A 110,443-nucleotide genomic window follows, 5' to 3' on the forward strand; every position below is an offset into this window, starting at 1 on the left:
AAGATGCAGACGCCGACGATGAGGATGACGGCCTCGACGAAGTACGCCTGGCCGAAGTTGGAGCCGGCGAAGCGGGACTTGCGGCCCGGCTTGTTCGGCTTGCTCACCTGGCGGATCGCGATCAGGACGAGGATGCCGATCACCGTCATGGTGCCGATGAACTCGACGAAGACGTTGTACGGGGCCCAGTCGCCGATGACCGGCAGGATCCAGTCGGCCTGGAAGAGCTGGCCGATCGCGTTGACGATCGTCAGCAGCAGGGAGAAGAAGCCCACCGCCACGAACCAGTGCGCCACCCCGACGATGCCCCAGCGGTTCATCCGGGTGTGGCCGAGGAACTCCCTGACCACGGTGACGGTGCGGTCCACGGGGTCGTTGGTCCGTGTTCCGGCCGGTACGGGCTGGCCCAGCCGCATGTAGTTGAAGATCTGCAGGACGGCGCGGCCGAACAGTGCGACGCCGACCACGATCAGGACCAGCGACACGATGATCGCGGCGAGTTGCATTTGGGGCTCCTCGGGCCTGCGAGGTTTCGAGGGGGGCGGTATTACTAAGCGGTAACTTATTCAGTTCGTCTGAGAGTACCCCCATCCTCCGCCGCACTGTAGCCGGACGTGCGGTGATCTGCGTCGCTGAGGCAACCCTGACCGCGCCTGGCCCCATGCGCCGCGTTGGCCACCTGACGCCACGCCGGTCCGGACGCGCGATTCGTCGCAAAACGTGATATTCGGCATAGCTTGTGTCCGTGCTCTACGGGATCGCCGCCGCCACCGCCTCCTTCCTCCTCACCGTCCTCCTCGCCGCGCTGCTGAGGGGGCCCGCCCTGCGTCTGGGCCTCGTCGACCGGCGCCGGCAGCGGCCCGTCCCGCTGGTCGGCGGTGTGGCCGTCGCCCTCGTCACGGGACTGGTCGCGTGGGCCGGGGACCGGTCCGGCGTCGTGCCGCTCGGTGCGTCGACCGGTCGGCTGCTCGTGGCCGCGGCCGCCGTCGGCGCCCTCGGTCTGGCCGCCGACGTCTGGCGGCTGCGGCGCCGGTGGCTCCTCGCCGGTACGGCCGTCGCGGCGGCGTGCGTGGTGCCGTACGGCGAGACCGGACCGGTGGCCGGGGCGCTCGCCGTGGGCTGGATCGCGCTGTTCACCGCCGCCTTCCGGGGGCTCGACCACGCCGACGGGGTGGCCGGCACGGTGGGTGTCGTGACCGCCTTCGGGGTCGGCGCCTGCGCCGCGGTGGAGCTGATGGACGGGCCCGCGGTGCTGCTGCTCGCGCTGGCCGCCGCGCTCGCCGGGTTCCTGCTGCACAACCGGCATCCCGCGCGGATCGCGCTCGGCGCGTGCGGGTCGCTCTTCACGGGCTTCCTGCTCGCCGGGGTCGCCGTGTTCACCCGGGCGGGGTACGAGCCCGGCGGCGGCGTGGGAGTGCTGTTCGCGCTGACCGCCGTGGCGGTCGCCGACGCCGTCCTCGTGCTCCTCTCGCGCCGGCTGGCCGGACGGTCCCCGCTGCGCGGCGGACCCGACCATCTCGCGCACCGGCTGCGGCGGCTCGGGCTCACCGCGCAGGGCGCGGTGGTCGTGCTCGGCGGGGCCGCGTTCTGCGCGGTGCTCGTGGGTGTGCTCGCGCACACCGGCCGGGTGGGCGGTCCTGCGGTGTGGTGGGTGGCGGGCGGGGCGCTCGCCGGGGTCCTCGGGTTGTTGCGGGTACGGGTCTACGGGCCCCGGCGGGCAGCGGTGGCGCGGGCCCCGGTGGTGCGAGGCCCGGTGGTGCGAGCCCCGGGGGTGCGAGCCCCGGTCCACCGGCCCCGTGAGGAGTCCCAGGCGCCTCGCGGGGCAACCGGAACCCCGGACACGGCGTCCTTTCGAGGGGCGATTTTTCCGGTTCGTCAGGCCAGGGGTTCCGAGAACGAGCAGGTCAGGGCTCCGTTGCGTGTAAGGAACGGATAAGAGTTGAGTCTGCTCGACTCACCTCTGTTGACCCATCGCCGGGCGTCATGCACACTTGAGCCTGTTCCACTCAAGTCAGCTGGAGGTTATTCACCATGGCACGTGCGGTCGGCATCGACCTGGGCACGACTAACTCCGTCGTCAGCGTTCTGGAGGGCGGCGAGCCCACCGTCATCACCAACGCCGAGGGCGCCAGGACCACGCCGTCCGTCGTCGCCTTCGCCAAGAACGGCGAGGTGCTCGTCGGCGAGGTGGCCAAGCGCCAGGCGGTCACGAACGTCGACAGGACCATCCGCTCGGTCAAGCGCCACATGGGCACCGACTGGAAGGTCAACCTGGACGGCAAGGACTTCAACCCGCAGCAGATCAGCGCCTTCGTGCTGCAGAAGCTGAAGCGGGACGCCGAGTCCTACCTGGGCGAGAAGGTGACCGACGCGGTCATCACCGTTCCGGCGTACTTCAACGACGCCGAGCGCCAGGCCACCAAGGAGGCCGGTGAGATCGCGGGCCTCAACGTCCTGCGCATCGTCAACGAGCCGACCGCCGCCGCGCTGGCGTACGGCCTGGACAAGGACGAGCAGGTCATCCTGGTCTTCGACCTCGGTGGCGGTACGTTCGACGTCTCGCTGCTCGAGATCGGCGACGGCGTCGTCGAGGTGAAGGCCACCAACGGTGACAACAACCTCGGTGGTGACGACTGGGACCAGCGCGTCGTCGACTACCTGGTCAAGCAGTTCCAGTCCGGCCACGGCGTGGACCTCGGCAAGGACAAGATGGCGCTCCAGCGCCTGCGCGAGGCCGCCGAGAAGGCCAAGATCGAGCTGTCCTCGTCCACCGAGACCTCGATCAACCTGCCCTACATCACGGCGTCCGCCGAGGGCCCGCTGCACCTGGACGAGAAGCTCACCCGCGCCCAGTTCCAGCAGCTGACGTCCGACCTGCTGGAGCGCTGCAAGACGCCGTTCCACAACGTCATCAAGGACGCCGGCATCCAGCTGTCCGAGATCGACCACGTCGTTCTCGTCGGCGGCTCCACCCGTATGCCCGCCGTCGCCGAGCTCGTCAAGGAGCTGACCGGCGGCAAGGACGCCAACAAGGGCGTCAACCCGGACGAGGTCGTCGCCATCGGCGCCGCCCTGCAGGCCGGTGTCCTCAAGGGCGAGGTCAAGGACGTCCTGCTCCTCGACGTCACCCCGCTGTCCCTCGGCATCGAGACCAAGGGCGGCATCATGACCAAGCTGATCGAGCGGAACACGACGATCCCGACGAAGCGTTCGGAGATCTTCACCACCGCCGAGGACAACCAGCCCTCCGTGCAGATCCAGGTCTACCAGGGCGAGCGCGAGATCGCGGCGTACAACAAGAAGCTCGGGATGTTCGAGCTGACCGGTCTGCCGCCGGCGCCCCGCGGCGTCCCGCAGATCGAGGTCGCCTTCGACATCGACGCCAACGGCATCATGCACGTGACCGCGAAGGACCTGGGCACGGGCAAGGAGCAGAAGATGACCGTCACCGGCGGCTCCTCGCTGCCGAAGGACGAGGTCGACCGGATGCGCCAGGAGGCCGAGAAGTACGCGGAGGAGGACCACGCCCGCCGCGAGGCCGCCGAGTCCCGCAACCAGGGCGAGCAGCTCGTCTACCAGACGGAGAAGTTCCTCAAGGACAACGAGGACAAGGTCCCCGGCGAGATCAAGACCGAGGTCGAGGAGTCCGTCGCCGAGCTGAAGGAGAAGCTCAAGGGCGAGGACACCGCCGAGATCCGCACCGCCACGGAGAAGGTCGCCGCCGTCTCGCAGAAGCTGGGCCAGGCCATGTACGCCGACGCGGCGGCCGGTCAGGCCGCCGGCGGCGAGGCCCCGGGCGCCGACGCGGGTGCCGGTGCCGACGGCAAGGGTGCCGACGACGACGTCGTCGACGCCGAGATCGTGGACGACGAGCGCAAGGACGGTGCCGCGTGACGGAGGAGACCCCGGGTTTTGACGAGAAGCCCGACGTCCCCTCCGGCGCCACCCCTGACGACGCCGAGCCGAAGGCCGCCTCCGAAGAGGGGGCGGCCCCGGCCGGGGACGCGAACGAGAACGCGGGCCTGGTGGCCCAGCTGGATCAGGTGCGCATGGCGCTCGGCGAGCGCACGGCGGACCTCCAGCGACTCCAGGCCGAGTACCAGAACTACCGCCGCCGGGTCGAGCGGGACCGCGTCGCGGTCAAGGAGGTCGCCATCGCGAACCTCCTGTCCGAGCTGCTTCCCGTGGTCGACGACATCGGCCGCGCCCGGGAACACGGCGAACTCGTCGGCGGCTTCAAGTCCGTCGCGGAGTCGCTGGAGACGGTCATGGCCAAGATGGGCCTCCAGCAGTTCGGCAAGGAGGGCGAGCCCTTCGACCCGACGATCCACGAGGCCCTGATGCACTCCTACGCACCGGACGTCACCGAGACGACCTGCGTGGCGATCCTGCAGCCCGGGTACCGGATCGGCGAGCGCACCATCCGCCCCGCGCGGGTGGCGGTCGCCGAGCCGCAGCCGGGTGCGCAGCCGGTCAAGCCGGCCGAGGAGAGCACCGAGGCCCAGGCCGACTCCGCCGACGACGCCGGGAACGCCGGGAGCAAGGAGAGCGGTGGCCCGGAGGAGGGCTGACGTCAACACGGAAGTCGGGAAGGAGGGACGTCGGGGATGAGCACCAAGGACTTCATCGAGAAGGACTACTACAAGGTCCTCGGCGTCCCCAAGGACGCCACCGAGGCCGAGATCAAGAAGGCGTACCGGAAGCTCGCCCGCGAGTACCACCCGGACGCCAACAAGGGGAACGTCAAGGCGGAGGAGCGCTTCAAGGAGATCTCCGAGGCCAACGACATCCTCGGTGACCCCAAGAAGCGCAAGGAGTACGACGAGGCGCGCGCCCTGTTCGGCAACGGCGGGTTCCGTCCGGGGCCGGGCGCGGGCGGCGGCGGCAGCTTCAACTTCGACCTGGGCGACCTCTTCGGAGGCGGCGCCCAGGGCGGCGGAGGCCAGGGCGGCCCCGGCGGCTTCGGCGGCGGACTCGGAGACGTCTTCGGGGGCCTGTTCAACCGCACCGGCGGCGGCCCCGGCACCGGCACGCGCACGCAGCCGCGGCGCGGCCAGGACATCGAGTCCGAGGTCACCCTGAGCTTCACGGAGGCCATCGAGGGCGCCACCGTCCCGCTGCGGATGTCCTCGCAGGCGCCCTGCAAGGCCTGTTCCGGCACCGGCGACAAGAACGGCACGCCGCGCGTGTGCCCGACCTGCGTCGGCACCGGCCAGGTCGCCCGGGGCTCGGGCGGCGGCTTCTCGCTGACCGACCCGTGCCCGGACTGCAAGGGCCGCGGTCTGATCGCCGAGGACCCCTGCGAGGTCTGCAAGGGCTCCGGACGCGCCAAGTCCTCGCGGACGATGCAGGTCCGTATTCCCGCCGGTGTCTCGGACGGGCAGCGCATCCGGCTGCGCGGCAAGGGCACGCCCGGCGAGCGGGGCGGTCCGGCGGGCGACCTGTACGTGGTCGTGCACGTCAAGGACCACCCCGTCTTCGGGCGCAGGGGCGACAACCTCACCGTCACCGTCCCGGTCACCTACACCGAGGCGGCCCTCGGCGGCGAGGTCCGGGTCCCCACCCTGGGCGGTCCGCCCGTCACGCTGAAGCTGCCGGCGGGCACGCCCAACGGCCGCACCATGCGGGCCAGGGGCAAGGGCGCGGTCCGCAAGGACGGCTCCCGCGGCGACCTTCTGGTCACCGTGGAGGTGAGTGTTCCGAAGGACCTGACGGGGAAGGCTCGTGACGCACTGGAGGCGTATCGCGAGGCGACCGCGGACGAGGATCCGCGGGCGGAGTTGTTCCAGGCCGCGAAGGGAGCTTGATGGGGATGGACGGTCGTCGACGCAACCCGTATGAACTGACCGAGGACACCCCGGTCTACGTCATCTCGGTGGCGGCCCAGCTCTCCGGCCTGCACCCGCAGACCCTGCGTCAGTACGACCGCCTCGGCCTGGTCTCCCCGGACCGCACGGCCGGCCGCGGCCGGCGCTACTCGGCCCGCGACATCGAACTGCTCCGGCAGGTCCAGCAGTTGTCGCAGGACGAGGGCATCAACCTGGCCGGAATCAAGCGCATCATCGAACTGGAGAACCAGGTCGCGGCCCTCCAGGCCCGGGCGGCCGAGCTGGCCGACGCCCTGGACGGCGCGGCGACGGCGATGCGCCAGCGCGAGGCGGCGGTGCACGCGTCGTACCGCCGTGACCTGGTCCCTTACCAAGAGGTACAGCAGACCAGCGCCCTGGTGGTGTGGCGGCCCAAGCGCCACGGCCAGTCCTCGGACTGACAGGCGGCGCAAGCGGCACAAGGGAAAGCGGCATGGACAGCCCCGGAGACCGACTCGGCCTCCGGGGCTTGTTCGCAACGTTGCTGTCTCATTGGTCTAGTACTTCTTGACGATTTGGTGAAGACAGCGTTGGCTTCGTTCACCTGGGTCACCCACAACACCCGTGTGTCGGAAGGTAAGCGCAGTGAGCAGCCGTGCCCGTCGTATCGCCATATCCGTGGCCGCGTCCCTGATGACCTTCTCGCTGGCCTCCTGTGGTGTGCTGGGCGCGTCGGAGAGCAGCGACGAAGCCAGTCCGACCAAGGGCAACGACATCACTGTCGGCCTGCTGCTCCCGGAGAAGGAGAACACGCGCTACGAGCAGTTCGACTACCCCTTCTTCAAGGCGAAGGTCGGCGACCTCACGCGCGACGAGGGCAACGTCAAGTACGCCAACGCCGAGGCCAGCGCCACCAAGCAGGCCGAGCAGATGCAGCAGATGATCGACGACAAGGTCGACGTGATCGTCCTGGACGCGGTCGACGCGCACGCCATCGCGGACGGGGTACAGAAGGCCAAGGACGCCGGCGTCCCCGTCATCGCGTACGACCGGCTGGCCGAGGGCCCGATCGACGCCTACATCTCCTTCGACAACGAGCTGGTCGGCGAGGTCCAGGGCCGCTCCCTCATCGAGGCACTGGGTGACAAGTCGTCCGGCACCGACAAGATCGTCATGATGAACGGCTCGTCCACCGACCCGAACGCCAAGCAGTTCAAGGCGGGCGCGCTGTCGGAGCTGAACGGCAAGGTGACGATCGCGCAGTCCTTCGACACCAAGGACTGGAAGCCGGAGAACGCCGAGGCGAACATGACCGAGGCGATCGAGAAGATCGGCAAGGACGACATCGCGGGCGTCTACTCCGCCAACGACGGTATGGCGGGCGGCATCATCAAGGCCCTCGAGGACGCCGACGTCACCGACCTGCCGCCGATCACCGGTCAGGACGCGGAACTCTCGGCGGTCCAGCGCATCGTCACCGGCGAGCAGTACATGAGCGTGTACAAGTCCTACCCGCAGGAGGCCGAGAACGCCGCGGAGATGGCCGTGGCGCGGGTCCAGGGCCGGGACATCCAGTTCGACGCGCTCGCCCGCGACAAGGTCGACAGCCCCACTCACAAGGGCGTCCCCGCGCAGTTGGTCCCCGTCGTCGCCCTCACCAAGAGCAACATCGAGGAGACCGTCGTCACGGACGGCTTCTACAAGGTCACCGACATCTGCACCGCCAAGTACGCGGCGGACTGCGCGGAGCTGGGGCTGAAGTAGTCCCGGTGCGGTCCCGGTTCCACCACCCGGGCATTCCGGTCGCAACCGACTCATTCCGTCCCTCCTTCCGGACGGAGCCTTGTTGCGGAGCCGGTCCCGGCCGCGCATAGTTGCGCTGCGGAAGAGCCGGAACCGGGGGTGGGATGGGCGATGGCCGGGCACGGGGCTCAGGAGCATCCACACGGGGCCGACCGGCTGTGCGGGGCCGGGGACCGCGTGTACTCCCGGGCCGTACGGCGCGGCCGGGTGCCGCGCCGCGACGCCGAGCCGGTCCCCTGCCTCCTTGAACTGGCCCTGCTGCACCCCGACCCCGACGACATGGACTGGCTGGTGCCGACCTCCCCGCAGGAGGTCATGACGCGGCTGCTGCGCGGCGTCCACGACGAGGTCAGCGCCAGTCAGCGGCGGGTGGGCTCGGCCGTGGAGGCCTTCGAGTGGTACGCGGGCCTCGGCCGGCTGATCCAGACCCCGGCCGGCACGGAGGGCACGGCGATCCGGGTCCTGGACGGGCTGTCCCGCATCCAGGCCGCCATGGACGAGGCGACCCAGGCCTGCACCACGGAGGTGCTCACCGTCCAGCCCGGCGGCATCCGGCGCGAGCACGAGCTGTCGGAGGGGCTGCACCGGGCGCTGGCGCTGCGCGGGCGCGGGGTGCGGATGCGGGACCTGTACACGCACGTCGCCCGGCACGGGCAGGGCCTGCTCAACTACCTGGAGCTGATGGGCGACGCGGTGGAGGCCCGCACCCTCGACGAGGTCATCGACCGCCTCATCCTCTTCGACCGCACGGTCGCCTTCATCCCCGCCAACACCGACCGCACGATGGCCCTGGAACTGCGCCACCCCGCGCTGGTCGCCTACCTGGTCACGGTCTTCGAACGCCTCTGGCGCCTCGCCATCCCCCTGACCGCCCCCCTCCCCGACACCGGCATCGAGGGCATCTCCCACCGCGAGCAGTCCATCGCGGCGCTCCTCGCGGAGGGCCACCAGGACGCGGTGATCGCGGAACGCCTCGGCATCAGCGTCCGCACGGCCCGCGCGCACATCGCCCGGCTCTCGGAGACCCTGGGCGCGGCGAGCCGCACGCAGTTGGGCGTCCGCATAGCCCAGGCCGGCCTGGACGGCTCCCCGCGCCGTGCTCCGTCCCCGGTCATCCTTCCTGACCGAGAATCCCCGACTGCCCGATGAGGTAGCCGAGCTGAGCCCGGCTCTCGCTGCCGAGGGTGGCGGCGAGTTTGGCGATGTGGACGCGTGCGGTGCGGACGTTCATGCCGAGGCGGTCGGCGATGTCGGAGTCGGTGTGGCCCTCGACGAGGAGGGAGGCGATGGTGCGTTGGCGCGGGGTGACGCCGTTCAGGGACGGTCGTTGGGCCGCCTGCGGATGCATCGGTGTGGCGAGCCGCCAGAGACGCTCGAAGGTGGTCACGAAATAGCTGATGAGGGCGGGGTGCCGGACTTCGAGGGCGAGCGTGCGGTCGGCGCTGGCCGGGATGAAGGAGACCCGGCGGTCGACGACGATGAGGCGGTCGGTCACCTCGTCCAGGGAGCGCGCCTCGGCGTCCCCGCGCAGCTGCTCGTAGCGGGCGCGGACCAGCGGCAGGTGACGCTGCGTGTGCTGGTAGAGGGTGCGGATCCGCCCACCGCGGTCGAGCATGTCCTGATCGCGTCGCAAGGACAGGTCCTGGGACTGTCGTCCGCGCTGGTCGCCGTAGTGGACGTTGGGCTGGATGCACAGCAGTTCGTTGGCGGCGTCCGCCATCGCGTCGCTGATGGCTTCGTTGATCTGCGGGATGCCGCTGAGGACGCGTACGGCCGCGGCGTCGGCACCGGCCGTGCGCCGACCGTCCACCCGCATCAACGGTCCAAACGTCGCGGACAGTCGGGCTTCCCGCCGTCTCTCCTCCGCGACGCGCTGGGCCGAGGCGTCCAGCATCTGGTGCAGGGCGACGGCCGGGGCCACGGGCTCCAGCCAGTCGAGGTCGCCTATGGACGGCTGGAGCAGTCCGTAGGCAGTCAGACAGGGCGTCGCGGCGGCTTCCAGGGCGGACACCCGGCCCTCGCGCAGGGCCTGTGTGTAAAGCGCCGTGCCGGTGGCACAGAGGTCCTCCGGTCCGTGTTCGAGGTGCGGCTCGTGAGGCTCCCCTGTCACGGGCCGCCCCCGTCGGTGACTCCCTGGTGTTCCTGTTCCTGTTCCTGTTCCTGTTCCAGGATCCCGGACTGGGCGATGAGGTAGCCCAGTTGTGCGCGACTGCCGCTGCCCAGTGCGGACGCCAGTTTGGCGATGTGCGCACGACACGTCCGGACATTCATGCCCAGGCGCCGGGCGATCGCCTCGTCCACGTGGCCTTCGACCAGGAGCTTGGCTATGGAGTGCTGGATGTCGGTGATGCCGTCGGGTGCGGTCTCGTAGGGGGCGCCGGCGGTGAGTGGCACAGCTCGACCCCAGATGAATTCGAACACCTTGATCAGATAGCGGACCAGGCCCGGGTGACGAATCTCCAGGGCGACCTGTCGGTCGTCGCGGATGGGTATGAAGGCCACGGTCTCGTCGCAGATGATCAGCCGTTCGACGAGCTCGTCGATGGTGCGGTACTCGGCCTTCCCGTTCGGGAACTGGTCCACATAGGCCATGCGCTCGGGGCTGTACCGTGCCGTGTGCTGGTAGAGGGTTCGGATCCGCACGCCACGCTCTATGAGCGTTCTGTCGCGTTCCAGCCCCTCGATGAGTCTGCGTTCAGGATGCCGGGCGCTCGGCTGGACCGTGAGCATCTCGATCACGCACTGGTCCGTGGCCAGGTCGAGGGCCGCGTTGATGCGGTCCAGACCTTCCAGCACGGTGATCGAGTGGGTTGGCGCCGCCCCCTGCGCGCTGAGGGCCATAAAGGGTTCGAAGGCCGCAGCGAGCTCGATCGAGGTGCGCCTGCGCTCGGATATCTCGTGCTCGATGGGATTCAGCCGCCGGGCGAGGGCGACTGCCGGAGACACGGGTAGGAGCCAGTTGGCGTCGTCGGGGTCCGGGTGCAGGAGCGCGAACTCCATCAGGCAGGGGACGGGATCCGCCTCGCCGCGAGCAATACGTCCGATGCGCAGTGCGTTCGCGTAGAGGCGTGCCCCCTCCTCACACAGTTCAGTAACTGCATGGGGATGTATCGCTTTGGTCTGATTTGCTGGCAAATCTCCACCCCCCAGGGTCCTGAACGTGCAGGAACATGATGCACCGATTGTGTGGCCATGACGTGCCTATATGAGCCATCGTCTTATCCGACGGGGGAAGAGGGGACCTTCAAGTGAGGACGAAGCTGGCTATGTCTAAGAGAATGCTTCGCTCGGTGCTTGTCGCCGCCTTCTCCGCCGTTGTGGCCATCGGTACTCTGAGTGGCCTTTCCGTGGCGAAGGGTGACGCGCGAGCGGACAGCGTCTGGTCACTCACGGCAGAGACTGCTACGCCTGCCGACGCGGACGGGGAAGCTCTCACGGACGACAGTGTGTGGTCTTGACATGACGACACCACCTGATGACCGCTCCTTCCGTCGTGAAATGGCCACCGCCTACCGCTCCGGCTGGCACTTCATCGACCTGGTCACCGCGATACCGCACGCCGGTGACTCGCTGATGGTGACCGTCTTCGGCGAGCCGGTCGTCGTCACGCTGGACGAGGACGGTGACGTGCGGGCGTACCGGTGTCTGCGGCGACCTCGGGGGGCGCCGCAGCCGGTGCGGTGCGCCATCCGGTACGGAATGATTTTTGTGAACCTGGATCAGAGGGACCACCGGCTCGTACAGCCGGAGATCCCCGAAGTGAGGACCATCTCGGCCACCCCCCGCAGCGCCTGACGCGATTCCCCCGTCGTAACAAATCGCTCAGGTGCTTCCCCCCGGCAGCGGCGTCACCGTGACCTGAACACGGTGACGCCGCTGTCGCATGTGCGGACATCTCGCGACAGTGGCCGGTTCCACGGCTGGCCGAAAAGGTACTCGTGGGACGTGCCCCGCCTCCTTGTGCGATCACCCTGGCGTCTCTGAGGGGAGACGTGTGCCATCCACCTTGAGTGGAATCGACTCAACTTTGTGTACACTAAATGAGTCAGCACTGACGCGAGGAGGAGAGCCAGAACGTGGACGCCGAGCTGACCAACCGGAGCCGGGACGCGATCAACGCGGCCAGCAACCGGGCCGTGACCGAGGGAAACGCCGACCTCACCCCCGCCCACCTGCTCCTGGCGCTGCTCCAGGGGCAGGACAACGAGAACATCGTCGACCTGCTCGCCGCCGTCGAGGCCGACCTCGCCGCCGTGCGCACCGGCGCCGAGCGCATCGTCGCCGGGCTGCCGAGCGTGACGGGGTCCACCGTCGCGCCCCCGCAACCCAGCCGTGAGATGCTCGCCGTGGTCGCCGACGCCCAGGCCCGCGCCAAGGAACTCGGGGACGAGTACCTCTCCACCGAGCACCTGCTCCTCGGCATCGCCGCGAAGGGCGGCGCGACCGGTGAGGTACTGGAGGGGCAGGGAGCCAGTGCGAAGAAGCTGCAGGAGGCCTTCCGCAAGGCGAGGGGAGGGCGACGCGTGACCACCGCCGACCCCGAGGGCCAGTACAAGGCCCTGGAGAAGTTCGGCACCGACCTCACCGCCGCCGCGCGGGACGGGAAGCTCGACCCCGTCATCGGGCGGGACCAGGAGATCCGGCGCGTGGTCCAGGTGCTCAGCCGGCGGACCAAGAACAACCCCGTGCTCATCGGCGAGCCCGGCGTCGGCAAGACCGCCGTCGTCGAGGGGCTCGCCCAGCGGATCATCAAGGGGGACGTGCCCGAGTCGCTGAAGGACAAGCGGCTGGTGGCGCTCGACCTGGGCGCGATGGTCGCCGGGGCCAAGTACCGCGGTGAGTTCGAGGAGCGGCTGAAGACCGTCCTCGCCGAGATCAAGGACTCCGACGGGCAGATCGTCACCTTCATCGACGAGCTGCACACCGTCGTCGGCGCCGGCGCCGGCGGGGACTCCGCCATGGACGCCGGGAACATGCTCAAGCCCATGCTGGCGCGCGGCGAGCTGCGCATGGTGGGTGCGACGACCCTCGACGAGTACCGGGAGCGGATCGAGAAGGACCCCGCCCTGGAGCGGCGCTTCCAGCAGGTGCTGGTCGCCGAGCCGACCGTCGAGGACTCGATCGCGATCCTGCGCGGGCTCAAGGGCCGCTACGAGGCCCACCACAAGGTGCAGATCGCCGACAGCGCCCTGGTGGCCGCCGCCACCCTCTCCGACCGGTACATCACCTCCCGCTTCCTGCCCGACAAGGCCATCGACCTCGTCGACGAGGCGGCCTCCCGGCTGCGCATGGAGATCGACTCGTCCCCCGTCGAGATCGACGAACTCCAGCGCGCCGTCGACCGGCTGAAGATGGAGGAGCTGGCGATCGGCAAGGAGACCGACGCGGCCTCGCTCGAACGCCTGGAGCGGCTGCGGCGCGACCTCGCCGACAAGGAGGAGGAGCTGCGCGGCCTCAACGCCCGCTGGGAGAAGGAGAAGCAGTCCCTCAACCGGGTCGGTGAGCTGAAGGAAAAGCTCGACGAACTGCGCGGGCAGGCCGAGCGCGCCCAGCGCGACGGCGACTTCGACACCGCCAGCAAACTGCTGTACGGCGAGATCCCCACCCTGGAGCGGGACCTGGAGGCCGCCTCCGAGGCCGAGGAGGAGGTCGCCAGGGACACCATGGTCAAGGAGGAGGTCGGCGCCGACGACATCGCGGACGTCGTCGCCTCCTGGACCGGCATCCCCGCCGGCCGCCTGCTGGAGGGCGAGACGCAGAAGCTGCTGCGCATGGAGGACGAGCTGGGCAAGCGGCTCATCGGGCAGGGCCAGGCCGTACGGGCCGTGTCCGACGCCGTACGGCGCAGCAGGGCCGGGATCGCCGACCCCGACCGGCCGACCGGGTCGTTCCTCTTCCTGGGCCCCACCGGCGTCGGCAAGACCGAGCTGGCCAAGGCGCTCGCCGACTTCCTCTTCGACGACGAGCGGGCCATGGTCCGCATCGACATGTCGGAGTACAGCGAGAAGCACAGCGTCGCGCGGCTCGTCGGTGCCCCGCCCGGGTACGTCGGGTACGAGGAGGGCGGGCAGCTCACCGAGGCGGTGCGGCGGCGTCCGTACACCGTCGTGCTGCTCGACGAGGTCGAGAAGGCGCACCCGGAGGTCTTCGACATCCTGCTCCAGGTGCTGGACGACGGCCGGCTCACCGACGGGCAGGGCCGCACCGTCGACTTCCGCAACACCATCCTGGTCCTCACCTCCAACCTGGGCAGCCAGTACCTGGTCGACCCGACGACCGGCGAGGCGGAGAAGAAGCAGCAGGTCCTGGAGGTGGTCCGGACCTCCTTCAAGCCGGAGTTCCTCAACCGGCTCGACGACCTGGTGGTCTTCTCGGCGCTCAGCAAGGAGGAGCTGAGCCGGATCGCGCGGCTCCAGATCAACGGTCTGGCCCGGCGCCTCGCCGAACGCCGCCTCACCCTGGAGGTCACCGACGAGGCCCTGGCCTGGCTCGCGGAGGAGGGCAACGACCCGGCGTACGGCGCCCGCCCGCTGCGCCGCCTCGTCCAGACCGCGATCGGCGACCGGCTCGCCCGGGAGATCCTGTCCGGCGAGATCAAGGACGGCGACACGGTCCGCGTGGACCGCTTCGGCGAAAACCTGATCGTCGGCCCGGCGACCGGCAAGACGCTGTAGTCGGCCCCCTCGGCACCGGGGGTGATTGGACGATTTTGTCCCGGGTGACACGCCGGTTATGCGGCGTGTCACCCGGGACAAACCGTCCAATCGCTGGTGCACGTCTCCCCGAGCGGGTACCCGACCGGCCGGATCAAGTCAGCCCAGGGCTGACAGGGCCCCGGCGGGCTTGCCACGCCCCTCCCTGCATGGGGGAGGATGGCCAGAATCCGTACGAAGGGAAATTCACGGTGAGCATCGACCCGTCCTCGATTCCGAACTTCGGGGGCAAGCAGCCCGAGCCGCAGCCCCAAGGACCGGCGGGCCCCGTCGTCCCGGATCAGGATCTTGTGAAGCAGCTCCTCGAACAGATGGAGCTGAAGTACGTCGTCGACGACGAGGGCGACCTCGCGGCGCCGTGGGAGCAGTTCCGTACGTACTTCATGTTCCGCGGCGAGGGTGACCAGCAGGTCTTCTCGGTGCGGACGTTCTACGACCGGCCCCACCAGATCGACGAGAAGCCCCAGCTGCTGGAGTCGATCGACGACTGGAACCGGCGCACGCTGTGGCCCAAGGTGTACTCCCACACCCACGACGACGGCACGGTCCGCCTGATCGGCGAGGCGCAGATGCTGATCGGCATGGGCGTCAGCCTGGAGCACTTCGTCTCCTCGACGGTCAGCTGGGTGCGGGCCGCCATCGAGTTCGACCGGTGGCTCGTGGAGCAGCTCGGTCTGGAGCAGGAGGTCAACGAGTCGGAGAAGCCGACGGACGAGGACGGCGAGTAGTCCGCCCCCGCGGCACGATCCAGCGGAGCCCGGCCCCCGGCGTCACGGGGTGCCGGGCTCTCGCCGTTCCGGTGAGGCGTCCGGGCGAGGCGTCCGGCGAGGCGCTCCGGCGAGGCGCTCAGCCCGCCAGCGTCTTCAGGCGCCCCACCGCCTCCTCCAGGACCGAGGTCCGCTTGCAGAAGGCGAACCGGACGAAGGGCGCGCCCGCCTCCCGGTGGTCGTAGAAGACCGCGTTGGGGACGGCGACGACCCCGGCGCGCTGCGGCAGGGAGCGGCAGAAGGCGAAGCCGTCGCTCTCGCCGAGCGGACGGATGTCGGTGGTGACGAAGTACGTCCCCGCGGGCCGGTACACGCCGAAGCCCGCCTCCGCCAGCCCCGCCGCCAGCAGGTCCCGCTTGCCCTCCATGTCCTCCCGGTAGGCGGCGAAGTACGAGTCGGGCAGCGCGAGGGCGTCGGCGACCGCGTACTGGAAGGGGCCGGAGGCCACGTACGTCAGGTACTGCTTGGCCGAGCGGACCGCCGTGACCAGGGCGGGCGCGGCGGTGACCCAGCCGACCTTCCAGCCGGTGAACGAGAACGTCTTGCCGGCCGACCCGATGGTCACCGTGCGCTCGCGCATCCCCGGGAAGGACGCCAGGGGGATGTGCTCGGCCGTGCCGAAGACCAGGTGCTCGTAGACCTCGTCGGTCACCACCAGCAGGTCCCGCTCCACGGCCAGCTCGGCGATCGCGGCCAGTTCCTCGCGGGTCAGGACCGTGCCCGTCGGGTTGTGCGGGGTGTTCAGCAGCAGCAGGCGGGTACGGTCGGTGACCGCGTCGCGCAGCTCGTCGAGGTCCAGCCGGAAGCAGGCCTCCCCGGCCTCCCCGGCCTCACTGCCCTCCCCCTCCGCCGGGTGCGGGCGCAGGGTCACCGGTACGCGCGTGCCGCCCGCCATCGCGATGCAGGCCGCGTACGAGTCGTAGTACGGCTCCAGCGCGACGACCTCGTCGCCGGGCTCCAGCAGGGCCAGCAGGGAGGCGGCGATGGCCTCCGTGGCGCCCGCGGTGACCAGGACCTCGGTGTCGGGGTCGTAGGACAGGCCGTAGCGGCGCCGCTGGTGGTCGGCGACGGCGGCGCGCAGCTCGGGGACGCCGGGGCCCGGCGGGTACTGGTTGCCGCGCCCGTCGCGCAGCGCCCGTACGGCGGCCTCCCGGACCTCCTCGGGGCCGTCGGTGTCCGGGAAGCCCTGGCCCAGGTTGATCGCCCCGGTCGTCACCGCCAGGGCGGACATCTCGGCGAAGATCGTCGTCCCGAACTCCGCGAGCCGGCGGTTCAGGAGGGGGCGGGCGCTGGAGCTCATGGAGGTCATGGCGGCCATCCTGCGCCGAAGCTCTGGACTTCCTCAACTCTGCTTTGGTCCGTGGCGGCAAGGGGCATCTCCCGTTCACGCAACGAGCTTCACGACGTGATCCATACGCAGCGAGGCATCCGACGGGGGATTGCTTCGGGGGACATTCCGGGCCTGCGCCCGGATACGGAAGGAGGGTGGAGCCATGGTCACAGGCATCATCCTGTTCGTGATCGCAGCCCTGGTGATCAGGGTGTTCGTGGTGGGCCGGCGTGCCTCCCGCACCGTCGGGACGACGCGGCGCGGGCGCGGCTCGCTCTGGTCGAGCACGGGCGGGGGCGGCGGCAGCGGCGGTGGCAGCGGCAGCTGGTGGACGGGGGACGGCGGGGGCTCGTCCTCGGGCGGCCACCACTCGGGCCACTCCTGTGGTGGCGGCTCGTCCTGCGGAGGCGGGTCGTCCTGCGGGGGAGGGGGCGGCGGCGGATGCGGTGGTGGAGGCGGCGGCTGACACGGGGCAGCTGAGCTCCAGCCAGGGGGAACCGCATCCCCGTCACGGGGCCCACTCCTGGGACCGGGCCCCGAGTCCCCACACGAGCGCCCGCCGGGGCAGTACACCCGGTGGGCGCTCCCACGCACCGGCGCACTCCGCGCGGGCGGGGTGTGCGCCCTGGTTGAACAGTTGAGCTGTGCAGCCCCCTGAGGGATGGAAACGCCACGAAGTTGGGTAAAAACGCTGTGGCGGCGCCATAGTTCATGATTCCCTCTCCATCACCAACGCAGCTCCTCGGACGACCTGTTGACCCCCCTCCTGACCGGCCGACTGGGCTGAGCGGGCCGCATCCCCGGCCGTGGCCGGGATGCGCAGGCCCCACACCTTCCTCTCCTTGTGTGCTTGCGGAGCCGATCCATGCTCACGACCCTGAAAACCGCCTACACCGACACACGCGCCGCCGACCTGGCCTGGGCCCTGGGGCGCGAGCCGCTGCCCGCGCTCGCCTGCCTCGATGTCGAACTGAAGGACGCGAAACTGCAGTTGAGACTCCTGGGCGCCTCCCATCAAGTCCTGCTCGAGGAGGAGCGGGGCAGCTGTTCGGAGACGGTGGCGTGCATCCCCGGCAGCAGCACCCCCCTTCCGCTGGGCGTCGCCAAGCGGGTGGGCGACTGGGAGTACGAGTTCGCCGCCCGCGTCGAGGTGCTGACACCCGGCTCCTTCGCCGGCCGTGCCCAGGAACTGCTGGCCCTCGTCTCCGACCACCCGCACGGACTGGCCGGCGTCTTCCCCGGCAGCCCGCACGCCTTCACCGCGCTGCTGGCCCAGCGGCACGAGGGGCAGGTGCACTGGCGGACCTGGCACGCCTACCCGCAGGACGGCCAGTTGGTCGCGACCCGGACCCGGGTGGGCGTCCGGGTACCGGCGCCCCAGCTCAGCGCGTCGGTGGGGTGAGCAGGTCGGCGCCGGATAAACCTGCGGCGCCCAACAGGACGCCTGTTTCACACGTGTGGGTGACGAAGCGCAGCGCGGGAGTGACGTAACGTCACTCCGTGATCGAACCGCACGCCCCCGCACCGCCCGGCTCTCCGCCGTCCTGGGGCGGCTCCTGCGGCCCCGGGGCTCCCGCGCGGCTGCCCGTCCGGCCGGCCGTCGGGCGGTTCCTGGTGCTGGCGGGCGTGTTCGTCTGCGCGGCCTGCGGGCTCGTGTACGAACTCGAACTCGTCGCGCTCGCCTCGTACCTGATCGGCGACTCGGTCACGCAGGCGTCCGTGGTCCTGTCCGTCATGGTCTTCGCGATGGGCATCGGCTCGCTCGCCGCCAAACGGCTGCGTCGCCTCGCCGCGGCCGGCTTCGGCGCGCTCGAGGCCGTCCTCGGCCTCGTCGGCGGCTCCAGCGCGATGGTCCTGTACGCCGTCTTCGCCTGGACCGGCGGCTGGGGCGGGCTGTGGGCCGACGGCCCGCGCATCCTGCTGGTCGCCTTCTCCCTCGCCATCGGCGTGCTGATCGGCGCCGAGGTGCCGCTGCTCATGGAGCTGATCCAGCGCGTCCGCCGGCAGGACCCGGGCGGTGCGGTCGCCGACCTGTTCGCCGCGGACTACGTCGGCGCGCTCGTCGGCGGCCTCGCCTTCCCCTTCGTGCTGCTGCCCTTCCTCGGCCAGCTCACCGGTGCGCTGCTCACCGGCACCGTCAACGCCGTCGTCGGCGCCGCCCTCGTCCTCGGCCTGTTCCGGCGCGACCTGACCCGGCGGGCCCGCTGGCTGCTGCTGACCGCCAACGCCGTCGTCCTCGCCCTGCTCGGCACGGCGACCGTCCTCGCCGACGACTTCGAACGCGCCGCCCGGCACGCCGTGTACGGGCACGACGTCCGCGTCGCCGTCCAGACCGACGTGCAGGAGGTGGTCCTCACCGGCGACCGCGACGGGCGGCCCCTCGACCTGTTCCTGGACGGACGGCTGCGGGTCAGCGGCAGCGACGAACGGCAGTACCACGAGGCGCTGGTGCTCCCCGCCCTGAGCGGCCCGCACGCGCGCGTGCTGATCCTCGGCGGCGGCGACGGCCTCGCCGCGCGGGAGGTGCTGCGCCACCCCGGCGTGCGCCGCGTCGACGTCGTCGAACTCGACCCCGCGCTGGCCGGGCTGGCCCGGCACGACCCCGGCCTGTCCACCCTCAACGAGCACGCCTACGGCGACGCGCGCGTCCACGTCGCCACGGGCGACGCCTTCCACCGGCTGCGCTCGACGCCCTCCGCGACGTACGACGTGGTGATCTCGGACCTGCCCGACCCGGGCATCACGGCCAGCACCAAGCTGTACTCGCAGGAGTTCTACGGCCTGCTGCGCCGGGTGCTCGCGCCCGAGGGGCGACTGGTGGTCCACGCGGGGCCGGTCGCCGCCCGCCCCCGGGACTTCTGGACGGTGGCCGCCACGCTCCGCGCGGCCGGCCTGCCCCCCGTCGCCTACCGCGTCGGCGCACGCGACGCCGGCTCCGCACCGGGCCCCGACCGCACGGCCGCCGCCCGCCGCGCCCCCGGCGACTGGGGCTTCCTGCTGGCCGCCCGTACGCCCCCCGCCCTGCGCCTCGACCCGGCGGCCCCCCGCCCGCACACCCTCACACCCGGGTCCCTGGCCCAGGACGCGCGCGCGGCGTCCCGCACCCGGATCGACGGGCTGCCCCCCTCGACGCTGGTGCACCCCCGGTACTGAGCCCGGGCGGGGCGCCGCGACAGCGATCCTGCGCGTCCCCCGTGCGGCGGCCGGCCCGACCCTCCCCCGGGTACGGGACGGGCCGCCGCATCCCCCTGCGGATCGCTCGCACCGAGAACCTACGGCCGCACCGCCCGTGCCGGAATCCAGCGGTCGGTGGAGACCGGACCCAACCCGGCGCGGTAGACGCCCGGTTCCTGCAACTTCGGCGGTACGGCGAAAGGAGGACGCCGCCACCCGGCCGGCGGACCTACGCTGCGGCAATGCGCCTGCACCCCCTGGCGGCCGACGGCCTGATCGCCGCGGCTCTGACGACCGTGGCCGTGCTGCTCGGAACCGAGGCCGTCGCCCAGGGGTGGCCCGCGCTCGACCCGCTCGCCTGGACACTCGTCGCCCTGCTGACCCTCCCCCTCGTCCTGCGCACCCGCGCCTCCGTCACCGTCTGCCTCGCCGTCCACGCCTGCTGGGCGCTCTACGTCACCCTCGACTACTGGCCCGTGGTCGGCTCCTTCGGCCCGATGCTCGCCGTCTACACCGTCGCCTCCCTGCGCCCCACCCGCACCGCCGCCGCCTGCGCCGCCCTGCTCGCCGGGGTCTGGATCTACGCCGGGGTACTCAGCGGCACCGGGACGATGGCCTCCGTCGTGGGGCAGGCCGTGGGCTTCCCTCTGGTGCTGTGGCGGTTCGGCTACGTCGCCCGCAGGACCGCCGAACTCACCAGGCAGCTGCGCGCCGAACAGGCCGACCGGGCGCGGCGCGAGGTCGCCGAGGAACGGGTGCGGATCGCCCGCGAACTGCACGACGTGGTCGCCCACCACATCGCCGTCATCAACGTCCAGACCGGACTGGCCCGCTTCGTCTTCCACTCCGACGCCCGCACCGCACGCGAGGCCCTGGACACGGTCGAGGGCGCCAGCGGCGAGGCGCTGGCCGAACTCCGCCGCATGCTCGGCCTGTTGCGGGCCGACGGTGTCCAGGGCGCGGCCGGCGCCCCCGCTCCCGGCCTCGGCCAGCTCGACGAGATGGTCACCCGGGTGCGGGCCGGCGGCGTGCGCGTGGAGCTGCGCGTCACGGGCGCGCCGCGCCCCCTGCCCTCCGGCGTCCAGCTGTGCGTCTACCGCGTGGTGCAGGAGGCCCTCACCAACGTGCTCAAGCACGCGCCCGGCGCGGCGGCCGCCGTCGAACTCGCCTACCACGCGGGCGAGGTGACGGTGTCGGTGACCGACGACGGAGCGGCCGAGGGGGCGGATTCGGCCACAATCGCCGGGCGTGGCGGCCACGGCTTGATCGGGATGCGCGAGCGGGCCAAGCTTTACGGCGGGACGATGGTCGTCGGCCCGCGCAGCGAGGGGGGATTCGGCGTGCGCCTGACCCTGCCGACGCCGGTACAGACCGCACGCCGGGGAGACGCCGTCCCGGAATGACCGACGCAGACCGCCCGACGGACCGGCCGATACGCCTGCTCGTCGTCGACGACCAGTTCCTTGTCCGCAGCGGCCTCGCCGCACTGCTGCGCGCCGCCCCCGGCATGGAGGTCGTCGGCGAGGCGGCCGACGGCGCCGAGGCGGTGGTGCTGGCCGCGCGGACCCGGCCGGACGTCGTCCTGATGGACATCCGCATGCCCGGCATGACCGGCATCCAGGCCACCGAGCGGATCCTCGCCGAGGCGGTGGACCCCGCGCCCCGCGTCCTCGTCCTGACCACCTTCGACCTCGACGAGTACGTGTACGGCGCCCTGCGGGCCGGCGCCTCCGGCTTCCTGCTCAAGGACGCGGGCCCGGAGCGGATGCTGGCCGCGGTCACCGCGGTGCACGGCGGCGACGCGCTGTTCGCCCCCGCGGTCACCCGGCGCCTGGTGGAGGCGTTCACGCGGATGCCGGACCCGGGGCGGGCGGCCCCGCCGGACGCCGGCCGGCCGCCCGCGCTGACGGCGCTGACCACCCGCGAGGGCGAGGTCCTGAGACTGGTGGCCCGCGGCCTGAGCAACGCCGAGGCCGCCGACCGCCTGTTCATCAGCGAGGCCACGGTGAAGACCCACCTCAACCGCACGATGAGCAAGCTGGGCCTGACCAGCAGGGCCCAGGCGGTGGTCGTGGCGTACGAGACGGGACTGGTGACGCCGGGGAGCGCGGGCGGCGGGTGACTTTGTGCCGACGGGGGGTGTTCCGGGCGCCCGCTGGGTAGGCTGCGCTGACATGGAGCATGAGGTGTTCGTTCCGGTTCCGGCCGAGCGGCTCAGGGACGTGCTGGCCGACCCCGTGCGGGTCGCCCGGGCGGTTCCGGGGCTCCAGCAGGACGCCGGTGCCGAGCCCGTCGCGGGCCGGCTGAAGGTGCGCGTCGGCAGTCACTCCATCACCTACCGCGGCTCCGTGCGCCTGTCCGCCCGCGAGGACGGCACGTACGCCGTCGAGGGCGACGCCACCGAGTCGCGCGGCACCGGCACGGTCGCGCTCGCGCTGACCCTGCGCGCGGCCGACGCCGACGGCGGCTCCACCCTCACGTTCACGGGGACGGCCACCGCGGACGGGCGGGTCACGGAGCTGCCGCGGGAGTCGGTGACGTCGGCCACGACCCGGCTGCTGACCCGCTTCGCCGCGAACCTGGGCACGGCCGCGCAGGCACCCCCGGAGCCGGAACCCGAGCCGGAACCGGAGCCCCGGCACACCTCCGTCTTCGACACCGAAGTCCCCCCGCCCTCGCTCACGAACACGGACGAGAGCGCGGACGAGAGCACGGTCGGCGGCAGGCGACCCGAGGCGCCGGGCGCCGACGACGAGCCCGTCGTCCAGCCCCCCGCCGAGGCCGCGCACGCGCGCCGCACGATGATCGGCCGCAGCGCGGAGGAGGTGGACCACGCCCCGCCGCGCGGCCGGTACGCCCCCGTGCCCGCGCCTCAGCCGAGCGCGGTCGGCGCGCCCCTGCGCTGGGCCGCCCCCGCGGCGGCCGTGGTCGTGGCGGGGGCGATCGTCGTGGGCCGCGCGCTGCGCAAGCGCCGCTGAACCCCTCCCGGACCCCGCCTGCCGGGGCGCCCTTGATCTCCCCAGTAGGGTCGTGGCGTGAGTAACGAACCCATCACGCTGACCGCGGGTGACGCGGAGGCGACCGTGCTGCCGGGCAACGGCGGCCGGATCGGCGGACTCCGCGTCGGCGGCACGGAGCTGCTCCGCCAGGGCGAGCGCTACGGCTGCTTCCCGATGGTCCCCTGGTGCGGGCGCATCCGCGACGGCCGCTTCAGCGACGGCGCCGCGGTCCACCAGATGCCCCTCAACTCCCCGCCGCACGCCATCCACGGCACCGCCCGCGACGCCGCCTGGCGCACCGCCCGCGTCACCGCGAACGAGGCCGTCATCACGTACGACCTCACCGCCCCCTGGCCCTACAGCGGCCGTGTCACCCAGGTGATCGGCCTCGCCGAGGACGCGCTGACGCTGACGACGGCCGTGGAGACGTACGAGTCGTCCTTCCCGGCGCAGATCGGCTGGCACCCGTGGTTCAACCGCACCCTCGACGGCGCGGACGGGCCGGGCGCCGAGATCGCCTTCGACCCCGCCTGGCAGGAGGAGCGCGGCGACGACCACCTGCCCACCGGCAACCGCGTCGATCCGAAGCCGGGCCCGTGGGACGACTGCTTCGGCATGCCGGACGGCGTCGACGTCACGCTGACCTGGCCCGGGTGGCTGGAGCTGAAGGTGACCAGCCCCGAGCGGTGGGTGGTGGTGTACGACGAGCAGGAGGCCGCCGTCTGCGTCGAGCCGCAGACCGGGCCGCCCAACGGCCTGAACACCCTCCCGCGCCTGGTCACACCCCTGGAGCCGCTGGAGGCCACCACGACCTGGGCCTGGCGCCGCCTCTAAACTCGGGTACATGACGGACGTACGCGGCGAGCTGCTGCAGCAGATCAAGGACAAGGCCGTGGTGCACGGCAAGGTGACCCTCTCCTCGGGTCTGGAGGCCGACTACTACGTCGACCTGCGCCGCATCACCCTGGACGGCGAGGCCGCGCCGCTGGTCGGACAGGTGCTGCTCGACCTGACCGCCGACCTGGACTTCGACGCGGTCGGCGGGCTCACCATGGGCGCCGACCCGGTCGCCGCGAGCATGCTGCACGCCGCCGCCGCGCGCGGCCGCAGGCTGGACGCGTTCGTCGTCCGCAAGGCCGCCAAGGCGCACGGGCTCCAGCGGCGCGTCGAGGGACCGGACATCCGGGGCCGCCGCGTCCTGGTCGTCGAGGACACCTCCACCACCGGCGGCTCCCCGCTGACCGCCGTCGAGGCCGTGCGCGAGGCCGGCGCGGAGGTCGTCGGCGTCGCCACGATCGTCGACCGGGCGACCGGCGCCGCCGAGAAGATCCAGGACGGCGCGGGAGTGCCGTACCGGTACGCCTACGACAAGGACGAACTGGGCCTGGACTGAGCCGGGACCGGAGCCCGCACCGAGGTCCACTCGGGTATTCCCGGTTCGTCTGGAAGGATGGGGCCGACGATGACGTCGCCCCCCAGTCCTAGGTCAGGGCCATAAGCAACAACACGCGCCCACCCGCACATACAAGGAGCGGACAGATGCCCATCGCAACTCCCGAGGTCTACAACGAGATGCTGGACCGGGCGAAGGCAGGAAAGTTCGCCTACCCCGCCATCAACGTGACCTCTTCCCAGACGCTGCACGCCGCCCTGCGCGGTTTCGCGGAGGCGGAGAGCGACGGCATCGTCCAGATCTCCACCGGCGGCGCCGAGTTCCTGGGCGGCCAGCACAACAAGGACATGGTGACGGGCGCCGTCGCCCTCGCCGAGTTCGCGCACATCGTCGCCGAGAAGTACGACGTCACCGTCGCCCTGCACACCGACCACTGCCCGAAGGACAAGCTCGACGGGTACGTGCGTCCGCTGCTGGCGGTCTCCGAGGAGCGCGTCAAGGCCGGCCGCAACCCGCTGTTCCAGTCGCACATGTGGGACGGTTCGGCCGAGACCCTGGCCGACAACCTCTCCATCGCCACCGAGCTGCTGGAGCGCGCCCGCGCCGCCAGGATCATCCTCGAGGTCGAGATCACCCCGACCGGCGGCGAGGAGGACGGCGTCTCCCACGAGATCAACGACTCCCTGTACACCACGGTCGACGACGCGATCCGCACCGTCGAGGCCCTGGGCCTGGGCGAGAAGGGCCGCTACCTGCTCGCCGCGTCCTTCGGAAACGTGCACGGCGTGTACAAGCCGGGCAACGTCGTGCTCCGCCCCGACCTGCTCAAGGACCTGAACGAGGGCATCGCCGCCAAGTACGGTCAGCCGGCCGGCAGCAAGCCGTTCAACTTCGTCTTCCACGGCGGCTCCGGCTCCACCGCCGAGGAGATCGCGACCGCGCTGGAGAACGGCGTGGTCAAGATGAACATCGACACGGACACCCAGTACGCCTTCACGCGTCCGGTCGTCGACCACGTCTTCCGCAACTACGACGGCGTCCTGAAGGTCGACGGCGAGGTCGGCAACAAGAAGACCTACGACCCGCGCACCTGGGGCAAGCTGGCCGAGGCCGGCATGGCCGCGCGCGTCGTCGAGGCCTGCGGTCACCTGCGCTCCGCGGGCACGAGGATCAAGTAGCGGGGATCAAGTAGTTCTCCGGCGGTCACCCGACCGCCTCCACGAGCCCGGTGCCGACGGCGCCGGGCTCGCTGTATACCTGGGGCATGCCCGATGTCCGGCTGGCCTCGCCGCAAGGCAAGTGGATCCTGCTGACCACCGTCCTCGGCTCCAGCATGGCCCTGCTGGACTCGACCGTCGTCAACGTCGCGCTGCCCCGCATCGGCCGCGATCTCGACGCTGACCTCGCCGTCCTGCAGTGGACGGTCAACGCCTACCTGGTCACGCTGGCCGGGTTGATCCTTCTCGGCGGCGCCCTCGGCGACCGGTTCGGACGCCGTCGGATCTTCGTCGTCGGCGTGCTGTGGTTCGCCGTCGCGTCCCTGGCGTGCGGCCTCGCGCCGAACACCGGGGTCCTGATCACCGCCCGCGCCCTCCAGGGCATCGGCGGGGCACTGCTCACACCCGGTTCATTGGCCCTCATCCAGGCCTCCTTCCACGCCGACGACCGGGGGCGTGCGGTCGGCCTGTGGTCGGGGTTCGGGGGCGTGGGCGCGGCGGTGGGGCCGTTCCTCGGGGGCTGGCTGGTGGACGGCGCGGGCTGGCGCTGGGTGTTCCTGCTCAATGTGCCGCTGGCGCTGCTGTGTGCCCCGGTCGCGCTGCGGCACGTGCCCGAGTCCTCGGACGAGCGCGCCCACTCGCGCTTCGACGTACCCGGCGCGGTCCTGTGCGCGGCGGCCCTCGCGCTGCTCACCTACGCGCTGATCGAGGCGCGTACGGCGTCCTGGGCGGTGGCGCTGAGCGCGGTGGCCGGGGTGGTGGCCGCGCTGGCCTTCGTCCTCGTCGAGCGGCGCGGCAAGGATCCGATGATGCCGCTGGACGTCTTCGCCTCCCGTCAGTTCACGGCGGTCAACGTGGTCACGCTGTGCGTGTACGCGGCCTTCGGCGGCTTCTTCTTCCTCGCCGTGCTCCAGCTCCAGGTCGTCGTCGGCTGGTCCGCCCTGGCCGCCGGTACGGCCCTGCTGCCGACCACCGTCCTGATGCTGCTGCTCTCGGCCCGCTCCGGCGAACTCGCCGAGCGCCTCGGTCCGCGGCTCCAGCTCAGCGTGGGTCCGCTGCTGTGCGCGGCCGGGATGGTGCTGATGCTGCGGGTCGGACCGGGTGCCTCGTACGTCGCCGACGTGCTGCCCGCCCTGCTGGTGCTGGGCCTCGGCATGGTCACGCTGGTCGCCCCGCTGACGGCGACCGTGCTGGCCGCCGTGGACACCGCGCGGGCCGGTCTCGCCAGCGGCATCAACAACGCGGCGGCCCGTGCGGCGGGCCTCGTCGCGGTCGCCGCGCTGCCCCTGCTCACGGGCATGGGGGAGGAGGCCTACCGGTCCCCTCGGGCGTTCGACGACGCGTTCGGACCGGCGATGCTGATCTGCGCGGGCGTCCTGGTGGCAGGCTCGGTGATCGCCTTCACGACGGTGCGCCGCCCGGCGCCGGACTGCCGCCGGCCCGAGTGCCGTACCCACGGCTCGGTCATGGCGCCGCCGCTGGAGGGGGAGCGGGGCGCCCAGGCGTCCTGACTCGTCCGGCGGAACGTGGCACATGCCGCAGACTTGTCCCATGTCCATTCACGAGAACCTCCTCGGGGGACCGCCCCCGACCCACCTCCCCGACGACCCCGGGCCGCGCGAGCTGCTGGCCGGCGGCACCTCCCCCGCCGACGTCGCCGCGAAGTACCCGACGTCCTCGCTCGCCTGGGCCCGGCTGGCCGACGAGGCGTTCGAGCGGGGCAGCGTCGTCGAGTCGTACGCGTACGCCCGTACCGGCTACCACCGCGGCCTGGACTCCCTGCGCCGCAGCGGCTGGAAGGGGCACGGCCCGGTGCCCTGGGAGCACGAGCCGAACCGCGGCTTCCTGCGCGCCCTGCACGCCCTCGCCCGCGCCGCCCAGGCGATCGGCGAGAAGGAGGAGTACGAGCGCTGCAGCCAGTTCCTGAAGGACTCCTCGCCGGCGGCCGCCGAAGTGCTGGGCTGAACCGGAACGGATACCTCCTGGCCCGCCTGCCGTGCGCAGGCGGGCCTTGCGGTTTCCTGCGACGATTGCGGAGGATGCCGTTGGGGACCGGGGCCCCGTGCCGGTAACGGCAGGGCGGACCGCTACCCGTGCACATCAGGAGACAGCGATGTCCCACGAAGCCCCGAATCTCGACTTCGAGGGCAGCACGCCGTACGAGGACTACGTCAAGGCGGACGTGCTCACCCACCTCCAGCACACCCTCTCCGACGATCCCGGAGAGATGGTCTTCCTGGTCACGACCCAGGTCATGGAGCTGTGGTTCACCGTCATCGTCCACGAATGGGAGACCGCCGCCCGCGCCCTGCGCGAGGACCGGATCCCGGTGGCGACCGACGCGCTCAAGCGCTCGGTGCGGGAGCTGGAGGCGCTCAACGCCTCCTGGACGCCCCTGGGGCAGCTCACCCCGGCCCAGTTCAACTCCTACCGGTCCGCCCTCGGCGAGGGCTCCGGCTTCCAGTCGGCGATGTACCGCCGCCTGGAGTTCCTGCTCGGCGACAAGTCCGCGTCCATGCTCGTCCCGCACCGCGGCGCCCCGCGCGTCCACGCGGAACTGGAGAAGGCGCTGCACGAGCCGAGCCTGTACGACGAGGTGGTCCGGCTGCTCGCCCGGCGCGGCTACGACGTCCCGGACGCCGTGCTCCAGCGCGACGTCACCCAGAAGTACGAGGCGGCACCCGAGGTCGAGGCCGCCTGGACGGCCGTCTACTCCGGCGACCAGAACGGCGAACTGGCCCGCCTCGGCGAGGCCCTCACCGACGTCGCCGAGCTGGTGTGGCGCTGGCGCAACGACCACCTGGTCGCCACCCGCCGCGCGATGGGCTCCAAGACCGGCACCGGCGGCTCGGCCGGGGTGGCCTGGCTGGAGAAGCGGGCCCGGGGCAATGTCTTTCCCGAGCTGTGGACGGCGCGGTCGTATGTCTGAGCCGGTGGGCCTCGCGGGCGAGGCGGAGCGGCTGGACGCCGCGGACGGGCTCGCGGCCCTGCGCGAGCGTTTCGTCCTCGACGACGTGACGTACCTGGACGGCAACTCGCTGGGCGCCCTCCCGGCGCACGTCCCCGCGCGCGTGGAGGACGTCGTACGGCGTCAGTGGGGCGAGCTGCGCATCCGGTCCTGGGAGGAGAGCGGCTGGTGGACCGCCCCCGAGCGGATCGGCGACCGGATCGCCCCGCTGGTCGGGGCGGCGGCCGGGCAGGTCGTGGTGGGCGACTCGACGAGCGTGAACGTCTTCAAGGCCCTCGTCGCCGCCGTGCGCATGGCACGGGAGGAGGGCTCGGGCCGGGACGAGGTCCTCGTCGACGCCACCACCTTCCCCACGGACGGGTACATCGCCGAGTCCGCGGCCCGGATGACGGGGTGCACGCTGCGGCCCGTCGTCCCGGCCGAGGTGCCTTCGGCGCTGGCGGACCGGGGGGACCGGATCGCCGCCGTCCTGCTCAACCACGTCGACTACCGCACGGGCCGGCTGCACGACCTGCCCGCGCTCACGGCCGCGGTGCACGCGGCGGGGGCGTACGTCGTCTGGGACCTGTGCCACAGCGCGGGCGCGCTGCCGGTCGGGCTCGACGAGCACGGTGTCGACCTGGCGGTCGGCTGCACCTACAAGTACCTCAACGGCGGCCCCGGTTCGCCCGCGTACCTGTACGTGCGCCGCGACCTCCAGCACCGTTTCGACTCCCCGCTGCCGGGCTGGAACTCGCACGCCGAGCCCTTCGGCATGCGGCCCGCGTACGCCCCGGCCTCCGGTGCGGTGCGCGGCAGGGTCGGCACGCCGGACATCCTGTCCCTGCTCGCCCTGGAGGCGGCGCTGGACGTGTGGGACGAGGCGGAGGTCTCGGTGGCGGCGGTGCGCGCCAAGTCCCTGGCGCTGACGGACTTCTTCCTGCGCTGTGTCGGGGCGTACGTCCCGGACGGCCGGGTGGAGTCGCTGACGCCGGCGGCGCACGCGGAGCGGGGCAGTCAGGTCGCGCTGCGCTGCGACGACGCCGGTGAGGTGATGAAGCGGCTGATCGAGCGCGGGGTGGTCGGGGACTACCGCGCCCCGGACGTGCTGCGCTTCGGCTTCACCCCGCTGTACGTCGGTTTCGCGGACGTGGAGCGGGCGGCGCGGGTGCTGGCTCGGACGCTGGTGCGCTGAGTCGCGGGGGTGAGGGCCGGGCGGGCCGTCCGGTCCTCACCCAGCGTCACATCCCCATGTTCGCGCACGTCATCGGCCTGATACCGTCCCGGCAACGGCCGATTTCATTCTCCCGGTCCGCCAACACCGTTTCGTCGCTGAGAGGTTGAGCATGCCGGACGCCGCCGCAGAACCGGGCACCGCTGCAGCGAGGGACGCCGCGGAGGAGAAATCGGCCTTCTCCCACCCGGCGGTCGAGCCCGACAGCACCGCCGGTTACGGCGACCACCCCGACCAGGTGATCGACTTCTACGTGCCGCGCGGAGCGGCGGGTCCGGGTGAGGCCGCTCCCGTCGTGGTGGTCCTGCACGGAGGCTCGTGGCGCGCTCCCTACGACCGGCGTCATGTCAGTCCGTTCGCCGGCTTCCTGGCCCGGCGGGGCCTCGCCGTGGCCAGTGTGGAGTACCGGCGCGGTGCGCAGGGCGGGGGCGGGGAGGCCGCGGGCGCGGAGGGCTCCGGTGCGCGGGCCGGGGGTCCGGTCGGCGATCCGGTCGCCGGGCGCTGGCCCGACACCTTCGACGACGTGGCCGCGGCGCTGGACGCCCTGCCGGGGCTGGTACGGCGGCACCTGCCGGGGGCCGACGCGCGCCGTGTGGTGCTCACCGGCCACTCCGCCGGCGGCCATCTCGCCCTGTGGGCGGCCGCCCGGCACCTGCTGCCGGCCGACGCCCCGTGGCGCACCGACCGTCCGGCGCCGCTGCGCGGTGTGGTCGCCCTCGCGCCGATCGCCGACTTCGAGGTCGCCGACGAGCTCGACGTGTGCGGTGGCGCGGCGCGGCAACTCCTGGGAGGAGCGGAGGCGTTCGCGGAGCGACGGCCCTATGCCGACCCCGCTCTGCTGCTGCCCACCGGGATCGCGACGACCCTCGTCCAGGGCCGTGCCGACGTGGACGTTCCGCAGGCGGTCGCCGAGGCGTACGCCGACGCGGCGGCGAAGGCCGGGGAGGTGGTGGGTGTGACGCTGCTGGAGGACGTTGGCCACTACCCGCTGATCGACCCGGCGGCGGACGCGTGCGCGGTGGTCGCGGAGGAGATCGCGCAGTTGGCCTGGTGAGCGGGCGGGGAGGGTGTGTCATGAAAAGCGTGAACACTTTCCGGGAAAGTGTTCACGGCCCGCTCGGATGAGCAGGGGGCGGGTGTCGCACCCGTACCCGTAATACCTGAGAGCTAGCCGCCAGGTGAGTTCCCTGGCGGGACGCGGGTTACCCGGCTCGATTCATAACTTCCCCTTCAGACACGCCCGATGGACGGGCGCGCTGGAGGGGAGCGGCCATGAGGCCCGGGACGACGGTACGTTGGCGGCGGCGCGTGGGCAGCTGGCGCCGCGCCGCTTGCGCCGCCCTCATCGCCGGTGCCGTCGTGTTCCCCCTCTCGGCTGCCGCGCGGCCCCAGATCCCCGCCCCGGCCCCCGCCGTGCCGGCGGCCCCGACGGCGGCCACGCTGGACGACATATACGCCGCCAACCGGGCCAACGCGGCGGAGGCCTCCCGGATGGCCGCCGGTCACGGCGACCGGCACCGCGCGGCGTCGGACCGTTCGATGGCCGGCTCGTCGCGGCGTCTGCTCGCCTTCGACGGCCGGGGCGCCGGACTGGCCACCGAGGTCTTCGGCGACCTGGCGCACGCCGACCGCGTCGCCGTTCTGGTCCCGGGCTCCGACACCGGCCTCGACACGTACGGCCGGTTCCGCGCCGCCGCCCTCGCCCTGCACCGGCAGCTCGTCGCCGAGGCCCCCGCGGGGACGCGCACGGCCGTCGTGGCCTGGCTGGGCTACGAGACGCCGGGCACGATCAGCACCACGGTCGCCACGACCGACCGCGCCGACGGGGCCGCCCCCGAGCTGCGCGCCCTGGTGGCCGACCTGCGCCGGATCACCGGCCCCGGCACCGGCCTGGCCCTGCTCTGCCACTCCTACGGTTCGGTGGTCTGCGCCCGCGCGGCCGACGGCCTGGACGTCGCGGACATCGCCCTGGTCGGCAGCCCCGGCACCGGTGCCGACACCGCCGCGAGCCTGCACACCGGCGCCCGGATATGGGCGGCGCGGGGTGCCGACGACTGGGTGGAGCACATTCCGCACGCGAGCGCGGACCTGTTCGGCACCACGGTCGGCTTCGGCACCGACCCGGTCTCCCCGGACTTCGGCGCCCGCGTCTTCGACGCCGGCGACGGCGGCCACAGCGACTACTTCGACGCCGGCTCCCTCTCCCTGACGAACCTGGCCCGGATCGCCCTGGGCGAGACCACGGAGGTGACCCATGACTGACCTGACCGCGGCTTTCCTCACGCACCCGGTCGCGCGGCCGACCCCACCGCGCGGTGCCCTGCGCCGCACCGCCGCCCGCGTGGACGCCGCCACGCCGGTGTCGCGGGACCGGGCCGTCGACGCCCTGCGCGCCTTCGCCATCCTCGGGGTGGTCCTCGGGCACTGGCTGGTGACGGCCCTGGTCGCCGACGGCAACAGCCTGCACGCGGCCAGCCCGCTCGGGGACATGCCCTGGCTGGCCCCGGTCTCCTGGGCGTTCCAGACGCTCGCCGTGTTCTTCCTGGTCGGCGGCCATGTCGCCACCCGTGGATACGCGTCGGCCCGTGCCCGGGGCGAGTCCTACGGCCGCTGGGTGAGCGCCCGGCTGTCCCGCCTCTTCCGGCCGGTCCTCGCCGTGCTGGGCCTGTGGACGGTGACGGCGGCGCTGCTGCTCCTGACCGGCGCGGAGTTCACGACGGTCCACACGCTGGTGAAGCTGGCCCTGTCCCCGATGTGGTTCCTGCTGGTCTACGCCGCGCTGACCGCTGCGACGCCGTTGCTGACCCGGTTGCATCCGCTGTGGCCGCTGGTCGTCGTCCTCCACATAGACCTGCTGCGCTTCGGTTTCGGCGCACCGTCCTGGCTCGGCTGGATCAACCTCGCGGCCGGCTGGCTGGTCCCCTACTCCCTCGGCGCCGCCTGGACCCGCGGCGAGCTGGACCGCCGCCGCGCGGGCTGGGTCCTGCTCACCGGCGGTACGGCGGCGACCGCGGCGCTCGTCGCCTGGGCGGGCTACCCGGCGTCGATGGTCGGTGTCCCCGGCGCGTCGGTGTCGAACCTCAACCCGCCGACCCTGGCCGCCGTCACTTTCGGCCTGGCGCAGTGCGGGCTCGCCCTGCTGCTGCGCGGGCGGCTGCGCCGTGCGATGCGGCGTCCCGTCGCCTGGGCCGCGGTCGCGCTGGTCAACCTCTCCGCGATGACGATCTTCCTCTGGCACCAGACCGCGCTGATGGCGACCACGGCCACCGGCCTCCTCGTTGGCCGGCTGCCCGGCCTGCACACGGTTCCCGACGGCCTGGACTGGGTCGCGGCCCGACTCGCCTGGCTCCCGGTGTTCGCGCTGGTCCTGGCCGGCTGCTGGGCCACCTTCCGCTCCTGCGAGCGTGGTGGTGGCCCGCGCCGCTCCCGGGTCGTCCGTACACACCGTCCCCAAGGCCGGACGAGTACGGCGGGTGCACGTCATGTCTAGGGTGGAGCCTGTGACGCGATGGGGGAAACGGCAATGGGCCTGGTCCCGGGCCCGGGCCGAGCGCATCCTGCGCGTGCTTTACGAAGACCTGTGGACCTGGCGGGCGGACCCGCTGCCGCCGTCGGTGTGGCTGCGCTGGTTCCCGCACGGGGTGGTGTGTCTGGCGGCGCTCGGGGTGCTGCTGGGTGACGCCGCCCAGCTCGGGGACAACGGCGGGGTCGATCCCGGGTTCGCCTTCCTGATCGGTGTCGCCCAGGCCGGCGCGATGGTGTTCGCGCTGTGGCGGCCGGTCGCGGCGTGGTGGTTGTCGATGGCGGGCATGCTGGTGGGCGCCTTCGCCGTGCGGGCCGAGATGATTCCGGGCGGCTACGAGTTCACCTGGCCCTGGACCGCCGCCGGACTCATCGGGCACCTGTTCGTCATGCTCCTGCTGGCGCTGCGGGTCACCACCCGGGTGTCCGTGGAGGCGTTGACCCTGACCGCGCTCTGCACCTATGTCGTGCAGGGCCTGGTGGGCGCGCCGAACTACCTGCCGACCGGCCAGCTCGCCGTCATCCTGTTCGCGGTCGTCGTCGTCCTCGGCATGGCCCTGCGCGGCCGCAGGGTGGCCCGCACGCAGTTGGCGCAGCAGACCTCGCTGACCGCCGAGGAGCGGGCCCGGCGCACCCTGCTGGAGGAGCGCAGCCGTATCGCGCGGGAGCTGCACGACGTGGTCGCCCACCACATGTCCGTGATCTCCATCCAGGCCCAGGTGGCCCCGCACCTCGTCGAGAACCCGCCGGACGAGCTGAGGGAGAACCTCGCGGGCATCCGGCAGAACGCGCTGGAGGCGCTCACCGAGCTGCGCCGGGTGCTGGGCGTGCTGCGCTCCGAGCACCCGGACGCGCTGGAGGCGCCCGAGGGGGGCGACACCGCCCCGCACGCTCCGCAGCCCACCCTCGACCGGCTCGACGCGCTGGTGGAGAACACCCGGGCCGCCGGGCTGACCGTCACCACCGGTACGAGCGGGACGCGCAGACCGCTGCCGCCCGGCGTGGAGCTGTCGGCGTACCGGATCGTGCAGGAGGCGCTCAGCAACGTGCTGCGGCACGCGCCGGGCGCGAGTGCCCGGGTCCACCTCACCCACCTTCCGATCGGGCTGCGTGTGGAGGTCTCCAACACCCGGCCGAAGCGCGCACCGGGCCCGTCGCAGGGGGCCGGGCACGGGCTGCTCGGCATGCGGGAGCGGGTGGCGATGCTCGACGGCACCCTGACGGCGCACCCGCTGCCGGACGGCGGCTACCAGGTGGCGGCGTTCCTGCCGGCCGACGGCACCGACCCCGCCACGGACGACTCCGGCGACCACCCGACCGACCACTCCATCGACCACCTCACCGACCACTCCATCGACCACTTCACCGAGGACGACTCCCCATGACGACCAGCAGCAACGGCCGCGTGATCCGCGTGCTGATCGCCGACGACCAGCAGATGGTCCGGCAGGGTTTCACCGTGCTGCTCAACACCCAGCCCGACATCGAGGTGATCGGGCAGGCGGTGGACGGTCTGGACGCCGTGGCCAAGGTCGCGGAGCTGGCCCCGGAGGTCGTCCTGATGGACATCCGCATGCCCGAGCTGGGCGGCATCGAGGCCACCCGGCGCATCACCGGGGCGACCCCGGAGATCAGAGTGCTGGTGCTGACCACCTTCGACCTCGACGAGTACGTGTACGAGGCGCTGCGAGCGGGGGCCTCCGGTTTCCTGCTGAAGGACGCGTCCGCCGACCAGCTCGCCGAGGCGGTCCGGGTGGTGGCCGCCGGTGACGCGCTGCTCGCGCCGGGGATCACGCGGCGGCTGATCGCCGAGTTCTCCCGGCTGGACGACCGGCCGCGCGCCCCGTTGAAGGCCCGGGTAGGTGAGCTGACCGAGCGGGAGACGGAGGTGCTCGCGCTGATCGCGCAGGGCCTGTCGAACGCGGAGATCGCCCAGCGGCTGGTGGTCGCCGAGCAGACCGTGAAGACCCATGTGGGCCGGATCCTGGTGAAGCTGGGCCTCAGGGATCGCACGCAGGCGGCGGTGTTCGCGTACGAGTCGGGTCTCGTGCGTCCCTCGGGATACTGAGCCCCCGTGACAGGCGCGCGGACCGCCCCCGTGTTTCTCCGTAGTACTTGAGACGGATGCCCCAGGACCCCTCTCACAGGTGACGACGTCGTACGTCCGCTGCGCCTACGGTTGCCAACGTGACCGAGACGACCCAGATGCGGACCGCGCCTGCCGGAGACGGCGGCGGATCGCGCAGCCCCGAGTACCGGCTGGCGATGAACGCCCTGAGCGGGTTGCGCGAGGATCTGTTCCACGACGCCTTCGCCTACCGACCGCTGCACCGCCCGGGCGCGGACGGCCCGGTGGTCCGCCGACTGCCGGGCCGGCTGAAGCCCCACGCGGCTCGGCTCCCGCACGCCGTGGTGGCCGCCCTCGCCCTCCTGTGCTTCTACGCCGGGACGGTGGAAGGCATGACCGACGGCCCGCTCACCCTGCTGACCGGGTTGATCTGCGCGGTCCCGGTGCTGGCCACCCTGGTGCGGCCCGTCGGTGCCTTCTGGATGTCCATGGCGGCCACCCCCGTGGTCGCGCTGCTCAGTAGCGGCTGGGGGGAGTGGCCGTGGCTGCCCGGCCCGTTCCTGTGCCACACGGTGGTCCTGGTGATCGTGGCGATACGCACCCGGGCTCGGACGGCTGCGTGGATGTGGGCCCTGACCGCGGCGTACGGATTCTTCAACGAGTCCGTCTGGGGCGCCGGTCACTACGCGGGCAACTCCGCTCCGCTTCTGGTGCTGACCGCCTTCGCCCTGCTCCTGATATCGGTCTGGCACATCCGGCGCGACGCCCGGCAGCAGGTGACGGCGCAGGAGACGGTCACCGCGCACGAGCGGTCCCGCCGCACCCTGCTCGAGGAGCGCACCACCATCGCCCGCGAGCTGCACGACGTGGTCGCGCACCACATGTCGGTGGTCGCCATCCAGGCGGAGGCCGCGCCCTACCGGGTGGAGAACCCGCCGGAGGAGCTGGAGCGTGCCTTCGCCACCATCCGGGAGAACGCGGTGGCGGCGCTCACCGAGCTGCGCCGCGTCCTGGGAGTCGTCCGCGCCGAGGACTACGAGGCCCCGGACGCCCCGCAGCCGACGCTCGCCGACCTGGACGCCCTGCTCGCCAACGTGCGCGAGGCGGGTCTGGCGGTCGACAAGGCGGTGACCGGCGCGGTGCGGGAGCTGCCGCCCGGTGTGGAGCTGTCGGCGTACCGGATCGTGCAGGAGGCGCTGAGCAACAGCCTGCGGCACGCGCCCGGCGCGACGGCCCGTGTCGAGGTCTCCTACGTCCTGGGCGGCCTGGGCCTGCGCGTGGTCAACACCGCCGTCCCGCAGAACACTCTGGTCAAACCGTCGCCCGGCGCCGGGCACGGCATCACCGGCATGCGCGAACGCGTCTCGATGCTGAACGGCGAGATGACGGCGGGACCGACGGACGACGGCGGGTACGAGGTGGCGGTCTTCCTGCCGGTCACCGTGCAGACCGAAGGTGAAGCATGACGATCCGCGTAGTGATCGCCGACGACCAGATGATGGTGCGCGAGGGCTTCTCGGTCCTGTTGAACGCGATGCCGGACATCGAGGTCGCCGGCGAGGCGGTCAACGGCCGGGAAGCGGTGGCGAAGGTCCGTGAGCTGGCCCCGGACGTCGTCCTGATGGACATCCGCATGCCCGAGCTGAACGGCATCGAGGCGACCCGGGAGATCGTGGCGGCGGACAGCACGTCCAAGGTGCTGGTCCTTACCACCTTCGACCTCGACGAGTACGTGTACCAGGCACTGCGCGCGGGTGCTTCCGGCTTCCTCCTCAAGGACGCCTCGGCCCGCCAGCTCGCGGACGGTGTCCGGGTGGTGGCGGCCGGGGAGGCCCTCCTCGCCCCCTCGATCACCAAGCGTCTGATCACCGAGTTCTCCAAGCTCTCCGACGCCCCGCGCCTGATGCCCTCGGCGCAGGCGGCGTACGGCGACCTGACGGAGCGCGAGACGGAGGTCCTGGTCCTGATCGCGCAGGGCCTGTCCAACTCGGAGATCGCCGAGCGGCTGGTGGTCGCCGAGTCGACGATCAAGACCCACGTCAGCCGCATCCTGGTGAAGCTGGGCCTCCGCGACCGCACCCAGGCCGCGGTCTTCGCCTACGAGGCGCGACTGGTCACGCCGGGCTGACCGGCACCGAGCTCGCACCATACGTATTTGCCCCTGTTGCCGAACCGGGAGAGCGGCTGCCAGCCCCACAGGTCGGAGCAGGCCCTGACGAGAGCGAGCCCCCGGCCACTCTCGCTGTCGGTCACGTCCGCCAACCGGGCGGGAGCGTCGGGCGGTTCGGGGTCCGCGTCCCACGCGCCGATCCGTAGCGTCTCCGGCGGCGACCAGCGCACCCGCAGTGCGGCGGGGCCCTTGGTGTGCAGTACGGCGTTGCCGATCAGCTCCGCCGCGAGGAGTTCCGCGACATCGACGAGGCGGATCAGTCCGTGCATGGTGAGGATCAGGCGCAGGGTGCGCCGACTGACGGTGACTGCGCGTGGGTCGTTGGGGATGTACAGGGAGTACTCCCAGGACGCGTCTTCGGGCATGCGGCAACTCCGTTCGGGTGCAGGGGAGGTGAGAGAACGCGCGGCCTCCGGGCGGTGTCCATGCCGCATCCGTCATGGCAGGACGGTGCGGTGCGCTTCCGGCGCCCCGGGGTTTCGCAGCGTGTGCGTCGCGTCACCGACGGTATTTCCTATGCTTAGGAAAGTGCAACCTGTTGCCGTATTCTGGCGCTCGAAAGAGGTAGGCCCGCAGGGAAGTTGGAGCGAGGAGGCGCCGGTTGCCGCCGAAGAGACATCTCACGGCGCGAAGGGCGAGGTTGGGCGCTGAGCTGAGAAAGTTGCGCGAAGCGACAGGCCTTACGGCTAAGGAAGCCGCGCAGCTGTTGGAAGCTGACGCTGTTCAGATGAGCCAGATCGAGTCCGGCACCGTAGGGGTGAGCGCCAAACGCCTGCGCCGCCTCGCGGCCAACTACGCATGCACGGACTCGGCATTGATTGAGTCGCTCGTCGCGGTGGCGACCGACCGTACACGCGGCTGGTGGGAGGAGTACCGAGGCGTGCTTCCTTCAGTGTTCCTGGATGGCGCCGAAGCCGAGCACCACGCGGCGTTCTTGCGCGAGGTTGTGATCCACTACGTTCCAGGGCTGTTGCAGACCGCCGACTATGCCCGCTCGGTGTTCACGTACACGCGCCCCGAGCTGACCGAGAATGATGTGGCCCTGCGCGTGCGGCACCGGATGGAGCGTCAGGCCGTCATCGAGCGGGAAACTCCGACTCCGTACGAGACGATCGTGCATGAGTTCGCTCTGCGTGTGATGGTGGCCGACCGTCGGGCATCGCTCACCCAACTGCGCTTCATTCTCGACAAGATCGAGGCAGGGCAGGCCGCGGTGCGCGTCATCCCGATCGAGCGCGAAGGCTTCGCCGGTGCCGGAGCCTCCATGCTGTACTTGGGGGGTCCGGTGCCTCAGTTGGACACAGCGCTTCGGGACGCCCCCACCGGCGCCGCGTACATCGATGCGCAGCCTCAGCTGGAACAGCTTCGGACGCTGCACCGGAGAGTGCGGGCGGCGTCGCTGGACGCCGCCGCGTCGCGCGACTTCATTCACCGTCTGACGAAGGAGCTGTAATGCACTGGCGAAAGTCCAGCCACTCCGGCGGCGGCGACGGCGACGCCTGCGTCGAGATCGCTGAGTCGGTCACCCACATAGCCATCCGCGACTCCAAGGCCCCCACCCGCGCCACCCTCTCGATCCCCGCCCCCTCCTTCGCCGCCTTCATCGAGGGCATCAAGCGGCACTCCCGGGGATGAGGGCTTCCGCCGAGGCTCCTCGTTTCCTATGGTCCGTCCATGACGGCTGAAACCGACGCGTCCGACCTCGCGTTCGACCCCTGGAACCCGGCGTTCGTCGCCGACCCCTACCCCGCCTTCGCCGAGCTGCGGGCCCGGGGGCGCGTGCTCTACTACGAGCCCAGCGACCAGTGGTTGGTCCCGCACCACGCGGACGTGTCGGCGCTGCTGCGCGACCGCCGCCTGGGCCGGACGTACCAGCACCGTTTCACGCACGAGGACTTCGGCCGCACGCCGCCCCCGCCGGAGCAGGAGCCCTTCCACACACTCAACGACCACGGCATGCTCGACTTGGAGCCGCCGGACCACACCCGTATCCGGCGTCTGGTGTCGAAGGCGTTCACCCCGCGCACGGTGGAGCGGCTGAAGCCGTACGTGCACGGGCTGGCGGACGAGCTGGTGGCCCGGCTGGTCGCGGCGGGCGGCGGCGACCTGCTGACGGACGTGGCCGAACCGCTCCCGGTGGCCGTGATCGCCGAGATGCTGGGCATCCCGGAGTCCGACCGTGCCCCGCTGCGGCCCTGGTCGGCGGACATCTGCGGGATGTACGAGCTGAACCCGTCCGAGGAGACGGCGGCGAAGGCGGTCCGCGCTTCGCTCGACTTCTCCGACTACCTGCGCGCACTGATCGCCTCCCGTCGAAAGGAGCCCGGCGACGACCTGATCTCGGGCCTGATCGCGGCCCACGACGAGGACGACGACCGCCTCACCGAGCAGGAGATGATCTCCACCTGCGTCCTGCTCCTGAACGCCGGTCACGAGGCCACGGTGAACGCCACGACCAACGGCTGGCTGGCCCTCTTCCGCCACCCCGACCAGCTGGCGGCCCTGCGCGCCGACCGCTCCCTGGTTCCCTCGGCGGTCGAGGAGCTGATGCGTTACGACACCCCGCTCCAGCTCTTCGAACGCTGGGTGCTGGACGAGATCGAGATCGACGGGACCACCCTGCCGCGCGGCGCGGAGGTCGCGCTGCTGTTCGGCTCCGCCAACCACGACCCGGCGGTCTTCACCGCCCCGGACCGCCTCGACATCACCCGCCGGGACAACCCCCACATCTCCTTCAGCGCCGGTATCCACTACTGCATCGGCGCCCCGCTGGCCCGCATCGAACTGGCGGCGTCCATGACGTCCCTGCTGGAGCGGGCCCCGACGCTGCGACTGGCGGCGGACCCGGAACGCAGGCCGAACTTCGTGATGCGGGGTCTGACGCAGCTACGCGTGGAACTGTGACGACTGGGGGCGTCGACGCCGCCCCAGCAGCCAGGCGCCGAGCCCCCACGCCACGGCGGGCACGACGGCCCCGGCGAGGAAGACCAACGGCAGTTCGGTGAAGACGGCGCCGAAGTCCTGCCCGTTGTTCTCGAACTCGTTGCCCAGGTGCCGCTGGGTCCGTGCGGTCTGCCACCACACGACCACCGCACCCGCGGCCCCGACCAAGGAGACCGCACAACCACCACCCGTCACCGCATCCCGACTCATACCTGCCCTGACGCTCCCATCCCAACGGTCGGTTTCATCGCCCACCGGCGCGACATACAGTGCCCGCACAGACAACGCATGTACTGAGGTGGGGGTAAATGAGAAGGACAGCACGGCACTTGGCCGTCCTGTGTTCGGCTCTGTTCGCGCTGATAACGATGTCGACCGTGGAGGCACAGGCAGCCGCCCGGCCGGTTCCCGTCACGGCCGGTGACAAGTACGCCCTCCAGTCCGTCGGTGCCGGAGGGCTCTACGTGTCGGCGGAGGTCGACACGGGGGGTGACAGGGAGGGCATGCTGCGCGCGCGCACGGCCGCGGATTCCGTCGACGACCTGGGCTCCTGGGAGAAGTTCACGCTGCACACCGACGACAAGGGGTGGACGGCCACGCTCCGCTCCGAGGGCAACGGAAACTACGTCACGACCGAGCGGAACGACACGGGCAGCCACGAGAACCTGCTCCGGGCCCGTGGCGCGACCGTCGGCGAGTGGGAGAAGCTGCACCTGAAGAAGCAGGCCGACGGCACCTACGCCCTCAGCGCCTGGACGAACGACGGCTACAAGTACGTGACCGCCGAGATGCAGGACCCGGACACCGACCGGGGACTGCTGCGGGCGCGGTCCGATTCGGTGGGCTCCTGGGAGAAGTTCCGGCTCGTGTACCTCGGTGAGGAGAACGCGAGCGACGAAGGACCCCGGCCCAGTCCCGCGGCCCCCGCCCCGGCCGCCGACTTCCGGGTCATGACGTGGAACGTCTGCGCCAATCACAACGGCGACTGCCTCAACCACAGGGTGGACGGCGACGCCCTGGGCAGCCAGATCGCCGCCCGGCTGGGCTCCGGCGCGGGCCAGTACAAGGCGGTATTCCTCCAGGAGCTCTGCGAGTCGCACGCCAAGAAGATCGAACACGCGCTGGAGGAGGCGACCTCCTCCGGGTGGGACGTGCGCTTCGCGCCCATCAAGTACGAGGTCGACGGGTCGTCCGTGAAGGCGGCGAGGACCTGCAACAACGCAGGGTCGGAAAGCGCGGGCTGGACGGACCGGGGCGCCTACGGCATCGCGCTCGCCGTGCCGGACTCCAACGTCTGGTACGCGTCCTACGACCTGCCCTCGCCGAAGAACCGGACCATCGGGGACACGTGGGTGCGCATGGAGCAGCGCACCGCACTGTGCGCCGTTCTCCCGGCCCAGGCGCTCCAGTTCTGCACGGCCCACTTCAGTGCCGGTGTGGCGCAGGACGACGCCGACGGGACGAAGCGCAGGGAACAGGCGGCGATGCTGCAGGACATCGTCCACTCGTACACGCCGGCCGGCTACCGAACCGTGTACGGCGGCGACTTCAACTCCGTACCGCCGGACTCGGCCTCGCCCGACACCCCCAAGGACGTGCTCACCTCCGCCTACGCGGCGGACAGGGAGTGCGACGAGGGGCGGTCGGCGGCCCGGGTCCGTGACGGTCGGGCGACGAAGCCGCTGGGCACGCGGAGCATCAAGATCGACTATCTGTTCGCCCCGTCCGACGCGACCCTCGTCTCGTGCGACGTGACCGCCGACGCGGGGCGTTCGGACCACTATCCGATCCAGGCGCGCTTCGTCCTGCCCGCACGGTGACGCACCCCTGGTCCGGAGCGCTCACGGCGTCCCGGACCAGAGCCGCGGGCCCCTTCCCGGCTGTGACGTCGTGAGGTCACGTCGGCAGATCACGTCGTGAGGTCAGGTCGTCAGGTCCCGCCGCCGCAGCCCCGCCAGACCCGCCGCCACCAGCACCGCCGCGATCAGGACCAGTACCAGCACCGGCGTCCAGCTCATCTCCCCGCCCGGCAGCTTCGGCAGGTGCCCGAACGGCGACACGTCCAGCACGGCCTGCGGCACGTCCAGCGCCGGGCCGACCCAGCCGAGCAACAGGACCGCCCCGGCCACGCCCCACGCCGCCACCGCACCCCGCGGCAGCACGCCGTGCAGCAGTACCGCCGCCCCGCCGATCACCCACACCGCCGGCAACTGCACCAGGCACGCGCCCAGGATCGCCCCGAAGTCCTGCCCGTACCCGGCGGCGAAACCGAGCCCGGCGAGCAGCATGATGAGCGCCGCCCCGCCGAAGGCGACGACGAGGTGTCCCGCGGCCCACCGCAGCCGGCCCACCGCGCCCGCGAGCACCGGTTCCGCGCGCCCGGAGGTCTCCTCGCCGCTGAGCCGCAGCACCGACGCCACGACGTACAGGGCGGCGATCAGTCCGAGCATGCCGACCATCGCGGACACGAACGCGTCGGTGACCCCGGCCTGGCCGCCCATCCGCTCGATGATCTGGCGGGCCTGCTCGTTGTCCCCGACCAGATCGGCCGCGCCCTCCGTCATCCCGCCGTAGACGACCCCGGCGAGGAGGAAGCCGATGCTCCAGCCGAGGACGCCGCCCCGCTGCAGCCGCCAGGCCAGCGCACCGGCCGTACGCAGGCGCCCGGCGGCGGGCCCCGGCCGGGTCGGCAGGAAGCTCATCCCGAGGTCCCGGCGCCCGGCCAGCCCGTACGCCACCGCCCCCTGCGCCACCGTCGCGCCGGCGATCAGCAGCAGCACCCACCAGCGCTCACCGGCGAAGGCCCGCAGGTTCTCCAGCCAGCCCAGCGGCGACACCCACGTCAGGACCGACGAGCCTCCCCCAGTGCCGAAAGCCTGGGAGGTGCCCCCATCCGTGACCGAGTCGCCCGCCGCGCGCAGCACGAAGGCACCGCCCAGCACCGCGGCCGTCAGCCCCCGGGCCAGCCGTGCGCTCTCGGTCAGCTGGGCGACGATCGCCGCCATGGTCGCGAAGAGCATCCCGACCCCCGCGATCCCGAGCCCGAGGGCCAGCGCGCCGACCGCTCCCTGCGCGGCCAGCCCGGCCACCACCAGCAGCGCCAGGACGGCGTTGGCGACGGCCGCCGCGAGCAGCGCCGAGGTCAGCGAGGCCCGGCGGCCAACCATGCCGGACGCGACCACTTCCTGCCGGCCGCTCTCCTCCTCGTCGCGGGTGTGCCGTACGACGATCAGCAGGCTCATCACGGCGGCGAGCGCGGCGGCGTACAGGCCGACGCGCCAGGCGGTGAGCGCGCCGAGGTCGTCGTCGAAGACGGGGCCGACCATGGCCCGCAGCGAGGAGTTGGTCTCCATCTGCCGCATCAGGTCGGCGCGCTCGGCGGCGGTGCCGTACAGGCCCTTGATGGTGCCCGGCATGGACAGCACCATGAGGGCGTTCACGCCGACCCAGACCGGGATCATCACCCGGTCGCGGAGCAGGGCGAAGCGCAGGAGCGTGCCGGTGCCCGCCAGTTGGCGCGAGCCTCCCGACCGCGGGGCCACCGGCGTGGCGGCGGTGGACGCGGTGGCGGTCATCGCGCGGTCACCTCCTCGGCGACGGCGGCCGGGTCCGTGTCCGGGTCCGTGTCCGGGTCCGCCTGGTAGTGCCGCAGGAACAGCTCCTCCAGGGTGGGCGGCGTCGTCGTCAGCGACCGCACGCCCGACTCGCTCAGCGACCTGAGTACGGCGTCCAGCTTGTCGGTGTCGACCTGGAACCGGACCCGGTGGCCCTGGACGTCGAGGTCGTGCACGCCCGGCAGGCGGCCGAGGCCGCCCGGGGCGCCCGCGAGTTCGGCGGTGACGCTGGTCCGCGTCAGGTGGCGCAGGTCGGCGAGCGAGCCGCTCTCGACGGTCCGCCCCTTGCGGATGATGCTGACCCGGTCGCACAGCTCCTCGACCTCGCTGAGGATGTGGGAGGAGAGCAGCACCGTCCGGCCACGCTCGCGCTCCTCCTCGACGCACTTCTGGAAGACCTCCTCCATCAGCGGGTCGAGGCCGGAGGTGGGTTCGTCGAGGATCAGCAGGTCGACGTCGGAGGCGAAGGCGGCGACGAGCGCGACCTTCTGCCGGTTGCCCTTGGAGTAGGTGCGGCCCTTTTTGGTCGGGTCGAGTTCGAACCGTTCGATCAGCTCGGACCGGCGCCCCGTGTCGAGCCCTCCGCGCAGCCGGCCGTAGAGGTCGATGACCTCGCCGCCGGAGAGGTTGCGCCACAGCGTCACGTCGCCGGGGACGTACGCGATCCGGCGGTGTGCCTCCACCGCGTCCGCCCACGGGTCGCGGCCGAGCACCTGCGCGGCGCCGGAGTCGGCGCGCAGCAGGCCGAGCAGGACGCGGATGGTGGTGGACTTGCCGGCTCCGTTGGGGCCGAGGAACCCGTGGACCTCGCCGGTCTCGACCTCCAGGTCGAGCCCGTCCAGCGCGTGCGTGCGTCCGAACGACTTGTGGAGTCCGGAGACGCTGATTGCCTTCGTCATGATTCGGAAAGTACGCTTCTTTCAGAAACTTGTGAAGTTAAGGAAGCGTCAGGATCGTCAGGATCATCAGGACGGTGAGAGACGAGCGGTGAGAGATGATCGACGGATGACGACCGAACCAGCGGAAGCGGCAGGGCCGGGGCGCGACCCCGAGGCGGTGTCCAAGTTCGTGGAAGGCTTCGCGGCCCAGCTCGTCGAGGCCGGGATGCAGCGGATGCCGGCCCGGGTCTTCGCCGCGCTGCTGTCCTCCGACTCGGGTTCGCTGACCTCCGCGGAACTGGGCGACCGGCTCCGGGTCAGCCCGGCCGCCGTCTCCGGCGCCGTGCGCTACCTCTCGCAGCAGCACATGGTCTCGCGCGAGCGCGAACCCGGTTCACGCCGGGAGCGCTACCGGGTGCACAGCAACCAGTGGTACGAGGCGCTCACCAACCGCGAGGCCATCCTCAAGCGGTGGGAGAGCGCGCTGCGCGAGGGCGTCACCAGCCTCGGCGCCGGCACCCCGGCGGGCCGTCGCATGGCCGAGACGCTCGCCTTCTTCGAGTTCGTCGACGGGGAGATCGCCGCGATGATGGAGCGCTGGCGGGTGCACCGGGAGGAGCGGTTCGGGCGGGGCTGACGGTGATCGGAAAAGCGGGTCACGTATGCGTAGGCGAGCGACTGCACTGAGTTGCCACTGGTCCGCATCAAGGGGAGGGCGCATCATGACAGTCATGGCGGAGCGACCGACGATGAGCGGGACTGAGTACCAGAGCTTCGAGGAACTGCTGGCAGCCCTCGACGAACTGGTTGTACCCGACGGCTACAGAGCCGAGATCATGAGGGGGAGCATCGTCGTGTCGCCGTGGTCGAAGGGCTACTACCACCGGGTGATGCGCTTGGTGTGCGCGCAACTGGAGGTACACCTTCCCGAATCGCATGTGATCGAACGAGGGCCGTTCCTCTATGTGTTCCCGGGAGACGAGTGCGCCTACGGACCGGATATTCACGCGGCGGATGAGCGGGTCTTCGAGACGGAGGGCCACCATCTGGACGGTGAGGGCCTGTCCTTCGTCGCTGAGCTGACTTCTCCCGCTACCCGGAACAACGACCTGACCGACAAGGTCAAGGTGTATGCAAGGGCAGGCGTCCCCGTCTACCTGGTCCTCGACATGCAGAAGGAGCAGGCCATCGTCCACGGCTCCCCCACCCCCGAGGGGATCTACGAGGTCCGCGTCACCAAGCCGTTCGGCGAGAAACTCCCCATCCCCGCCCCGTTCGACTGTCTGCTGGACACTTCGGGCTTCCGGGCCCCCTGACACAGGCGTGGCTCAGCGGGGCATGGCGCGTTCGATGGCCGTGGCCTGCTCGCGCAGGTGCTCCTCCCACTCCGAGCGCTCCCGCGCGGGCACCGGCACCTGCACATCGGTGCGCCCCTCCAACGAGTCGTGGTCGTCGGCGTCCGGGAAGCGCACCTCGGCCCCCGCGCGGTTCGCGAGGGCGAGGGCCGTGGCGACGAAGCCGCGGGAAAGGGCGTGGATGATCCGGTGGTGGGTCTCGTGGTGCCACTCCACCAGGGCGTTCACGAACCTCTCGTAGGCGCCGGGATCAACCTGGCACTCGTCGTTGACCATCTCCCCGACACCGGACGGGATGCCCAGCTCCGCCTCGTACACGGCCACCTGCCGCAGGAACAGCCGCGCTGCCCCGTTGGACGGGTTCCACAGCGTCTCGTCGCCCACGTCGAAGTACTGGCTCACGCATGCCCCCCTGATCAGGTCCGGCGGAGAGCGTAGGCACCGGCCCCGGGCTCGCGCACGCCGTTTTGCCCCGTCATCGCGCCGGCAGCGTCAGCCCCCACGCCCCCTCGCGCACCACCCACGTCCGGGTCCGCACCGGCCCCGACACCATCGCGTCGGCCCGGTAGCGGAAGTGCGCCCCCGACACGGTCACCGTCCGCCCGCTCGCCGTCAGCGGCGACATCTCCGCGCCCGCCGGCAGGGGCCGCACCTCCACCACGGCCATCCCTCCGGCCCCCGGCGTCACCGACACCCCGTCGACCGGCTGGTCCAGGTCCACCAGCGTCACCCCGTCGACCTCCACCCGCAGCCGGGCCGGTCCGGCGGCCCCCGGAGCAAGGGTGGTCCGGGCCGGGCGCGAGGCCGCCAGCGTCCGGACGAGCGACTGGCAGGTCCGCAGCCAGGGGTGCGCGGACGCGGCGGCGGAGGCCGACGCGGACTCCGAGGCGCCGCCGGGTCCCGCGTGCGCGCCCTCGCGTGCCGGCACCGGCACCGGCACCCCCGGAATCCCCACCGCCCCCAGCACCACCCCGTCGCTGTCGTCGACGAGCAGGTCCAGGCGCCGTTCCGTCCCGTCCAGCACGGCCCGCGCCGCCGCCACCGCCCCGATCGGCAGCCCCAGGGACCGGGCGAGACCGAGCACCGAGCCGACCGGCACCACCGACAGCGCGCAGCCCGCCAGCTCCCGCCGCCGGTGCAGCAGGGCCACGGCCCGCAGCAGCGCACTGTCGTCTCCGACCACCACGGGCCGCCGCGAGCCGCGCCGCGCCAGCGCCCGCGCGAACTCCTCCGGACCGTCGGGCAGACACACCTTCGTGTGCGACGCACCCGCGCTGAGCACGTCTTTCGCGATCCGGACGGACTCCCCGTCCAGCCGCCGGGCGACCGGATCGACGACCACCAGAAGCTGATCGGACCTCGCGGAAGAGTTCGCGGATGAGCTCGCGGAAGTCGCCACCTCGGCCATGCCTCGCTTCCTCGGGTAGCATCTTTGTGCAAGAGCCCCTTGCGCTATTGCGCCAGGGGCTTCGTCTATTCCGGGGCATCCGGTCCGACGGTTGGCGGCCAACGACGGTCGCGGTGCACGCGGTTCCATACGCTCCGCGTACGCCCTCGACCTTGGACATGCCCCGCCCGGAAGGGGTGTACGCGCGTGCCCGCACTTGTGCTGCTCGGTGCTCAGTGGGGTGACGAAGGCAAGGGAAAGGCGACGGACCTGCTCGGTGGTTCCGTCGACTATGTGGTGCGCTACCAGGGCGGCAACAACGCCGGCCACACGGTAGTCGTGGGCGATCAGAAGTACGCCCTCCACCTGCTCCCTTCCGGAATCCTGTCTCCCGGCTGTACGCCGGTCATCGGTAACGGTGTCGTTGTCGACCCGTCGGTCCTGTTCTCCGAGCTGAGCGGGCTGAACGAGCGCGGCGTCGACACGTCCAAGCTCCTGATCAGCGGAAACGCGCACATCATCACGCCGTACAACGTGACCGTCGACAAGGTGACGGAACGCTTCCTCGGCAAGCGCAAGATCGGCACCACCGGCCGCGGCATCGGCCCGACCTACGCCGACAAGATCAACCGCGTCGGCATCCGCGTCCAGGACCTCTACGACGAGTCGATCCTCACCCAGAAGGTCGAAGCGGCGCTCGACGTCAAGAACCAGATGCTCACCAAGCTCTACAACCGCCGCGCCATCGCCACCGGCCAGGTCGTCGAGGAGCTGCTGGCCTACGCGGACAAGCTCGCCCCGTACGTCGCCGACACCGTCCTGCTCCTCAACCAGGCCCTCGACGACGACAAGGTGGTCCTCTTCGAGGGCGGCCAGGGCACGCTCCTGGACATCGACCACGGCACGTACCCCTTCGTCACCTCCTCGAACCCGACCGCGGGCGGCGCCTGCACCGGCGCCGGCGTGGGCCCGACGAAGATCAGCCGGGTCATCGGCATCCTCAAGGCGTACACGACCCGCGTCGGCGCCGGCCCCTTCCCGACCGAGCTGTTCGACGAGGACGGCGAGGCCCTGCGCCGCATCGGCGGCGAGCGCGGTGTGACGACCGGCCGCGACCGTCGCTGCGGCTGGTTCGACGCGGTGATCGCCCGCTACGCCACCCGCGTCAACGGCCTCACCGACTTCTTCCTCACCAAGCTCGACGTCCTCACCGGCTGGGAGCAGATCCCGGTCTGCGTGGCGTACGAGATCGACGGCAAGCGCGTCGAGGAGCTGCCGTACTCGCAGACCGACTTCCACCACGCGAAGCCGGTCTACGAGACGCTGCCCGGCTGGAGCGAGGACATCACCAAGGCGAAGTCCTTCTCCGACCTGCCGAAGAACGCCCAGGCGTACGTCAAGGCGCTCGAGGAGATGTCCGGCGCCCCGATCTCCGCGATCGGCGTGGGCCCGGGCCGGGACGAGACGATCGAGATCAACTCGTTCCTGTAGGCACGGCCGGCACACCGACGGCCCGCACACCGACGGCCGGGACCCCGCGCGGGGCCCCGGCCGTCGCCGTCCGGGCGGCGGATACGCTGGCCCGGAACCAGCAGCGAACGGACAGCGCGGACAGCGCGGACAAGCGCGGAGCGAGCGGAACATGCGGAAGCCCACCACCCGGACGTGGATCTGGCTGGCCGTGGCGATCGTCGCCGTGACCGGCGGTCTCTTCTACGTCGACAGCCACCGTGTCTCCGCCGCCCCGCACGCCGACGACCCCAAGTGCGACAAGGTGGTCTCCCGCCTGCCGGACGACATACCCGGCGCCTCGCGCGACTGGGCCCTCGGGGACGGGGTCGCGTCCTGGGGCGGCCAGAAGGCGCTGTTCAGGTGCGGCGCCGAGGAACTGCCGCCCAACATCAACCTCTGCGTCACCGCGGACGGCGTCGACTGGGTCCTGGACGAGGAGCGGCTCAAGCGCGACGGCGTGAGCGTCCTGCGGACGTACGGCCGCTCCCCGGCCGTGGAGCTGACGTACTCGGGTTCGCGCGAGGACGTGGGCGGCATCCTCGCCGCGCTGGACCCCGCGGTGAAGTGGATCCCGCAGCAGCGCAAGTGCGTCGGCCTCGAGGACGCCGACGTCCTGTAGCCGTTCGGCCCTCTTCGCCGGGCGCCCGCGCATGCCCTGGTGTCGGATCGGGTGCATGACCGACCGTGACCGCGCCGCTTCCTGCCGGGGCCCGTACGGTGGCGGGACCGAACCCGGCGGCGACTGCGGCGACCCGGCCCGCTTCGAGGTCGCCCGGCATCTGCGGGCACCGCTGCGGGTGTGCCCCCTGCACCTGGGACCCTCGCTCCTGCTGGCCGACGGGGTGCTGTGGCCGCCGGGGATCACCCTGGTGCGGTGATGAGAGACCACCGAGGGCACGCGCACCCCGGAATGGTCCACCCGGAGTGACGCCTGAACGAACGGGACATCACGGGCATAAGCTGAGGCTGTACACGTCGCGTCGGCAGAAGAAGGTGAGTGCGATGCGCGTGCTGCTCAAGGCGACGCTGGACACGGAGAAGGCGAACGAGGCGATCCGCAGCGGGAAGTTGCCCGAGTTGATCAGCCAGACGCTCGACCACATCAAGCCGGAGGCCGCCTACATGAACGCGGACGATCTGCGCAAGGGCCTGTCCCAGCGGCGCTGACCGGCCTCGCGGCGATCAGCTGAAGACGATCATCGACCCCTGCGCCAGGCTCCGCGTGGCCGCCGCGTGCAGGCCCAGCCACACATGGCGCTCCCGGGCGAAGGGGCTGGAGTCGTACGGAGCGGGCACGGCCGGTTCCTCCAGCTCCGTCGGGGCGAGCGGCGGCTGCGGCGGAGCCGGGGGGTTGGCCGGATCGATGCCGAGGACGGGGGCGACCGCCTCCAGCTCCCGCAGCAGGGTGTGCGAGGAGCCCAGGGGGCCGCCGCCCGCCAGGAGTTCGTCGTTGGCGAGCGGGTGCGGGAAGTCGACCGGGACGTAGGCGCCCGCGTGGTCGTAGTGCCAGACCAGGTGGGACTGCTGGGCCGTCGACTCGAACATCTCCAGCAACTGCTCGTAGTCACCGCCGAGTTCGTCCACCGGCGTCACCTGGAGCCCGCACACCTGGAGGAGGTGTGCCCGGCGCAGGAAATGCAGCGCGTCGTAGTCGAAACCGGCCACCGGGGCGACCTCGCCGGACAGTCCCGGCATGTACTGGTACACCGGCACCGGCGGCAGCCCGGCCTCGGCGAGCACCTTGTCGTATTGCGCGAGTTCCTCGGCGAACGGGTTGTCCGGCGTGTGGCACAAGACATCGACGAGCGGTACCAGCCACAGGTCACAGGCCAAAAGAGGGCTCCTCACACAGCACAGCGGTCAGGGAAGCGTAGTCGGTGCGTGTTGCGTGCAGGTCCCATACCCACCTGACGCCGGACCACGACACCTCAGACGGTGGTCATCTCAGCGCCGGTCATCGCCCCGTGAGCCGCTCGATGAGGGCGAGCGAGTGCGCGTTGTACGCGTTGACGAGCGAGCGCGCGCCCGCGACGTCGCGGGCGGCGAGCGCGTCGACCAGTTCGGTGTGCCCCGACCACAGCGCGCCGCGCAGCTCGCTGAGCCGGCGCAGGTGCTGCACCGTGCACACCCAGCTCTGCACACGCAGCCGGTGCAGGAAGTCGGAGAGGTAGGGGTTGCCGAAGAGGGCCGCCAGCTCGCGCCAGTAGCGCAGGTCGTAGCCGATCAGGACGGTCAGGTCGCCGGCCGCGGCGGCGCGCTGGGCCTCCTCGCCGCGCCGGCGGACCCCGGCGAGGGCGGCCGCGATGCGCGGGTCGGCCGGGTCCGGTCCGCCCGGCAGGTCGGCGACCAGGGAGAGGAACATCCCGTCGGTCACGAGACTGCGGGCCTCGATCATGCCGCGGAAGTCGTCGACCGAGTACTCGTGCACGCGGAAGCCGCGATGGTGGTCGGCGTCGAGGAGCCCCTGCGCGGACAGGTCGACCAGGGCCTCGCGCACCGGCGTCGCGGACACCCCGTACTGCTCGGCGATCTCCTTGACCGTGAACTCCTGCCCCGGCTGGAGCCGCCCCGCCAGCACCTCGTCGCGGAGCGCGTCGGCGATCTGCTGCCGCAGGGTGCTGCGCGTGACGGCACCGGTGCCGCTGGGGCCGGGCATGGTCGGGCGGTCTCCTCGTCGCGTCCGGGGGCGTACGCGCACACGTCTGTGGCGTGCTCGTACACGTGTCTACCGTGTACGGGCACGCCACCTTACGCGCTCGGGTTCCCTCCCTGCCCGTATGCGGGCAGGGCCCTGCCCGGGTCTTACTCGGTGTACTCGTCCGCGACGGACAGTGCCGTGTCCAGGGCCGCCAGGCCCTCCTTCAGCTCCGCCTCGGAGATGTTGCACGGCGGCACGACGTGGGTCCGGTTCATGTTCACGAACGGCCACAGGCCGTGGGACTTGGCGGACGCGGCGAACGCGGACATCGGGGTGGCCGCCTGTCCGGTCGCGTTGTAGGGCACCAGCGGCTCCCGGGTCTCCCGGTTCCTCACCAGCTCCAGCGCCCAGAACATGCCGGTCCCGCGCACCTCGCCCACGCTCGGGTGCCGTACGGCCAGCTCCCGCAGCGCCGGCTCGACGATCTCGGCACCGAGCCGCGCCGCGTGCTCGACGACGCCCTCCTCCGCCATGACGCCGATCGTGGCGACGGCGGCGGCGCAGGCCAGCGGGTGCCCGGAGTAGGTCAGCCCGCCGGGGTAGGGCCGCTCGGCGAACGTCTCGGCGATCCTCCCTGAGATGGCGACACCGCCCAGCGGCACATACCCCGAGTTCACGCCCTTGGCGAAGGTCATCAGGTCGGGCACCACGTCGTACAGGTCGGCGGCGAACCACGTACCGGTCCGTCCGAACCCGGCCATGACCTCGTCGAGCACGAAGACGATCCCGTACTTGTCGCAGATCTCGCGGACCCCGGCCAGGTAGCCGGCCGGCGGCATCATGATCCCCGCCGTGCCCGGGATCGTCTCCAGGATGATCGCGGCGACGGTCCCCGGGCCCTCGAAGGCGATCGTCGTCTCCAGGTGCTCCAGCGCCCGCGCGCACTCCTGCTCCTCCGTCTCGGCGTAGAAGCGCGAGCGGTACGGGAAGGGCGCCCAGAAGTGCACGACACCGGCCGAGCCGCTGTCCGAGGCCCACCGGCGCGGGTCGCCGGTGAGGTTGATCGCCTGCTGGGTGCCGCCGTGGTAGGAGCGGTACGCCGACAGCACCTTCGGCCGGCCGGTGTGCAGCCGCGCCATGCGCACGGCGTGCTCCACCGCGTCGGCCCCGCCGTTGGTGAAGAAGATCTTGTCCAGGTCGCCGGGCGTCCGCTCGGCGATCAGCCGCGCCGCCTCGGAGCGCGCCTCGATCGCGAACGCGGGCGCGAACGTCGTCATCCGCCCCGCCTGCTCCTGGATCGCGGCGACGACCTTGGGGTGCTGGTAGCCGATGTTCGTGTAGACGAGCCCGCTGGAGAAGTCGAGGTAGCGCTTGCCTTCGTAGTCCCAGAAGTACGACCCCTCGGCGCCGGCGACGGCGAGCGGATCGATGAGCTCCTGCGCTGACCAGGAGTGGAAGACATGCGCGCGGTCCGCGGCCTTCACGGCCGCGCCGGCCTGGGGATGGGGCTGAGGAGTCATGCGGCCGAGCGTAGATGTCCGCGATGCGGAAACGGAATCGGCGTCCTGTCTGCGGTCGGGAGCTTTCCACGACAGGTTGTCGACATCGGGGGAGCCGCTCCGTTACGGAACCGTGGACAAGACTGGCTCACCCCGAGACCGCCCCGCACTATCCTCGGTCTGTTGCTCACGTTCAGGGGGAAGGCGGCGCAACATGCAGAAGCTGGGGGACGGGGATCCGCAGCACATCGGGGCGTACCGGCTGCTGGGGCGGCTTGGCGCGGGGGGCATGGGCCACGTCTATCTGGCCCGCTCCGACCGCGGCCGGACCGTCGCCGTCAAGCTGGTGCGCGAGGAGCTGGCCGCGCTGGAGGAGTTCCGCGAGCGGTTCCGGCTGGAGGTCGAGTCCGCGCGGCGGGTCGGCGGGTACTGGACGGCGCCCGTCCTTGACGCCGACACCGAGGCGGCCGTGCCGTGGCTCGCCACCGGGTACGTCGCCGGTCCGAGCCTCCAGCAGGTCGTCGGGCACGACCACGGCGCGCTGCCGGAGCGCTCGGTACGCACGCTGGGGGCCGGTCTCGCCCACGCCCTCCAGGACATCCACGCCGCCGGGATCATCCACCGCGACCTCAAGCCGTCCAACGTCCTCGTCACCATCGACGGTCCCCGCGTCATCGACTTCGGCATCGCACGCGCCCTCGAGACGGTGACCGACGGCGGGCTCACCCGCACCGGCGCGCTCGTCGGTTCGCCCGGCTTCATGGCGCCCGAGCAGGTGCGCGGCGACCGGATCACGCCCGCCTGCGACGTCTTCTGCCTCGGCTCGGTCCTCGCCTACGCCGCCACCGGCGGGCTGCCCTTCGGCACCGCCAACAGCGGCGTGCACGCGCTGATGTTCCGCATCGCGCAGGAGGAGCCCGACCTGGACGCGGTGCCCGAGGGCGTCGCCGACCTCGTACGCGACTGTCTGAAGAAGGACCCCGCGGCGCGGCCCTCCCTCGCCGAGGTCCTGGAGCGCACGGGCGCGCAGGACACGGTCACCGACGGCCGCTCCCGCGACCCGTGGCTGCCCAGCGCGCTGGTGGCCCAGCTCGGCCGGCACGCGGTACGGCTGCTGGACACGGAGAACCCCGAGAACCCGCAGGGCCCCGAGAACCCGCAGGCACCGGGTGTGCCGGGTGCGTCGGGTGGCGCCGCAGCGCCCGACGGCACGGACCCGGTGCCGGGCGCGGCCCAGAACCCGCCTCCGCCGGCCCTTCCACCCGCGGCCCCCGGCCGGGAGCCGGCCGCCGCGGCGCCGGGCGGCCCGCCGCCACCGCGCGACCCGGGCAGCGGCGCCCCGCTGAACCACCTCCCCACCCTGGTCGCGGGCCAGAGCCCGCCGACGCCCCCGCCCGTCGCCTACGGCCACCCGCAGCAGGCGCAGCCCCAGCAGCCCGCCCACGGATACGCCCCGGCCCCGGCGTGGAACGCGCCGCCGCCCGGCTACCAGCAGCCGTACGGCGTCCTCGGCGCCACTCCGCCCTACGGGCCCCCGCCGCCGTACGGCCCGTCGCGGGAGCCGTCCCGAAGAGGCCGCTCCACCGCGCTGCTGATCGTCGTCGCCCTGGTCGTCGCGCTGGGCGCCGGGGGGACGGTCTACGCCCTGATGAGCGGCGGCGACGAAGGCGACCGGGCCGGTGGCGACCCCACGAACACCCCGACGGCCGGCGCCTCCCAGAACCCGGGGCCCGGACCCGGCACGGACGGGTCGACCCCGACGGCCGGTGCCGACGGGCCGAGCCCCTCCCCGAGCGGCCGGGACGGCACGATCCCCACGGGCTACCTGGGGACGTGGTCCACCACCATCGACAACGCGTCCGGCGTCCACACCCGGCAGCTGACCATCCAGCAGGGCGACGTCGGCGACACCGTCCTGTCCCTCGTCGCCGACGGCCCCACGGGCAACGGCACCTACCACTGCGTCTTCGAGGCCGATCTGACCGGCGCCCCGGGCGCCGACGGCCCGGTGCGCGTCGGCCCCTCCACGGTGACGGTCGGACCGGCCAGCTCCTGCACCCCGGGGGAGCCCACCACGGTCACGCTGCAGCCGGACGGCAGCCTGCGGCGCGTGGGCAACGACAGCGGGGACAGCCTGACCTACACCCGGTAGTGAGCGGCAGGAGCCGGCACTCCGCGACAGGAGCCGCTGCTCAGCGCGGCTCAGCGCTGCTCAGCGCGGCTCCGGGGGCCGCTGGCGGGGCATGTTCGGCCGGGCCCCGTTCGCCGGTACGGAGAACCGCCCCGGCCCCGCCGCCCCCGCCTCGGACCGCCCCGCCGCCCCACCGGCCGCCCCGGACTGCAACCCCAGCGGCGCGGCCCCGGTCCGGAAGCCCACCATCCAGTCCGCCGTCTCCGCCCGCACCAGCTCCGTCACGTCCTCGGAGAACCGCCGCAGCACCAGCAGGCACCGCTCCGCCGCCTCGCTCGCCGTGCCGTCCGCCGGGCCCAGCACCTCGCGCACGCTCTCCGACGCCCAGTCGAACTGGAGTGCCTGAAGCCGCCGCTGCACCGCCTGCGCCGTGGCCACGTCCCGCATCCACCCGGAGGTGACCCCGAAGAACCGGTCGCCCGCCACGCACGCCACCGCGCACAGCAGCGCCAGATACCCCCAGGGGGCCGCTCCGTCCACCATCTGTGACATGTCCAGGAGCGGCAGCGCCGCCCCGGCGAGAGCTCCCGCCGCGACCCCGCCCCGCAGCAGCACGGCACCGCGCCGCTTCCACACCCGGCCCGTCAGATACCAGGCCGCCGTGTCCAGCGCGCCCCGCTCCACCCACCGGTACAGCTCGTCCAGCCGCTCGGCGGGCAGCGCCCAGTCCCCGAGGGGAAACGCCCGCCCGGTCAGGTCGCCGGGCAGCGGTCCGGCCGCCTTCTCGCCGTCCCGCCCGTCCTGCGGCGGCCTCTCGGGCTGCATCTCCGGCTGACCCACCCGGCACTCCCTACTGCTCGCCGTACTGCTCGCCGTCCGCGAAGACCTCCTGCGCCGGAACCCTTCCTACCGCCCAATGGGTGGCGAAGGGCCGGGTTCGGCCGCTTTTCCGCCCGGAAGAGGGCGTTGATCAGGTATAGGGCTCGCTCCACATCACTCGAAAGAGTGCTGGGGCGAGGGCCGCCCGGACCACGTAGGCTCGTGCCGAACGGCAAAACCGTAGCGATAGGAGCTGAACGTGATCCCCGGTGGCGGCCAGCCCAACATGCAGCAGCTGCTTCAGCAGGCCCAGAAGATGCAGCAGGACCTGGCGAAGGCGCAGGAGGAACTGGCGCAGACGGAGGTCGACGGCCAGGCGGGCGGTGGCCTGGTGAAGGCCACGGTCACCGGCTCCGGCGAGCTGCGCGGCCTCAGGATCGACCCGAAGGCGGTGGACCCGGAGGACACCGAGACCCTCGCCGACCTGATCGTCGCCGCCGTCCAGGCGGCCAACGAGAACGCGCAGAACCTCCAGCAGGAGAAGCTCGGCCCGCTCGCCCAGGGTATGGGCGGCGGCAGCGGCATCCCCGGCCTGCCCTTCTGAGTCCGCCTTTGCCGGTTCGCCTTTCTCAGACCGGCCGAAGCCATCTACCGTACGTAGTGCACGAACCTCAGGAAGGACGGCAGTCCGTTGTACGAAGGCGTGGTCCAGGACCTCATCGACGAGCTGGGGCGGCTGCCCGGCGTCGGTCCCAAGAGCGCGCAGCGGATCGCCTTCCACATCCTCCAGGCGGAGCCGACCGACGTACGGCGGCTCGCCCAGGCCCTCATGGAAGTGAAGGCCAAGGTCCGCTTCTGCGCGACCTGCGGAAACATCGCGCAGGAGGAGCAGTGCAACATCTGCCGCGACACGCGCCGCGACCCGGCGGTGATCTGCGTGGTGGAGGAACCGAAGGACGTCGTCGCCATCGAGCGCACCCGCGAGTTCCGCGGGCGCTACCACGTGCTCGGCGGCGCGATCAGCCCGATCGACGGGGTCGGCCCCGACGACCTCCGTATCCGTGAGCTGCTGGCCCGCCTGGCGGACGGCACGGTCACGGAACTGATCCTGGCCACGGATCCGAATCTGGAGGGCGAGGCGACGGCCACGTACCTCGCCCGCATGATCAAGCCCATGGGCCTCAAGGTCACCCGCCTGGCCAGCGGCCTCCCTGTGGGCGGCGACCTGGAATACGCGGACGAGGTGACCCTCGGCCGCGCCTTCGAGGGGAGACGACTCCTAGATGTCTGACGCCACGCTGCACGCGACCAATCAGAATCCGGACGACTTCGCGGTCCAGATCGCCGACCAGATCGAGAGCTTCCTGGTCGCCGTCATCGAGGTCGCCAAGGGCGACGAACCGGACTCGGCCGTCCCCTTCCTCCTCCTGGAGGTCTCCCAGCTGATGCTGGCGGGCGGCCGCCTGGGCGCCCACGAGGACATCGTCCCGGACGAGCGCTACGAGCCCGACCCGGGCCCGGAGCCCGACGTGGACGAGATCCGCGAGAACCTGGCCCGCATCCTCGACCCGATCGACGTCTACTCCGAGGTCTTCGACCCCTACGAGCCGCGCAAGGCCCCGGTCCCGGCCCGTATCTCCGACGACCTCACCGACGTCATCACCGACCTCCGCCACGGCATGGCCCACTACAAGGCCGGCCGCACCACCGAGGCCCTGTGGTGGTGGCAGTTCTCCTACTTCTCCAACTGGGGCTCCACGGCCTCCGCGACCCTGCGCGCCCTCCAGTCGGTCGTCGCCCACGTCCGCCTGAACCAGCCCCTGGAGGAGCTGGACGGCCTCGACACCGACCAGGACCTCGGCGACGACGCCCTGGAGAAGGAGGCCGGCAAGGTCATGGTCCAGGAGATCGCGGGCCCGCTGGGCCTGCGCCCGGTCACGTGACACCGGAGGACTGCACCTGGGTCCACCGCCTCGACGAGGTGGACCTCGAGGAGCTGTTGTCAGCCGCGTGACCGAGCGGCCAAGCATGATCCGCACGCGGGCTCTCGATCCAATCGAGTCGGCCCGTTTCATCGAGCGGATGGTGAATCAGCCGTGAGCGACCAGTTGAAGTGGTTCAGGTCGAGCTACAGCGACAACGAAGGCGGCAACTGCGTCGAGGTCGCGTGCTGCGGCGCAGTTCAGCCCGGAGCTTGAGCCTCGGGATCCGAGCTCTTCCCTTGGGTTTTCTGGGCTGGTTGAAATACCCAACCAACCAAGTTTGAACGTGGGTTGAGGCGTCGTACCTCGTACGGGTGACGTTGCGTGATCAGCTTGCGTCGGTGTGTGAAGCCGCCCTAGGTTCGCGGCAAACGACCGAAAAAAGTCGGCCCCGGCGGTGCTACCAACACCAAACCGGGACCTGGCCGACGCATCGAAGAACATGTCGAGGTTTCGATGGTGGCTTACGCCAACACTAGTCCCGCCCTGCCGTCCGCGTCTCACCCCATGGCCAATCCGGGCTACGGAAAGCGCCTCGCAGGTGACGAAGACCCGCACGCGGACCCGGACTTCGCACATCTGCTCCCGCGTGACGCCGAAGTCGCCGTCTTCATCGACCACCTCGACAGCGGCCACGCGATGGGCCACAAGGTGATCGCGGCGGAGCACCCGCGCTACGGCCAGCAGGCGACGCGCTCGTCGCTGACCCGCATCACCGAAGCCGGCCACCTGCGCTGGATCAAGGAACACATCACCGTCGAGGACAGCACCATGCGGTGGGTCACGCGGACGTACTGGTCGCGTACCCGCAGGTCGGCGGAGTGGTGGGCCAAGTTCGCGCGGGAGCGGCACGGCAAGGACGTGACCCGGGACCACCAGCCCGGTCTGGCCCGGATCGAAGAGGCGCTCGCCGCCGCCGTACCCGACGTCGCCGAACCTGAGCGCGAGCCGGAACCCGAGCCCGGCCCCGAGCCGGAAAGTGCCGCGTACCGCGCGCTCAGTGCCCTGCGTACCGCCGAGCCGCGCATGGCGCTCACCGAGGGCGACTGCCGCTCGCTCGAACCGCTGGCCGAGGAGTGGCTGTCGCGCGGCGCGGCGCCGAAGGACATCACCCGAGCCCTGACCGAAGGGCTCCCACCCACTGTCAGCAACCCGGGCGGACTCGCCCGCCGACGACTGGAGTCGAAGATGCCCCCGCAGCAGCGCGAACCGCGCGCCAAGGTGACCCGGGTGATCATGGCCTGTGCCACCTGTGACCAGGACGAACGCACCGTGAAGATCGACCGGGGCATCTGCGAGGACTGCCGCAGGGACAACGAGGCGAACCCGATGTCCGACGAGGACATCATCAAGGGCTTCGAGGAGATCGCCCACCTGGGCACGTCCTCGGCGTACTTCCTCAAGAAGAAGCTGGAGCGCGCCACGGGCGGCCCCGTGCCCGACACGTTCCGCCCCGTGCCCATCGAGGACCGCGTCTTCTACCACTACCGCGACAACCGCGACCGCATCGCGAACGGCCTGCCGCCGAGGCGCTGGAAGCCGTAAAGCATCTGACGCTCACCGACGACCTGGGCGACATCCGAGCGCTGGCCGCCTGCGCGGGCCGGGCACGCATTCATGTGGAGCGCCCGTGAAGCTTCCCGCCCCCGTCGACGTCACCCGCGACACCGAGCCCCTCGAAGAGCTGGCGGACTGAGATCGTCCGCTTGTGAACGTGTGACACACGGCACTTTCCCGAGTGACCCGCGGCCTCCTGGGCATGAGCCAGCCTGAGCGAGTACCCGGGTCTCACCATGCGATACCGCAGAGGGGAAATCCGGACGCTCGGTAAAATGAGCCGACCGCAGTACATATACGTACGTGCGGAAAGAGACGGATTGAGCGAGGAGCGCACGTGGGCCTTGTCGTGCAGAAGTACGGAGGCTCCTCCGTAGCCGATGCCGAGGGCATCAAGCGCGTCGCCAAGCGGATCGTGGAAGCGAAGAAGAACGGCAACCAGGTGGTCGCCGTCGTTTCCGCGATGGGCGACACGACGGACGAGCTGATCGATCTCGCCGAGCAGGTTTCCCCGATCCCTGCCGGGCGTGAACTCGACATGCTGCTGACCGCCGGAGAGCGTATCTCCATGGCGCTGCTGGCCATGGCGATCAAAAACCTGGGTCACGAGGCCCAGTCGTTCACCGGCAGCCAGGCCGGAGTCATCACCGACTCGGTCCACAACAAGGCGCGGATCATCGACGTCACGCCGGGCCGCATCAAGACCTCGGTGGACGAGGGCAACGTCGCCATCGTGGCCGGCTTCCAGGGCGTCAGCCAGGACAGCAAGGACATCACCACGCTGGGCCGCGGCGGGTCCGACACCACGGCCGTCGCCCTCGCCGCCGCGCTCGACGCGGACGTCTGCGAGATCTACACGGACGTCGACGGCGTGTTCACCGCCGACCCGCGCGTGGTGCCGAAGGCGAAGAAGATCGACTGGATCTCCTTCGAGGACATGCTGGAGCTCGCTGCCTCCGGCTCCAAGGTGCTGCTCCACCGTTGCGTGGAATACGCCCGCCGGTACAACATCCCGATCCACGTGCGGTCCAGCTTCAGCGGACTGCAGGGCACGTGGGTCAGCAGCGAGCCGATCAAGCAAGGGGAAAAGCACGTGGAGCAGGCCCTCATCTCCGGAGTCGCGCACGACACCTCCGAGGCCAAGGTCACGGTTGTCGGTGTGCCCGACAAGCCGGGCGAGGCGGCCGCGATCTTCCGCGCCATCGCCGACGCCCAGGTCAACATCGACATGGTCGTGCAGAACGTGTCCGCCGCCTCCACCGGCCTCACGGACATCTCCTTCACGCTCCCCAAGAGCGAGGGCCGCAAGGCCATCGACGCGCTGGAGAAGAACCGGCCGGGCATCGGCTTCGACTCGCTGCGCTACGACGACCAGATCGGCAAGATCTCCCTGGTCGGCGCGGGGATGAAGAGCAACCCGGGCGTCACCGCCGACTTCTTCACCGCGCTCTCCGACGCCGGTGTGAACATCGAGCTGATCTCGACCTCCGAGATCCGCATCTCGGTCGTCACCCGCAAGGACGACGTGAACGAGGCCGTGCGCGCCGTGCACACCGCTTTCGGGCTCGACTCCGACAGCGACGAGGCGGTCGTCTACGGGGGCACCGGACGCTGATGTCCGGCACGGGAGGCACCGGCCGGGACGGGCGGCCCACGCTCGCCGTCGTGGGAGCGACCGGCGCCGTCGGCTCGGTCATGCTCCAGATCCTGTCCCAGCACGCGGACGTCTGGGGCGACATCCGCCTGATCGCCTCACCGCGCTCGGCCGGCCGCAAGCTGGCCGTGCGCGGCGAGGAGGTCGAGGTGGTGGCGCTCACCGAGGAGGCCTTCGACGGGGTCGACGTCGCGATGTTCGACGTACCCGACGAGGTCGCCGCGCGGTGGGCGCCGGTCGCCGCCGCCAAGGGTGTGGTGGTCGTCGACAACTCCGGCGCGTTCCGGATGGACCCCGACGTGCCGCTGGTCGTGCCCGAGGTCAATCCGCACGCGGCGCGGATGCGGCCGCGCGGGATCGTCGCCAACCCGAACTGCACGACGCTGTCCATGATCGTGGCGCTGGGCGCGCTGCACGCCGAGTTCGGGCTGCGCGAGCTGGTCGTCTCCTCGTACCAGGCGGTGAGCGGGGCCGGGCGGGACGGCGTGGACACGCTGCGCCGGCAGCTGTCCCTGGTGGCCGGCACCGAGCTGGGGACCCACCCCGGCGACGTACGGCGGGCGGTTGGCGACGACACCGGGCCGTTCCCGGAGCCGGTCGCGCTGAACGTCGTACCGTGGGCCGGTTCGCTCAGGGACGACGGCTGGTCGTCGGAGGAGATGAAGGTGCGGGACGAGTCCCGCAAGATCCTCGGGCTGCCGCAGCTGCCGGTCGCCGTGACCTGCGTACGGGTCCCCGTGGTGACCACGCATTCCCTGACCGTGCACGCGCGCTTCGAGGGCGAGGTCAGTGTCCAGGGGGCGCGGGAGATCCTGGCCACCGCGCCGGGCGTGGTTCTTTTCGACAACCCGGCCGCGGGGGAGTTCCCGACCCCCGCCGACGTGGTCGGCACCGACCCGACCTGGGTGGGCAGGGTGCGCCGGGCCCTGGACGACCCCACGGCGCTCGAACTCTTCGTGTGCGGGGACAACCTGCGCAAGGGCGCGGCGCTGAACACCGCGCAGATCGCGGAGCTGGTGGCGGCCGAGTTCGGGTGAAACTCGCGTGAGACTCGGGTGAAAAAGGATCAGCGGGGCAAAGTGCCCCGGTCGCTGTGGGTTTCGTTTGTAGGATCCATGGACGAGATGTGATCCGGAAGTTGGTCCGGACTACTTGTAACGGACACCCGAGCCGTCAGAGGATTTCCTCCCCGCCCTCCGCAACCACGCGGACGGCGGGGAGCGTCTTTGCGGTCACCCATTCAGGGCGCGGGGACGCGCGAGTCGGCGTGGGGACGCCGAGGACGGGCGTGGGGACGCCCGTTCACATGGGACATAGGGGAAGAGCGGACGATGAGGGCCTATGACGCACCGTCAGCCGGGTGGCTGCCCGACGGACACCGGAACGTGACGCCCGGCACGTACAACCCTCTCGGGGGCAGGCGTGTCCAACAGGCGTGGCAGAGGTACTCGATTTCACCGCAGCGACGCGCGGCCCCGCCGTGCGGCCGCCCGTCCGGTCCGTCCGACCCCGTGTGGCCGGGCCGGCCGGTGGCATGCCGGTGATTGCGCCGATGCCCGCAGCGCGGCCGGCCCGCATATCGAACCAGCGCGACGGCGCCGAGGACGTGGCGGCGGGTACCACCGTCGACCACCTCACCGAGACCTACCGGGCGCACTACCGCTCGCTCCTCGGCCTCGCCGCCCTCCTCCTCGACGACACGGCCTCCTGCGAGGACGTGGTCCAGGAGGCCTTCATCCGCGTCCACTCGGCGCGCAAACGCGTCCGCGACCCGCAGAAGACCCTGGCGTACCTGCGTCAGACCGTCGTCAATCTCTCGCGCTCGGCGCTGCGCCGCCGCATCCTCGGCCTCAAGCTCCTCTCCAAGCCCATGCCCGACATGGCCAGCGCGGAGGAGGGCGCCTACGACCAGCTGGAGCGCGACTCCCTGATCAAGGCGATGAAGGGGCTCCAGCGCCGCCAGCGCGAGGTCCTGGTGCTCCGCTACTTCGCCGACATGACGGAGGCACAGGTCGCCGAGACGCTCGGGATATCCCTGGGCTCGGTCAAGGCGTACGGATCGCGCGGGATCGCGGCGCTCAGGGTGGCCATGGAGGCACCGGTATGAGCGACGGCAACGACGCGCGGCCGGACGCCCACGAGGGGCGGGAGCCGGCCGGCGCGGACGGGCCCCCCGCCGGGTCGCACGCGTCCCCTGCCGGGTCGCACGCGTCCCCTGCCGGGTCGCACGCGTCCCCTGCCGGGTCGCACGGGCAAGAGCAGCAGAAGCACACGCACGCTGGGAACGGAACTGTGAACCACGGCCCCGCCGAACAGGGCCCCGGCACCCACCGGGCCGAGGAGCCCGACGGGCCCCGCACCGACGGATCAGGCACCGACGGATCCGGCACCGACGAGCCGGACCTGCGCAGGATGATGCACCAGGCGGTCCGGGAGATGGAGCCGAGCGACGGCACCCTGGACCACCTGCGGCGCGCGGTACCCGCCCGGCGGGCCCGCAAGCGCCAGGCCGTCGTCGGAGTGGCCGCCGCCGCCCTCTTCCTCGGCACGGCGGTCCCGGCCCTCGTGCACGTCTCCAACTCCACCGGCGCGGGCGCCGACCCGTCCGTCGCGGGCAACGCCTCGCAGGCGCAGGGCGGTGCTTCCGAGGGCAAGGACCCGGCCGGCGGCCAGAGCGGCATCGCCGGTTCCGGGGGCACGGCCGAGGACAAGGGCACGGCCGACCCCGAGGAGACGCCCGGCGACAAGGAGAGCGGCGCCGCGACGGGCTCGGCCCCGGGCACCGCGCCCACCGCAAGCAGCCCCGCCGACATCCCCGCGTGTGCGTCGGGCTCGCTCGGCCCGGCCGTCGCGAGCAGCGCCGCCCCCGACTCCACGGGCGTGGTCTACGGCTCCTTCCGCGTCACCAACGTCTCCTCGGACGGCTGTACCGTCACGGGCCCCGGCAACGTGGTCACCGCCTCGCTGGGCGCGGCGAACGCGTCCAGGATCGGCACCGCTCGGCACGCCGCCGGGGACGCCGCGGCCGGACTGCCCGACCCGTCGCTGGAGACCGCCTCGCTGACGCTGGCGCCGGGCTCCGCGTACGAGGTGCAGTTCGCCTGGGTGCCCTCGGAGACCTGTCCCACCACCGGCGACACCACGGGCGGCGGCACGGGCGGGCCCACGGCCGATCCCTCGCCCACCGGTGACACGACCGTCGCGGGCGGCACCTCCGCGGGCGGCGGCGAGGCCGGACCCACGGCCCAGCTGATCAGCGAGGACGGCCCGGCCGAGGGCAGCGTGTCGGTGACGTACACCCCGGAGGGCGGCGGCTCGGGCTCGGCGACGGCCACGGTGTCCAACGCGTGCGCGGGGACCGTGTACTGGACGGGCGTGCTGGCGGACCCGGTGGCCTAGCGGTGCCGGTCTCGCCCGCGGTCAGGAGGTGAGCTGCGCCTTGGCCTCTTGCCCGGTCTTCCCGTCGGTTCCGTCAGTTCCGTCGGTCTCGTCGGTTCCGTCGTTCGTGACCAGGCCCAGCTCCGTGTCCCGGGCGAGTTCGACCTCGCGGCGCAGCAGCCGGAACCACATGAAGATAACGAAGCCCACGAAGGCGAACCACTCGGCGGTGTAGCCGAGGTTCTGGAACGCCTTCAGGTCAAGGCCCGTGTTCTGCGGCGCGCTCACGGGCACGGCCCGCATCCCGGAGTCGCCCTCGTTCAGCGTGACCCACGCGTCGTACACGTCGTACGGCACGAGGTTCAGCAGGGTCGCCGCGCTGATCGCGCCGGTCTGCCCGTCCGGCCACCCGGAGCGGCCGCTGACGCCTCCCGCGCCGGGCGACTCGGCGGCCTGCAAAGCGCCGGTGACGGTGACCTCGCCGGTGGGCGGGGCCGGGGCCTTCGCCGCGTCGGGGGTGCCGGGCAGCCAGCCGCGTACGACCGGCAGGGCCTCACCGGTGTCGGTGCGCAGCAGCGTGAGGACGTAGTAGCCCTCCCGGTCGTCCAGCTTCCGCTCCGGTACGAGCAGCTGGTCCTCGTACCGGCCGGTCGCGGTGGTCTGCTCGCCGACCGTCGCCTTGTCCACGGGCAGCAGCTCGGCCAGCGGGCGCGCCGCCTCCCGGGCGGTCGACTCCTGCTGCGTGGAGGCGGTCTCGTGGTCCTGGACCCGGTCCTCGAAGCGGCCCAGCTGCCAGGAACCCATGAAGATGCAGAAGGGGATGGCCAGGACGACGAAGACGTTGATCCCCCACCATCGGGGCGTCAGCAGAAACCGGTACACGCCCTCCACGGTACGGTGCGGGCCCGCGCGACCCTGCCGCGGGGCTGTGGAAAACGCGTGCGGGGAGGGTCGGACGGGCGAGGTTGTCCACAGGCTGGGGATCTCTTCTGCGCGTTGTCGCCGGGTCGGGGCACTATGGGGCCATGACTGAGAGCAACGGGTCCGTTCCCCAGGACGTGGATGTGGACGTGGACGAGGACGAGCGGCAGACGCGGGACGAGCGGATGCCCGACTGGGAGAAGCGGTTCCGGGCACCGAGGGTGTCGCTGCCCGACTGGGCGGAGGACGCCCCGGACCGCTCCCTGTTCGTGTCGAACGCGACGGGGACGTACGAGCTGTACGCCTGGGACCGCTCGTCCGGCGAGCAGCGCCAGGTCACGGACCGGCCCAACGGCACGACGGACGGCGTGCTCGCCCCGGCCGGCGACTGGATCTGGTGGTTCGACGACAAGGACGGCGACGAGTTCGGCGTCTGGCGCCGCCAGCCCTTCGCGGGCGGCGCGGACCAGGTCGCGGTGCCCGGCCTCGACCCCTCCTACCCGGCGGGCCTCGCCCTCGGCCGCGACGGGCGTACGGCGGTGATCGGCCGTTCCACGGACGAGGACGGTACGACGATCCACCTCGCGCGCGGGGACGGCGGCGCCCCGGCGGAGATCTACCGGCACCGCGAGTCCGCGGGCGTCGGCGACCTCTCCCACGACGGCACCCTGATCGCGATCGAGCACACCGAGCACGGCGACGCCATGCACTCGGCGCTGCGCGTCCTGCGCCCCGACGGCACCACGGTCGCCGAGCTGGACGACACCAAGGGCGGCGAGGAGGAGCTGGGCCTCGAGGTCCTGGGCTTCGCGCCGGTCGACGGCGACACCCGGCTGCTCATCGGCCACCAGCGCCGGGGCCGCTGGGAGCCCCTGGTGTGGGACGTGGCGACGGGCGAGCAGACCGACCTCGCCCTGGAGCTGCCCGGCGACGTCAGCGCCGAGTGGTACCCGGACGGCAGCGGGCTGCTGATCGTGCACGGCTTCGAGGCCCGCAGCGAGCTGTTCCGCTACGACTTCGCCGAGCGCGGTCTGACGGAGCTCGAGACGCCCCCGGGCACCGTCTCCGGGGCGACGGCCCGCCCCGACGGCACCGTGGAGTACCTGTGGTCCTCGGCCGCCGAGCCGTCGACCGTCCGCTCCACCGCCGGCCGGGTCGTCCTGGAGCCGCCCGGCATGAAATCGCCGCGCTCGGTCCCGGTGGAGGACGTGTGGGTGGAGGGGCCGGGCGGCCGCGTCCACGCCCTGGTCCAGAAGCCGGCCGGCGCCACCGGCCCGCTCCCGACGGTCTTCGACATCCACGGCGGCCCGACCTGGCACGACAGCGACGCCTTCGCCGCGGGCCCGGCCGCCTGGGTCGACCACGGGTACGCGGTGGTCCGCGTCAACTACCGGGGCTCCACCGGGTACGGCCGCGCGTGGACCGACGCCCTCAAGCACCGGGTGGGCCTCATCGAGCTGGAGGACATCGCGGCGGTGCGGGAATGGGCGGTCACCTCCGGCCTCGCGGACCCCGAGCGCCTGATCCTCACCGGCGGCTCCTGGGGCGGCTACCTCACCCTCCTGGGCGTCGGCACCCAGCCCGAGGCGTGGACGCTGGGCATCGCCGCGGTGCCGGTCGCCGACTACGTCACCGCGTACCACGACGAGATGGAGGGCCTCAAAGCCCTGGACCGCACCCTGCTCGGCGGCACCCCCGAGGAGGTCCCCGAACGCTTCGAGGCGTCCTCCCCGCTGACCTACGTCGACGACGTCAAGGCCCCCGTGTACATCTCCGCCGGGGTCAACGACCCACGCTGCCCCATCCGCCAGGTCGAGAACTACGTCAAACGCCTGGACACCAGGGGCGCCGTCCACGAGGTCTACCGCTACGACGCGGGCCACGGCTCCCTCGTCGTCGACGAACGCATCAAACAGGTAGCCCTGGAACTCGACTTCGCGAAGAGGCACCTGCCGAAGGGCTAGCTTCTTGGCCGACCGAGTCGGGTGGTGGGTGGGCATAGGCCGGGGGGCCAGGGGGCGGAGCCCCCTGGCGGGGTCGTAGGGGCGGGGTCGTAGGGGCGGAGCCCCTACACGTCCGACCGCTGCCGCGCCCGCCGCCCCAGCAACTCCGCCAGTCCCCGCCGCGTCGCCGCCAACACCACCCGATCCGAGCCCCGCAGGACATACGTGTCGGGCAGCTCCCACACCAACCGCGACTCCCGACCCCCCTCCGCACCGGAGGCCTCCCCCGCCCGCCCGTCGGAGACTTCCAGCGCCAGCACCCGCCACGCCCCCGCCCGGAACGCCTCCCCGACCGTCTTCCCCTCCAGCTGCGGATGCCCCGCCACCTCCACCGCCGCGAACAGCAGCACCCGCCGCTCGACGGGGATCGCCCCGAGGATCTGGCGGCCCATCATCGCCCCGGCGAACGAGGGCGCCGCCAGGTGCGTCACACTGCGGCTGCGGGTCAGCGCGCGCGGGTGGGCGGCGCGCAGGGTGCGGTACACGGCGGTCGCGAAGTCGTCGTCGTACAGGCGCAGTACGACCCGCAGCCGCGACCGTACCGACCGGGCGTACAGCACCGCCTCCAGGTTGGTCGTGTCCACGCTGGTCAGGGCGAGCAGCGAGTGGGCACGGTGGATCTTGGCGGCCTCCAGGACGCCCTCCTGGGTGACGTCCCCGAGCACCACCGGCACGCGCAGCCGCCGAGCGGTCGCCATGCCGCGCGCCTCGGGGTCGGCCTCGACGCACACCACGGGGATGTCCATCTCCCGCAGCCGGGTCAGCACACGCGTGCCGATCTTGCCGAGACCGAGCAGGACGACATGCCCGCCGAGCCCACGCGGCGGCTTGCGCACCGTCGACGCGGTGCGGAACGTACCGAGGGCCTCCAGTACGGCCGCCAGCAGTACCGGAAGGAGCAGCAGACCGACGAAGCCGGAGAGGAGCTGGAGGATCTGGCGGCCGACGTCGGTGTTGTGCGCGGGCTCGTTGATGGAGAACAGGTCGAGCAGCGTCACGTACGTGGCGTGCAGCGGATGGTCGCGGGTGACCACCATCAGCGCCACCGCGAGCGCGACCACGCACGCCGTCAGACCGGCCAGCGACCACCGCAGCCGCCGCGAGAACAGTTCGCCGAAGGCGGGCACCCCGGCCCGTCCGGCGGGCAGTGAAGGACCGGAGTACGACACGTGCTCCAGGGCCACGGTGCCGCGCCCGGTGGCCGCCTCCACCGCCGCCGCGTCGGGCAGCAGTTGCGGCCCGTGCTCGCCGCTGTCCTCCGAACCGTCCGCGCCGGCCGGGTCGTTGCTGGTCGCGGACAGCAGCGCGAGCGTGCACAGCCCGGGGTCGGCCACCTCGCCGGGGCGGGGCGGGTTCCGTTCGACCGCGCGCAGCAACAGACCGTCCGTCTCGACGATCTTGCTGGTGCCGACGAGCGCGGTGGCCGCCAGCGCGGGCGCGGCGGTGTCGGCGTCGGACAGCACGGTCGTCGATCCCTCGACCCCGCCGGTCGCGGAGCCCCGGCCGCCGCCCGTCGCCAAGGCGGCACTCTGGTCGAGGAGTTCCTCGATGTGCTGGCCCAGGCGCCGGTTGTACAGGCGCAGGACCAGCCGCAGCCGGGGATTGATCCGGCGGGCGGTCAGGGCGGCGCGGATGTTGGTCTCGTCGTCGTCGTACACGAGGGCCAGCGCGGTGGCCCGCTCGACGCCGGCGTCCGCGAGCACGTCCTCGGTCGGCTCGGTGGCCTCCAGCTCCTGGTCGGCGCCGCCCGGTTCACCGTTGCCCGCGCGGTTGACGGCCGCGTTGACCATGTCGAGGAGCGCCGCCGAGGCTGCGCGGGCCCGTCCGACCACCGGCTGGGGCACCCGGCGCCCGGAGGGCGGGACGACGAGTGTGACCTGTTCTCGGTAGACGCCGCGCAGTTCGGCGGCCAGGCGGTGCGCCAGTCCGTCGTCGCCGCACACCACCATGTGCGCGTACGCGTCACCCTGCGGAACCTGGTTCGGAACGCTCCCCGTATGAGTCCCCATTTGGGAGAGGACAGTACAGGCGGCGGTCGCGGTTCCAGAAGTGCCGGAAGAGATCGAGGGCGGCATTAAAGACGCGTAAAGATTGCCGGGACACGGCAATGACGTGCTACGGCGCCGCGTGTGACGATTCTTTCACCGAAGCTCAGCGACGGGCGAGAGGGGGACGGCACATGGCCTGGTTTCTCGGGCTGGGCATCACGGGGGTTGTGCTGCTCGCCCTGTCGCTGGTCTTCGACGGACTGCTGGAAGGCGCCTTCGACGGAGTGCTGGACGGCGTCCTGGAGGGGTGGCTGTCGCTGCCGGTCGTCGCCGGGTTCGTGGCGATGACCGGCTTCGGTGGCGCCATCGCCCTCGGCACCGGCTGGACCGGGCCCGCGGGCGCCGCCGGGGTCGGCGCGGTCGCCGGGGTGGGGGCCGGCTGGCTGACGTACCGCTTCAGCCGCGCGCTGATGCGCGATCAGACCGCCGTCACGCCCAGCACGAACGACCTGCTCGGCACGTCCGGAAAGGTCGTGACCGCCATCCCGGCGGACGGCTACGGCGAGGTGCTGCTGCGGCTCGCCGGTCAGCCGCTGAAGTGCGCGGCGCGCAGCGCGGAGCCGGTGGCGCGGGGCGCCGAGGTGTGGGTCGAGGCGGTGCCGACGGGGACGTCCGTCGTGGTCCGCCCGGTGGACCGCTGAGCCGAGCTTTCGCAATATCGCTTCTTGTTCTCTCTTTCGTTTCTTGTTCTCTCTGTGTGATTCGGGGGCGTTGTCATGAGTCCTGTCGTCATCGCGGTGCTGGGGGTCGTCGTACTCCTGGTGCTGCTCGCGCTGGTGGTGGTCAGCCGCTACAAGGTGGCCGGTCCGAGCGAGGCGTTCATCGTCACCGGACGGCGCGGCAAGAAGTCCACCGATCCGGACACGGGCCGCGTGTTCACCGACAACAGCGGCCAGAAGGTCGTGGTCGGCGGCGGCGTGTTCGTCGTGCCGTTCGTGCAGCAGCGGTTCACGCTCGACCTCTCCTCGCGGCACATCCCGATCGCCGTGCGCGGAGCGGTCACGCTGCGCGGGGTGAAGGCCAACCTGGAAGGCGTCGCGATCGTCAAGGTCGGCGGCACGGAGGACGCGATCCGCGCGTCGGCCCAGCGGTTCCTGATGCAGCAGGACGGAATCGTCGGCTTCACCCAGGAAGTGCTGTCGGGCGCGCTGCGCGCGATCGTCGGCCGGATGTCCGTGGAGGACGTCATCCGGGACCGGGCCGCGTTCGCCGGTCAGGTCGCCGAGGAGGCGGAGGCGAGCCTGTCCGGGCAGGGCCTGGTGCTCGACGCCTTCCAGATCCAGGACATCACCACCGAGGGTTCCTACCTGGAGGACCTCGGCCGTCCCGAGGCGGCGCGCGCGAAGCAGGAGGCCGACATCGCGGAGGCGGTGGCCCGGCGGGCCGCCGAGCAGGCCCGGCTGAAGGCCGAGGAGGAGATCGCGGTCGCGCAGCGGACCCTCTACCTGAAGCAGGCCGAGATCAAGGCCGAGACCGACCAGGCCGCGGCCCGCGCCAACGCCTCGGGCCCCCTCGCGGAGGCGGCCCGGCAGCAGGACATCCTCGCCGAGCAGGAGAAGGTCGCAGAGCGGCAGGCCGCGCTGAAGGACCGCCAGCTGGACACCGAGGTGCGCAAGCCCGCCGACGCCAAGCGGTACGAGGCCGAGCAGGAGGCGGAGGCCCGCCGGGTGGCGCGGGTGAAGCAGGCGGAGGCCGAGCGGGCCGCCGAGATCGCCGCGGCCCAGGCCGAGGCCGAGCGGGCCCGGCTCACCGGTGAGGGCGAGAAGCAGCGGCGCGGCGCGCTGGCCGAGGCCCAGGCGATCGAGGGCCTCAAGCAGGGTGAGGCCGAGCGCTCCCGGCGTGCGGCGATCGCCGAGGCCGTACGGCTGGAGGGCGAGGCGGAGGCCGCCGCGATCGGTGCCAAGGGCGCCGCCGAGGCCGAGGCGATGCAGAAGAAGGCCGACGCCTTCGACCGGTACGGCGACGCCGCCGTGCTCCAGATGCTCGTCGAGGTGCTGCCGCAGGTGGTGGCCAAGGCGTCCGAGCCGCTCTCGGCCGTGGACAAGATGACGGTCATCTCGACGGACGGCGCGAGCCGGCTCTCCCGCACGGTCGCCGACAACGTCGCCCAGGGCATGGAACTGCTCAACTCGACCACCGGTGTGGACCTGGCCTCCCTGCTGAAGGGCATCACGGCCAAGGACGACTCCACCGCGGCGGCCGAAGCCGGCCCGGACCAGCGCAACGGCAAGGTGGAGATCACGGGCTGACCCGCCCGTGACCCGCTCGCCGGACGGCCCGCTCAGATCTCCTGGGCGGGCCATCCGAGCAGTCGGGCCCCGATGGCCGCGGTCTGCAGCGTGTAGCGGTGCACCGGGTTGGAGGCGTCGGCCCCGGTCAGCTGGTGGATGCGGTCCAGCCGGTAGGTGAGCGCCCGCACGCTGAGCGTGAGCCGCCGGGCGGCCTCGGCGGCGGTGCAGCCGGCGTCGAAGTACACCTCGAGGGTCCGCAGCAGGGGCTCGGCACCGCCGCGGGCCTCGCGCAGCGGACCCAGCACGCTCAGCACCAGGTCGGCCATCGCCTGCCGGTCCCGGGCGAGGACGGGGTAGACCAGCATGTCGGCGGCCCGCACCACCGGCTCGTCCAGGTCGAGCCGGTCGGCGAGTTCGAGGGTGCTGAGCGCCTCCTCGTAGCTGTGCACCACGCCGCCCGCGCCGGACTGGGGGCGCCCGATGGCCACCCTGCTGCCACCCGTGGCGGCGTAGGCCTGCTTGGCGAAGAAGGAGAGGACGTCCTCCTGGTCGCCGGGCGCGATACAGATCAACTGCCCGTTCTTGGTGGTGATCAGGATGCGCCGGTCGCCGAAGCGCGAGATGAGCGCGGTCTCCACGATCCGGGTGACCGGGGCGGTGTCCTCGTACGCCTCGGGCCCCTCGGCCACCGCGACGGCGTGGGCGCGGGAGAGGACCAGCCCGAAGCGCTCGGCCCGTTCGGCGAGCCGGCCCAGGTCGCTGCGCCCGTAGAGCAGGTCGTCGATGAACTCCCTTCGCGCGGCCTCCTCCTGGCGTACGGCGAGGCGCTGCGCGCGTTCGTATCCCTCGGCGAAGGCGTCGACGGCCTGCACGACGGCGGCAAGCACGCTGTCCGCGTCACCGGAGCCGGAGCCGGAGCTTGAGCCCGTGGCTGAACCGGAACCGGAACCGGAACCGGAACGTGAGCCCGGGCCGGATACCGCCGCACCGCCGGGCCAGGACGTACGCGTGGCGTCCAGATGCATCCGTACGAGGCTGCGCAGACTGTGCCCCGCCTCGGCGGCCCGCTCGCCGAAGAGCCGCCGTTCCTCCAGCTCGTCACGGGTCAGCCGGCGTCCCGTTCCGGCGACCCCGGCCAAGATCTCGGCATACCCGGTCAGATACGTCTCCTGCTGGTCCGTCTGCAGGTCCGTCACCCCGTGCCTCCCCTGCCGTTCACGCCCTGTGCGGTGTCCGGCAACGTGAGGGTAGTCAACACTGCCGGAAACCGGCAACGCGGGAAGGCGGAGTCAGCCGCTATCCTCCCCGGCCCTCGACAGCCCCGGCATCACGGCCGCGGGTACGGCGGCTGCTGCGCCTGCCCGTACGCCTGCCCGCCGGGCCCGCCGAGGCCGCCGCCCTGTCCGCCGGCGTCCTGCGCCTGGAGCTGCTCCGCCTGCTCCTTGGTCACCTGCTGCTCGGCGCCGCAGAAGGTGCACTGCGTCGCGTACTTCGTGGAGAACGGGAACAGCGGCACGAAGAACAGCGTGAACTTCGTGACGCGCTTCCTGAGCGTGTGCGCGGAGGGGTTGCCGCACCGGCCGCACACCAGCGTCAGTATCGCGAGCTGGTAGAGGTATCCCTTGGTGCCGAAGATGATCACGAGCTGGGTCCTTCCCGGTCGTCCACCGCGAGCATCGCGGGACACGCGGATCTTCTCCCAGATTGCGTCGGGAAGGGCCCCGGAAGCCACCGCGGGCCCGGCCTCGGCCGCGCGAAGGCGGTGCGCCGCTGTCTACAGGTCCGTCTCCGCCACATTTGGGCTCTGCCCCGGATGGTGGGCCGGCACCGGTGAAGGAGAGGCTGGAGGCACCTCCCTTTCCTGCGGATCAGACGTCCTCGCGCCACGACCCGGCCACACCGGCCGCTCGACGGTCGGCCGCGTATGCGCGGCTGTGCCGCTCCGTCCTGGTGTGATCGTGATGCCCCACCCCGCAAGGAGAGCACATGGCCCGCCCCACTGACCGCGTCGCCCGCCCAGGGCCCCGCGTCGGGAGGAGGACACCATGCCCGTACCCGATGACAACAGACTCGGCGAGATCGAGTCCCGACTGCACCGCGAGGACCCCCGGTTCGCCCGGGCCTTCGCCGACGGCCGTCCCTGCCGGCCACGCGAGTACCGCTACCGCCGGGCCTGGCTGCTGCTCGCCGTCGCACTGGGCGCGCTGGCCGCCGGCATGTTCCTGGCCCACGGGCTGCTCATCGCCGCCGGGCTGGTCTTCGCCGGCGTGGCCGGTGAGCTCTTCGACCCGCACCGACGCGAACGGGGGACCCGATGCCCCCCGTCCGGCACCTGACCGGCGTACCGCGCGAGGCGCCCGTACCGGTCGCAACGGCCGCATCGGCCGCATCGGCCGCATCCGCCGTACTGCCTGTACTGCCTGTACCGCACGTACTGCCTGTACTGCCCGTGCCGCCCGTGCCGCCCGTGCCGACCGTCCGGTGGCCGCGGACGGTCCGGAGTCCGGTCGATGACCCTGTCCGAGCTGTACGTGATGTTGCTGATCGGCGGCACGGTGCTGCTGGCCAGCATCGCCGCCGCCCGCGCCGCCCACCGCATCGGCCTGCCCAGCCTGCTGCTGTTCCTGTGCGTCGGCCTCGTCGCGGGCGAGGACGGGCTCGGCCTGCGGTTCGACGACGCCCAGCTGGCCCAGGCACTGGGCGCCGCCGCCCTCGCGCTCATCCTCGTCGAGGGCGGTCTGACCACCCGGTGGAGCGACGTCCGGCGTCTGCTCGCCCCGGCCGGTGTGCTGGCCACCGTCGGCGTGGCGATCTCCGTCGTGGTGACCGCGGCGGGCGCGCACTGGCTGCTGGGCATCGAGTGGCGCTTGGCCCTGCTGATCGGCGCGATCGTCTCCTCCACCGACGCCGCCGCCGTCTTCGCCGTACTGCGCGCCCTGCCGCTGCCGCGGAAGGTGAGCGTGCTGGTGGAGGCCGAGTCCGGCTTCAACGACGCGCCGACCATCATCCTGGTCCTGATCTTCTCCACCACCGCCGAGCTGCCCGGACCCGTGCCCGTCATGGGCAACCTGCTCTACCAGCTCGTGGTCGGCGGCGCGCTCGGCGTGGTGATCGGCCGCCTGGGCGTCGCGGCGCTGCGGCACATCGCCCTGCCCGCCACCGGTCTGTACCCGCTGGCCACGGTCGGGTTCGGCGTCATCGCCTTCGCCGCCGCCGGAGCGGTCAACGCCAGCGGCATCATCGCCGCCTACCTCTCCGGCCTCGTCCTCGGCAACGCGAAGCTGCCCCACCGCGGGGCCACCCGCTCCTTCGCCGAGGGCGTCGGCTGGCTGGCCCAGATCGGCCTGTTCGTCATGCTCGGCCTGCTCGTGGACCCGAGCGAACTGCCCTCCGCGATCCTCCCGGCCCTCGTCGTCGGCCTGGTCCTGCTGCTGGTCGCCCGCCCCGTCTCGGTCCTGCTGTGCCTGCTGCCGTTCCGCGTGCCCTGGCGCGAGCAGGTGTTCATCTCCTGGGCCGGCCTGCGCGGTGCGGTCCCCATCGTGCTGACCACGTTCCCGGTCGTGGCCGGGGTCACCGGTGCGCGCGACGCCCTGAACATCGTGTTCGTCCTCGTCGTCCTGTTCACCCTCCTCCAGGGGCCGACGCTGCCCGCCGTCGCCCGGTGGACCGGCGTGACCCGTCCCGACGCGCTGCGCGAGATCCAGGTCGAGACCGCGCCGCTCGACCTCCTGGACGCCGACCTGCTCACCGTGTCCGTCCCGCCGGGCTCCCGCCTGCACGGCGTCACCGTCTCCGAACTCCGGCTGCCGCACCCGACGGTCGTCACCCTGGTCGTCCGCGACGGGGCCAGCCTCGTACCCGACCGCGACACCGTGCTGCGCGCCGGGGACGAACTGCTGCTCGTCACCACGCCCGGGGTCCGGGAGGCGGCGGAACGCAGGCTGCGTGCCATCGGCCGACGCGGCAAACTGGCCCGCTGGCTGGGCGAGACGGGAGACCCCGAGTCGGAGCCGTTCCTCCCCATACAGCACGAAAAGCAGCACAACGCGTAATAAGTGATGCGGTAAACTTCTTTACCGAGCCGTGACGCTCCCTTGAGCGGGCGGGTGCTCAATTTACGCAGACCGTGCGGTGGTTGGAAGAGACGGGGGGACGCGAGATGCACCGAGCTGCCCCGACCGTACGGATGGTGCGGACCGTGCGGATCGACAACACCGCCCGCGACAGCGTGCCCGACGCCTGACGCCCGACGCTTCCGACGCCCGCGTAGCTCCGCGCAGTCGTGCCTCCTCCAGTGCCTGAACCGCCTGGGAGGTACACGCGCCATCCGGCCCCGGCCCCGGCCGCACGCCCCGCAGCGCCACTCCGCCGCAATGCCACGCCACGCCGCGCCATGCCATGTCACGCCACGCCCTCGGCCGAGAAGGGCACTGACGCCGTCACCGAACCACACCCGGAGGACAGACGCCCGTGCACAACACGACCGCAATGCTCATCGAACTGGGCGCGATCATCCTCGCCCTGGGACTCCTGGGCCGCCTCGCGGGCCGGGTGGGCTTCTCGCCCATCCCCCTCTACCTGCTGGCCGGGCTCGCCTTCGGCCACGGCGGCATCCTGCCCCTGCAGGCCAGCGAGGAGTTCACCGCCACCGGCGCGGAGATCGGCGTCATCCTGCTGCTGCTCCTGCTCGGCCTGGAGTACAGCGCCTCCGAGCTGGTCACCAACCTCAAGACCCAATACCCCTCCGGCGCGGTCGACTTCGTCCTCAACGCCGTCCCCGGCGCCGCCGCCGCACTGATCCTGGGCTGGGGCCCGGTGGCCGCCGTGGCGCTCGCCGGCGTCACCTGGATCTCCTCCTCCGGGGTGATCGCCAAGGTCCTCGGCGACCTGGGCAGGCTCGGCAACCGCGAGACCCCCGTCGTACTCGGCGTCCTCGTCATCGAGGACCTCGCCATGGCCGTCTACCTGCCGATCCTCACGGCCCTGCTCGCCGGCGTCAGCCTGGCCGGAGGCGCCGTCACGTTGCTGATCTCCCTGGGCACCGTCGGCGCCGTCCTCTACGTGGCGCTCCGGCACGGTCGGCTGATCAGCCGCGCGGTCTCCTCGGACAGCGCGGAGATGCTCCTGCTGGTGGTCCTCGGGCTCACCCTCCTGGTGGCGGGCCTCGCCCAGGAACTCCAGGTCTCGGCGGCGGTGGGCGCCTTCCTCGTCGGCATCGCCCTGTCCGGCGAGGTCGCGGAGGGCGCCAGCAGCCTCCTGACCCCGCTGCGCGACCTGTTCGCGGCCGTCTTCTTCGTCTTCTTCGGCCTGTCCACCGACCCCACCGACATCCCGCCCGTCCTCGTCCCCGCCCTGCTCCTCGCCGTCGTCACCGCGCTCACCAAGGTCGCCACCGGCTGGTACGCCGCCCACCGCGCCGGAATCCAGGGCGGGGGCCGCTGGCGGGCGGGCGGCACGCTGGTCGCCCGGGGGGAGTTCTCGATCGTCATCGCGGGACTCGCGGTGGGCGTCGAGCCCCGAATGGGCCCGCTGGCGACGGCGTACGTCCTGATCCTGGTCGTCGTCGGCCCTCTCACGGCCCGCTTCACCGAGCCCCTCGCCCGCCGCATCACCCGCCGCCCCGGCGCGACGGCACCGGCGGCACCCACCGACCTGGAGCAGGCGGCCCCGGAGTCCACGGCCCCGGGTTCGTCGCGCGCCAACGCGTGAGGGCGGCGGCGGGCGGCCCGGGGCTCACTCCCGCCCGAGGATCTCCGCGGCCGTGTCGACACCTTCCCGCGTGCCGATCACGATCAGGGTGTCGCCACCGGCCAGCCGGAAGTCCGGCCCCGGTGACGGAAGCGCCTCGGCCCGCCGCAGCACCGCGACGATCGACACGCCGGTCTCGGTACGGGTGCGGGTGTCGCCCAGCAGGCGCCCGTTCCAGTGCGAGGACGCCGACAGGCCGATCCGCTCGGCGACCAGTCCCAGTTCGGTCGTCGACAGCAGGCTCGGACTGTGATGGGCGGGCCTGAGCGCGTCGACGACCACCGCCGCCTCGTCCGCGTCCAGCCGCACTGCCAGCGAGCGGTCGTCCGGATCGCTCCTGCGATACGCGCTCAGCGTCCGCGCCCCGTCCGACTCCGCCACGACCGACAGCCGGCGCCGCTCGCGGGTGACCAGGTCGTAACGCACCCCGATCCCCGGCAACGGCGTCCTACTCGTACGCGCAGCCCCCACGGCCGCCTCCCTCTCTGCCCCGCACTGGTCCTCCGGCAACCCGGGACACCCTAGAGTGCCGCCGCCGGATCCGCTCCAGGGGGTGGAGAACCGGTCCCGCGTCCGACGACCGCGACGGCGATGTCGGTGGGCCGGGCCCGAAGCCGCTTGACCTGAACCAACCTTGAGCTTCTAGCGTCGTCGCAGAGCCGCCGGCACCGGCCGGCGGTCGTCGCTGAGGAGATCCGTCATGGACGAGCACACCACGGACGCCATCGAGATCCCGGACCGCTACCGCTACGCGGTGATCCCGCACATCATGGTGGACGACGCGGCCGCGGCGATCGACTTCTACCAGCGGGCGTTCGGCGCCCGCGAGGACTTCAGGCTCGACGCGCCGGACGGCGGGGTCATGCACGCCGAGATCACCGTCGGACACTCGGCGCTGATGCTGGGCGACGCGGGGGCGGCGGAGGCGGAGCCCGGCTCCTTCACCGCGCCGAGTTCGCTCGGCGGAGGCACGTCCGTCATGCTGCACGTCTTCGTCCCGGACGTCGACAGCCTGGCGAAGCGCGCGGAGGCGGCCGGCGCCGAGATCCTCCAGCCGCCGACCGACATGTTCCACGGCGACCGCACCGTCATCCTGAAGGACCCGTCCGGCCACAGGTGGGTCTTCCTGACCCACATCGAGGACGTCTCCGAGGACGAACTCAAACGCCGCCTGGCCACCACCGGGTGACGGTGTCACACCTTCTTGACGACGATCGTGTCCGGGACCAGCTTCTCCAGGTCGTCGACGTCCGAGGTGAAGACGGTGACCTGCCCCTTCTGCTGTCGCGCGACGACGGCGAGCACGGCGTCGATGGCGTACTTGTGGCCGTGCAACTTGGCGTCGGCCAGGAGCCGACGTGCCTGGCGGGCCTCGTCCTTCCCGATGTCGGCGACCTGGAGCCGGGACAGTACCCAGTCCCAGCGCTGTTCGGTCGTCCTGCCGTCGTACGCCTCGACCAGGGTCATCGGCGATGTCATCACTTCGGCCTCCCCGCGCGCCGCGAGGTCGAGCCGGGCGATCATCTCCCGATCACCGCGCACTGCCAGGGAGAGAGCCTCACAGTCCAGGACGAAGACACGGAGCGGCCTCTGCCCGTGCTCACCGACTCGCTTCTTCACGCAGCCTCTCCGGCGTCGTGTTGTCCGGAGGCGCGGCGCCGTTCGTGTTCGGCGTCGAGATCCTCCAGCTCGTCGAGGGCTGCCACACGCTCGTCCTCAGTCACGGGGCCGTGTTCTTCCTGCAGCCAGTCGACCAGTTCCAGGAGCCGGTCCCGGTCGCGCTTGGCGCGCAGCGCCTCGGTGACGTACGCCGACAGGCCCCGCTCTGCCGCCTCCGCGCGGATCTCATCCAGGAGATCCTCGGGGATCGTCACGGTTACCTTCTTCGTCGCCATACAAGAGACCATACTCTCGGTACCGCACTCCTTACCACTGGGGCCGCGGTCGACGATTCGCCTGTCGGAGGTAGTCGGTGACCACCTTGACCGCCATTCGCAAGTAACCGTCCTCCCGGCAGGCCCGTGGAACACCCGAAATGGTGCAGCCAGGTGGCGTCCCGGGACGCGCGGAACTGGCCCGAGCGCTCAATATACATTCGATCATGTATATTGATACACTATCCAATGTATACGGAGGTGGGGCTGATGAGCAGAACCGTCATCGATCTCGACGACGATGCCCTGGAAGCCGCAGCGGAGGAGTTGGGCACTTCCACGAAGCGGGACACCGTCAACACCGCCCTACGTGAGGTCGTCGCCCGCAACCGTCGCCTGCGTGCCCTGCGGGAGCTGCAGGATCTCGCGGATGAAGGCGCCCTTGACGTCGGACTCCTTCTGGACAAGCGCACCTATCGAGGTGGTTCCGCCCGGTGAGCGTTGCCGACTACCTCATCGACACGTCGGCCCTGGCTCGCGTTCTGCTGCGTCAGGCAACCGAAGACTGGGAACAGCGTACGAGCGCCGGGCTGATCGCCCTGTGCGACCTCACCGAGCTGGAAGTCCTCTACTCCGCACGTTCGGCGAAGGACCGCGAGGTCGTCCAGGAACTGCTGAACCAGTTCACCTGGTGCCCCATGCCCGACGGCATCTACCGGCGCGCCCGCGTCGTCCAGCGCGAGCTCACCGCCAAGGGTGAGCACCGCAGCGCCGGACCCGTCGACCTCCTCGTGGCCGCGGCCGCCGAGGAAGCGGGACTCACATTGGTGCACTACGACCGCGACTTCGAAACCATCGCTCGCACCACCGGGCAGCCGGCCCGAATGATCGACCTCAAGTAGCCGGTCGGCTCCCCGGGTCCATCGCCACCGCAGACATCCCGACCTCCGCCTCCCGACCTCCGCCGAAGGGCTCGGCCTGTCAGTCCCGGATCTGCCGACTGACAGTGTCGCTGATCGGGTCCGGACCCTGGGTGAGCTCGAGGATCTCACGGCGGATCCGTGGGGCGTGGACGAGCTCGGCGAGGGTGGCTGCGACGTCGTCGCGGGCGATCCGGGTGTGGATCAGGGCGGGGGAGAGGCTGATCCGGCCGGTGCCCGCGTCGTCGGTGAGGGCGGCGGGGCGCAGGATGACCCAATCCAGGTCGGTGGCGGCGAGTTCGACGTCTGCCTTCTTCTTGACGTCGATGTAGTGCTCGAAGGCGTCGGACTTTTCGCGATCGCGCCAGGCTTCGGGGAAGACGGAGACGAGCAGCAGGCGACGGACACCGGCGAGGCGGGCTGCCTCGATGGCGGTGGTCAGGCCGGCACCGTCGATGGCGCTGGTGGCGCCGGCGCCCCCCTCGCCTCCGGCGCCGGCGGCGAAGACCAGGACGTCGGTGTCGTGCAGCAGGCCGGCGAGGGCGGGGGCGTCGAGGCGGGTCAGGTCGCCATGGGTGGCATGGATGCCGTAGGCCGCGAGGCGTTCGCCCTGTTCAGGGCGGCGGTAGAGCCCGTCGACCCGGTCACCGGCGGCGGTCAGCAGGCGGGCCAGACGACTCCCGACGCCGCCGGCGATGCCTACGATGAAGACCTTCGTCGCGTTCATTGAGTCACTCTCCTTGATCGGGCGCCGGCCGGAGCAGGCATGGGGTTGCGATCGGGGTGCTTCCCGGCGGCCGGGAGGCACCGTGTCGGGCTGCCGTGGACGGCCGGGCCCCGCGGGCCCGCCGGGCCGGGGCTGTGCAGGCGTCCCGGCCCGGCGGGGTCACTCGTCCGTGTGCCCGGCAGTGCTTGTCGCGGCGCTCGCTATGCACGGCCCTTTTCGACCTCGGAGACGAGGGTGAGGAGGGCGTCGGCGGCGGGGCCGGAGGAGGCCGGGCTCTGCCCGGTGACGAGCAGGCCGTCGGTGAGGACGTACGGCTGCCAGACGTCGGTCTTGGAGTACTCGCCGCCGAGTCGCTTCAGTTCGTCCTCGACGAGGAAGGGGACGATTTCGGTCAGGCCGACGGCCGCTTCCTCCTCGTTGGTGAAGCCGGTGACCTTCCGGCCCCGGACGAGGGGTGTGCCGTCGGGGTTGGTGGCGTGGCGCAGCGCGCCGGGGGCGTGGCAGACCAGGGCGAGCGGCTTGCCCGCGCGCAGGGTGGTCTCGATGAGCCGGACGGAGGCGGGGTCCTCGGCCAGGTCCCACAGCGGGCCGTGGCCGCCGGGGTAGAAGACGGTGTCGAAGCCGTCGGCGGAGACGGTGTCGAGGCGGACGGTGTGGGCGAGGGCGGCCTCGGCCTCGGGGTCGGCCTCGAAGCGGCGGGTCTCGTCGGTGCGGAAGCCGGGCTCGTTGCTCTTGGGGTCCAGTGGCGGCCTGCCGCCCTTGGGGGAGGCGAGGACGACTTCGACGCCGGCGTCCTTGAAGCGGTAGTAGGGGGCGGCGAGTTCCTCCAGCCAGAAGCCGGTCTTACGGCCGGTGGTGCCGAGCTGGTCGTGCGAGGTGAGGACGATGAGGACCTTCATGCTGACTCCTTGTTCGAGTAGACCGGTCGTCTCCATTGAGGCGAACGGAATGACGGCAGTGAGGCCGGGTCGGCCCAGGTTCAGGTCTTACAGATGCAGAAGTTGACGGGTGACCCGCGTCGTGGTGTCCAGCGGGCCGATGTCGCGGTGGATCTTGGCCATGACGCTCGCTCCGAGCCACATGTCGTACAGGACCTGCGCGGTGTCACGGGGGGTACCGGTGACGGCGATCGATCCGTCCTTCAGGCCGGTCGTGATCGTCCGTTCCAGTCGGTCGATGATGGCGGTGGTGCCTTCCTTCAGGGCGAGCCGCATCGACTCCGACAGGTCGGAGACCTCCGCACCGAGCTTCACGGCCAGGCACTTGCCCTGGCACTCGTCGACGCTCTGCGTCTCGCGCCAGTTCCGCCAGTAGTTCATCAGCCGCTCTGCCGAGGTCAGGTCCGGCTCGGCGAGGATGCGGTCCATGTCCGCCAGGTAGTCGGTGAAGTAGGCCCGCATCATCGCCTCGCCGAAGGCGTCCTTGGATCCGAAGAAGTGGTAGAACGAGCCCTTCGGCACCCCGGCCGCGGTGAGGACTTCGTTGATGCCCACCGCGGAGAACCCCTTGCGGGACATGATCCGCTGCGCGGCGTCGAGAATGCTGCGACGGGTGTCGCCCTGAACGGCTGCCATGTGACCCACTCTACCGCCGATTAGACCAGTCGTCTATCGCGCTCCGCGGGTCATCGGGCCCGGCCAGGACCGGCCCGGCCAGGACCGGCGCGGCCAGGCGTGTCACCGGCCGAGGAAGTCCAGGAGGACCTCGTTGACCTCGGCGGTGTGAGTGGTGAGCAGCCCGTGCGGGGCACCGTCGATCTCGACGTACGTGGCGGCGGGCAGGGCCTTGGCGAAGCGGCGCCCGGTGGCGTCGACGGGCAGGGTCCGGTCGGCCGTGCCGTGCACGATCAGGGTGGGCACGTCGATGCGGGGGATGTCCGCCCGGAAGTCGGTGGGCCAGGTCAGCGGGGCGGCGGCCGAGGCGATCGGGCCCGCGCCGGCCGCCACGTTCCAGGCGTTGCGCACGGCCTCCTCGCTCAGCCGGGTGCCGAGGTTCTCGTCGAGGTTGAAGAAGTCGGCGTAGAAGCCGGTGAAGAAGGCGTAGCGGTCCTTTTCCACCGCCTCGGAGATGCCCTCGAAGAAGGAGAGCGGGGCGGCGCCGTCGGGGTTGTCGTCGGTGATGGCCAGGTACGGCTCCAGCGACGCGAGGAAAACGGCCTTGGCGACCCGGCCGGAGCCGTGGGCGGACAGGTAGCGGGCGACCTCACCGGTGCCCATCGAGAAGCCGACCAGGACCGCGTCGCGCAGGTCGAGGGTCTCCATGACGGTGTTCAGGTCGGCGGCGAACGTGTCGTAGTCGTAGCCGGTGGAGGGCTGGCTGGACTTGCCGAAGCCGCGCCGGTCGTAGGTGATGACCCGGTGGCCGGCGGCCAGCAGGGCCGGGATCTGACCCTCCCAGGAGTTGCCGTCCAGCGGGTAACCGTGGATCAGGACGACCGGCTGCCCCGTTCCCTTGTCCTCGTAGTGCAGTTCGATGTCGGTGCTGTTCTCCGTGCCGACCTTGATGCGTCCCATGATGGCTGCCCCTTCTGGGAGTTCGTCGTCTGCCGTGTTCCGACACCAGGACTATACGACCGGTCTACTCGGACGGCAACCCCCTCCACTGCTGATGCCGGCCGGCGGGTTGGCGTCGAAGGGTCCGGCGGCGTCCGCACCGCCCGAGCCCGAGCCCGGGGCTGAGCCCGAGCCCGGAGCTGAGCCCGGCCCCGGGGCTGAGCCCGGGGCCGGGTGCGAGGGCGAGGCCGGGTACGAGGGCGGTGCTATGCCGGCCAGGCCCGGCCCGCGTACCGGGCCGCGTCCAGGAGCCGGGCCCGGTCGGCACCGTCGCGCGCCCCGGCGGCCATGCCGGTCAGTACGGTGTCGACGAACGCGGCGATCCCGTCGGCCTCGGCGACGGACGCGAGTTCTCCCTCGGCGGCGGCCCGGCGCAGACGCGCCCGGATCATGCCACGTGTCTTGTCGCGCCGCTCGGCGAGCCGCGGCTCCCCCATGACGAGGCAGCCGGGGGGCTGCCCGGACGCGGTGAAGTGCTCGGCCGACGACCGCAGCAGGCGCTCGATCGCCTCACGTGCCGTGGGCGCCGACAGGTCGCGCTCCAGGTCCTCGTCCAGGTGTGCGGTGTACAGCGCGCACGCCTTCTCGAACAGTGCGTTCTTGTCGCCGAAGGCCGCGTACAGGCTCGGCGCGGCGATCCCCGCCTCCGCGCACACCTGCGCGACGCTCACTCCGTCGTATCCGCGCTCCCAGAACGCGCGCATGGCCATCCGGAGTACCGCGTCCTTGTCGAACGTCCTCGGTCTGCCTGTCATACGCAAACTGTAGCGCACGCTAAAGAACGTGCTACGGTCTTTCTGTAACGCGCATTAAACAACGAGGGCGGACAGCGGCGCACGGCACACCGCGCCTGCCCGAAGGAGCACAAGGAGCACAGCGATGAGCTACAGCGGTTACAAGTCCCTGGTGGTCCGCGCGGAGGACCGGATCGCCTGGGTGACCATCGACAATCCGCCGGTGAACACCGTCGACGCCACACTGGCCGGTGACCTCAAGGCGTTCGCCGACGAGGTGGCCGGCGACGAGGGCATCGCCGTGATCGTCCTCCAGTCGGCCAACCCCGAGTTCTTCTCCGCCCACGCGGACTTCGAGTGGTCCTTCGATCCGAGCACCCTCATGGCCCTGGCCGACCCCGACGCCGACCCCGCCCTCAACCCGCTCCAGCAGCTCAACGAGCGGCTGCGCACGCTGCCGCAGGTGACGATCGCGAAGCTGCGCGGCTACGCCCGCGCGGGCGGCGCCGAGTTGGCGATGGCCGCGGACATGCGGTTCGCCGCCGCGGACCGGACCTGGCTGTCCCAGCCGGAGTCGCTGATGGGCATCTTCCCCGGCGGGGGCGGCACCCAGTACCTCAACCGGCTGGTCGGCCGGGCCCGTGCCCTGGAGATCGTGCTGGGGGCGGAGCTGTTCGACACCTCCGTCGCCGAGCGCTACGGATGGATCAACCGCGCGATGCCGGACGAACACCTCGACGCGTTCGTCGACGCTCTCGCCCGCCGCATCGCCGGCCTGCCCGAGGGCGTGGCGGCCGCGGCGAAGGAGGCGTTGGACGCGGCCGAGGCGAGCGGCTCCGTGCCGGACCTGGCGCAGGAGGCGGCCGCCCACGCGAAGGTCTACCCCTCCCCGGACGACGTCGTCGCCCGGCTCCGCGTGGTGATGGACCACGGCGGACAGACCCGCGACGGCGAACTGCGACTGGAGCGCCTGCTCGAATCCATCCCCTGGGCCCACCGGTCCTGAACGGCCGCCGCCGACCGTGTCCGCCACACCTCGCACTGTCACGTTTCCGGCGTCTTCGGTGAGGACCGCGGGTACACCGTGGCCGTGTCGCAGTGCACCTTTCAGGACGCCAATGGAATCGGCTTTCACCTCCCCGAGAAAAGGGCCGCTCGCTATATATGGCAGAATTTGATGCATGGCTACCCTGTTCTCTCGCATCATTTCTGGTGAGTTGCCCGGACGTTTCGTCTGGCAGGATTCTGAAGTCGTCGCGTTTCTCACCGTTGCGCCATTGCGACCTGGCCACACCCTTGTCGTCCCTCGCCGTGAGGTCGACCGGTGGACGGATGCCGACGGGGCACTCCTGGCTCACTGTGTGGAGGTGGCCCAGGCCATCGGGCAAGGGGTGCAGCGGGCTTGGAACGCTCCGCGAGCCGGCGTCGTCATCGCAGGCTTCGAGGTGCCGCACTTGCATATACATGTCGCCCCCGTCTGGGACATGTCCGACTTCGATTTCAGTAAGGCCAAGCAGGAGGAGGACCAGTCGGCTTTGGACGATGCCGCGGAAAGGCTGCGTACCGCGTTGCGCGAGCTCGGTCATGAACAGGCGCGGGACGCCGGCGCCTGAGTGTGAAATGCGCTCGCGCGAATCCCGGGCGGAGTGGAGCGGGCGGGAGGCGAAGAGGCACGGGAGTGCCGAAAGGGGAGGTTCTCATGAGCACGCTCGCCGTTGTAGGAGCAGGGCCCCCACGGGGGATGTCGATCGCCCGTCGCTTCGCGCGCGAGGGCTTTTCCGTAGCGCTGCTCGCGCGGCGTCCTGAGCCGCTCGAAGAGCTTGCGGCAGCGCTGCGGGACGAGGGCGTCGACGCTGAGGCGTCCCCCCGCCGACGTCAGTGATCCGGACAGTCTGCGTACCGCGCTGGCAGCGGCGGAGGAGCGGTTCGGCGGGATCGATGTCCTGGGGTGTTGGGGTGAGGCGGTCTCGGGTGGTGTGGAAGGGGCTTGGGGAGCGGGCCCGCTCCCAGGTGGCTCCCAGTTACCCGGCACGGAGGCGTCGGCGCCCCTACGCCCGGCGTGACAGGTCGTCCACCAGGAGGCCGAGGGTCGCCTCCTCATGGACGCTCGCGGAGAGGCTCCTCAGATCGGCGGTTCCATTCCCGCGTCCCCGTCGGGGATGGAACCGCTCTCCAGCTCTTCGGAGGCGTCCGCCATGCCCACGCTCGTCCATCGGTTCGTCCTCACGGGTACCGCATCCGAGGTGCCCCCGGCTCGACGCGAGATCGTCGACAAGGTGCACGCATGGGGTATGCCGCTGGACGAGGAGACCGCCGACGCCATCCGACTGGTCGCCTCCGAACTCCTGACCAACGCCGTCGTCCACGGGACGGGGCCGATCACCGTCGTGTTGTCCAGCCGACCAGGCCGCTTGGTCGTCGACGTCCTGGACGGCGACCCGGCGGTCCCGCGGAGCCGTTGTGCACAAGCGGACGACGAGAACGGGCGCGGCTTGGCGTTGGTCCGGCTGCTCGCGACGTGCTGTGCCTGGGAGCCCGTCGGCCCCGGTAAGCGGGTGTGGGCGGAGATGGCGCTGCCCATGGCGGTGGAGGTGGGCCCTGCCGAAGCCGGGCCGCGCGACTTATCCGCGATGCGGGCCGAGGGCCGGGTCGGACCCAAGCCTGAGTCGCTGCGGTCGGCAGTCGCGTGATGGGAAGGCACGCAGTGCGAGCAGGTCCGCTGCCGGACCGCGACGTGGTCTTCCGCCCCACCCGCCGCGACATCGACCCCGTCACCGAGGAGCCGACGGCGTATGCCCTGTGGGACCGGCACGGATGGCAGGAGCACGGCGAGTACGAGGCGAGTTCCTGGCCGTCGACACCACAGTCCTCCAGGCCAGGTTGACCGCCCTCGCTGCCGTTCAGACGTTCCCCCCGCACGCTCCTCACCCGGAAGATCTTCGAGAACGACTCCCTCGACGGCGGGGCCTGGATCCGCCTTCGAGACGAAGGCACCCGGTCGACCCTCACCCTCAAGCAGGTCACCGACGCCTCCACGATCGACGGCACCAAGGAGATCGAGACCGAGGTGTCCGACCTGCACGCCATGGCCGACATCCTGCGCCGGGTCGGCCTCACCGAGGTGCGCTACCAGGAGAACTGGAGATCGAGGGGCCCGACGAGGCATCGGTCCGGCAGGCCGCCGCGCTCCGGAGCGGTAGCCACGCAGATAGACACGGACACGAAACAGGTGAGGCACCTACTGAATTCAGTAGGTGCCTCACCTGGTGTTTCACTGTCGGGGTGGCGGGATTTGAACCCACGACCTCTTCGTCCCGAATGAGGGCCGGGCAGGATCGGCACCTGCGAATCTTGTAAAACTGCAGGTCAGGTGGTTGGTCTGAAGTGGCGCGGAGAGGTTCCGGTTGGCCTCTGAGGGAAGATCATCTCCCAGGAATCTCCCAGCGAGGGGTGCAGTGCTCTCGAAGCCGTGGTTCCGAGCTGCGTAGCGCAAGTAAATTTGCTCGGTTCTCTCTCTCGGCTGTGTTGTCCAGTCATGTGATGCACGAGAGCCCAGGGTTCCCGGCGGGAAGCAGCTTCACCTGTCCAGCCGGAACACGTAGTGGGCGGTCGGCGGCAGCGTTCCACAGGACCACGTTGCCTTCGGCGACGCCGAACGAAAGGTAGGGGGTGCTTGGTACAAGCGTGCCGCCCTGCTCGTTCAGGGTGTGAACCGAGACTGTAGGACGGACGCAGACCCAGTCCGCTGAAATACCGAAATATGGTGGGGCCTTGGTGTGATGAGTTGCTGCTCGTTTCAGCTTGTCGGCCGCATGCTGCGGTGACGCGAAGGTCCACTCGGCGGCTGTGAGCAAGCCAAGGGCTAGGAAGAGTGCGGCCAGCGTGCCAGCGGAGACGCTCCGCGGCCGTATGAAGTGAAAGTAGCGCAGGACGCCCCAAACGGCTGCTATGAACAGGATCGCCGCAAGGGTGGGCCACAGCAGTTTCACCGCCGAGATGAGTTGGTACGCCCCGCTGACAGCCGTCTCTTCCGGTGACAGAGACAGCTCGTCCGCATAGCCGTCCTGCAGGATCCTGCCGGTGAGGGGCAGCGCCGCCACGAGCAGTGTGGCGAGTAGGGGAAGCGCCGTCGCGGCCAGTATCTGCCATCGCCAGCGGCGCCCCAGCAGGATCAGACCAGTCACGTAGAAGCCGATTGCTGCCGTCGCCCAGGTGGACCGGGAGTCCACGCCGTCGAAGAGTCCAGGGATGCCTAGCGTGTAGACGGCCACTACGAGGGTTGCGATGATGCAGATAACTAGACACTGGAGCCGAGAGCGAGCCAGGGGCACGGCGAAAGCCGTCCACCAGGCTGGGACGGCACAGACGACAGCGAGGAACCAGCACGCGGCGGCCGCAATGGGTATCAAGTGCTGAGCTGTTGACAAGAAGAGGGACATGGCGAGCAGTGGCCCGCCGAAGAGCGCCACAGCCCTGTTGAGGGCGTCCTCTCCATGACGGATAGTCCCGGTATGCCCCCGTCCGTCGAGCGGCCGCACGTCGAGGTCCGCTCGGGGCCCGTCCGTGCGCAGATGCCGGGCCAGGTGTCGGGCGGCGTCCTTGTTCGCATGGATGCGCACGCGGACGTCGAGCAGCCCGGTGTGCGCCGCGCACCAGCGCGTGGCTGTTCGCCAATGCCGACGGAAGCCCGGCGTGACGGTGCCTTCGGGATCGTGATCTGCCGAGTGCACCTGCCACTCGGGCTCAAGGACCCGATCGATCTCCTCACGCCGGAACAACCGACCGTAAATCACAGTCTGTACCGACCGGCTCAACTCCGTGATCTGCCAAGCTGCTTCGCGGTCGGCACGCCAGGTGGAGCCCATGATCGGCACTTCCAACCACCAGAAATCGCTGAAATTGACATCTGAGTCGAACGCCCGGAGGACCGTGCGTCGCTCTTTCGGGCTGAGCTCGTGGCACGTCCAGCCCAGCTCCCGTATCCGCCGCATTGCTTTGTCCCATTGCGGCCTGCCGCCTTGCAGCTCGATCAGGGTGGTCACCGTGCAGTCCGGTCCACGGGGAATCATCGGGCACCCTCGATATGATCGGCCAGCATGGCGGTGTCCGTCCTCAATCTGTATCAATCGTCGGAGTGCAGAGAAACGACGATATGGCTCAGCACTGACAGGCAAGTGGCGTCTTCGGCGGGTACGTCCCAATGTGGGTGCGGCAGGCAGACTTCCGCTGAGGCCGCCGGCGTGGTGGATCCATCCGATGACTCGGTCTGACGAAGACTTTTCACGTCCTGGCTTGTGACTCAGGCCGGCAGACCCGCTGCGTTCGCCGCCCTGTCGCCCAGTTCGACTGGATCACCGCCTGGCTCAGCAACATCCCGTGGTGCACTCCTACAACTTCAGCCAGGCAGAGCAAGACCGGCTGGCACACCGCTTGTGCGTCCCCACGCCTATTGGGCGAGCAGAATTTCGGTAATCGGTCCGCCGCTGACACCTGGCTCAAGCACGAGAGCTGGGGTGTAGCGGGGCCTCCCAGGGGTCGCACCGTCCCACTCGTAGACGACGGTGCGCAGTGTGTTGAGGTATCGCCCTACGAGTAGAGCCATCGTGTAGGGGCCGTGGAAAGCGAGATGCACCTCCGCACGGCCGCTGTGTGCGGCAAGAGCTTTGATCTGTTGCGCGGCAGCCGTGCTGAGGCGTGCGGCCTCGCGCGGGTCGAGTCGGTCTTCGCCGGCGACGGAGATCACGGCGGCCGCGGCGAAGCCGTCGCTGGACTCGTGCAGGAGCTGCTCGAATGCGGTCTGATCTGGACTGGCAGTCAGGCTGAGGAAGATCGCGACGCGGTCGTGGCTGTCGGGTGTCTGCGCTTGTTCGAGGTCAACTGGTTGCGTATGAAGTTCGCTGATCAGTGGGTCGTCACCACTTTCTGCAGACGTCCACTGAGCGCCGCGGGTGTCGACCACCTCGACATTGCCGATCTTGGTCTCGGGCAGGGCGGCCCCCAAGGCCAGGGCTACCGACAGGTGAGCTCCGCCAAAGATGCGTACGGTTTGCGCGCTGGCGGCATAGACGGCGTCGCTGGTCAAGGGCAGTGTGGTCTGCAGGAGCTGAAGTCCCTCTCGCAGCGGCAGACGCCCGTCGCTGGCGGCCCTGATGCGGATGTGCAGGTCGTCCTCGCCCGCGTCCATGGCGAAGGGCGCGGGGCGGGTCTGGACTCGGATCGTGAAGGCGCGGTTCTGGCTGTGAATGGCGGGCTTGCGTTGTTCGACTCGGTGCATCAGCAGGTCGCGCACTATCTCGCTCTCGCCGGACGCCTGGAGCATGTTGCTTTGCTTCTTGTCGGCGAGGGTCCTGGAGGGAGCGAGTCTTAGGAGACGGTCCGGTGCGCCGTAGTCGCACCGTGTATCGCTTCCCGCTCTGGCGGTCTTGTTCGCGATGCACAGACTGAAGGCGGGGTCCTCGTCCAGTTGCAGTAGCCGAGGCAGCTCACGTTCTCGGACGATGTCGCTGTGGACGACGTCCGGTGTCACGACGAGCACGGCTGCTGAAAGCCCTTGGGTCAGGGCTTGTTCGAGACGATCGGTCGTTGTGCCCGCGCGCAGGTCGGTATGGTCTCTCCACACGACGAGACCGGCCGCCCTGAGTAGATTCTCAATCGACTCGGCCTGCGGGGACCCGTCAGACTGCCGGTAGGAGATGAACACCGCACCGTCAGGCCGGACTGCGCCCTTGGGCAGTGGCCCCAGCTCCTTGAATCTCTGTGGTGGCGGAAGGACCGTTGCTGCCTTGCCGGTGACGCGTCCCCATCGTTGGCGCCGGGTGATCAGTCCGGAGAAGGGGTCCGTCCCGCCGGGAGCGTAAACGAGGAGCGCGATCGGGCCGTCGTACTCCCGGGCCATTGCCCGCATCGCGGCAAGGTCCGTCGGGCTCGGTCCGGACGGTGCGGGATGGCTGTGCCACTCGCCGACGTAGCCGGTTGGATCGTCGTCCGCTCGCTGGGCCAGGAACTCTGCGAGCAGAGTGTTCGCCTTGACGTCATCGCGCACGTACCTGTGGGTGGACGCTCCTTGTCCGTCGACCACGAGGGCATGGGTGACAACGACGTTGGCGTCTTCCTGATAGCCGAGGAGGATGCCACCCGTTTCCCGCGGCAGCTGCTGCGCGGTCGCGGACGCGATGACCTCGTATGCCGCTTGGCGCAGCTCGATCCGTGGTGCCGGCCGGGTCACTGGTGGTGGCTCCCTTGTGGCGCGGAGTGGAGGTGGCGCGTTTCCCCTGCAGGATGGAGGGGGCGATCCACGAGGAGTCCGACGGCGTGGCGGACGGTTGCCGCTGCTGCCTCGATCACCGCGTGGGGCGGCGTTGGGGAGATCGGGCTTCCGCAGCCTGCTTCGAACAGTTGCGGCGCCTCGGTGCCGGCTCTGGTCGTCGAAGGCGGCAGCGGTGCTGCGGCGTCGATCGGTGGCAGTACGTCGATGCGATAGGTCCTGCCGTCGTTTTGAAGCGCCGCGGACAGGACCCGTGTGCCCAGTGTCAGGGCGCTTACATGCAGGAGCGCGGTGGTGGCGAAGTCGGCGGTGGCGTTCACGACGAGGTCGTGGTTCCGCAAATGGTCGACCGCGTCGGCACCCGAGGTAAGGGCGCTATTAATGGTGTCGATGCCTGCGGCCGGCGCCTCGTTGTGCCTGACGAGGTGTCGCTTGACCGCTTCGGCTTTCGGCAGTCCGACTGCGTCGGGGCCGACGAGGTGGCGGACGAGGTTTCCCGGCATGACCACATCATCGTCGATGAGAGTGAGGTGACGGACACCGGAGCGCACCAGCATGTCGGCGATGAACGAGCCCAAAGCGCCGACACCGACCACGGCAACCTTGGATTCACACAGTTCGGTAGCGAGGACGCCTGCGCGAGCGGACCGGGCGGCCTCGGTGTCTGCGCCCGAGCGTAGACGTGTGACGGCCGTGCCGCCCTCCTTCGTGGGCGTTACGTCCAGCACGAGCGCGCCCTCGTGGGTGCCTCGTCGGTAAACCAGCACGACGACCGCGACCGACTGCTGGCGAATTCTGCGCTCCAGATCCGCGTTCGAGCCGAGCCGCGCACAGATGTCTGCCCAGGTTCGCGGCGGCACGTCGACCTCGCCGAGATCTGCCACGAACCCAAAGCGGTCCTTGCTGTGCTTGAGGGCCTTCCTGGGACGGATGCCGTGTCTGATCCGCATCGTGGCGTTGCTGGCCGGGCTGAAGCGGACGGAGCGGTTGAGGTACTGCCCGAGGTCGTCGTAGAGGTAGAGGCGCCGGTCCGCGGACTGATGGAAGTACCGGTCGAGGTCGAGGTCGGGCCGATCGTCCGTCCATCCGGTGTCCGCGTGCTCGAACCATGCTGTGACGTGTTCGAGGAACGCCGGTGCCTCCATCCACCACAACCCGTCGTGATCTTCTTCAGCAACCAGGCACAGCGCGCCGTCCGAGTCACGGTGCCAGGACCAGGGCACCGCGTCGTGATCGACCGGCACCACCCGCGGCGGTCGAAACGGGAAGCGGGGCGGCAGGTCGATCACTACACGGGGCGTGCCCGCCAAGTGCGGGACAGGCCCTTCCCACCCTGCTTCCACCTCGTGGAACCCAGCGCGGATCAGGCCCTCCTCGAAGTGCAGCCGCGCGTAGGCGACGTACTCGTCGAAGCTGACAGAGGTCACCCGAAGGTCCTCTTGCCGGCAGGAACGACGCGGGCACCGGGCGAGATCGCGGATGCCTTCTTGCTGCCGTCCTCGTTGAAGCCGGGGGGCATCGGGAAGACCGTATCTCCATCGCCGTTCTTTCCCAGCAGTTTCCGGAACGCCAGCGCGGCCTTGCCCGCGTCCTCCTCGGCGAGCGCAGCTTCTGCGGACGTCGCGGCGTCGTTGAACCGCGTACGCGCGGTGTCCAGTTCATCGTCGGTCGCCCGGATGTGGATGGTGTGTCCGGGCAGGGTCGGGTCGGTCACCGCGATGCCGTAGGTCACGAAGTTTTCTATGATCTTGCTGACCTCCCGGAGAGCGGAGACGTAGTACTCCGCCTGGTCGTTGCCCGAGACTGCGCCTGAGTCGAACGCCTGGTAGGCGGCCATTTCAATGAAGAATCCGCCGGGCTTCTTCGTGCCGAGCAGGGCGCGACGAGTCTGGCGAAGCAGTTTGACGGTCGGTACGTAGTACTCGTCGTGGTCCGAGTTCATCGTGCTCGAGAGGTCCGTCAGCCCGTCTGGGTTGGTGCGCACCCACTCGTTCTCGTCGCCCTTCTGGGGGATCTCCCAGGTTCCGTCGCCGTAGGGGCGGGCGGGCACCGCGTCGACGTAGAGGTCGTACTCCGGGAAGGAGACCTGCAGGCTCCGGTCCTGACGCTTGGTGCGCCGGTGCCCGTCGGCGTCGGTGCCGAACTCTGCATGCAGGACCTTGAAGAACCTGTCGAGGATGTCCGTCGACGTGACGTCGCTCGGAACATCGGGCAGGCGCACGAACACGTCGACGTCCTTGATCCTGCGGATCGACACGTTGCGCTTGTAGGAGCCGATCAGGATCGGGCTGACGCCGTACTCGGCGAGCTTGGAGTCAGCCTTGAGGGCGTCACGGACGAGGCGATGCGCCTCTGGCGCGTTGGTCTTGTCGTCGCCGGGCTCGATGGAGCTCAGCGCGTCCTTGAACTGCTGCTTGAGGTAAGCCATCGGGCCCTCCGGTCTGGTCGTGACTGCATTGGTCTGCTGAGCCTGCCTCACACCACTGACAATGCGAGGTCCGTCGTGAGGGGCTGGCGGCCTACTTCTTCCTGCCGCCCTTGCCGATGCTCTCGTTGGTCGTTGTCTTCGGGTGCCGCTTCACGGTGGCCTGCTTCACGAACCGGCCCGTGATGGCACTGCGGCCCCGCTTGCCGTTGGATGCGCTGCTCTTGCCTGCCATGGGCTGTCCTTCCGATCTTCTGCGGTGGCCTGCGGGAACACACGCCACACCCTGCTTCATAGTTTCATTTACCTAGTAGGTGCATGAAATCTTGTGGACCTTGATCGGGAGGATAGCATGGAAGCAGTAGGTACATGGAAAAGGATTCTGAGGTCGCTGGTGGAGATCGTCTTCGAGGACGCCGAGCTCGCCCGTGTCTGCAACAGCGGCCCTGCCCGCAGGGACCGTTTAGGCCCCGATGGGGCGACCACCCTGCTCCGGCGTCTTGGCCAGATGGAGGCCGCCCACCACCTGGCTGACCTGCGCCACGTTGCGGCCGCGCGGCTGCGGCCCGCAGCCAACGGGGACTGCTTCACTCTGCTGGTGTCGCTCGGTGATCACGGCGATCTCGTGGTCCGCCCGCGCGACGACCCGCCCGGCACCCTCGACGACGGCACCCTCAACGAGCACGCCGTACGCGCTGTGATCGTCGCAGCGATCCACCGCCCCTGATCCCGCCACCAGGCCCGCCCCGCAGCCTCGCCGACCGAGAGGCACTCACGTGACTCCGCCCTCCGCCCCGCACCCGTTCGCACCGGATGAAGTCCTGCCTCCGGGCGACACCCTGAAAGAACAGCTCGACGCCCTTGGTATCCCCCAGGCGGACCTTGCCCGCCGCACCGGGCTGTCGACCAAGCACGTCAACCAGATCGTTCAGGGCAGCGCTGTCTTGACCCCCGAGACTGCTCTTCTGCTGGAGCGGGCCGTCGGAATCCCGGCTTCGCTGTGGAACCAGATGGAGGCCGCCTGGCGCACCCATGTCAGCCGCACCCAGAGCCGTGAAGCCCTCAGCCACCGCCTCGACTGGCTCGACCGTTTCTCCCTGCAAGAGTTGGTCAGGCGGGGCATCCTGCCGACCAAAGAGCGCACGGTGGACAATCTCGAGCATCTGCTGGCGTTCTTCGGGGTCGCCGACCCCGAGGTTGCAGAGAACGTGTGGGGCAGCTACCGGACTGCCTTCCGGCGTTCCACCGTCCTCACGCCGGACGACTACGCCACCGCCGTCTGGCTGCGCCAGGCCGAACTCAGAGCACGCGAAATCCCCTGCGCACCCTACGACCGCGCGGCCCTGCTTGAGCTACTTCCCCAGCTGCGAGCCCTGACCGTCAAGGAACCCGCCGTCTGGCGCACCGAAATCCCGCGCCTGTGCGCCCGAGCCGGCGTCGCGGTGGTGTTCGTTGCCGCGCCCCCCAACAGTCGCGTCTCCGGCGTCACCCGATGGCTCACCCCGGAAAAGGTCGGAGTCGCCCTCAGCGGCCGGTTCAAGAAGGACGACCATTTCTGGTTCACCGTGTTCCACGAGCTCGGCCATGTCCTCCTGCACGGCAAACGCCTCACTTTCATTGACAACACAAGCCGTGACGACGACACGACCCCCGACGGAGACCGCAGCGAGGACGAGGCAGACGCCTTCGCCAGGGAAACCCTCATCCCGCCCGAGCACGCGGCCGCCTACAAGCAACTTGCGCAGCGCCCCATGCCCTTCACCAACATCACAGCCTTCGCCCGCCGGGCTGGCATCGCCCCAGGCATCGTCGTCGGGCGCCTCCAACACGACGGCGTCCTGGACTGGAAATACGGCAGCAAGCTGAAGCGCCCCATCGAGATCAGCCTCTCCGGCGATCTCACCGCGGGCTAGCCCTGGACGTTTCACTGAACCCCACCCACCGCGTAAGCAGGCAGCCAGGAACTGCTTGCTTCAGGCGAAGGCAAGCGACCGGAAGTCGAATGGCGCTCAGGTGGTGGTCACGGATGGGCGCGGGTCCACGGTGACGGTGCCCTTGTTCAACAGTCGCAACCTGTCCTACTGGGTCGCCATTGCCCTGATCGACTTCAATGTTCCAGGCGGTGTGGAGATCCGGCATGTGGAGAAGTACAGCGGCAACCACGTTGAGGCCCGACCCACGCTGTACTCGAGTGGGAACGTTCGTATGAGTACCGGAAAGATCGAATTCAAGACGAGGTAGATCTGACGGCGGGCATGGACTCTCAGAGGAGTGCGAGCCTGAACGCAGCGGCCCGCTTGGCCATCCTCTGCTTCCAGGGCGTTGGGTCCTCCTCGGCGATCTCCTGCCACAGCGCCGCAGATGCGGAACCGAATGCCGTCAGCGCCTCCGGACCGGTGTTCCGCCACGACGGGAAGCGGCCTGCGAACGCGATCGCGTTCTCCGCCGGGTGGCCGGCGTCCATGAGCCTCAGTGCCAAGGTGCCTGGATCGATCCACGCCGCACCGCGCGTTGGCCACGCCCAGTCGATGAGGCGGGCACGCCCGTCGGCGATCAGGACGTTGTGCGGTGCGAAGTCGGTGTGCAGCAGGGTGTTGCCGGTGAAGTGCTGGAGCGTTCCGGGCGGAGCGTAGTCCGCCCAGCGGTCCACCGCGTCCTTGATCTCGATGTCGGCCGGAGCGGTGATCTGTTGCAGTTCGGTGAGCGTGGCTTCTACGAGCTCCAAGTCGGCCGAGCCGGGGCTGTAGTCGGCGTGGCGACCGCTGAGGACCTCGTATCCGAGAAGGCTCCATCCACCGACTTCCAGGTGCCAGTACAGGCGGGGACAGGACGTGGGCAGGTGGGGGGCGATCTCCGCCTCGCGGCGCTGTGCTGCGACCTGCGGATGATCACTCGCGATGCCCTTCACGAAAACGCTGCCGCTCTCGGTCTCCAGGACGGAGGCGACACCGGAGTTCATGCCGCCGGTCATGGTCACCGCCTGATACACGGGGCCGGTCTTGTCGGTGACAGCCTGGCGGACGTCGGCTGGGAGCTGATCGAAGGGAATGCGAGACATGGACACGCGCGGTTCCTCATGGGGCTCGGAGACAAGGGAGTGCCGCCCCAGCCAGGGTATGACCGGGGCGGCACTCATGGGGCGCGTACGCGAGCGGTGCGGCGCCCGCCTGCGGTGTGTCTAGTACGGCTGGTCGTCGCCGGCCGAGCAGCTGCACTCGGCGCCCTCGGCGGCCTCGTCCAGGTCGGCGATGATCTGAACCTCGTCGTCGCGGATGGCCGTGGCCAGCAGTTGTACGGGCAGCGAGCCGGATGCTCCGCCGGCGGGGCGTCGGCCGATGCTGAGCAGCACCGGTTCGCCCGGCGAGGTGAGGGTGGTGGGTGGCGTCATGATCCGTAGCCTCCGTGTTGGCAGTAGAGCTCTCGTCGGTCCCCCGCCTCCTGGTAGAGCTTGGCCAGCGGCCGACAGGTTCGGCAGGTGCCGACCTTCGTGCAGCCGGAGCATCCACCGGTGCGGAGCTGTAGGGACTCGGCGATGGCGCCGAGCCGGGTGAGGGCGGCGACGCCCTCGGTCACGAGGTTCACGCTCGGGTCGCGGCCGACCTTGCAAATGGACGCGATGCCGTGTGGGTTGACGTGGAAGAACGTCCGGCCGGCATTGCAGCCGGTGAAGACGCTCCGGGCCTTGATGTGGCCCTCGGCCTGCGTCGCCAACGGGTTCGCCTCGCCGTCGATCGTCGGCGACATGTTCGTGAAGACTTGGTGCGGGAAGCCGTAGCGCGAGCACAGAGCCACCATCGCGTCGAGTTCGTGAGCGTTGTCTTCCGACACGATCACGTTCAGCCGGACCGGCAGCCGGTCCTGGTGGGCGGCGTCCAGGCCCTGGATGAACCGGTCGAACGCGCCGCGGTTGCGGGTGACCTTGTTGTACGTACCCGCGGTCGCGCCGTAGACGCTGAGGGTGAGCCGGTAGGGGCGACGGCGTGCGAACAGCCCGCGGATCGGCGGCTTGCGCAGGGACGAGCCGTTCGAGGAGACCTGCACCATCATCCCGAGCTGGTGGGCGTACTCGTAGGCCGCGCCGAACTCGCGGTCGATCAGTGCCTCGCCGCCCGTGATCTGCAGCCAGAGCACGCCCGCGTCGCGCATCGTCCGCAGGAGCTGCTGTTTGCCCGCCCAGTCCAGGCCCTCGAAGCGCTTCTCGCCGAGGTAGCAGAACTCGCAGTCGTAGTCGCAGCCGAGGTTGATTTCCCAGGACGCCTTCGCGTACCCGTACGGCGATCGCTCGCGTACGAGGACGAAATCGCCGACCGGTCCGTCAGGCAGCTCGGTGCCCCACGCCTGCCGCGCGGCATCAACAAGCCAAGCCGGCAGAGGGCCTCCGACGTGGCTCGCGGCGCGCAGCTCCTCGTAGCGAATCCCAGGAATGCGCACACCGACCGCTCGGCCTGGCTGAAGAAGGAGGTGCTGGGCGAGGAACGGGCTGGCCACGAGACGCGTGCTTGACGCGGCAGGCGCCGCCCGATCCGGTGTGCCGGTTACGGTCATCGGACCTCCAGAGGGCGGTCGTCGTGGTTTGGGACGGGAGGGCTGATCGACTGTGCGGTGTTGTCCGCGGTCTTGAAGCAGGACCAGATGATCTTCCCGAGCGGCGTACGGTCCGTCACTCCCCACTCGTCGGACAGCGCGGCCACCAACGTCAGGCCCCTTCCGGAGATGTCTGTGGCGGTCGGCTCGCGAACGACGGGCTGCTGGCGACGGCTGTCGTGCACTTCGAGGCGTACGCAGTTGTCGTCGATGTCGAGCCGGACGAGGAAGCCGTGCCCGCGGGCGGTGCCGTGGAGAACGGCGTTCGTGGCGAGTTCGGAGACGCACAGGCGGATGTCCTCGGTGCGGCTCGTCAGGCCCCAGCCGTCCAGCGCTCTGGTGGCGAACTCCCGTGCTTTGCGTACGGACTGGCGGCGGGCCTCGAAGAACTGCTGAAGCGACTCGGGCATGGGGTGCCTCATGACTCCGTGCTCAGGAGGAGGAGTGGCGCGGGAAAGCGGCGGTGGGCGGTCTGCTGACGAGGTACGTGGCCAGGCCCGATGCGGGGGCGGCGGGCCAGCAGCAGGCGGGCGCCGGCGGCCTCGATAAGGCGGGTGCGTTCGGCGGCGAGGTGCTTCGGCCCCAGATGAGACAGGGCGGGGGCGATGACGCCGTAGACGTCAGGAAGGGCCAACGCGTCCAGCAGGCCGGTGAACGCGGTGGAGCTCGGTTCGGTCGTCGCGAGCCTGTCCTTGAAGACGCCTGAGAGCTGCAGCTCATGGATCCGGCAGTACTCCGTCAGTGACGCCTGTAACGCCGTTTGACGGGCTGCGGAGACTCCGGCCAGCCGCAGGAAGCCGTAGACGACGGGCCCGTTGACCGGGCGGTGCTCGGTAAGGAGTTTCATGCTGGTAACCGTCCAAGGGGCTCGGCGAAAAGAGACCCCTTGAGCGTCGCCTTACCTCAACGCGCAGGGAATCACCGGCTGTTCCACTTGCGCTCTACTTCCGCCCCACCGGCCGCACGCTTCTGCTTCCATGGCTGGTGGAAGGGAGCGACGCGTGGCGACCGTGCACCACTGGACCGGCCTGGAGGCCAGAGCTCTACGGCTCGCTCTCCGCCTGAGTGTGCGGGCGTTCGCCGAGCGCCTCGGTCTCGCCGTCGCGACCATCTCGAAGTGGGAAAAGCTCCGGTCCGCGACCGAGCCCCGCCCCGACACGCAGGCCATTCTCGACACCGCGCTCGGTCGCGCCGATGCCTCCGTGCATCTGCGCTTCGAAACGCTCCTGTCGGAGATGGCCGGCCCCGGGCAGGTGGCAGCCGGACGCCGGGTGACGGCTGCCGGGCCCAGAGCCTGGGAGTACGAGTCGTGGACCGACGACCTGGACCGTGCCGTCGTCGCCTTGTCCCGGCAGAACTTCACCTTCGCCGCCAGCCTGCTGGGCCGATGGCTCAACCGTTTCACGGCCGCCGAACTCGATGACAAGGGCCTGTACCTCTACGCCCGATCCACCGCGTTACTCGGAGACCTTAAGCGCGATCAGGGCGCGGTGCTCGGACCACTGTCCGCACGCCACTCCTACGCGGGCGCGCGCTCGATCTTCACCCAGCTCGACATTCCCCGCCGTGTCGCCCAGCTCGATCTGTCCCTCGCGGTCGTCGCGGAGATGTCCGGTGACCTGGAGACGTCGGCCCGTACGTACGAAACGCTCGCCGTCGACGACCGGCTCTCTCGCCGTGACCGGGCCAGAGCCCGCCTGTGGGTGGGCACCGCACTCAGCAAGGACGGCAACCACGACTACGCGACCCGCGTGATGCAGGCCGCGACCCGTGAATTCGAAGACCTCACCGAACCCGACGACTGGTCGGTGGCCCATCAGAAGCTCGCCCTGGCCCTCCGGGGCGTCGGGGACCTCACCCAAGCCCTGCACTTCATCGACATCGCCCGAAGCAGCGGGAGCAGCGACTCACCGATGCAACGCGTACGACTGGACACCGCTCACGGCCACATCCTGCTGTCCGACGCGGCGACCCGCGATGATGGGTTACGCGTTCTCGGCCAGGCCGCTCGGACGGCCGCGCAGTACGGCCTCGTGCACCAACTGCGCAGTATCGAGAGCGTCAAGGCCAGCAGTGAGGGGCCGCCCGGGGCCCCGCCGACGGTGATCAGGGAGACGAACGCATGAGTGACAGCCAGCAGGTCATCACCGAAGACCAGTGGCACCAGGCCAAGGCGATCTGGGACTACCACCAGATGCACCACCAGCCCCACCCCGCGGACGTGGCGATCGGCCTGGGCAGCCACGACCTGGGGGTGGCCACGCGCGCCGCCGAGCTGTACCACGCGGGTCTCTTCCCCACGCTGGTCTTCACCGGCGGCAACAGCCCGACCACCGCCAAGGTCTTCCCACGCGGCGAAGCGGTCCACTTCCGCGAGCACGCCATCGACCTCGACGTCCCCGCCTCAGCGATCCTGCTGGAGCCCCACGCCGCGAACACCGGGCAGAACATCACCCTCGCCCGCGAGGTCTTGGCCGACGCCGGCATCACCCCGGAGAAGGTGCTGCTGGTCTCCAAGCCCTACATGGAACGGCGGTCGTACGCCACCGCCCGCAAGCTGTGGCCCGAGGTCGAGATGGTGTGCGCCTCGGAAACCCTGGAGTTCGACGACTACCTCAAGTCCATCGGCGACGAGAAGCTCGTGGTGGACATGCTCGTCGGCGACCTCCAGCGGGTGATCGAGTATCCGAAGCTCGGGTTCGCCATCGAGCAGGAGGTCCCGGAGGACGTGCATGCTGCGTACGAATCCCTCATCCACGCCGACTTCACCAGCCGCCTCATCGCTTCCTGAACTCTCCTCCCCGAGCAGCCTGTGCGCCATCCACCAGCCCAACTTCATGCCCCGGCTGACCACGCTGGCCAAGCTGTTCGCGTCGGACCACTGGATCGTCCTGGACGACGTGCAGTTCGCCCGCCGCGACTACCAGCACCGCGCCCGCATCGCCACACTCGACGGCCTTGGCCCGAACCGGTGGCTGACCATCCCCACTCACCGCCCCTCCGGGCGCGCCACCCTTATCAGAGACACCCTGATCGCCGACCCTGCCGCGGCCCGACGCAGAGCCTCATCGATCCTGCGCCAGCAGTACGGGACCAGTCCTCACTGGCCCGCACTTGACCGTGCCCTTCAGCCGGTCTGGAATGCGTTCGACACAGGAAGGGTCGCGCCGGTCGCCACGGCCTCGACTCGCGCCCTGCTCGAACTGCTCGGCTGGCGGGGGCAGATCTTCACCAGCAGCGCCCTGCCCGCACGCACGGGTCGGTCCGAGCGGCTGGCCGACCTGGCCGACGCCACCGGCGCACGCGCGTACCTGTGCGGCACCGGCGGCATGACCTACCTGGACCATGCCCCCTTCACCGAGCTGGGCGTAGCCGTCGTCCCGTTTCTCTCGCCGGCCACTGGTCTGTGGGCCTCGGGGCGACAGGTCAGTGCTCTGCGGGCGTTGGCCTTCCGCGGCCCCGACGCTGTGGGAGCTCGGTTTCGGGCTCTCGCGTTCGCCCACGATGCGCTGGGGTGCGCGGCCTGATACCCGCTTCGGGTACGGAAGCGGGTGTGATCAACGTCGACGTGCCTGTGGCGGCTGTGGCTGGGAGGCCGGCGCGACCGCTGCCGGGCTGACCGATGTGCCTTGCCGCCGTGCCGCGCTCCGCATCCGTGCCACTCGTGCACGGTCGCTCGGAACTGGCCTGGTGCTGAGCCGCTCGACGCGCCAGGTCACTACCCGTGCGGGGCTTCGGGCGTCGTTGAGTGCCCGTTGGTCGGTGGCCTGCAGCAGCTGCTTCGGATCATGCCCGGCCTTCTCGGCGGTCGCGAGGGCGGCGGTGAGGGCGTCGAAGGCCGGGTCCCTGACCACCTGCTCGGCGTGGACAGGCATGGCCTGTCGGATGAGGAGGATGTGCCGTTCCACCGTCTGCTGAGGTGGCCGGCGCTGGGCGAGGACAGTCAGTGGTGCGGTGGCTGTCTGCCCGTAAGCGGCCTGCAGGTGGATCAGGGTCTGTTGGGCTGCGGCCACCTGGTGGTCGTGGCGGCGGAGCTGGTGCCAGCGGGCGGCGGCGATGACGGCGAGGATTGCGGCGTCGAGGAGCATCGCCAGCAGCGCGCCGTCCTTGGGGGCGGGCTCGCGGACCATGGCTCGTACGGCGCTACGCAGGGCGCGGGCGTGCTGGTGCTCGGCCTGGACGCGGGAGCGGGTGGCGCGCTCGAACGCCTCGGCTGCCTGCCATAGCTGGGGACGAATTTCCTGGGGTGCGCGCATGGGCAGGGCGTCGAGGGCTTCGCCGAAGGCGGCCAGGTGGGCCTGAGCGGCTGCATCGTCATCGCCACCGAGGTGGTGGGGGATGCGCTCCGCGGCGGCGGTTGCCTGGTGCCACGGGTTCACCCGACGGGGGCTGTGCTGGGGTTCGGTGGCTTCTAGACGCTTGCGGATCTTGAGGAGGGACAGGTCGGGGGAGAGTTCGGAGCCGGAGTACCAGATCAGCTCCTGCTGGGCGTTGACGTCGCCGTCGAGGGCGACGGTGTAGCCGCGTACATCACCGGACGGGAAGTGCTTGATGTCCACGAGGATGCCGTCGGTGTGCTCCAGCAGGTGGACGAACTCCTCGGTGCTGGTGGCGGCGGCCACGGCGGTGCGCACGGTGGTGCGCAGGTGTTCGCGGGCGGTGCGGGCTTGGCCGGCGCGCTTGGCCTTCTCCTGCTCGGCACGGGTAGGCCGTTTCGCGGCTGTGCGATCCCCGCGTATGACCTGGAAGAGGCCGTACTCCTTTTCGACGGCTGCGAGTTCGCGGTCGGCGGTGAGAAAGTCGTTCCAGTGCCGGGCGGTGCGCAGGTCGGCGCGGACTGTGGTGGCGGCGATGTGGATGTGGTCGGGGGCGTGGCGGACGGCGACCCAGCGGCAGCCGTCCGGATCGCCGTCGGGTGCGATGCCGGTGGCGGCGACGATGCGGTGGGCGATGTCAGCCCAGTCATCGTCGCTGAGGTGGCGGTCGGCCTTGGTGGCACGGATCGAGCAGTGCCACACGTGCTTCTCGGGTGCGCGGCCGAGCCGCTCGGCCTGCCTGACGTGCAGGTCGAGGTCGGCGACGAGAGCCTGCTTCGTGGCATCGACATCATTGGTGCGGCCGGGGTCGGGGGCGAAGCCGTCCCAGGAGGCGACCAGGTGCGGGTCGGTGTGGCCCTTCTTCTTCGTGTCGTAGAGGTAGCGGATCAGGTTGGCGGTGTCCTTGCCTCCGGTGATCTTCGCGATCATCGGGCCGCCTTGTGGCTGACGGCCTGGTTTGCGGCGGTGGCGATGCGGCGCACGGCTTCACCCACGGCATTCAGGCTCCGGTCGGTCTGGGCGAGGAGGGCGCTGTCCCCAGGGTGTGGATGGCCGCCGGAGTTGAGCTTCTTGGCGATCTGGTTGACGTTGCGGCCGATGGCGGTGACCTGCTCGCGCAGGGCATTGATCTCGTCGATGTAATCGTCGAGCTGGGTGCGCTGGCCGGCCAGGCTGAGGTCGCCGTGGACGTGGGCCAGAGTGGCTGCGGCAACGTAGTGGGCGCCGCTGAGGTTCAGCGACGCTGCCTTGGCGCGTATGTCGGCCTCTTCCTTTTCGCTGTAGCGGACGTCGACTCGTCCCTCGCGACGGCCGTTGGGGTCGGGCTTGCGACGTTGGGCGACGCGGTGCAAGGCGGCTTCTTCTGCGGCACGCGGCAATGGCGTCTCGACGGCAGCAGTGCTGTCGGCGACGGCGGTGGGCTGTTCCTGCTCGGGCACCCCCTGGTGCCCGAGTGCCTCCGCCACCCCCGGGGCGGAGGCTTCCCCGTGAGGCCGGCCCTTGGACGGTCCAGCGGGATACCTTGCTGCGCTGTTGAGGCCGGTGGTCGTCTCCTGCTGGTGGATGGGGAGTTTGTGGTGTGGATCGTGCATGGGCTGGTTCTCCGAGGGGTGCTGGGGTGTCGGGTGCATCGCTGTGCCGGCCACCGTGTCCCCCATGCCTGGCTGCACGGGGGACACGGGGCGAGCCCGGAGGCGGGGCGACCGGCGTGTACGCAGGGGTTAAGCAGCAGTGCTGGCGGAGACCGCTTCGAGTTCCTGTGGCCGCTCGGCGGCGGCTGCGTCGAGCTCGGCCTGCAGGGTGTCCTTGAGCTTGTCCGCCTCCGTCCTGCCGATGGTCAACTCCCTGCTGCGGAAGGTGGCTTCGATGTGGCGGCGCGAGGCGCGGCCCTTGCGCCCCAGTGGCGCGGTGCGCGCGAGGGCGAGCCGGTCGGGAGAGAGCTCACGGGGCTCGTGATCCTGTGGATCGGTTGAGGGCTGAGGGGTCTCAGCCACGTCTGTGGCGTCCGCAGCCACGTCGGCGGAGTCCCGCGCCACATCGGCTGGGCTGTGGGCAGCGGGGTGGTGGTGGACGACGATGTAGAGGTGGACGGCGCCGGCCAGAGCGAGCGGGGCGATGGCGGACAGGGCGCCGACGGTGACGTTGTCGAGGCGGAGGCCATCACCTGGGCGGGCCTGCTCGTTGAGGCGGACAGCGTGTACGGCGTTGGCCCAGATGCTCGTCATGGTGGCCGCACCGACGAGCAGCCACACGTACAGCCGGGAGTACCAGGGTGCGGTACGCAGCATGAGCAGGGCTCCGACGCCGACGGCGATGAATCCGTCGATGACGAGCGGGAAGGCGAAGGTGAGCAGTCCGCGGATGTGGATGGCGACTCCCATCTGGCGCAGGGCGTCGTAGGAGAGGGCGAAGGCGAACACGGCGAGCAGGGCGATGCCGAGGCGGATCAGGTCGGTGCCGCGTATGGCGGCGATACGTACGAACAAGCGGGGTGCTCCAGATGGCTTGGGGTGGCGGCTGCGGCGCAGGGGAAGGCAGGGTGTGGCCGCCGTGGGGCGTGATGTCTCGTACCACTCGTCGCGTGCCTGGTCAGCACAGGTACGGGTGGCGTGGTGATGTCGACTCGACTCGTTGCGGGCTGTTCACTCGTCCCCGCGCTGACCTGCGCGGGGACGAGTGATGCGAGTGGAGTCGAGTCAGGCTGCGGTGCCGGGAAGCGGACCGTCGGCTGACGAGGCGGGCGCGTCCGATGCCTTCGGCTCGGGGCAGTAGCGGGCCCAGGTGTCGAGGAATTGGTTGCGCGCGAAGCCCTTGGCTTGGGTGCCGTCGGGGAAGCGGCGGTTGGCCGAGCCGATGCCGTAGGGCTTCAGGAGTAGCTGGAGGCCGCGCGGGGTCAGGCCGTTGGCGCCGTACTCCGCCCACGGTGCTTCCCTGTCCGCATTGAGGGACTCCAGCAGGTGCTTGGTGCTCAGCACGGCCGGGTCGCCGACGGCGGCGAAGGCGCGGCGGATGCCGACCAGGAGGCGGGTGCGCAGACCGCCCTCCTCGTCCTGGCCGGCCTCGTAGTCGGTCATGGCGCGACAAGCGGCGCGGGCGAGCACCGGCCAGTCGCCTCCTGCGAGGTCGGCGATGATGACCAGCGGCTCCCAGGTGTCCGCCGCGCGGTCCTCGACCGGCATGGGCGGCTCCATCTCCATCGCCTGCGCGTACAGCGCCTGGAGCCAGGCATGGAGGCGGTCGCGGATCGCGTTCAGGGCGGGGGTGTCACGGCCGGTGCGGAATGACGCCACCTTCTCGCCCGCCGCGCGGCGCCGCATCCGGATCACCACCGCCCTGTCCATGATCGTGTCGGGAAGGTCACCGATCCCGGCCAGTGCGGCCATCGCGAAGGTGGGGAACTCCTGCACCTGGTGTTCGGGCCCCGATACCCGCAGGGTCGGCCGACCGCGCTGGTGTCCGGCGTTGATCAGGCCGCGGACCTCCTCGTTCTTCTCCGCGGCCGTGGTGGTGCTGAACATGGCATCGGCCTCGTCGACCAGGAGGGTCGGCGGGTCGTCCCCGTCGATCGACCGGAAGATCGCCGCTGCGGTGGCGTTGACCGTGATCAGACGGTTGTGCACGGTCTCGGTCACCACATCCAGGAGGCGGGACTTACCGCACCGCTTCTCCGGCGCGACGATCGCCAGGCGCGGTGCGTGCTGCCATGCGCGCTGCAGATGCGTCGCGGCGATCCACAAGGCCACCGCCGTGACGGCCTCCTCGCTCGGCATCGCCACGTACCGCTTGATCTGCACCCGCAGGTCGTCCAGGATCTGCGCCCCCTCGGGCAGGGGTGTTGACGAGGCGGCGTCGTGGTCCTCCTCTGCCGAAGGCGCAGTGGCGCCGGACGGTTGGCCGGGCACGGCGACTGGGGGCCACGACGTGGCGGCGTCGTCGGGAAGGAATGGCGTCTTCGGCTGGGTATCGGTCATACTGGGCATCAGCTCCTCTGCTTGCGGGCCATATGGGACGGCAATCCCGGACTCCGCAGGTTGATCGCTAGGGATGGCGGTTGAGAGGTTTGCGCTTGAGCCCCCGGCATCGCCGGGGGCTTCTTTCGTGTGCGGGCGTGCGGACGCCTGAGGTCTGAGGGTGGGGGTGCCATCACTATGCCACATGAATTGCAAATCGCAGAAGTGTTTTGCATCTCGCAGTAGCGATGCTACTGTTTAGGCTATGCTGCAAACCGCAGTGCATCGCTACGAACGGAAGGAGGCGCCGGTGGCGGAGGAAGAACCGTCCGAGGGCGTCCTGCTCAGCGGTGAGGCGAACGTCGCGACCCGCATCCGGGTGGAGCGCGAGGCGCGCGGCTGGAGCACCAACGCCCTGTCCGACCGGCTCAACGAGGCCGGCTTCGAGATGAACCCGTCCGCGGTCTGGCGGATCGAAAACGGGAAGCGCCGCATCAACCTCGACGACGCCATCGGCTTCGCCGAGGTCCTCGGCATCGACCTGCGCAATCTCGTCGGACCACCGCAACTGGCTGCCAAGGCCCGCGCCATGGAACTCATCGACGAGGTTGTGGATGCGTTCCGCGCGACCCAGAGGGCCAACATGGCCTTCACGCAGGCGCGCGAAGCGTTCGACGCCTACCTAGCCGAGCACCCCGACATCCGCGAGGAAGCCGACCTCATGGTCCAGAGCGCCATCGCGGAGGAGGCCAACAAGACCATGCTGAAGATGCACGGCCCTCCGCCCGGTGACAGCGACGGCCACTCCACCGACGAGGCATAGCCTCCGGCACCCCCTCCCAGCCTGGGCCCGCAAACCCCTAGGCAGGGCATCTCACCTTCATCCCTAGCGATCGACCGGCGGGTCGGCGTTGCCGCGCCCACGCCCGCGTCAACCTGTAGAGGACTCACTCCTTGCGCCAACCCGCAATACCCCCTGCCTCCGTTCCGACTCCGTACGCCGAGGTCGCCCTGCCGCGCCTCTACGTCCCCGAGGAAGTCGCGGCCGTACTCGGCTGCTCCGCCTGGTGGGTCAAGGACCGTGCCCGCCGCCGCCTCATCCCGTTCACCCGCGTCGGCCGCGCCTACCGCTTCTCGGACGAGCACCTCGCCGAGATCATCCGCTGCCCATGAGGCTGGACATCTGATCATGCATCTAGATGCCGAGCCGGGGAGCCGCATCGTCGAGAACCAAGCACACGACTTCGCGGCCGAGTTCCTGATGCCTGGCGCTGAGATCGCTGACGAACTTCCGCAGCGATTGGACTGGGAAGCCCTCTACGCGCTCAAGCGGCGGTGGGGGACATCTCTCAAGTCCATCGTCTATCGCGCCCATGCACTCGGCGCGTTCCGGGAGTCGACCTACAAGCGGGCGATGATGTTGCTCGCTCAGAATGGCGATCCAGAGCCCTGCGATTTGGGCCCTCGTGAAGCACCGCTGCTGCTTGAGAAGGCAGTCCGCTTGTGCGAGCAGACCGGCGTCTCGTTCGACGAACTCGTAGCCCGCTCAGGGTTGCCCTTCGAGCTCGCCAACGAGGTCTACGCCACGGCAACGATGACGCGTCCAAGGCTGTCGCTCGACGCCTCCACAGAGAGCGCAGCTGCTGACGCTCCCGTGGCCCTCCAACTCTTTCCGAGCTGAGAGTCCTTCATCGGCCCATCCTGAGGGTCTGGAGGGAAACGAGGCCCCAGGGCGACGTACGAGCGGGCGGGGTGCCAGTCAGGCCAGTTCGTTCCGAGCTTTCCGTCACAGAGCCTGAAGCGCGGCCAGGCGGAAGTACGGCAGAGCCCCGGCAGCATGCCCTGCGAAGGCGGGAATGGGGAGTGGTCACGCCGTCGCTTGGTACGCCAAGCGACGACGGAGGTCATCAGGAGGCCGATGCTGCCTGCGATCGCTTTGTAGATGGCGCCAGCCGGTGATGCGAGCACCGACAGTGCGAAGACCGCTATGACACGGGAGTTGGCCGCGCTCGTGGCCCTGGCTCGTGCACGGTTCTTCCTCCGGTCTGCCTGCGAGGTCGGCTGTTGCAGAGGAGGCGGATAGCGGTGGCATAGCCACTTACGGAGCTCCCAGGCCGTCCGCTGCCCCATGCGGGACCATGAGCGCCGTCGTCCAGAATCGGCGCCCACGGCCCGACGCATCGTCCTACAGGGCGGTGGGGGCCTTTTTGTACCAGTCGGCGATCACGCTCACGAGATGGACGATGTTCTGCGTTCGCATGATCGGTGCCGAAGCGTTCGGCTCAAAGTCGACCTTGGCCGCGGTGGTGAGCCAAATGCTGGTCTCCAGGACCGGTGCCGACATGTGCGGGTCGAGGCGGCTGAAGAAGTCGGTGACGTCGTCGAGTTCGGCAGGATTCTCGCCGGCCCGCAGCTCTCGGAATACGCCGCCGAGAACGCGGAGCATGCCCACCGACCCGAGGAGCGAGGACCGGCGAACCTCCTGGGACATGGTGAGCTCTCCAGGCTGACGCTCTGCCTCCGGGTCGTCCTCGGTAAGGGAGGCGAGGTCGGTGAAGGCGTTGGAGATGACGTCGAGGAAGTCCTTGACCTGCTCGATCACCTCGCCGTCGGTGAGAGTCTGCTCGGCCTTCTTGCTGATCCGGCCGCCGGCACCGGCAATGACGGACCGGGTGATGTCGGCGACGTGCTTGGCGCCCATGAAGTTGGGGTTCTTGAGCGTCATACGGTCTTGCTCGGCGTCAACCCGGCCCTTGAGCAGGGGGTGGTCGATGACATCGGACAGGGTGCGGTTGGCCACCTTGTAGCTGTCGAAACGAGCGCGGACGGCGCTGCTGATGCCTTTGGCGTTGTCGGCAACGTCCACGAACATCTGCTGAGACTTGATTGGGTCCGGTTCGACATAGATGTCAAGGCCGACGTACTCAGCCTTGAGGCGGTTCATCTGGCCGATGAGCTTGTCACGTTCGGCCTCGAGCTTCGCGGCCTTCTCCGGGCTCACCTTGCGAGCCATTTCGCGATCTACGTCAGAGATGGCATCGGTGATGCGCTGCTTTTCGATCGCGACTCCGAGCACGCGGTGTTGGCCGTCGATGGTCCGCAAACTAGAGATGCCGCCAATCGCCCACGGGACGGTGATGTAGCCGACGGCGCCCTGGTCGTCTACCTTCTCGAAGGTGCATCCACCGCCGTCCCGGGCGAGTAGAGCTGGAGCGACCCAGTCCTGCTTGGTGTCGAGGTACTCGCCGAAATGCTTGGCATGAAGGCGGTCGACCTTGCGATTGTCCTTGTCGACGTTGTTGGGGTCAGGGACGGGCAGGATCGTCGGCAGATCGAGCAGGGGGACGCGCACGCTGTAGACGGTGCGGCCGCCCTGAGGGGTCTTGATGGCGAGGTACGTGCTGGAGTCCTGAGGCTTGGACAGGCGCAGCGGGTCGACGGCAATGCTCACGGTAGGCCCCCAGTGGGATCAGCTACGCACTTGGATGGCGTAGCAACCACTGGAAGGTAGTGCGTAGCAGATTACCTACGAAGGTAACTTCTTATTTATATCGCTAAGTTGGCGATACGGGGTCTCAAGTTGCAAGTGGGTGACCGGAGTTGCTTGTGGCTGACCAATCTGGGTCGCGTCTTGCCGCTGAGACGGCGCCGGTCG

112 protein-coding genes and 2 pseudogenes (1 of these 114 running past the window's edge) are annotated in these 110,443 nt (G+C 70.7%); 73 read left to right on the forward strand and 41 right to left on the reverse strand.

What is annotated here, in order from left to right:
* Positions 1 to 506: the 5' portion of a (Fe-S)-binding protein gene (locus ACGH7X_RS20440; RefSeq protein ID WP_399886840.1), read on the reverse strand. The gene continues 1,777 nt to the left of window position 1, outside the view; only the first 506 of its 2,283 coding nucleotides appear in the window; the start codon lies at positions 504 to 506; its stop codon lies off the left edge, out of view.
* 233 nt (positions 507 to 739) lie between these two features.
* Between ACGH7X_RS20440 and ACGH7X_RS20445 the strand changes: the two genes are divergently transcribed.
* The 7 genes from ACGH7X_RS20445 (at position 740) to ACGH7X_RS20475 (ending at position 8,759) form a co-directional block, all read left to right on the forward strand.
* On the forward strand, positions 740 to 1,936 hold the full coding sequence (locus ACGH7X_RS20445) for an MraY family glycosyltransferase (protein ID WP_399886841.1): 1,197 nt from the start codon (positions 740 to 742) through the stop codon (positions 1,934 to 1,936).
* Positions 1,937 to 2,031: 95 nt separating this feature from the next.
* Positions 2,032 to 3,894: a molecular chaperone DnaK gene (gene dnaK, locus ACGH7X_RS20450; protein ID WP_399886842.1), complete on the forward strand. Its 1,863-nt coding sequence runs from the start codon at positions 2,032 to 2,034 to the stop codon at positions 3,892 to 3,894.
* Positions 3,891 to 4,571: a nucleotide exchange factor GrpE gene (gene grpE, locus ACGH7X_RS20455; protein WP_399886843.1), complete on the forward strand. Its 681-nt coding sequence runs from the start codon at positions 3,891 to 3,893 to the stop codon at positions 4,569 to 4,571. The genes dnaK and grpE overlap by 4 nt, the downstream gene beginning before the upstream one ends.
* A gap of 36 nt (positions 4,572 to 4,607) precedes the next feature.
* Positions 4,608 to 5,807: a molecular chaperone DnaJ gene (dnaJ, locus tag ACGH7X_RS20460; protein ID WP_399886844.1), complete on the forward strand. Its 1,200-nt coding sequence runs from the start codon at positions 4,608 to 4,610 to the stop codon at positions 5,805 to 5,807.
* 5 nt (positions 5,808 to 5,812) lie between these two features.
* The gene (locus ACGH7X_RS20465; RefSeq protein WP_393508522.1) at positions 5,813 to 6,268 is read left to right on the forward strand and encodes a heat shock protein transcriptional repressor HspR; all 456 of its coding nucleotides are present in this window, start codon (positions 5,813 to 5,815) and stop codon (positions 6,266 to 6,268) included.
* A gap of 184 nt (positions 6,269 to 6,452) precedes the next feature.
* On the forward strand, positions 6,453 to 7,571 hold the full coding sequence (locus tag ACGH7X_RS20470) for a sugar ABC transporter substrate-binding protein (protein ID WP_399886845.1): 1,119 nt from the start codon (positions 6,453 to 6,455) through the stop codon (positions 7,569 to 7,571).
* Positions 7,572 to 7,721: 150 nt separating this feature from the next.
* On the forward strand, positions 7,722 to 8,759 hold the full coding sequence (locus tag ACGH7X_RS20475; RefSeq protein ID WP_399886846.1) for a LuxR C-terminal-related transcriptional regulator: 1,038 nt from the start codon (positions 7,722 to 7,724) through the stop codon (positions 8,757 to 8,759).
* Here ACGH7X_RS20475 and ACGH7X_RS20480 read toward each other — a convergent pair.
* The gene (locus ACGH7X_RS20480) at positions 8,722 to 9,720 is read right to left on the reverse strand and encodes a LuxR C-terminal-related transcriptional regulator (RefSeq protein WP_399886847.1); all 999 of its coding nucleotides are present in this window, start codon (positions 9,718 to 9,720) and stop codon (positions 8,722 to 8,724) included. The genes ACGH7X_RS20475 and ACGH7X_RS20480 overlap by 38 nt on opposite strands.
* Positions 9,717 to 10,745 (reverse strand): helix-turn-helix transcriptional regulator, encoded by a 1,029-nt coding sequence (locus ACGH7X_RS20485; protein WP_399886848.1) that lies wholly within the window; start codon positions 10,743 to 10,745, stop codon positions 9,717 to 9,719. Before ACGH7X_RS20485 ends, ACGH7X_RS20480 begins: the two co-directional genes overlap by 4 nt.
* Before the next feature lie 324 nt (positions 10,746 to 11,069).
* Here ACGH7X_RS20485 and ACGH7X_RS20490 point away from each other — a divergent pair, with 324 nt between their 5' ends.
* The 3 genes from ACGH7X_RS20490 to ACGH7X_RS20500 all read left to right on the forward strand — a co-directional run bounded on the left by ACGH7X_RS20490 (position 11,070) and on the right by ACGH7X_RS20500 (position 15,051).
* Positions 11,070 to 11,405, forward strand: a complete 336-nt coding sequence (locus ACGH7X_RS20490; protein WP_399886849.1) for a hypothetical protein — start codon at positions 11,070 to 11,072, stop codon at positions 11,403 to 11,405.
* 281 nt (positions 11,406 to 11,686) lie between these two features.
* Positions 11,687 to 14,284, forward strand: a complete 2,598-nt coding sequence (gene clpB / locus ACGH7X_RS20495; RefSeq protein ID WP_399886850.1) for an ATP-dependent chaperone ClpB — start codon at positions 11,687 to 11,689, stop codon at positions 14,282 to 14,284.
* 230 nt (positions 14,285 to 14,514) lie between these two features.
* Positions 14,515 to 15,051, forward strand: a complete 537-nt coding sequence (locus ACGH7X_RS20500) for a YbjN domain-containing protein (protein ID WP_217163570.1) — start codon at positions 14,515 to 14,517, stop codon at positions 15,049 to 15,051.
* 118 nt (positions 15,052 to 15,169) lie between these two features.
* On the opposite strand, the gene ACGH7X_RS20505 is transcribed toward ACGH7X_RS20500, so the two are convergent.
* Positions 15,170 to 16,399, reverse strand: coding sequence for a pyridoxal phosphate-dependent aminotransferase (locus ACGH7X_RS20505; RefSeq protein ID WP_399886851.1), 1,230 nt, complete (start codon positions 16,397 to 16,399; stop codon positions 15,170 to 15,172).
* A 184-nt stretch (positions 16,400 to 16,583) separates the two neighbouring features.
* On the opposite strand from ACGH7X_RS20505, the gene ACGH7X_RS20510 reads away from it, so the two are divergent.
* From ACGH7X_RS20510 to ACGH7X_RS20605, 20 genes are all read left to right on the forward strand, one after another.
* Positions 16,584 to 16,886, forward strand: coding sequence for a hypothetical protein (locus ACGH7X_RS20510; RefSeq protein ID WP_399886852.1), 303 nt, complete (start codon positions 16,584 to 16,586; stop codon positions 16,884 to 16,886).
* A 399-nt stretch (positions 16,887 to 17,285) separates the two neighbouring features.
* A complete protein-coding gene (locus ACGH7X_RS20515) occupies positions 17,286 to 17,822 on the forward strand; it encodes a DUF2617 family protein (protein ID WP_399886853.1) in 537 nt (178 codons plus the stop codon).
* A gap of 98 nt (positions 17,823 to 17,920) precedes the next feature.
* Complete coding sequence (locus ACGH7X_RS20520) at positions 17,921 to 19,573, forward strand: polyamine aminopropyltransferase (RefSeq protein ID WP_399886854.1); 1,653 nt, start codon at positions 17,921 to 17,923, stop codon at positions 19,571 to 19,573.
* Between the two features lie 263 nt (positions 19,574 to 19,836).
* On the forward strand, positions 19,837 to 20,997 hold the full coding sequence (locus tag ACGH7X_RS20525) for a sensor histidine kinase (protein ID WP_399886855.1): 1,161 nt from the start codon (positions 19,837 to 19,839) through the stop codon (positions 20,995 to 20,997).
* Positions 20,994 to 21,716 (forward strand): response regulator, encoded by a 723-nt coding sequence (locus ACGH7X_RS20530; RefSeq protein ID WP_399886856.1) that lies wholly within the window; start codon positions 20,994 to 20,996, stop codon positions 21,714 to 21,716. Before ACGH7X_RS20525 ends, ACGH7X_RS20530 begins: the two co-directional genes overlap by 4 nt.
* Positions 21,717 to 21,768: 52 nt before the next feature.
* Entirely contained in the window at positions 21,769 to 22,572 is an 804-nt protein-coding gene (locus tag ACGH7X_RS20535) for an SRPBCC family protein (RefSeq protein WP_399886857.1), read from the forward strand.
* Between the two features lie 57 nt (positions 22,573 to 22,629).
* On the forward strand, positions 22,630 to 23,427 hold the full coding sequence (locus tag ACGH7X_RS20540) for an aldose 1-epimerase (protein ID WP_399886858.1): 798 nt from the start codon (positions 22,630 to 22,632) through the stop codon (positions 23,425 to 23,427).
* A gap of 10 nt (positions 23,428 to 23,437) precedes the next feature.
* On the forward strand, positions 23,438 to 23,986 hold the full coding sequence (pyrE, locus tag ACGH7X_RS20545) for an orotate phosphoribosyltransferase (RefSeq protein WP_399886859.1): 549 nt from the start codon (positions 23,438 to 23,440) through the stop codon (positions 23,984 to 23,986).
* Between the two features lie 146 nt (positions 23,987 to 24,132).
* Positions 24,133 to 25,164 (forward strand): class II fructose-bisphosphate aldolase, encoded by a 1,032-nt coding sequence (fbaA, locus tag ACGH7X_RS20550; protein ID WP_399886860.1) that lies wholly within the window; start codon positions 24,133 to 24,135, stop codon positions 25,162 to 25,164.
* Positions 25,165 to 25,250: 86 nt separating this feature from the next.
* Entirely contained in the window at positions 25,251 to 26,714 is a 1,464-nt protein-coding gene (locus tag ACGH7X_RS20555) for an MFS transporter (protein WP_399886861.1), read from the forward strand.
* Positions 26,715 to 26,754: 40 nt separating this feature from the next.
* Positions 26,755 to 27,168 (forward strand): DUF3151 domain-containing protein, encoded by a 414-nt coding sequence (locus ACGH7X_RS20560; RefSeq protein ID WP_217168836.1) that lies wholly within the window; start codon positions 26,755 to 26,757, stop codon positions 27,166 to 27,168.
* A gap of 148 nt (positions 27,169 to 27,316) precedes the next feature.
* On the forward strand, positions 27,317 to 28,132 hold the full coding sequence (locus tag ACGH7X_RS20565; protein WP_399886862.1) for a tryptophan 2,3-dioxygenase: 816 nt from the start codon (positions 27,317 to 27,319) through the stop codon (positions 28,130 to 28,132).
* Entirely contained in the window at positions 28,125 to 29,345 is a 1,221-nt protein-coding gene (kynU, locus tag ACGH7X_RS20570; protein ID WP_399886863.1) for a kynureninase, read from the forward strand. Before ACGH7X_RS20565 ends, kynU begins: the two co-directional genes overlap by 8 nt.
* A gap of 151 nt (positions 29,346 to 29,496) precedes the next feature.
* The gene (locus ACGH7X_RS20575; protein WP_399886864.1) at positions 29,497 to 30,438 is read left to right on the forward strand and encodes an alpha/beta hydrolase; all 942 of its coding nucleotides are present in this window, start codon (positions 29,497 to 29,499) and stop codon (positions 30,436 to 30,438) included.
* 218 nt (positions 30,439 to 30,656) lie between these two features.
* Positions 30,657 to 31,646 (forward strand): alpha/beta hydrolase, encoded by a 990-nt coding sequence (locus tag ACGH7X_RS20580; RefSeq protein ID WP_399886865.1) that lies wholly within the window; start codon positions 30,657 to 30,659, stop codon positions 31,644 to 31,646.
* Positions 31,639 to 32,874: an acyltransferase gene (locus tag ACGH7X_RS20585; protein ID WP_399886866.1), complete on the forward strand. Its 1,236-nt coding sequence runs from the start codon at positions 31,639 to 31,641 to the stop codon at positions 32,872 to 32,874. The genes ACGH7X_RS20580 and ACGH7X_RS20585 overlap by 8 nt, the downstream gene beginning before the upstream one ends.
* Positions 32,867 to 34,291 carry a sensor histidine kinase gene (locus ACGH7X_RS20590; RefSeq protein ID WP_399886867.1) on the forward strand — a complete coding sequence of 475 codons (1,425 nt, stop codon included), beginning with the start codon at positions 32,867 to 32,869 and terminating at the stop codon, positions 34,289 to 34,291. The genes ACGH7X_RS20585 and ACGH7X_RS20590 overlap by 8 nt, the downstream gene beginning before the upstream one ends.
* A complete protein-coding gene (locus ACGH7X_RS20595; RefSeq protein ID WP_108987312.1) occupies positions 34,288 to 34,974 on the forward strand; it encodes a response regulator transcription factor in 687 nt (228 codons plus the stop codon). Before ACGH7X_RS20590 ends, ACGH7X_RS20595 begins: the two co-directional genes overlap by 4 nt.
* A gap of 119 nt (positions 34,975 to 35,093) precedes the next feature.
* Positions 35,094 to 36,440: a sensor histidine kinase gene (locus ACGH7X_RS20600; protein WP_399886868.1), complete on the forward strand. Its 1,347-nt coding sequence runs from the start codon at positions 35,094 to 35,096 to the stop codon at positions 36,438 to 36,440.
* On the forward strand, positions 36,437 to 37,102 hold the full coding sequence (locus ACGH7X_RS20605) for a response regulator (protein ID WP_399886869.1): 666 nt from the start codon (positions 36,437 to 36,439) through the stop codon (positions 37,100 to 37,102). Before ACGH7X_RS20600 ends, ACGH7X_RS20605 begins: the two co-directional genes overlap by 4 nt.
* Here the strand turns inward: ACGH7X_RS20605 and ACGH7X_RS20610 are convergent.
* Positions 37,072 to 37,509, reverse strand: coding sequence for an ATP-binding protein (locus ACGH7X_RS20610; protein WP_399886870.1), 438 nt, complete (start codon positions 37,507 to 37,509; stop codon positions 37,072 to 37,074). The two genes, ACGH7X_RS20605 and ACGH7X_RS20610, sit on opposite strands and share 31 nt — an antisense overlap.
* A gap of 236 nt (positions 37,510 to 37,745) precedes the next feature.
* Between ACGH7X_RS20610 and ACGH7X_RS20615 the strand changes: the two genes are divergently transcribed.
* Genes ACGH7X_RS20615 through ACGH7X_RS20625 form a run of 3 tightly spaced genes read left to right on the forward strand, consistent with a single transcriptional unit; the run spans position 37,746 to position 40,048 of the window.
* Positions 37,746 to 38,597, forward strand: a complete 852-nt coding sequence (locus tag ACGH7X_RS20615; protein ID WP_399886871.1) for a helix-turn-helix domain-containing protein — start codon at positions 37,746 to 37,748, stop codon at positions 38,595 to 38,597.
* Positions 38,597 to 38,779, forward strand: a complete 183-nt coding sequence (locus ACGH7X_RS20620) for a DUF397 domain-containing protein (RefSeq protein WP_399886872.1) — start codon at positions 38,597 to 38,599, stop codon at positions 38,777 to 38,779. Before ACGH7X_RS20615 ends, ACGH7X_RS20620 begins: the two co-directional genes overlap by 1 nt.
* Before the next feature lie 39 nt (positions 38,780 to 38,818).
* Positions 38,819 to 40,048: a cytochrome P450 gene (locus ACGH7X_RS20625; protein ID WP_399886873.1), complete on the forward strand. Its 1,230-nt coding sequence runs from the start codon at positions 38,819 to 38,821 to the stop codon at positions 40,046 to 40,048.
* Here ACGH7X_RS20625 and ACGH7X_RS20630 read toward each other — a convergent pair.
* Entirely contained in the window at positions 40,031 to 40,297 is a 267-nt protein-coding gene (locus ACGH7X_RS20630) for a hypothetical protein (RefSeq protein WP_399886874.1), read from the reverse strand. The genes ACGH7X_RS20625 and ACGH7X_RS20630 overlap by 18 nt on opposite strands.
* A gap of 167 nt (positions 40,298 to 40,464) precedes the next feature.
* Between ACGH7X_RS20630 and ACGH7X_RS20635 the strand changes: the two genes are divergently transcribed.
* Entirely contained in the window at positions 40,465 to 41,907 is a 1,443-nt protein-coding gene (locus ACGH7X_RS20635) for an endonuclease/exonuclease/phosphatase family protein (RefSeq protein ID WP_399886875.1), read from the forward strand.
* A 102-nt stretch (positions 41,908 to 42,009) separates the two neighbouring features.
* On the opposite strand, the gene ACGH7X_RS20640 is transcribed toward ACGH7X_RS20635, so the two are convergent.
* The gene (locus ACGH7X_RS20640; protein WP_399886876.1) at positions 42,010 to 43,662 is read right to left on the reverse strand and encodes an ABC transporter permease; all 1,653 of its coding nucleotides are present in this window, start codon (positions 43,660 to 43,662) and stop codon (positions 42,010 to 42,012) included.
* Entirely contained in the window at positions 43,659 to 44,600 is a 942-nt protein-coding gene (locus ACGH7X_RS20645; RefSeq protein WP_399886877.1) for an ATP-binding cassette domain-containing protein, read from the reverse strand. Before ACGH7X_RS20645 ends, ACGH7X_RS20640 begins: the two co-directional genes overlap by 4 nt.
* 106 nt (positions 44,601 to 44,706) lie before the next feature.
* On the opposite strand from ACGH7X_RS20645, the gene ACGH7X_RS20650 reads away from it, so the two are divergent.
* A complete protein-coding gene (locus tag ACGH7X_RS20650; protein WP_399886878.1) occupies positions 44,707 to 45,216 on the forward strand; it encodes a GbsR/MarR family transcriptional regulator in 510 nt (169 codons plus the stop codon).
* A gap of 85 nt (positions 45,217 to 45,301) precedes the next feature.
* The gene (locus ACGH7X_RS20655) at positions 45,302 to 45,895 is read left to right on the forward strand and encodes a Uma2 family endonuclease (protein WP_399886879.1); all 594 of its coding nucleotides are present in this window, start codon (positions 45,302 to 45,304) and stop codon (positions 45,893 to 45,895) included.
* A gap of 12 nt (positions 45,896 to 45,907) precedes the next feature.
* Here the strand turns inward: ACGH7X_RS20655 and ACGH7X_RS20660 are convergent, their stop codons facing one another.
* Complete coding sequence (locus ACGH7X_RS20660; protein WP_399886880.1) at positions 45,908 to 46,336, reverse strand: DUF6086 family protein; 429 nt, start codon at positions 46,334 to 46,336, stop codon at positions 45,908 to 45,910.
* A gap of 73 nt (positions 46,337 to 46,409) precedes the next feature.
* The gene (locus ACGH7X_RS20665) at positions 46,410 to 47,342 is read right to left on the reverse strand and encodes a diacylglycerol kinase family protein (protein ID WP_399886881.1); all 933 of its coding nucleotides are present in this window, start codon (positions 47,340 to 47,342) and stop codon (positions 46,410 to 46,412) included.
* A 186-nt stretch (positions 47,343 to 47,528) separates the two neighbouring features.
* Between ACGH7X_RS20665 and ACGH7X_RS20670 the strand changes: the two genes are divergently transcribed.
* The 4 genes from ACGH7X_RS20670 to ACGH7X_RS20685 all read left to right on the forward strand — a co-directional run bounded on the left by ACGH7X_RS20670 (position 47,529) and on the right by ACGH7X_RS20685 (position 50,000).
* Entirely contained in the window at positions 47,529 to 48,812 is a 1,284-nt protein-coding gene (locus tag ACGH7X_RS20670; protein WP_399886882.1) for an adenylosuccinate synthase, read from the forward strand.
* A gap of 151 nt (positions 48,813 to 48,963) precedes the next feature.
* A complete protein-coding gene (locus ACGH7X_RS20675) occupies positions 48,964 to 49,452 on the forward strand; it encodes a DUF3515 family protein (RefSeq protein WP_399886883.1) in 489 nt (162 codons plus the stop codon).
* A gap of 55 nt (positions 49,453 to 49,507) precedes the next feature.
* The gene (locus tag ACGH7X_RS20680) at positions 49,508 to 49,711 is read left to right on the forward strand and encodes a hypothetical protein (protein ID WP_399886884.1); all 204 of its coding nucleotides are present in this window, start codon (positions 49,508 to 49,510) and stop codon (positions 49,709 to 49,711) included.
* A gap of 124 nt (positions 49,712 to 49,835) precedes the next feature.
* On the forward strand, positions 49,836 to 50,000 hold the full coding sequence (locus tag ACGH7X_RS20685) for a hypothetical protein (RefSeq protein ID WP_399886885.1): 165 nt from the start codon (positions 49,836 to 49,838) through the stop codon (positions 49,998 to 50,000).
* Between the two features lie 15 nt (positions 50,001 to 50,015).
* Here ACGH7X_RS20685 and ACGH7X_RS20690 read toward each other — a convergent pair whose 3' ends face one another.
* The 3 genes from ACGH7X_RS20690 to ACGH7X_RS20700 form a co-directional block, all read right to left on the reverse strand.
* The gene (locus ACGH7X_RS20690) at positions 50,016 to 50,666 is read right to left on the reverse strand and encodes a hypothetical protein (protein WP_399886887.1); all 651 of its coding nucleotides are present in this window, start codon (positions 50,664 to 50,666) and stop codon (positions 50,016 to 50,018) included.
* Positions 50,667 to 50,787: 121 nt separating this feature from the next.
* Complete coding sequence (locus ACGH7X_RS20695) at positions 50,788 to 51,489, reverse strand: GntR family transcriptional regulator (protein WP_399886888.1); 702 nt, start codon at positions 51,487 to 51,489, stop codon at positions 50,788 to 50,790.
* Between the two features lie 146 nt (positions 51,490 to 51,635).
* Positions 51,636 to 52,991, reverse strand: a complete 1,356-nt coding sequence (locus tag ACGH7X_RS20700) for an aspartate aminotransferase family protein (RefSeq protein ID WP_399886889.1) — start codon at positions 52,989 to 52,991, stop codon at positions 51,636 to 51,638.
* 193 nt (positions 52,992 to 53,184) lie between these two features.
* On the opposite strand from ACGH7X_RS20700, the gene ACGH7X_RS20705 reads away from it, so the two are divergent.
* Positions 53,185 to 55,122 (forward strand): protein kinase, encoded by a 1,938-nt coding sequence (locus tag ACGH7X_RS20705; protein ID WP_399886890.1) that lies wholly within the window; start codon positions 53,185 to 53,187, stop codon positions 55,120 to 55,122.
* A gap of 60 nt (positions 55,123 to 55,182) precedes the next feature.
* Here the strand turns inward: ACGH7X_RS20705 and ACGH7X_RS20710 are convergent, their stop codons facing one another.
* On the reverse strand, positions 55,183 to 55,941 hold the full coding sequence (locus ACGH7X_RS20710; RefSeq protein ID WP_399886891.1) for an SLATT domain-containing protein: 759 nt from the start codon (positions 55,939 to 55,941) through the stop codon (positions 55,183 to 55,185).
* A gap of 238 nt (positions 55,942 to 56,179) precedes the next feature.
* Between ACGH7X_RS20710 and ACGH7X_RS20715 the strand changes: the two genes are divergently transcribed.
* The 9 genes from ACGH7X_RS20715 to ACGH7X_RS20755 all read left to right on the forward strand — a co-directional run bounded on the left by ACGH7X_RS20715 (position 56,180) and on the right by ACGH7X_RS20755 (position 64,512).
* Positions 56,180 to 56,524, forward strand: coding sequence for a YbaB/EbfC family nucleoid-associated protein (locus ACGH7X_RS20715; RefSeq protein ID WP_399886892.1), 345 nt, complete (start codon positions 56,180 to 56,182; stop codon positions 56,522 to 56,524).
* 87 nt (positions 56,525 to 56,611) lie between these two features.
* A complete protein-coding gene (recR, locus tag ACGH7X_RS20720) occupies positions 56,612 to 57,211 on the forward strand; it encodes a recombination mediator RecR (protein WP_399886893.1) in 600 nt (199 codons plus the stop codon).
* Complete coding sequence (locus ACGH7X_RS20725) at positions 57,204 to 57,863, forward strand: DUF5063 domain-containing protein (RefSeq protein WP_399886894.1); 660 nt, start codon at positions 57,204 to 57,206, stop codon at positions 57,861 to 57,863. Before recR ends, ACGH7X_RS20725 begins: the two co-directional genes overlap by 8 nt.
* A gap of 153 nt (positions 57,864 to 58,016) precedes the next feature.
* Positions 58,017 to 58,118: a DUF397 domain-containing protein gene (locus ACGH7X_RS20730; RefSeq protein ID WP_399886895.1), complete on the forward strand. Its 102-nt coding sequence runs from the start codon at positions 58,017 to 58,019 to the stop codon at positions 58,116 to 58,118.
* A gap of 291 nt (positions 58,119 to 58,409) precedes the next feature.
* On the forward strand, positions 58,410 to 59,447 hold the full coding sequence (locus tag ACGH7X_RS20735) for a hypothetical protein (protein WP_399886896.1): 1,038 nt from the start codon (positions 58,410 to 58,412) through the stop codon (positions 59,445 to 59,447).
* 349 nt (positions 59,448 to 59,796) lie between these two features.
* On the forward strand, positions 59,797 to 61,074 hold the full coding sequence (locus ACGH7X_RS20740) for an aspartate kinase (RefSeq protein WP_399886897.1): 1,278 nt from the start codon (positions 59,797 to 59,799) through the stop codon (positions 61,072 to 61,074).
* Positions 61,074 to 62,150: an aspartate-semialdehyde dehydrogenase gene (locus ACGH7X_RS20745; protein ID WP_399886898.1), complete on the forward strand. Its 1,077-nt coding sequence runs from the start codon at positions 61,074 to 61,076 to the stop codon at positions 62,148 to 62,150. The genes ACGH7X_RS20740 and ACGH7X_RS20745 overlap by 1 nt, the downstream gene beginning before the upstream one ends.
* Positions 62,151 to 62,647: 497 nt before the next feature.
* Positions 62,648 to 63,220 carry a SigE family RNA polymerase sigma factor gene (locus tag ACGH7X_RS20750; protein WP_399886899.1) on the forward strand — a complete coding sequence of 191 codons (573 nt, stop codon included), beginning with the start codon at positions 62,648 to 62,650 and terminating at the stop codon, positions 63,218 to 63,220.
* Entirely contained in the window at positions 63,217 to 64,512 is a 1,296-nt protein-coding gene (locus ACGH7X_RS20755; protein WP_399886900.1) for a hypothetical protein, read from the forward strand. Before ACGH7X_RS20750 ends, ACGH7X_RS20755 begins: the two co-directional genes overlap by 4 nt.
* A 21-nt stretch (positions 64,513 to 64,533) precedes the next feature.
* On the opposite strand, the gene ACGH7X_RS20760 is transcribed toward ACGH7X_RS20755, so the two are convergent.
* Positions 64,534 to 65,373, reverse strand: a complete 840-nt coding sequence (locus ACGH7X_RS20760) for an SURF1 family protein (protein ID WP_399886901.1) — start codon at positions 65,371 to 65,373, stop codon at positions 64,534 to 64,536.
* 143 nt (positions 65,374 to 65,516) lie between these two features.
* On the opposite strand from ACGH7X_RS20760, the gene ACGH7X_RS20765 reads away from it, so the two are divergent.
* The gene (locus ACGH7X_RS20765; RefSeq protein WP_399886902.1) at positions 65,517 to 67,376 is read left to right on the forward strand and encodes a prolyl oligopeptidase family serine peptidase; all 1,860 of its coding nucleotides are present in this window, start codon (positions 65,517 to 65,519) and stop codon (positions 67,374 to 67,376) included.
* 104 nt (positions 67,377 to 67,480) lie between these two features.
* On the opposite strand, the gene ACGH7X_RS20770 is transcribed toward ACGH7X_RS20765, so the two are convergent.
* Positions 67,481 to 69,364, reverse strand: a complete 1,884-nt coding sequence (locus ACGH7X_RS20770) for an NAD-binding protein (RefSeq protein WP_399897200.1) — start codon at positions 69,362 to 69,364, stop codon at positions 67,481 to 67,483.
* A 230-nt stretch (positions 69,365 to 69,594) separates the two neighbouring features.
* On the opposite strand from ACGH7X_RS20770, the gene ACGH7X_RS20775 reads away from it, so the two are divergent.
* Entirely contained in the window at positions 69,595 to 70,104 is a 510-nt protein-coding gene (locus tag ACGH7X_RS20775) for a hypothetical protein (protein WP_399886903.1), read from the forward strand.
* A gap of 75 nt (positions 70,105 to 70,179) precedes the next feature.
* Positions 70,180 to 71,712 (forward strand): flotillin family protein, encoded by a 1,533-nt coding sequence (locus ACGH7X_RS20780; protein ID WP_399886904.1) that lies wholly within the window; start codon positions 70,180 to 70,182, stop codon positions 71,710 to 71,712.
* A gap of 32 nt (positions 71,713 to 71,744) precedes the next feature.
* On the opposite strand, the gene ACGH7X_RS20785 is transcribed toward ACGH7X_RS20780, so the two are convergent.
* Together ACGH7X_RS20785 and ACGH7X_RS20790 are read right to left on the reverse strand one after the other, a co-directional pair.
* Positions 71,745 to 72,890 (reverse strand): PucR family transcriptional regulator, encoded by a 1,146-nt coding sequence (locus ACGH7X_RS20785; protein WP_399886905.1) that lies wholly within the window; start codon positions 72,888 to 72,890, stop codon positions 71,745 to 71,747.
* Positions 72,891 to 73,021: 131 nt separating this feature from the next.
* Positions 73,022 to 73,336, reverse strand: coding sequence for a zinc-ribbon domain-containing protein (locus ACGH7X_RS20790; RefSeq protein WP_399886906.1), 315 nt, complete (start codon positions 73,334 to 73,336; stop codon positions 73,022 to 73,024).
* 403 nt (positions 73,337 to 73,739) lie between these two features.
* Here ACGH7X_RS20790 and ACGH7X_RS20795 point away from each other — a divergent pair, with 403 nt between their 5' ends.
* The 3 genes from ACGH7X_RS20795 to ACGH7X_RS20805 all read left to right on the forward strand — a co-directional run bounded on the left by ACGH7X_RS20795 (position 73,740) and on the right by ACGH7X_RS20805 (position 77,403).
* Positions 73,740 to 74,030, forward strand: coding sequence for a DUF3040 domain-containing protein (locus ACGH7X_RS20795; RefSeq protein WP_399886907.1), 291 nt, complete (start codon positions 73,740 to 73,742; stop codon positions 74,028 to 74,030).
* Between the two features lie 174 nt (positions 74,031 to 74,204).
* Positions 74,205 to 75,746 (forward strand): potassium/proton antiporter, encoded by a 1,542-nt coding sequence (locus tag ACGH7X_RS20800; protein ID WP_399886908.1) that lies wholly within the window; start codon positions 74,205 to 74,207, stop codon positions 75,744 to 75,746.
* Between the two features lie 418 nt (positions 75,747 to 76,164).
* The gene (locus ACGH7X_RS20805) at positions 76,165 to 77,403 is read left to right on the forward strand and encodes a cation:proton antiporter (RefSeq protein WP_399886909.1); all 1,239 of its coding nucleotides are present in this window, start codon (positions 76,165 to 76,167) and stop codon (positions 77,401 to 77,403) included.
* A 24-nt stretch (positions 77,404 to 77,427) separates the two neighbouring features.
* On the opposite strand, the gene ACGH7X_RS20810 is transcribed toward ACGH7X_RS20805, so the two are convergent.
* Positions 77,428 to 77,913, reverse strand: coding sequence for a cation:proton antiporter regulatory subunit (locus ACGH7X_RS20810; protein WP_399886910.1), 486 nt, complete (start codon positions 77,911 to 77,913; stop codon positions 77,428 to 77,430).
* Between the two features lie 229 nt (positions 77,914 to 78,142).
* On the opposite strand from ACGH7X_RS20810, the gene ACGH7X_RS20815 reads away from it, so the two are divergent.
* Complete coding sequence (locus ACGH7X_RS20815) at positions 78,143 to 78,631, forward strand: VOC family protein (protein ID WP_399886911.1); 489 nt, start codon at positions 78,143 to 78,145, stop codon at positions 78,629 to 78,631.
* Between the two features lie 5 nt (positions 78,632 to 78,636).
* Here the strand turns inward: ACGH7X_RS20815 and ACGH7X_RS20820 are convergent, their stop codons facing one another.
* A complete protein-coding gene (locus ACGH7X_RS20820) occupies positions 78,637 to 79,062 on the reverse strand; it encodes a PIN domain-containing protein (RefSeq protein ID WP_399886912.1) in 426 nt (141 codons plus the stop codon).
* Entirely contained in the window at positions 79,059 to 79,337 is a 279-nt protein-coding gene (locus ACGH7X_RS20825; RefSeq protein ID WP_399886913.1) for a CopG family transcriptional regulator, read from the reverse strand. Before ACGH7X_RS20825 ends, ACGH7X_RS20820 begins: the two co-directional genes overlap by 4 nt.
* Positions 79,338 to 79,586: 249 nt before the next feature.
* Here ACGH7X_RS20825 and ACGH7X_RS20830 point away from each other — a divergent pair, with 249 nt between their 5' ends.
* Both ACGH7X_RS20830 and ACGH7X_RS20835 read left to right on the forward strand, forming a co-directional pair.
* The gene (locus ACGH7X_RS20830) at positions 79,587 to 79,814 is read left to right on the forward strand and encodes a type II toxin-antitoxin system VapB family antitoxin (protein ID WP_399886914.1); all 228 of its coding nucleotides are present in this window, start codon (positions 79,587 to 79,589) and stop codon (positions 79,812 to 79,814) included.
* Positions 79,811 to 80,218, forward strand: a complete 408-nt coding sequence (locus ACGH7X_RS20835) for a PIN domain nuclease (protein ID WP_399886915.1) — start codon at positions 79,811 to 79,813, stop codon at positions 80,216 to 80,218. The genes ACGH7X_RS20830 and ACGH7X_RS20835 overlap by 4 nt, the downstream gene beginning before the upstream one ends.
* Positions 80,219 to 80,297: 79 nt before the next feature.
* Here the strand turns inward: ACGH7X_RS20835 and ACGH7X_RS20840 are convergent, their stop codons facing one another.
* The 5 genes from ACGH7X_RS20840 to ACGH7X_RS20860 all read right to left on the reverse strand — a co-directional run bounded on the left by ACGH7X_RS20840 (position 80,298) and on the right by ACGH7X_RS20860 (position 84,270).
* On the reverse strand, positions 80,298 to 80,963 hold the full coding sequence (locus ACGH7X_RS20840) for an NAD(P)H-binding protein (protein ID WP_399886916.1): 666 nt from the start codon (positions 80,961 to 80,963) through the stop codon (positions 80,298 to 80,300).
* 200 nt (positions 80,964 to 81,163) lie between these two features.
* Positions 81,164 to 81,862: a type 1 glutamine amidotransferase domain-containing protein gene (locus ACGH7X_RS20845; RefSeq protein WP_399886917.1), complete on the reverse strand. Its 699-nt coding sequence runs from the start codon at positions 81,860 to 81,862 to the stop codon at positions 81,164 to 81,166.
* 87 nt (positions 81,863 to 81,949) lie between these two features.
* Complete coding sequence (locus ACGH7X_RS20850) at positions 81,950 to 82,537, reverse strand: TetR/AcrR family transcriptional regulator (RefSeq protein WP_399886918.1); 588 nt, start codon at positions 82,535 to 82,537, stop codon at positions 81,950 to 81,952.
* A 102-nt stretch (positions 82,538 to 82,639) separates the two neighbouring features.
* Positions 82,640 to 83,476: an alpha/beta fold hydrolase gene (locus ACGH7X_RS20855; RefSeq protein WP_399886919.1), complete on the reverse strand. Its 837-nt coding sequence runs from the start codon at positions 83,474 to 83,476 to the stop codon at positions 82,640 to 82,642.
* A 245-nt stretch (positions 83,477 to 83,721) separates the two neighbouring features.
* On the reverse strand, positions 83,722 to 84,270 hold the full coding sequence (locus ACGH7X_RS20860; protein ID WP_399886920.1) for a TetR/AcrR family transcriptional regulator: 549 nt from the start codon (positions 84,268 to 84,270) through the stop codon (positions 83,722 to 83,724).
* A 124-nt stretch (positions 84,271 to 84,394) separates the two neighbouring features.
* Between ACGH7X_RS20860 and ACGH7X_RS20865 the strand changes: the two genes are divergently transcribed.
* From ACGH7X_RS20865 to ACGH7X_RS20885, 5 genes and pseudogenes are all read left to right on the forward strand, one after another.
* Positions 84,395 to 85,255 carry an enoyl-CoA hydratase/isomerase family protein gene (locus ACGH7X_RS20865; protein ID WP_399886921.1) on the forward strand — a complete coding sequence of 287 codons (861 nt, stop codon included), beginning with the start codon at positions 84,395 to 84,397 and terminating at the stop codon, positions 85,253 to 85,255.
* Between the two features lie 175 nt (positions 85,256 to 85,430).
* Complete coding sequence (locus ACGH7X_RS20870; RefSeq protein ID WP_399886922.1) at positions 85,431 to 85,862, forward strand: HIT family protein; 432 nt, start codon at positions 85,431 to 85,433, stop codon at positions 85,860 to 85,862.
* Between the two features lie 582 nt (positions 85,863 to 86,444).
* Positions 86,445 to 86,939 (forward strand): ATP-binding protein, encoded by a 495-nt coding sequence (locus ACGH7X_RS20875; RefSeq protein ID WP_399886923.1) that lies wholly within the window; start codon positions 86,445 to 86,447, stop codon positions 86,937 to 86,939.
* Positions 86,939 to 87,133, forward strand: coding sequence for a hypothetical protein (locus tag ACGH7X_RS20880; protein WP_399897772.1), 195 nt, complete (start codon positions 86,939 to 86,941; stop codon positions 87,131 to 87,133). Before ACGH7X_RS20875 ends, ACGH7X_RS20880 begins: the two co-directional genes overlap by 1 nt.
* Positions 87,064 to 87,606 (forward strand): annotated as a pseudogene (locus tag ACGH7X_RS20885) (adenylyl cyclase). The gene ACGH7X_RS20880 and the pseudogene ACGH7X_RS20885 overlap by 70 nt, the downstream one beginning before the upstream one ends.
* 176 nt (positions 87,607 to 87,782) lie before the next feature.
* Here ACGH7X_RS20885 and ACGH7X_RS20890 read toward each other — a convergent pair.
* From ACGH7X_RS20890 to ACGH7X_RS20910, 5 genes are all read right to left on the reverse strand, one after another.
* Positions 87,783 to 89,291: a hypothetical protein gene (locus tag ACGH7X_RS20890; RefSeq protein ID WP_399886924.1), complete on the reverse strand. Its 1,509-nt coding sequence runs from the start codon at positions 89,289 to 89,291 to the stop codon at positions 87,783 to 87,785.
* Between the two features lie 404 nt (positions 89,292 to 89,695).
* Positions 89,696 to 91,474: an SAVED domain-containing protein gene (locus ACGH7X_RS20895; RefSeq protein WP_399886925.1), complete on the reverse strand. Its 1,779-nt coding sequence runs from the start codon at positions 91,472 to 91,474 to the stop codon at positions 89,696 to 89,698.
* Positions 91,471 to 92,940, reverse strand: coding sequence for a ThiF family adenylyltransferase (locus ACGH7X_RS20900; RefSeq protein ID WP_399886926.1), 1,470 nt, complete (start codon positions 92,938 to 92,940; stop codon positions 91,471 to 91,473). The genes ACGH7X_RS20895 and ACGH7X_RS20900 overlap by 4 nt, the downstream gene beginning before the upstream one ends.
* The gene (locus ACGH7X_RS20905; RefSeq protein WP_399886927.1) at positions 92,937 to 93,941 is read right to left on the reverse strand and encodes a nucleotidyltransferase; all 1,005 of its coding nucleotides are present in this window, start codon (positions 93,939 to 93,941) and stop codon (positions 92,937 to 92,939) included. The genes ACGH7X_RS20900 and ACGH7X_RS20905 overlap by 4 nt, the downstream gene beginning before the upstream one ends.
* A gap of 91 nt (positions 93,942 to 94,032) precedes the next feature.
* Complete coding sequence (locus tag ACGH7X_RS20910) at positions 94,033 to 94,173, reverse strand: hypothetical protein (RefSeq protein WP_219688541.1); 141 nt, start codon at positions 94,171 to 94,173, stop codon at positions 94,033 to 94,035.
* A 117-nt stretch (positions 94,174 to 94,290) separates the two neighbouring features.
* Here ACGH7X_RS20910 and ACGH7X_RS20915 point away from each other — a divergent pair, with 117 nt between their 5' ends.
* The 3 genes from ACGH7X_RS20915 to ACGH7X_RS20925 are packed head-to-tail and all read left to right on the forward strand — an operon-like array spanning position 94,291 to position 96,179.
* Positions 94,291 to 94,665 carry a hypothetical protein gene (locus ACGH7X_RS20915; protein ID WP_399886928.1) on the forward strand — a complete coding sequence of 125 codons (375 nt, stop codon included), beginning with the start codon at positions 94,291 to 94,293 and terminating at the stop codon, positions 94,663 to 94,665.
* 49 nt (positions 94,666 to 94,714) lie between these two features.
* Positions 94,715 to 95,851, forward strand: coding sequence for an ImmA/IrrE family metallo-endopeptidase (locus ACGH7X_RS20920; RefSeq protein WP_399886929.1), 1,137 nt, complete (start codon positions 94,715 to 94,717; stop codon positions 95,849 to 95,851).
* Positions 95,852 to 95,906: 55 nt separating this feature from the next.
* Positions 95,907 to 96,179: a hypothetical protein gene (locus ACGH7X_RS20925; RefSeq protein ID WP_399886930.1), complete on the forward strand. Its 273-nt coding sequence runs from the start codon at positions 95,907 to 95,909 to the stop codon at positions 96,177 to 96,179.
* Between the two features lie 22 nt (positions 96,180 to 96,201).
* Here ACGH7X_RS20925 and ACGH7X_RS20930 read toward each other — a convergent pair whose 3' ends face one another.
* From ACGH7X_RS20930 to ACGH7X_RS20950, 5 genes are all read right to left on the reverse strand, one after another.
* Positions 96,202 to 96,996 (reverse strand): aminoglycoside phosphotransferase, encoded by a 795-nt coding sequence (locus tag ACGH7X_RS20930; protein WP_399886931.1) that lies wholly within the window; start codon positions 96,994 to 96,996, stop codon positions 96,202 to 96,204.
* A gap of 120 nt (positions 96,997 to 97,116) precedes the next feature.
* Entirely contained in the window at positions 97,117 to 97,326 is a 210-nt protein-coding gene (locus ACGH7X_RS20935; protein WP_399886932.1) for a hypothetical protein, read from the reverse strand.
* Positions 97,323 to 98,426, reverse strand: a complete 1,104-nt coding sequence (locus ACGH7X_RS20940) for a radical SAM protein (protein ID WP_399886933.1) — start codon at positions 98,424 to 98,426, stop codon at positions 97,323 to 97,325. The genes ACGH7X_RS20935 and ACGH7X_RS20940 overlap by 4 nt, the downstream gene beginning before the upstream one ends.
* Positions 98,427 to 98,479: 53 nt before the next feature.
* Positions 98,480 to 98,932, reverse strand: a complete 453-nt coding sequence (locus tag ACGH7X_RS20945; protein WP_399886934.1) for an ATP-binding protein — start codon at positions 98,930 to 98,932, stop codon at positions 98,480 to 98,482.
* An 8-nt stretch (positions 98,933 to 98,940) separates the two neighbouring features.
* Complete coding sequence (locus tag ACGH7X_RS20950; protein WP_399886935.1) at positions 98,941 to 99,369, reverse strand: hypothetical protein; 429 nt, start codon at positions 99,367 to 99,369, stop codon at positions 98,941 to 98,943.
* Positions 99,370 to 99,523: 154 nt separating this feature from the next.
* On the opposite strand from ACGH7X_RS20950, the gene ACGH7X_RS20955 reads away from it, so the two are divergent.
* From ACGH7X_RS20955 to ACGH7X_RS20965, 3 genes are read left to right on the forward strand one after another with little or no spacing between them, the layout of a single operon-like run.
* Positions 99,524 to 100,648, forward strand: a complete 1,125-nt coding sequence (locus ACGH7X_RS20955; protein ID WP_399886936.1) for a helix-turn-helix domain-containing protein — start codon at positions 99,524 to 99,526, stop codon at positions 100,646 to 100,648.
* Complete coding sequence (locus ACGH7X_RS20960) at positions 100,645 to 101,313, forward strand: YdcF family protein (RefSeq protein ID WP_381955721.1); 669 nt, start codon at positions 100,645 to 100,647, stop codon at positions 101,311 to 101,313. Before ACGH7X_RS20955 ends, ACGH7X_RS20960 begins: the two co-directional genes overlap by 4 nt.
* 46 nt (positions 101,314 to 101,359) lie before the next feature.
* A complete protein-coding gene (locus tag ACGH7X_RS20965; protein ID WP_381891579.1) occupies positions 101,360 to 102,049 on the forward strand; it encodes a WbqC family protein in 690 nt (229 codons plus the stop codon).
* A gap of 30 nt (positions 102,050 to 102,079) precedes the next feature.
* Here the strand turns inward: ACGH7X_RS20965 and ACGH7X_RS20970 are convergent, their stop codons facing one another.
* The 4 genes from ACGH7X_RS20970 to ACGH7X_RS20985 all read right to left on the reverse strand — a co-directional run bounded on the left by ACGH7X_RS20970 (position 102,080) and on the right by ACGH7X_RS20985 (position 106,809).
* Positions 102,080 to 103,768 (reverse strand): relaxase/mobilization nuclease domain-containing protein, encoded by a 1,689-nt coding sequence (locus tag ACGH7X_RS20970; protein WP_399886937.1) that lies wholly within the window; start codon positions 103,766 to 103,768, stop codon positions 102,080 to 102,082.
* The gene (gene mobC, locus ACGH7X_RS20975; RefSeq protein ID WP_399886938.1) at positions 103,765 to 104,430 is read right to left on the reverse strand and encodes a plasmid mobilization relaxosome protein MobC; all 666 of its coding nucleotides are present in this window, start codon (positions 104,428 to 104,430) and stop codon (positions 103,765 to 103,767) included. The genes ACGH7X_RS20970 and mobC overlap by 4 nt, the downstream gene beginning before the upstream one ends.
* Before the next feature lie 129 nt (positions 104,431 to 104,559).
* Positions 104,560 to 105,324 (reverse strand): DUF2637 domain-containing protein, encoded by a 765-nt coding sequence (locus tag ACGH7X_RS20980; RefSeq protein WP_399886939.1) that lies wholly within the window; start codon positions 105,322 to 105,324, stop codon positions 104,560 to 104,562.
* 210 nt (positions 105,325 to 105,534) lie between these two features.
* On the reverse strand, positions 105,535 to 106,809 hold the full coding sequence (locus ACGH7X_RS20985; protein ID WP_399886940.1) for a DUF3631 domain-containing protein: 1,275 nt from the start codon (positions 106,807 to 106,809) through the stop codon (positions 105,535 to 105,537).
* Between the two features lie 244 nt (positions 106,810 to 107,053).
* On the opposite strand from ACGH7X_RS20985, the gene ACGH7X_RS20990 reads away from it, so the two are divergent.
* From ACGH7X_RS20990 to ACGH7X_RS21000, 3 genes and pseudogenes are all read left to right on the forward strand, one after another.
* Positions 107,054 to 107,611, forward strand: a complete 558-nt coding sequence (locus ACGH7X_RS20990) for a helix-turn-helix domain-containing protein (protein ID WP_399886941.1) — start codon at positions 107,054 to 107,056, stop codon at positions 107,609 to 107,611.
* A gap of 131 nt (positions 107,612 to 107,742) precedes the next feature.
* A pseudogene (locus ACGH7X_RS20995) lies at positions 107,743 to 107,952 on the forward strand (helix-turn-helix domain-containing protein); the annotation flags it as partial.
* 25 nt (positions 107,953 to 107,977) lie between these two features.
* Entirely contained in the window at positions 107,978 to 108,469 is a 492-nt protein-coding gene (locus ACGH7X_RS21000) for an ImmA/IrrE family metallo-endopeptidase (RefSeq protein WP_399886942.1), read from the forward strand.
* 504 nt (positions 108,470 to 108,973) lie between these two features.
* Here ACGH7X_RS21000 and ACGH7X_RS21005 read toward each other — a convergent pair.
* Complete coding sequence (locus ACGH7X_RS21005) at positions 108,974 to 110,239, reverse strand: DNA sulfur modification protein DndB (protein ID WP_219688544.1); 1,266 nt, start codon at positions 110,237 to 110,239, stop codon at positions 108,974 to 108,976.
* Positions 110,240 to 110,443 lie beyond the last annotated feature (204 nt).

Source organism: Streptomyces sp. BBFR51 (assembly GCF_044591655.1).
In the GTDB taxonomy this organism is placed as follows: domain Bacteria; phylum Actinomycetota; class Actinomycetes; order Streptomycetales; family Streptomycetaceae; genus Streptomyces.

Excerpts from the sequence above, each read along its gene's own strand:
- ACGH7X_RS20595 (WP_108987312.1), top strand. The coding sequence starts at position 34,288 with ATGACGACCAGCAGCAACGGCCGCGTGATCCGCGTGCTGATCGCCGAC.
- dnaJ (WP_399886844.1), top strand. The coding sequence starts at position 4,608 with ATGAGCACCAAGGACTTCATCGAGAAGGACTACTACAAGGTCCTCGGC.
- dnaK (WP_399886842.1), top strand. The coding sequence starts at position 2,032 with ATGGCACGTGCGGTCGGCATCGACCTGGGCACGACTAACTCCGTCGTC.
- ACGH7X_RS20830 (WP_399886914.1), top strand. The coding sequence starts at position 79,587 with ATGAGCAGAACCGTCATCGATCTCGACGACGATGCCCTGGAAGCCGCA.
- ACGH7X_RS20665 (WP_399886881.1), bottom strand. The coding sequence starts at position 47,342 with ATGGCCGAGGTGGCGACTTCCGCGAGCTCATCCGCGAACTCTTCCGCG.
- ACGH7X_RS20780 (WP_399886904.1), top strand. The coding sequence starts at position 70,180 with ATGAGTCCTGTCGTCATCGCGGTGCTGGGGGTCGTCGTACTCCTGGTG.
- ACGH7X_RS20970 (WP_399886937.1), bottom strand. The coding sequence starts at position 103,768 with ATGATCGCGAAGATCACCGGAGGCAAGGACACCGCCAACCTGATCCGC.
- ACGH7X_RS21000 (WP_399886942.1), top strand. The coding sequence starts at position 107,978 with ATGCATCTAGATGCCGAGCCGGGGAGCCGCATCGTCGAGAACCAAGCA.
- ACGH7X_RS20475 (WP_399886846.1), top strand. The coding sequence starts at position 7,722 with ATGGCCGGGCACGGGGCTCAGGAGCATCCACACGGGGCCGACCGGCTG.
- ACGH7X_RS20585 (WP_399886866.1), top strand. The coding sequence starts at position 31,639 with ATGACTGACCTGACCGCGGCTTTCCTCACGCACCCGGTCGCGCGGCCG.
- ACGH7X_RS20875 (WP_399886923.1), top strand. The coding sequence starts at position 86,445 with ATGCCCACGCTCGTCCATCGGTTCGTCCTCACGGGTACCGCATCCGAG.
- ACGH7X_RS20560 (WP_217168836.1), top strand. The coding sequence starts at position 26,755 with ATGTCCATTCACGAGAACCTCCTCGGGGGACCGCCCCCGACCCACCTC.
- ACGH7X_RS20845 (WP_399886917.1), bottom strand. The coding sequence starts at position 81,862 with ATGAAGGTCCTCATCGTCCTCACCTCGCACGACCAGCTCGGCACCACC.
- pyrE (WP_399886859.1), top strand. The coding sequence starts at position 23,438 with ATGACGGACGTACGCGGCGAGCTGCTGCAGCAGATCAAGGACAAGGCC.
- fbaA (WP_399886860.1), top strand. The coding sequence starts at position 24,133 with ATGCCCATCGCAACTCCCGAGGTCTACAACGAGATGCTGGACCGGGCG.
- ACGH7X_RS20850 (WP_399886918.1), bottom strand. The coding sequence starts at position 82,537 with ATGGCAGCCGTTCAGGGCGACACCCGTCGCAGCATTCTCGACGCCGCG.
- ACGH7X_RS20685 (WP_399886885.1), top strand. The coding sequence starts at position 49,836 with ATGCGCGTGCTGCTCAAGGCGACGCTGGACACGGAGAAGGCGAACGAG.
- ACGH7X_RS20960 (WP_381955721.1), top strand. The coding sequence starts at position 100,645 with ATGAGTGACAGCCAGCAGGTCATCACCGAAGACCAGTGGCACCAGGCC.
- ACGH7X_RS20645 (WP_399886877.1), bottom strand. The coding sequence starts at position 44,600 with ATGACGAAGGCAATCAGCGTCTCCGGACTCCACAAGTCGTTCGGACGC.
- ACGH7X_RS20750 (WP_399886899.1), top strand. The coding sequence starts at position 62,648 with ATGCCGGTGATTGCGCCGATGCCCGCAGCGCGGCCGGCCCGCATATCG.
- ACGH7X_RS20605 (WP_399886869.1), top strand. The coding sequence starts at position 36,437 with ATGACGATCCGCGTAGTGATCGCCGACGACCAGATGATGGTGCGCGAG.
- ACGH7X_RS20945 (WP_399886934.1), bottom strand. The coding sequence starts at position 98,932 with ATGCCCGAGTCGCTTCAGCAGTTCTTCGAGGCCCGCCGCCAGTCCGTA.
- ACGH7X_RS20675 (WP_399886883.1), top strand. The coding sequence starts at position 48,964 with ATGCGGAAGCCCACCACCCGGACGTGGATCTGGCTGGCCGTGGCGATC.
- ACGH7X_RS20700 (WP_399886889.1), bottom strand. The coding sequence starts at position 52,991 with ATGACTCCTCAGCCCCATCCCCAGGCCGGCGCGGCCGTGAAGGCCGCG.
- ACGH7X_RS20755 (WP_399886900.1), top strand. The coding sequence starts at position 63,217 with ATGAGCGACGGCAACGACGCGCGGCCGGACGCCCACGAGGGGCGGGAG.
- ACGH7X_RS20630 (WP_399886874.1), bottom strand. The coding sequence starts at position 40,297 with ATGAGTCGGGATGCGGTGACGGGTGGTGGTTGTGCGGTCTCCTTGGTC.
- ACGH7X_RS20725 (WP_399886894.1), top strand. The coding sequence starts at position 57,204 with ATGTCTGACGCCACGCTGCACGCGACCAATCAGAATCCGGACGACTTC.
- ACGH7X_RS20950 (WP_399886935.1), bottom strand. The coding sequence starts at position 99,369 with ATGAAACTCCTTACCGAGCACCGCCCGGTCAACGGGCCCGTCGTCTAC.
- ACGH7X_RS20915 (WP_399886928.1), top strand. The coding sequence starts at position 94,291 with ATGGAAGCAGTAGGTACATGGAAAAGGATTCTGAGGTCGCTGGTGGAG.
- ACGH7X_RS20655 (WP_399886879.1), top strand. The coding sequence starts at position 45,302 with ATGACAGTCATGGCGGAGCGACCGACGATGAGCGGGACTGAGTACCAG.
- kynU (WP_399886863.1), top strand. The coding sequence starts at position 28,125 with ATGTCTGAGCCGGTGGGCCTCGCGGGCGAGGCGGAGCGGCTGGACGCC.
- ACGH7X_RS20860 (WP_399886920.1), bottom strand. The coding sequence starts at position 84,270 with ATGACAGGCAGACCGAGGACGTTCGACAAGGACGCGGTACTCCGGATG.
- ACGH7X_RS20985 (WP_399886940.1), bottom strand. The coding sequence starts at position 106,809 with ATGACCGATACCCAGCCGAAGACGCCATTCCTTCCCGACGACGCCGCC.
- ACGH7X_RS20530 (WP_399886856.1), top strand. The coding sequence starts at position 20,994 with ATGACCGACGCAGACCGCCCGACGGACCGGCCGATACGCCTGCTCGTC.
- mobC (WP_399886938.1), bottom strand. The coding sequence starts at position 104,430 with ATGCACGATCCACACCACAAACTCCCCATCCACCAGCAGGAGACGACC.
- ACGH7X_RS20765 (WP_399886902.1), top strand. The coding sequence starts at position 65,517 with ATGACTGAGAGCAACGGGTCCGTTCCCCAGGACGTGGATGTGGACGTG.
- ACGH7X_RS20680 (WP_399886884.1), top strand. The coding sequence starts at position 49,508 with ATGACCGACCGTGACCGCGCCGCTTCCTGCCGGGGCCCGTACGGTGGC.
- ACGH7X_RS20525 (WP_399886855.1), top strand. The coding sequence starts at position 19,837 with ATGCGCCTGCACCCCCTGGCGGCCGACGGCCTGATCGCCGCGGCTCTG.
- ACGH7X_RS20575 (WP_399886864.1), top strand. The coding sequence starts at position 29,497 with ATGCCGGACGCCGCCGCAGAACCGGGCACCGCTGCAGCGAGGGACGCC.
- ACGH7X_RS20650 (WP_399886878.1), top strand. The coding sequence starts at position 44,707 with ATGACGACCGAACCAGCGGAAGCGGCAGGGCCGGGGCGCGACCCCGAG.
- ACGH7X_RS20735 (WP_399886896.1), top strand. The coding sequence starts at position 58,410 with ATGGCCAATCCGGGCTACGGAAAGCGCCTCGCAGGTGACGAAGACCCG.
- ACGH7X_RS20825 (WP_399886913.1), bottom strand. The coding sequence starts at position 79,337 with ATGGCGACGAAGAAGGTAACCGTGACGATCCCCGAGGATCTCCTGGAT.
- ACGH7X_RS20610 (WP_399886870.1), bottom strand. The coding sequence starts at position 37,509 with ATGCCCGAAGACGCGTCCTGGGAGTACTCCCTGTACATCCCCAACGAC.
- ACGH7X_RS20555 (WP_399886861.1), top strand. The coding sequence starts at position 25,251 with ATGCCCGATGTCCGGCTGGCCTCGCCGCAAGGCAAGTGGATCCTGCTG.
- ACGH7X_RS20510 (WP_399886852.1), top strand. The coding sequence starts at position 16,584 with ATGGTCACAGGCATCATCCTGTTCGTGATCGCAGCCCTGGTGATCAGG.
- ACGH7X_RS20990 (WP_399886941.1), top strand. The coding sequence starts at position 107,054 with ATGCTGCAAACCGCAGTGCATCGCTACGAACGGAAGGAGGCGCCGGTG.
- ACGH7X_RS20930 (WP_399886931.1), bottom strand. The coding sequence starts at position 96,996 with ATGTCTCGCATTCCCTTCGATCAGCTCCCAGCCGACGTCCGCCAGGCT.
- ACGH7X_RS20910 (WP_219688541.1), bottom strand. The coding sequence starts at position 94,173 with ATGGCAGGCAAGAGCAGCGCATCCAACGGCAAGCGGGGCCGCAGTGCC.
- ACGH7X_RS20490 (WP_399886849.1), top strand. The coding sequence starts at position 11,070 with ATGACGACACCACCTGATGACCGCTCCTTCCGTCGTGAAATGGCCACC.
- ACGH7X_RS20695 (WP_399886888.1), bottom strand. The coding sequence starts at position 51,489 with ATGCCCGGCCCCAGCGGCACCGGTGCCGTCACGCGCAGCACCCTGCGG.
- ACGH7X_RS20795 (WP_399886907.1), top strand. The coding sequence starts at position 73,740 with ATGCCCGTACCCGATGACAACAGACTCGGCGAGATCGAGTCCCGACTG.
- ACGH7X_RS20705 (WP_399886890.1), top strand. The coding sequence starts at position 53,185 with ATGCAGAAGCTGGGGGACGGGGATCCGCAGCACATCGGGGCGTACCGG.
- ACGH7X_RS20465 (WP_393508522.1), top strand. The coding sequence starts at position 5,813 with ATGGACGGTCGTCGACGCAACCCGTATGAACTGACCGAGGACACCCCG.
- ACGH7X_RS20535 (WP_399886857.1), top strand. The coding sequence starts at position 21,769 with ATGGAGCATGAGGTGTTCGTTCCGGTTCCGGCCGAGCGGCTCAGGGAC.
- ACGH7X_RS20515 (WP_399886853.1), top strand. The coding sequence starts at position 17,286 with ATGCTCACGACCCTGAAAACCGCCTACACCGACACACGCGCCGCCGAC.
- ACGH7X_RS20770 (WP_399897200.1), bottom strand. The coding sequence starts at position 69,364 with ATGGTGGTGTGCGGCGACGACGGACTGGCGCACCGCCTGGCCGCCGAA.
- ACGH7X_RS20855 (WP_399886919.1), bottom strand. The coding sequence starts at position 83,476 with ATGGGACGCATCAAGGTCGGCACGGAGAACAGCACCGACATCGAACTG.
- ACGH7X_RS20905 (WP_399886927.1), bottom strand. The coding sequence starts at position 93,941 with ATGGCTTACCTCAAGCAGCAGTTCAAGGACGCGCTGAGCTCCATCGAG.
- ACGH7X_RS20745 (WP_399886898.1), top strand. The coding sequence starts at position 61,074 with ATGTCCGGCACGGGAGGCACCGGCCGGGACGGGCGGCCCACGCTCGCC.
- ACGH7X_RS20870 (WP_399886922.1), top strand. The coding sequence starts at position 85,431 with ATGGCTACCCTGTTCTCTCGCATCATTTCTGGTGAGTTGCCCGGACGT.
- ACGH7X_RS20620 (WP_399886872.1), top strand. The coding sequence starts at position 38,597 with ATGCACTGGCGAAAGTCCAGCCACTCCGGCGGCGGCGACGGCGACGCC.
- ACGH7X_RS20800 (WP_399886908.1), top strand. The coding sequence starts at position 74,205 with ATGACCCTGTCCGAGCTGTACGTGATGTTGCTGATCGGCGGCACGGTG.
- ACGH7X_RS20505 (WP_399886851.1), bottom strand. The coding sequence starts at position 16,399 with ATGACCTCCATGAGCTCCAGCGCCCGCCCCCTCCTGAACCGCCGGCTC.
- ACGH7X_RS20965 (WP_381891579.1), top strand. The coding sequence starts at position 101,360 with ATGCCCCGGCTGACCACGCTGGCCAAGCTGTTCGCGTCGGACCACTGG.
- ACGH7X_RS20935 (WP_399886932.1), bottom strand. The coding sequence starts at position 97,326 with ATGACGCCACCCACCACCCTCACCTCGCCGGGCGAACCGGTGCTGCTC.
- ACGH7X_RS20580 (WP_399886865.1), top strand. The coding sequence starts at position 30,657 with ATGAGGCCCGGGACGACGGTACGTTGGCGGCGGCGCGTGGGCAGCTGG.
- ACGH7X_RS20775 (WP_399886903.1), top strand. The coding sequence starts at position 69,595 with ATGGCCTGGTTTCTCGGGCTGGGCATCACGGGGGTTGTGCTGCTCGCC.
- ACGH7X_RS20880 (WP_399897772.1), top strand. The coding sequence starts at position 86,939 with ATGGGAAGGCACGCAGTGCGAGCAGGTCCGCTGCCGGACCGCGACGTG.
- ACGH7X_RS20565 (WP_399886862.1), top strand. The coding sequence starts at position 27,317 with ATGTCCCACGAAGCCCCGAATCTCGACTTCGAGGGCAGCACGCCGTAC.
- ACGH7X_RS20815 (WP_399886911.1), top strand. The coding sequence starts at position 78,143 with ATGGACGAGCACACCACGGACGCCATCGAGATCCCGGACCGCTACCGC.
- ACGH7X_RS20640 (WP_399886876.1), bottom strand. The coding sequence starts at position 43,662 with ATGACCGCCACCGCGTCCACCGCCGCCACGCCGGTGGCCCCGCGGTCG.
- ACGH7X_RS20840 (WP_399886916.1), bottom strand. The coding sequence starts at position 80,963 with ATGAACGCGACGAAGGTCTTCATCGTAGGCATCGCCGGCGGCGTCGGG.
- ACGH7X_RS20865 (WP_399886921.1), top strand. The coding sequence starts at position 84,395 with ATGAGCTACAGCGGTTACAAGTCCCTGGTGGTCCGCGCGGAGGACCGG.
- ACGH7X_RS20590 (WP_399886867.1), top strand. The coding sequence starts at position 32,867 with ATGTCTAGGGTGGAGCCTGTGACGCGATGGGGGAAACGGCAATGGGCC.
- ACGH7X_RS20625 (WP_399886873.1), top strand. The coding sequence starts at position 38,819 with ATGACGGCTGAAACCGACGCGTCCGACCTCGCGTTCGACCCCTGGAAC.